The sequence below is a fragment of the Bradyrhizobium sp. SZCCHNR1051 genome (assembly GCF_032489615.1).
Classification (GTDB): domain Bacteria; phylum Pseudomonadota; class Alphaproteobacteria; order Rhizobiales; family Xanthobacteraceae; genus Bradyrhizobium.
Genome location: NZ_JAUEYJ010000007.1, coordinates 1 through 115343, shown reverse-complemented (window position 1 = coordinate 115343; position 115343 = coordinate 1). Strand labels below are relative to the sequence as shown.

At 66.5% G+C, this 115343-nt stretch carries 91 protein-coding genes and 3 pseudogenes (1 of these 94 running past the window's edge); 65 read left to right on the top strand and 29 right to left on the bottom strand.

All coding sequences use genetic code 11. The features are described from left to right. The 6 genes from QW868_RS10470 to QW868_RS10445 form a co-directional block, all read left to right on the top strand. Nucleotides 1-971 carry the 3' portion of a nucleotide sugar dehydrogenase gene (locus QW868_RS10470; RefSeq protein WP_316230501.1) on the top strand. The gene continues 313 nt to the left of window position 1, outside the view, so only the last 971 of its 1284 coding nucleotides appear in the window; the start codon falls outside the window, past its left edge; its stop codon occupies nt 969-971. A gap of 10 nt (nt 972-981) precedes the next feature. Next, a complete protein-coding gene (locus QW868_RS10465) occupies nt 982-1998 on the top strand; it encodes an NAD-dependent epimerase (RefSeq protein ID WP_316230500.1) in 1017 nt (338 codons plus the stop codon). 11 nt (nt 1999-2009) lie between these two features. Then, nucleotides 2010-3422 (top strand): mannose-1-phosphate guanylyltransferase/mannose-6-phosphate isomerase, encoded by a 1413-nt coding sequence (locus tag QW868_RS10460; protein ID WP_315782699.1) that lies wholly within the window; start codon nt 2010-2012, stop codon nt 3420-3422. A 69-nt stretch (nt 3423-3491) separates the two neighbouring features. Next, the gene (locus QW868_RS10455) at nt 3492-5714 is read left to right on the top strand and encodes a tetratricopeptide repeat protein (RefSeq protein WP_316230499.1); all 2223 of its coding nucleotides are present in this window, start codon (nt 3492-3494) and stop codon (nt 5712-5714) included. An 81-nt stretch (nt 5715-5795) separates the two neighbouring features. Further along, a complete protein-coding gene (locus QW868_RS10450; protein WP_316230498.1) occupies nt 5796-8015 on the top strand; it encodes a tetratricopeptide repeat protein in 2220 nt (739 codons plus the stop codon). Between the two features lie 84 nt (nt 8016-8099). Further along, nucleotides 8100-10319 (top strand): tetratricopeptide repeat protein, encoded by a 2220-nt coding sequence (locus QW868_RS10445; protein ID WP_316230497.1) that lies wholly within the window; start codon nt 8100-8102, stop codon nt 10317-10319. 13 nt (nt 10320-10332) lie between these two features. On the opposite strand, the gene QW868_RS10440 is transcribed toward QW868_RS10445, so the two are convergent. Continuing rightward, complete coding sequence (locus QW868_RS10440; protein ID WP_316230496.1) at nt 10333-11043, bottom strand: DUF1223 domain-containing protein; 711 nt, start codon at nt 11041-11043, stop codon at nt 10333-10335. A gap of 360 nt (nt 11044-11403) precedes the next feature. Here QW868_RS10440 and QW868_RS10435 point away from each other — a divergent pair, with 360 nt between their 5' ends. The 6 genes from QW868_RS10435 to QW868_RS10410 all read left to right on the top strand — a co-directional run bounded on the left by QW868_RS10435 (nt 11404) and on the right by QW868_RS10410 (nt 21450). Next, a complete protein-coding gene (locus QW868_RS10435) occupies nt 11404-12414 on the top strand; it encodes a Gfo/Idh/MocA family oxidoreductase (protein WP_315738881.1) in 1011 nt (336 codons plus the stop codon). A gap of 55 nt (nt 12415-12469) precedes the next feature. Then, nucleotides 12470-13621, top strand: coding sequence for a DegT/DnrJ/EryC1/StrS family aminotransferase (locus QW868_RS10430; RefSeq protein WP_316230495.1), 1152 nt, complete (start codon nt 12470-12472; stop codon nt 13619-13621). Between the two features lie 2171 nt (nt 13622-15792). Further along, complete coding sequence (gene murJ / locus QW868_RS10425; protein ID WP_316230494.1) at nt 15793-17322, top strand: murein biosynthesis integral membrane protein MurJ; 1530 nt, start codon at nt 15793-15795, stop codon at nt 17320-17322. 150 nt (nt 17323-17472) lie between these two features. Beyond that, nucleotides 17473-19782, top strand: a complete 2310-nt coding sequence (locus QW868_RS10420; RefSeq protein WP_315782680.1) for a xanthine dehydrogenase family protein molybdopterin-binding subunit — start codon at nt 17473-17475, stop codon at nt 19780-19782. Between the two features lie 130 nt (nt 19783-19912). Then, nucleotides 19913-20362: a cytochrome c gene (locus QW868_RS10415; RefSeq protein ID WP_315738876.1), complete on the top strand. Its 450-nt coding sequence runs from the start codon at nt 19913-19915 to the stop codon at nt 20360-20362. 167 nt (nt 20363-20529) lie between these two features. Continuing rightward, nucleotides 20530-21450: a cytochrome c gene (locus QW868_RS10410; RefSeq protein ID WP_316230493.1), complete on the top strand. Its 921-nt coding sequence runs from the start codon at nt 20530-20532 to the stop codon at nt 21448-21450. Nucleotides 21451-21476: 26 nt separating this feature from the next. Here the strand turns inward: QW868_RS10410 and QW868_RS10405 are convergent, their stop codons facing one another. Then, on the bottom strand, nt 21477-22637 hold the full coding sequence (locus tag QW868_RS10405; protein WP_315738874.1) for an ABC transporter substrate-binding protein: 1161 nt from the start codon (nt 22635-22637) through the stop codon (nt 21477-21479). Nucleotides 22638-22874: 237 nt separating this feature from the next. Between QW868_RS10405 and QW868_RS10400 the strand changes: the two genes are divergently transcribed. Next, nucleotides 22875-25397: an EAL domain-containing protein gene (locus QW868_RS10400; RefSeq protein ID WP_316230492.1), complete on the top strand. Its 2523-nt coding sequence runs from the start codon at nt 22875-22877 to the stop codon at nt 25395-25397. On the opposite strand, the gene QW868_RS10395 is transcribed toward QW868_RS10400, so the two are convergent. After that, nucleotides 25351-26415: a helix-turn-helix domain-containing protein gene (locus tag QW868_RS10395; RefSeq protein WP_316230576.1), complete on the bottom strand. Its 1065-nt coding sequence runs from the start codon at nt 26413-26415 to the stop codon at nt 25351-25353. The two genes, QW868_RS10400 and QW868_RS10395, sit on opposite strands and share 47 nt — an antisense overlap. A 373-nt stretch (nt 26416-26788) precedes the next feature. After that, nucleotides 26789-27034: an Lrp/AsnC ligand binding domain-containing protein gene (locus tag QW868_RS10390; RefSeq protein ID WP_172112765.1), complete on the bottom strand. Its 246-nt coding sequence runs from the start codon at nt 27032-27034 to the stop codon at nt 26789-26791. Between the two features lie 121 nt (nt 27035-27155). Between QW868_RS10390 and thiD the strand changes: the two genes are divergently transcribed. Next, nucleotides 27156-27956: a bifunctional hydroxymethylpyrimidine kinase/phosphomethylpyrimidine kinase gene (thiD, locus tag QW868_RS10385; RefSeq protein ID WP_316230491.1), complete on the top strand. Its 801-nt coding sequence runs from the start codon at nt 27156-27158 to the stop codon at nt 27954-27956. 6 nt (nt 27957-27962) lie between these two features. Here thiD and QW868_RS10380 read toward each other — a convergent pair whose 3' ends face one another. Then, on the bottom strand, nt 27963-29036 hold the full coding sequence (locus QW868_RS10380) for an AraC family transcriptional regulator (protein ID WP_316230490.1): 1074 nt from the start codon (nt 29034-29036) through the stop codon (nt 27963-27965). A gap of 139 nt (nt 29037-29175) precedes the next feature. Here QW868_RS10380 and QW868_RS10375 point away from each other — a divergent pair, with 139 nt between their 5' ends. From QW868_RS10375 to QW868_RS10340, 8 genes are read left to right on the top strand one after another with little or no spacing between them, the layout of a single operon-like run. Continuing rightward, entirely contained in the window at nt 29176-30000 is an 825-nt protein-coding gene (locus QW868_RS10375; RefSeq protein WP_316230489.1) for an alpha/beta hydrolase, read from the top strand. A gap of 47 nt (nt 30001-30047) precedes the next feature. Beyond that, the gene (locus QW868_RS10370) at nt 30048-30692 is read left to right on the top strand and encodes a hydrolase (protein WP_315712755.1); all 645 of its coding nucleotides are present in this window, start codon (nt 30048-30050) and stop codon (nt 30690-30692) included. A 14-nt stretch (nt 30693-30706) separates the two neighbouring features. After that, complete coding sequence (locus QW868_RS10365; protein ID WP_315738868.1) at nt 30707-30994, top strand: XapX domain-containing protein; 288 nt, start codon at nt 30707-30709, stop codon at nt 30992-30994. Next, nucleotides 30991-32868 carry an amidohydrolase gene (locus QW868_RS10360; protein WP_316230488.1) on the top strand — a complete coding sequence of 626 codons (1878 nt, stop codon included), beginning with the start codon at nt 30991-30993 and terminating at the stop codon, nt 32866-32868. Before QW868_RS10365 ends, QW868_RS10360 begins: the two co-directional genes overlap by 4 nt. Before the next feature lies 1 nt (nt 32869). Further along, nucleotides 32870-33295, top strand: coding sequence for a DoxX family protein (locus tag QW868_RS10355; RefSeq protein WP_315738866.1), 426 nt, complete (start codon nt 32870-32872; stop codon nt 33293-33295). A gap of 26 nt (nt 33296-33321) precedes the next feature. Continuing rightward, entirely contained in the window at nt 33322-34212 is an 891-nt protein-coding gene (locus QW868_RS10350) for a glyoxalase (protein WP_316230487.1), read from the top strand. Nucleotides 34213-34242: 30 nt separating this feature from the next. After that, on the top strand, nt 34243-35646 hold the full coding sequence (locus tag QW868_RS10345; protein ID WP_316230486.1) for an alginate export family protein: 1404 nt from the start codon (nt 34243-34245) through the stop codon (nt 35644-35646). Between the two features lie 21 nt (nt 35647-35667). Beyond that, nucleotides 35668-36360 (top strand): YoaK family protein, encoded by a 693-nt coding sequence (locus QW868_RS10340; RefSeq protein WP_315738863.1) that lies wholly within the window; start codon nt 35668-35670, stop codon nt 36358-36360. A gap of 8 nt (nt 36361-36368) precedes the next feature. Here QW868_RS10340 and QW868_RS10335 read toward each other — a convergent pair whose 3' ends face one another. After that, nucleotides 36369-39692, bottom strand: a complete 3324-nt coding sequence (locus QW868_RS10335; RefSeq protein WP_316230485.1) for a CHAT domain-containing protein — start codon at nt 39690-39692, stop codon at nt 36369-36371. Between the two features lie 314 nt (nt 39693-40006). Here QW868_RS10335 and QW868_RS10330 point away from each other — a divergent pair, with 314 nt between their 5' ends. Continuing rightward, nucleotides 40007-41272, top strand: coding sequence for an HlyD family secretion protein (locus tag QW868_RS10330; protein WP_316230484.1), 1266 nt, complete (start codon nt 40007-40009; stop codon nt 41270-41272). A 13-nt stretch (nt 41273-41285) separates the two neighbouring features. Continuing rightward, nucleotides 41286-42866, top strand: a complete 1581-nt coding sequence (locus QW868_RS10325; protein ID WP_315798854.1) for a DHA2 family efflux MFS transporter permease subunit — start codon at nt 41286-41288, stop codon at nt 42864-42866. Nucleotides 42867-42989: 123 nt separating this feature from the next. Here the strand turns inward: QW868_RS10325 and QW868_RS10320 are convergent, their stop codons facing one another. The 4 genes from QW868_RS10320 to QW868_RS10305 are packed head-to-tail and all read right to left on the bottom strand — an operon-like array spanning nt 42990 to nt 47675. Next, nucleotides 42990-43841 carry a fumarylacetoacetate hydrolase family protein gene (locus QW868_RS10320; protein ID WP_316230483.1) on the bottom strand — a complete coding sequence of 284 codons (852 nt, stop codon included), beginning with the start codon at nt 43839-43841 and terminating at the stop codon, nt 42990-42992. Between the two features lie 9 nt (nt 43842-43850). Further along, the gene (locus QW868_RS10315) at nt 43851-45173 is read right to left on the bottom strand and encodes an MFS transporter (RefSeq protein ID WP_316230482.1); all 1323 of its coding nucleotides are present in this window, start codon (nt 45171-45173) and stop codon (nt 43851-43853) included. A gap of 33 nt (nt 45174-45206) precedes the next feature. Next, the gene (locus QW868_RS10310; RefSeq protein ID WP_316230481.1) at nt 45207-46757 is read right to left on the bottom strand and encodes a bifunctional 3-(3-hydroxy-phenyl)propionate/3-hydroxycinnamic acid hydroxylase; all 1551 of its coding nucleotides are present in this window, start codon (nt 46755-46757) and stop codon (nt 45207-45209) included. A 24-nt stretch (nt 46758-46781) separates the two neighbouring features. Further along, entirely contained in the window at nt 46782-47675 is an 894-nt protein-coding gene (locus QW868_RS10305) for a VOC family protein (protein ID WP_316230480.1), read from the bottom strand. 174 nt (nt 47676-47849) lie between these two features. On the opposite strand from QW868_RS10305, the gene QW868_RS10300 reads away from it, so the two are divergent. Continuing rightward, a complete protein-coding gene (locus QW868_RS10300; protein WP_315712735.1) occupies nt 47850-48566 on the top strand; it encodes a GntR family transcriptional regulator in 717 nt (238 codons plus the stop codon). A gap of 2 nt (nt 48567-48568) precedes the next feature. On the opposite strand, the gene QW868_RS10295 is transcribed toward QW868_RS10300, so the two are convergent. Next, the gene (locus QW868_RS10295; protein ID WP_316182644.1) at nt 48569-49225 is read right to left on the bottom strand and encodes a TetR/AcrR family transcriptional regulator; all 657 of its coding nucleotides are present in this window, start codon (nt 49223-49225) and stop codon (nt 48569-48571) included. 188 nt (nt 49226-49413) lie between these two features. On the opposite strand from QW868_RS10295, the gene QW868_RS10290 reads away from it, so the two are divergent. Further along, nucleotides 49414-49842, top strand: coding sequence for a CHRD domain-containing protein (locus QW868_RS10290; protein WP_316230479.1), 429 nt, complete (start codon nt 49414-49416; stop codon nt 49840-49842). 30 nt (nt 49843-49872) lie between these two features. Here the strand turns inward: QW868_RS10290 and QW868_RS10285 are convergent, their stop codons facing one another. The 5 genes and pseudogenes from QW868_RS10285 to QW868_RS10265 all read right to left on the bottom strand — a co-directional run bounded on the left by QW868_RS10285 (nt 49873) and on the right by QW868_RS10265 (nt 54085). Next, nucleotides 49873-51447 carry an EAL domain-containing protein gene (locus tag QW868_RS10285; RefSeq protein WP_316230478.1) on the bottom strand — a complete coding sequence of 525 codons (1575 nt, stop codon included), beginning with the start codon at nt 51445-51447 and terminating at the stop codon, nt 49873-49875. Nucleotides 51448-51608: 161 nt separating this feature from the next. Beyond that, entirely contained in the window at nt 51609-52796 is a 1188-nt protein-coding gene (locus QW868_RS10280; protein WP_316230477.1) for an MFS transporter, read from the bottom strand. A 27-nt stretch (nt 52797-52823) separates the two neighbouring features. Then, nucleotides 52824-53133: pseudogene (locus tag QW868_RS10275) on the bottom strand (hypothetical protein); the annotation flags it as partial. 59 nt (nt 53134-53192) lie between these two features. After that, nucleotides 53193-53502: pseudogene (locus tag QW868_RS10270) on the bottom strand (ArsR/SmtB family transcription factor). A 103-nt stretch (nt 53503-53605) separates the two neighbouring features. Beyond that, nucleotides 53606-54085 carry a hypothetical protein gene (locus QW868_RS10265; RefSeq protein WP_316230476.1) on the bottom strand — a complete coding sequence of 160 codons (480 nt, stop codon included), beginning with the start codon at nt 54083-54085 and terminating at the stop codon, nt 53606-53608. Nucleotides 54086-54161: 76 nt separating this feature from the next. On the opposite strand from QW868_RS10265, the gene QW868_RS10260 reads away from it, so the two are divergent. The 4 genes and pseudogenes from QW868_RS10260 to arsB all read left to right on the top strand — a co-directional run bounded on the left by QW868_RS10260 (nt 54162) and on the right by arsB (nt 56820). Beyond that, nucleotides 54162-54812, top strand: a complete 651-nt coding sequence (locus QW868_RS10260; RefSeq protein ID WP_316230475.1) for a Crp/Fnr family transcriptional regulator — start codon at nt 54162-54164, stop codon at nt 54810-54812. Nucleotides 54813-54903: 91 nt separating this feature from the next. Next, nucleotides 54904-55267: pseudogene (locus QW868_RS10255) on the top strand (ArsR/SmtB family transcription factor). Beyond that, the gene (locus tag QW868_RS10250; protein WP_315738845.1) at nt 55260-55787 is read left to right on the top strand and encodes an arsenate reductase ArsC; all 528 of its coding nucleotides are present in this window, start codon (nt 55260-55262) and stop codon (nt 55785-55787) included. Before QW868_RS10255 ends, QW868_RS10250 begins: the two are co-directional and overlap by 8 nt. Before the next feature lie 4 nt (nt 55788-55791). After that, complete coding sequence (gene arsB, locus QW868_RS10245) at nt 55792-56820, top strand: ACR3 family arsenite efflux transporter (protein ID WP_316230474.1); 1029 nt, start codon at nt 55792-55794, stop codon at nt 56818-56820. 33 nt (nt 56821-56853) lie between these two features. Here arsB and QW868_RS10240 read toward each other — a convergent pair whose 3' ends face one another. Next, a complete protein-coding gene (locus QW868_RS10240; protein ID WP_316230473.1) occupies nt 56854-57123 on the bottom strand; it encodes a hypothetical protein in 270 nt (89 codons plus the stop codon). A gap of 344 nt (nt 57124-57467) precedes the next feature. On the opposite strand from QW868_RS10240, the gene QW868_RS10235 reads away from it, so the two are divergent. From QW868_RS10235 to QW868_RS10210, 6 genes are all read left to right on the top strand, one after another. Beyond that, nucleotides 57468-57773: a PepSY domain-containing protein gene (locus tag QW868_RS10235; RefSeq protein WP_315738841.1), complete on the top strand. Its 306-nt coding sequence runs from the start codon at nt 57468-57470 to the stop codon at nt 57771-57773. Beyond that, nucleotides 57774-58439, top strand: coding sequence for a response regulator transcription factor (locus QW868_RS10230; protein WP_315773329.1), 666 nt, complete (start codon nt 57774-57776; stop codon nt 58437-58439). It abuts the gene before it with no gap. After that, on the top strand, nt 58436-59854 hold the full coding sequence (locus QW868_RS10225) for an ATP-binding protein (RefSeq protein ID WP_316182625.1): 1419 nt from the start codon (nt 58436-58438) through the stop codon (nt 59852-59854). Before QW868_RS10230 ends, QW868_RS10225 begins: the two co-directional genes overlap by 4 nt. Before the next feature lie 107 nt (nt 59855-59961). Beyond that, nucleotides 59962-60510 (top strand): cytochrome b, encoded by a 549-nt coding sequence (locus tag QW868_RS10220; RefSeq protein WP_316230472.1) that lies wholly within the window; start codon nt 59962-59964, stop codon nt 60508-60510. A gap of 60 nt (nt 60511-60570) precedes the next feature. Next, nucleotides 60571-61266 (top strand): VIT1/CCC1 transporter family protein, encoded by a 696-nt coding sequence (locus QW868_RS10215; RefSeq protein WP_315758349.1) that lies wholly within the window; start codon nt 60571-60573, stop codon nt 61264-61266. Nucleotides 61267-61565: 299 nt separating this feature from the next. Continuing rightward, the gene (locus QW868_RS10210) at nt 61566-61817 is read left to right on the top strand and encodes a DUF3551 domain-containing protein (protein ID WP_315774103.1); all 252 of its coding nucleotides are present in this window, start codon (nt 61566-61568) and stop codon (nt 61815-61817) included. A gap of 340 nt (nt 61818-62157) precedes the next feature. On the opposite strand, the gene QW868_RS10205 is transcribed toward QW868_RS10210, so the two are convergent. After that, entirely contained in the window at nt 62158-63114 is a 957-nt protein-coding gene (locus QW868_RS10205) for an IS481 family transposase (RefSeq protein ID WP_315755561.1), read from the bottom strand. Between the two features lie 393 nt (nt 63115-63507). On the opposite strand from QW868_RS10205, the gene QW868_RS10200 reads away from it, so the two are divergent. Then, nucleotides 63508-63780, top strand: a complete 273-nt coding sequence (locus tag QW868_RS10200; protein ID WP_315738834.1) for a DUF3606 domain-containing protein — start codon at nt 63508-63510, stop codon at nt 63778-63780. Nucleotides 63781-63845: 65 nt separating this feature from the next. After that, nucleotides 63846-66083: a glycogen debranching protein GlgX gene (gene glgX, locus QW868_RS10195; protein WP_316230471.1), complete on the top strand. Its 2238-nt coding sequence runs from the start codon at nt 63846-63848 to the stop codon at nt 66081-66083. A gap of 264 nt (nt 66084-66347) precedes the next feature. Here the strand turns inward: glgX and QW868_RS10190 are convergent, their stop codons facing one another. Further along, entirely contained in the window at nt 66348-67265 is a 918-nt protein-coding gene (locus QW868_RS10190; RefSeq protein WP_316230470.1) for a LysR family transcriptional regulator, read from the bottom strand. Nucleotides 67266-67394: 129 nt separating this feature from the next. Here QW868_RS10190 and QW868_RS10185 point away from each other — a divergent pair, with 129 nt between their 5' ends. The 5 genes from QW868_RS10185 to QW868_RS10165 all read left to right on the top strand — a co-directional run bounded on the left by QW868_RS10185 (nt 67395) and on the right by QW868_RS10165 (nt 73401). Continuing rightward, the gene (locus QW868_RS10185; protein ID WP_316230469.1) at nt 67395-68690 is read left to right on the top strand and encodes an MFS transporter; all 1296 of its coding nucleotides are present in this window, start codon (nt 67395-67397) and stop codon (nt 68688-68690) included. 21 nt (nt 68691-68711) lie between these two features. Then, nucleotides 68712-69785, top strand: coding sequence for a tartrate dehydrogenase (locus QW868_RS10180; RefSeq protein WP_315782631.1), 1074 nt, complete (start codon nt 68712-68714; stop codon nt 69783-69785). A 155-nt stretch (nt 69786-69940) separates the two neighbouring features. Beyond that, nucleotides 69941-71359, top strand: a complete 1419-nt coding sequence (gene pyk, locus QW868_RS10175) for a pyruvate kinase (RefSeq protein WP_316230468.1) — start codon at nt 69941-69943, stop codon at nt 71357-71359. A gap of 192 nt (nt 71360-71551) precedes the next feature. Further along, nucleotides 71552-72364 (top strand): UDP-2,3-diacylglucosamine diphosphatase, encoded by an 813-nt coding sequence (locus tag QW868_RS10170; protein ID WP_316230467.1) that lies wholly within the window; start codon nt 71552-71554, stop codon nt 72362-72364. A 47-nt stretch (nt 72365-72411) separates the two neighbouring features. Further along, entirely contained in the window at nt 72412-73401 is a 990-nt protein-coding gene (locus QW868_RS10165) for a threonine/serine dehydratase (RefSeq protein ID WP_316230466.1), read from the top strand. Between the two features lie 10 nt (nt 73402-73411). Here the strand turns inward: QW868_RS10165 and QW868_RS10160 are convergent, their stop codons facing one another. Beyond that, the gene (locus QW868_RS10160) at nt 73412-75145 is read right to left on the bottom strand and encodes a caspase family protein (protein ID WP_410051286.1); all 1734 of its coding nucleotides are present in this window, start codon (nt 75143-75145) and stop codon (nt 73412-73414) included. Nucleotides 75146-75299: 154 nt separating this feature from the next. After that, nucleotides 75300-76910, bottom strand: a complete 1611-nt coding sequence (locus tag QW868_RS10155) for a hypothetical protein (protein ID WP_316230464.1) — start codon at nt 76908-76910, stop codon at nt 75300-75302. A gap of 75 nt (nt 76911-76985) precedes the next feature. Between QW868_RS10155 and QW868_RS10150 the strand changes: the two genes are divergently transcribed. Continuing rightward, complete coding sequence (locus QW868_RS10150; RefSeq protein ID WP_316230463.1) at nt 76986-78173, top strand: MFS transporter; 1188 nt, start codon at nt 76986-76988, stop codon at nt 78171-78173. Here QW868_RS10150 and dgcA read toward each other — a convergent pair. Continuing rightward, nucleotides 78155-79150, bottom strand: coding sequence for an N-acetyl-D-Glu racemase DgcA (gene dgcA / locus QW868_RS10145; RefSeq protein ID WP_315774091.1), 996 nt, complete (start codon nt 79148-79150; stop codon nt 78155-78157). The two genes, QW868_RS10150 and dgcA, sit on opposite strands and share 19 nt — an antisense overlap. A gap of 158 nt (nt 79151-79308) precedes the next feature. Between dgcA and QW868_RS10140 the strand changes: the two genes are divergently transcribed. From QW868_RS10140 to QW868_RS10130, 3 genes are all read left to right on the top strand, one after another. Beyond that, nucleotides 79309-80442, top strand: a complete 1134-nt coding sequence (locus tag QW868_RS10140; protein ID WP_315739128.1) for an ABC transporter permease — start codon at nt 79309-79311, stop codon at nt 80440-80442. A gap of 1 nt (nt 80443) precedes the next feature. Further along, nucleotides 80444-81214: an ABC transporter ATP-binding protein gene (locus tag QW868_RS10135; RefSeq protein WP_315738822.1), complete on the top strand. Its 771-nt coding sequence runs from the start codon at nt 80444-80446 to the stop codon at nt 81212-81214. A 156-nt stretch (nt 81215-81370) separates the two neighbouring features. Beyond that, a complete protein-coding gene (locus QW868_RS10130) occupies nt 81371-82246 on the top strand; it encodes an MlaD family protein (protein ID WP_315738821.1) in 876 nt (291 codons plus the stop codon). 286 nt (nt 82247-82532) lie between these two features. On the opposite strand, the gene QW868_RS10125 is transcribed toward QW868_RS10130, so the two are convergent. Then, entirely contained in the window at nt 82533-88145 is a 5613-nt protein-coding gene (locus QW868_RS10125) for a methyl-accepting chemotaxis protein (protein WP_316230462.1), read from the bottom strand. A 384-nt stretch (nt 88146-88529) separates the two neighbouring features. On the opposite strand from QW868_RS10125, the gene QW868_RS10120 reads away from it, so the two are divergent. Continuing rightward, the gene (locus tag QW868_RS10120) at nt 88530-88904 is read left to right on the top strand and encodes an Hpt domain-containing protein (RefSeq protein WP_316230461.1); all 375 of its coding nucleotides are present in this window, start codon (nt 88530-88532) and stop codon (nt 88902-88904) included. Between the two features lie 83 nt (nt 88905-88987). Beyond that, a complete protein-coding gene (locus QW868_RS10115; RefSeq protein WP_315707114.1) occupies nt 88988-89308 on the top strand; it encodes a 2Fe-2S iron-sulfur cluster-binding protein in 321 nt (106 codons plus the stop codon). 50 nt (nt 89309-89358) lie between these two features. On the opposite strand, the gene QW868_RS10110 is transcribed toward QW868_RS10115, so the two are convergent. Then, nucleotides 89359-89823: a thioesterase family protein gene (locus QW868_RS10110; RefSeq protein ID WP_315738818.1), complete on the bottom strand. Its 465-nt coding sequence runs from the start codon at nt 89821-89823 to the stop codon at nt 89359-89361. A 174-nt stretch (nt 89824-89997) separates the two neighbouring features. Here QW868_RS10110 and QW868_RS10105 point away from each other — a divergent pair, with 174 nt between their 5' ends. Together QW868_RS10105 and QW868_RS10100 are read left to right on the top strand one after the other, a co-directional pair. Continuing rightward, the gene (locus QW868_RS10105; RefSeq protein WP_316230460.1) at nt 89998-91026 is read left to right on the top strand and encodes an NAD(P)/FAD-dependent oxidoreductase; all 1029 of its coding nucleotides are present in this window, start codon (nt 89998-90000) and stop codon (nt 91024-91026) included. 171 nt (nt 91027-91197) lie between these two features. Continuing rightward, a complete protein-coding gene (locus QW868_RS10100; protein WP_315798873.1) occupies nt 91198-91809 on the top strand; it encodes a DUF2147 domain-containing protein in 612 nt (203 codons plus the stop codon). A 668-nt stretch (nt 91810-92477) separates the two neighbouring features. On the opposite strand, the gene QW868_RS10095 is transcribed toward QW868_RS10100, so the two are convergent. Both QW868_RS10095 and QW868_RS10090 read right to left on the bottom strand, forming a co-directional pair. Continuing rightward, nucleotides 92478-94424 carry a hypothetical protein gene (locus QW868_RS10095; protein WP_316230459.1) on the bottom strand — a complete coding sequence of 649 codons (1947 nt, stop codon included), beginning with the start codon at nt 94422-94424 and terminating at the stop codon, nt 92478-92480. A gap of 103 nt (nt 94425-94527) precedes the next feature. After that, nucleotides 94528-95619, bottom strand: a complete 1092-nt coding sequence (locus tag QW868_RS10090; RefSeq protein ID WP_316230458.1) for a YbhN family protein — start codon at nt 95617-95619, stop codon at nt 94528-94530. A gap of 384 nt (nt 95620-96003) precedes the next feature. On the opposite strand from QW868_RS10090, the gene QW868_RS10085 reads away from it, so the two are divergent. After that, on the top strand, nt 96004-96510 hold the full coding sequence (locus QW868_RS10085) for a ferritin-like domain-containing protein (RefSeq protein ID WP_315777178.1): 507 nt from the start codon (nt 96004-96006) through the stop codon (nt 96508-96510). Nucleotides 96511-96584: 74 nt separating this feature from the next. Here the strand turns inward: QW868_RS10085 and QW868_RS10080 are convergent, their stop codons facing one another. Next, nucleotides 96585-97019 (bottom strand): hypothetical protein, encoded by a 435-nt coding sequence (locus QW868_RS10080; RefSeq protein WP_315738812.1) that lies wholly within the window; start codon nt 97017-97019, stop codon nt 96585-96587. A 108-nt stretch (nt 97020-97127) separates the two neighbouring features. On the opposite strand from QW868_RS10080, the gene QW868_RS10075 reads away from it, so the two are divergent. The 3 genes from QW868_RS10075 to QW868_RS10065 all read left to right on the top strand — a co-directional run bounded on the left by QW868_RS10075 (nt 97128) and on the right by QW868_RS10065 (nt 99066). Then, on the top strand, nt 97128-97658 hold the full coding sequence (locus QW868_RS10075) for a hypothetical protein (RefSeq protein WP_316230457.1): 531 nt from the start codon (nt 97128-97130) through the stop codon (nt 97656-97658). A gap of 87 nt (nt 97659-97745) precedes the next feature. Next, entirely contained in the window at nt 97746-98333 is a 588-nt protein-coding gene (locus QW868_RS10070; RefSeq protein WP_316230456.1) for a YdcF family protein, read from the top strand. Between the two features lie 109 nt (nt 98334-98442). Continuing rightward, entirely contained in the window at nt 98443-99066 is a 624-nt protein-coding gene (locus tag QW868_RS10065) for a class I SAM-dependent methyltransferase (protein ID WP_316230455.1), read from the top strand. A gap of 53 nt (nt 99067-99119) precedes the next feature. Here the strand turns inward: QW868_RS10065 and QW868_RS10060 are convergent, their stop codons facing one another. Beyond that, nucleotides 99120-99545, bottom strand: a complete 426-nt coding sequence (locus QW868_RS10060; protein WP_315712676.1) for a universal stress protein — start codon at nt 99543-99545, stop codon at nt 99120-99122. A 53-nt stretch (nt 99546-99598) separates the two neighbouring features. Next, complete coding sequence (locus QW868_RS10055) at nt 99599-100141, bottom strand: histidine phosphatase family protein (RefSeq protein WP_316179103.1); 543 nt, start codon at nt 100139-100141, stop codon at nt 99599-99601. A 105-nt stretch (nt 100142-100246) separates the two neighbouring features. Here QW868_RS10055 and QW868_RS10050 point away from each other — a divergent pair, with 105 nt between their 5' ends. The 10 genes from QW868_RS10050 to QW868_RS10005 all read left to right on the top strand — a co-directional run. Continuing rightward, nucleotides 100247-101677: an FAD-binding oxidoreductase gene (locus tag QW868_RS10050; protein WP_315758325.1), complete on the top strand. Its 1431-nt coding sequence runs from the start codon at nt 100247-100249 to the stop codon at nt 101675-101677. Nucleotides 101678-101774: 97 nt separating this feature from the next. Continuing rightward, nucleotides 101775-102278: a peptide-methionine (R)-S-oxide reductase MsrB gene (gene msrB, locus QW868_RS10045; protein ID WP_315758324.1), complete on the top strand. Its 504-nt coding sequence runs from the start codon at nt 101775-101777 to the stop codon at nt 102276-102278. Between the two features lie 296 nt (nt 102279-102574). Next, complete coding sequence (locus tag QW868_RS10040) at nt 102575-104377, top strand: flagellar hook-basal body complex protein (protein WP_315798879.1); 1803 nt, start codon at nt 102575-102577, stop codon at nt 104375-104377. Nucleotides 104378-104421: 44 nt separating this feature from the next. Further along, nucleotides 104422-106284: a flagellar hook-associated protein FlgK gene (flgK, locus tag QW868_RS10035; protein WP_315738802.1), complete on the top strand. Its 1863-nt coding sequence runs from the start codon at nt 104422-104424 to the stop codon at nt 106282-106284. 15 nt (nt 106285-106299) lie between these two features. Next, nucleotides 106300-108171, top strand: coding sequence for a flagellar protein (locus QW868_RS10030; RefSeq protein ID WP_316230454.1), 1872 nt, complete (start codon nt 106300-106302; stop codon nt 108169-108171). A gap of 92 nt (nt 108172-108263) precedes the next feature. Then, entirely contained in the window at nt 108264-109070 is an 807-nt protein-coding gene (locus QW868_RS10025; protein ID WP_315738799.1) for a hypothetical protein, read from the top strand. Nucleotides 109071-109081: 11 nt separating this feature from the next. Then, on the top strand, nt 109082-110710 hold the full coding sequence (locus QW868_RS10020) for a hypothetical protein (protein ID WP_316230453.1): 1629 nt from the start codon (nt 109082-109084) through the stop codon (nt 110708-110710). Between the two features lie 52 nt (nt 110711-110762). Beyond that, nucleotides 110763-111953, top strand: coding sequence for a hypothetical protein (locus QW868_RS10015; RefSeq protein ID WP_316230575.1), 1191 nt, complete (start codon nt 110763-110765; stop codon nt 111951-111953). Nucleotides 111954-112021: 68 nt separating this feature from the next. Further along, nucleotides 112022-113458 (top strand): aspartate aminotransferase family protein, encoded by a 1437-nt coding sequence (locus QW868_RS10010; RefSeq protein WP_316230574.1) that lies wholly within the window; start codon nt 112022-112024, stop codon nt 113456-113458. 347 nt (nt 113459-113805) lie between these two features. Next, on the top strand, nt 113806-115343 hold a 1538-nt coding region (locus QW868_RS10005; protein WP_316230452.1), incomplete at its 3' end, for a flagellin.

Sequence of the window (115343 nt, the reverse complement as noted above, 5' to 3'; positions counted from 1 at the left end):
GCGCCGTTCTGAAGCACGGCGACATCGTCGTCTATGAGTCGACCGTCTACCCGGGCGCCGTCGAGGAAGACTGCGTCCCGTTGCTGGAGAGCTGCTCGGGCCTGAAGGCGGGGGCCGACTTCACCGTCGGCTATTCGCCGGAGCGCATCAATCCCGGTGACAAGACGCATCGCTTCGAGACCATCACCAAGGTCGTCTCGGCACAGAACCCGCAGACGCTCGAGATCGTGGCGGCCGTCTACGGCTCGGTCGTCACGGCCGGCATTCATCGTGCGCCCTCGATCAAGGTCGCCGAGGCGGCCAAGGTGATCGAGAACACCCAGCGCGATCTCAATATCGCCTTCATGAATGAGCTGTCGCTGATCTTCCAGGCGCTCGAGATCGATACCGGCGACGTGCTCGCAGCCGCCGCCACCAAGTGGAACTTCCTGCCCTTCACGCCCGGCCTCGTCGGCGGCCACTGCATCGGCGTCGATCCCTATTACCTCACCTATCGCGCCGAGAAGGCGGGCTACCATCCCGAGGTCATCCTGGCGGGCCGCCGCATCAACGACGAGATGGGCCGGCGCATTGCGCGCGAATGCATTCGCGGATTGCTGCGGCGGAAGGGCCGGGGGGGCGTCGTCACCATCCTCGGCATGACGTTCAAGGAGAATGTGCCGGACATCCGCAATTCGCGGGTGATCGACATCATCAGCGAATTGCAGTCGTTCGGCGTCGAGGTGCAGATCGCCGATCCCCTCGCCGATGCAGCGGCGGTGCACGAGGAGTATGGCATCGGCCTGACGGCGATCGAGGCGCTGCGCCCAGCCGACGCGGTGGTGTTGGCCGTGTCGCACGATCAGTATCTCGCCGGAGGCTGGGCTCTTGTGCAGGGCCTGCTGCGCGAGGAGAGCGGCCTCGTGCTCGACGTCAAGATGAAGCTCGACCGCGCGAGCAAACCCGCCGCCATCGAACTGTGGCGACCCTGACGGAGCGACCATGGCAGATCATCCCATCCTCGTGACCGGCGCCGCCGGCTTCATCGGATTTCACCTGTCGCAGCGGCTGCTCGCCGAGGGACGGCAGGTGGTCGGCATCGACAACATCAACGCCTATTACGATCCGAAGCTGAAGGAGGCGCGGCTCGACATTCTGAAGGCGGCGCCCGGCTTCACCTTTCACAAGCTCGATCTCATCGACCGTGCCGGCATCAAGGCGCTGTTTGCCCAGCATCGCTTTCCCGCCGTGGTGCATCTCGCGGCCCAGGCCGGCGTGCGCTACTCGCTGGAAAATCCGCACGCCTATGTCGATGCCAATCTCGAGGGCTTCATCAACGTCCTCGAGGGTTGCCGCCATCATGGCTGCGAGCATCTGCTGTTCGCATCGTCCTCATCGGTCTATGGCGCCAACACCAAGCTGCCGTTCTCGGTCAAGGACAATGTCGATCATCCGATCAGCCTCTATGCGGCAAGCAAGAAGGCCAACGAGCTGATGGCGCATTCCTACAGCCATCTCTATCGCCTGCCGGCCACCGGGCTGCGCTTCTTCACCGTCTACGGCCCCTGGGGCCGTCCCGACATGGCGATGTTCATCTTTGCCAAGGCCATCCTCGCAGGGCAGCCGGTCAGGCTGTTCAATCAAGGCCGGATGCGGCGTGATTTTACCTATGTCGACGACATCGTGCAGGCCATCGTCCGCCTGATCGGCCGCCCGCCCCAGGGAAACCCGGATTGGGATGGAAACAGGCCCGATCCGTCGAGCAGCCGGGCGCCATGGCGGATTTACAATATCGGCAACAATCATCCCGAACAGCTGATGGACGTGATAGTACTACTAGAGAAGGAGTTCGGGCGGCCGGCCATCAGGGAGATGCTGCCGATGCAGCCCGGCGACGTCGAAGCGACCTATGCTGATGTCAGCGACCTCGAACGCGACATCGGCTTCCGGCCGGCGACCTCGATCGCCGACGGCATCGGACGTTTTGCGAAATGGTACCGCGACTATCACCGAATTTAACGGGTTGATTCATGACCGGACGCATCATTCCTCTCATCATGTGCGGCGGCGCTGGGACCCGGCTGTGGCCGGCATCGCGGGAGGTCCGCCCGAAGCAGTTCCTGCCGCTGTTCGGCGCCCGTTCCACGTTCCAGGACACGCTGCTGCGCGTATCCGATGCCGATTTGTTCGAACGGCCGATCATCATCACCAACCTTGCCTATCGCTTCATGGTGCTGGAGCAACTGGCCGAGATCGGCATCGAGGCCGACGTCCTGCTGGAGCCTATGCGGCGTGATTCAGGCCCGGCCATCGCCGCCGGAGCCGCCTTCGCCCAGTCGCGCCATCAGGACGCTGTCGTGCTGGCACTCGCGGCCGATCACGTCGTTCGCGACACCGCGGCCTTCCTCGCGGCGTGCCGGCAGGGGCTCGCTGCCGCCGAGGCCGGCCGCATCGTCACCTTCGGCGTCAATCCGGAGCGCGCGGCCACCGAATATGGCTATATCAGCCCGGGTGCATCGGTATCCGGGGAAGTGCGGGCCGTCGCAAAATTCGTCGAGAAGCCGGATCAGCCGACCGCCGAGCGCTACATTCGCGAGGGCTATCTCTGGAACAGCGGCAACTTCATGTTCCGCGCGTCGGTCCTGCTCGATGAATACCGCAAGTTCGATGCGGGCAGCGTGCAGACGGTGATCGACGCTGTCTCCAAGGCCGGCCGCGACCTCGGTTTCATCATCCTGGATTCCGATGCCTTCGCGGCGGCCAAGCCGATCTCGATCGACTATGCCGTGATGGAAAAGACCGAACGTGCCGCCGTGGTGGCGGTGTCGTGCGGCTGGTCTGACGTCGGCTCCTGGCATGCGGTCTGGGAACTGTCCGACAAGGACGGGCAGGGCAATGCCGCGCGCGGCACCGCCGTGTTCGAGGATTCCCGCAACTGCAACGTGGTCACCGACAAGGCGCTGGTCGCGCTCGAAGGCGTCGACGATCTCGTCGTGGTGGCGGCGCAGGATGCCGTGCTGGTGTCGCGCCAGCGCGATGCCAACGGCTTGAAGCGGCTGGTCGCCAAGCTCAAGACCGTGGCGCCCGAAGTGACCGAGGCGCACATCAAGGTGCACCGGCCCTGGGGCAGCTATCAGTCGGTCGACAATGGCGAGCGTCATCAGGTCAAGCGCATCATCGTCAAGCCTGGCCAGCGCCTGTCGCTGCAGAAGCACTATCACCGGTCCGAGCACTGGATCGTGGTGCGCGGCGCGGCGCGGGTCACCGTGAACGAGACCGTCAAGACCGTGCATGAGAACGAATCGATCTACATTCCGATGGGCGCGGTGCACCGGCTGGAGAACCCGGGCAAGATCCTGCTGGAGCTGATCGAGGTCCAGACCGGGTCCTATCTCGGCGAGGACGACATCATCCGCATCGAGGACGATTACCGCCGCGAGTAGGGCGGGTCTCGCCTCGAATCACGCGAGCCGTGCTAGACAGCCCCGGACGTCGTCCGCCGGAGAGCTTCGTTGCAAAGCACGATCGGATCGCGCGCGTTCCAGAATGCGCGCCTGCAGAAGAAGAATCGCAAGCAGGCCGATGGTCTGCTGCCGAAGGCCGTCGAGGCCTACCGGGCGGGCCGGCATGCCGATGCCCAGGCCATCTGCGGACAGGCTCTGGCCCTCGTGCCCGATCATTTCGACGCCTTGCACCTTCTCGGCGCCTCCGCGCTCGATAGCGGCCGGCTCGACCTCGCCGAGCAGGCCCTGACCCGCGCCGTCGCGGTGGAGCCGCGCAATGCCGAGGCCCTGGCCAATCTCGGCCTCGTGCTGTTCAGCATGAAGCGCTACGAAGAGGCGCGCGCGGTCCAGGAGCGCGCCGTTGCGCTCAAGCCCAATTTCGCCACGGCTCTGACGAGCCTCGGCAACACCCTGATGAACATGCAGCTGTTCGCGCAGGCGATCGAGGTGCATGACCGCGCCATCGCCCTCAAGCCGGACTTTGCCGACGCCTATTGCAATCGCGGCATGGCGCAACTGCTCCTGCTGCGCAACGAAGAGGCCAAACAGAGTTTCGACCGCGCCTTGGCGCTGGCGCCGCGGCACATGCAGGCGACGTTCGGCAAGGGATTGGTCAGCGTCAATCTGCGGCATCTCGAGCAGGCGCTCGCTGCCTTCAACGCCGCGCTCGCCATGAAGCCGGGGACGGCGGCGGTCATCGCGCAGCGTGGCCGTCTCTACGTGCAGATGGGACGGTTCGCCGAGGCCGAGGCCGATTTCGATGCTGCGCTGGCGACCGACCCCGGGCTGGAGGCGGCGCTGCTCGGCAAGGCCCATGTCTGCGTGCTCACCGAGCGGATCGCGCCGGCCATGGTGGCCTGCAAGCGGGTGCTTGAGCAGAATCCGGCGTCGGAGGTGGCGCTGATCTGGCTCGGCACGTGCCTCGCAAAGCAGGGCGATACCGCCGGCGCCATCCAGCACTTCGACCGCGCCCTCGAGATCAAGCCGGATTTCGAGGATGCGATCATGAAGAAGATCTTCGCGCTCGATTTCTATCCCGGCGCCGACGTGGCCGTGCATCAGGCCGTCCGCCGCGAATGGTGGGAGCGGATCGGCGCGCATATCCCGCAGCGCCAGCTTGCCGCCATCGACCGCGACCCGGATCGCCGCATCACGGTCGGTTACGTGTCGTCCGACTTCCGCAGCCATTCGGCCGCGCTGACCTTCCTTCCGGTGCTGCGCCATCACGACCACGCGGCATTCAAGGTCATCTGCTACTCGTGCTCGCCGCTGGTCGATTCCGTGACGGAACAGTGCAAGGTCGCGGCCGACGGCTGGGTCGACGGATCTCAATTGTCCGACGATGAGTTGGCCGATCGCATCCAGGCCGACCAGGTCGACATTCTGGTCGATCTCTCCGGCCACTCGGCCGGCAATCGTCTCACCGTGTTTGCCCGCAAGCCGGCGCCGATCCAGGTCACCGCGTGGGGCAACGCGACCGGCACCGGATTGCCTACGATGGACTACTTCTTTGCCGATCCGGTCACGGTGCCATCGGCGGTGCGGCCGCTGTTCGCCGAACAGGTCTACGATCTCCCGGCGCTGATCACGACGGATCCGCTGCCGGGAGCGCAGGCGACGCCGCTGCCGATGCTGCGCAACGGCCACGTCACGTTTGGTGTCTTCAACCGCGTCGACAAGATCTCCGACGAGGTGCTGAGGGTCTGGTCGGCGCTGCTCCAAGCGTTGCCGGACGCCCGCATCGTCATCAAGAACGGCGCGCTGGAGGACGCATTCCTGCGCGACACGCTGATCGCCCGCTTCGCCGCGCACGGCGTCAACGAGAGCCGCCTCACCTGTCTCGGCGCCTCGATGCGCCACGAGCACATCGCAGCGTTCGCCAACATCGACATCTCGCTCGATCCGTTCCCGCAGAATGGTGGCGTCAGCACTTGGGAATCGCTGCAGGCCGGCGTGCCCGTGGTCGCCAAGCTCGGCAGCAGCGCGGCGTCGCGGGCCGGCGGCGCGATCGTCAAGGCGATCGGGCTCGACGACTGGGTGGCCGAGGACGACGAGGGGTACATTGCGATCGCCCTGAAACACGCGGCGCGGCCGGCCGAGCTCGCTCAGCTCCGTGCGGAGCTGCCGACGCGGGTGGCCAACTCGGCCGCCGGCAATGTCGAGACCTACACGCGCAAGGTCGAGGAGGGGTATCGCCAGTTCTGGCGCCGCTATTGCGCCACTGGCGGCTGAGGCCCATCCGTCGCGGCCTGAAGCAAGGTCGCGCGTGAACAAGCCCGATATGTAGTTCCACGCGTTATTCGGAGGCCGTCTTTGGCAAGCGATGTCGGTTCCCGCGCGTTTCAGAATGCGAGGCTGCAGAAGAAGCATCGCAAGCAGGCCGATGCGCTGATGCCCGCGGCCGTCGCCGCCTATCGCGGCGGTCGCCGTTCCGAAGCCCAGGCGATCTGCAGCCAGATCCTGGCGCTGCTGCCCGATCATTTCGATGCCCTGCACCTGCTCGGCGTGACGGCGCTGGACGGTGGCCAAATTGATCTCGCTTCGCAGGCGCTCACCAAGGCCGTCGAGATCGAGCCGCGACATGCCGAGGCGCTCTCCAATCTCGGCCTCGCGCTGTTCAACCGCAAGCGCTTCGAGGAGGCGCGCAAGTGCCAGGAGCGGGCGATTGCGCTGAAGCCAGCCCTCGTGGTCGCGCAGACGGGCCTCGGCAACACGCTGATGCGCCTCGGCCTGCCGGACGAGGCGATCGCGGCGCATGAGCGGGCCATCGCGCTGAAGCCAGACTATGCCGACGCCTATTGCAACCGCGGCATGGCACTGCTTCCGCTCGGTCGCAACGCCGAGGCCAATCAGAGCTTCGATCGCGCACTGTCGCTCAATCCGCGCCACATGGAGGCGATGTTCGGCAAGGGGCTGGCGAGCATCAACCTGCGTCATCACACCGAGGCGCTCGCGGCCTTCGATGCCGCGCTTGCCGTCAAGCCCGGTGCGCCGCAGGTGCTGGCGCAGCGCGGCCGGCTGCATCAGATGGCCGGCCGTTTCGACCAGGCGAAGGCGGACTACGAGGCGGCGCTGGCGCACGATCCGATGCTGGAGATGGCGCTGCTCGGCAAGGCCCAGCTCGGCCACTTCAAGGACGTCGCCCAATCCGTCGATGCCTGCCGCAAGGTGCTGGAGCGGAATCCGCGCTCCGAGGAGGCCTGGCTGTGGCTCGGCATCTGCTACGCCAAGCAGGGCGAGGTCGTTGCGGCCGTCGAGCATTTCGACCGCGCCCTTGAGATCAGGCCCGATTTTGCCGAGGCCATGACCGCGAAGATCTTCACGCTCGAGTTCATGCCGGAGGCCGACTTTGCGCTCCAGCAGGCGGCACGGCGCGAATGGTGGCAGCGGATCGGCGCCCACATCCCGCGCCGGCCGGTGGCCAAGCGCGATCTCGACCCGGAACGGCGCCTGACGATCGGCTACGTCTCCTCCGACTTCCGGAATCATTCGGCCGCACTGACATTCCTGCCGGTGCTCAGGCATCGCGACCCGCAGAATTTCGCAGTCGCCTGCTATGCCTGCTCGCCGGTGCAGGATGCCGTCACGGCGCAATTCCGTGCCTGCGCCGACCTCTGGGTCGACGCCGCGCAGATGTCGGACGACGAGCTGGCCGACCGCATCGACGCCGATGGCGTCGATATCCTGGTCGATCTCTCCGGCCACTCCGCCGGCAATCGCCTGCCGCTGTTTGCCCGCAAGCCCGCCCCGGTCCAGGTCACGGCCTGGGGCAGCGGCACCGGCACGGGGCTGCCGACGATCGACTATTTCTTGGCCGATCCGGTCACGGTGCCCGCAGCGGTACGTCATCTGTTCGCCGAGCAGGTCCATGACCTGCCGGCGGTGATCACCACCGAGGCGTTGCCGGACATCGCGCCGACGCCGCTGCCGATGCTCCGCAATGGCTTTGTGAGCTTCGGCGTGTTCAATCGGTTGGACAAGATCTCCGATCCTGCGCTGATCGTCTGGACACGGATCATGCAGCAGCTGCCGGACTCGCGCATCGTGATCAAGAGCAGCTCGCTCGATGATCCCCTGTTGCGTGACCGTCTCCTGGCGCGCTTCGCCGCGCAAGGCGTCGCGCCGGAGCGCGTGGTCTGTCTCGGCTGGTCGACGCGCGAGCAGCAGATCGCGCAGTTTGCCGAGGTCGACATCTCGCTCGATCCGTTTCCGCAGAATGGCGGCGTCAGCACCTGGGAGTCGCTGCAGGCCGGCGTGCCGGTCATCGCCAGGCTCGGACGCAGCGCGGCGTCGCGCGCCGCGGCGGCGATCGTCACGGCGGTCGGGCTCGGCGAGTTCGTCGCCGAAGACGACGACGGGTATGTCGCGCTCGCCGCGAAGTGGGCCTCGAAGCCGGCTGAGCTGGCGAAGCTGCGGACCGCGCTGCCGGCGATGGTCGCGGGCTCGGCCGCGGGCAATGTCGAGACCTACACGCGCAAGGTCGAGGAGGGCTACCGCCTGTTCTGGCGTCGCCATTGCGCCAGCGCCGGCTAGTCTTTGTGTCGCGGCATCCGGTGGTGCCGCATGTGATGTCACTGCGTTCCCGCGATCTGCACGCCACCCGTGGAGGCAAGTCTCTTGGCAAGCAATGTCGGCTCTCGCGCCTTCCAGAATGCGAGACTGCAGAAGAAGCATCGCAAGCAGGCTGACGAGCTCATGCCGCGCGCCGTGGCGGCGTATCGTGCCGGCCGTCACGCCGAGGCGCAGGCGATCTGCGGACAGATCCTGGCGCTGCTGCCCGATCATTTCGATGCGTTGCACCTGCTCGGCGTTGCGGCGCTCGACGGCGGCCAGCCCGATCTCGCCGAGCAGGCCCTGACCAAGGCGGTCGAGATCGAGCCGCGGCATGCCGAGGCGCTCTCCAATCTCGGCCTCGCGCTGTTCAACCGCAAACGCTTCGAGGACGCCCGCAAATGCCAGGAGCGGGCGATCGCGCTGAAGCCGAACCTGCTCGTGGCGCTCACGGGTCTCGGCAACACGCTGATGCGCCTGGGGCGGCCGGAGGAGGCGATCGCCGCGCATGACCGGGCGATCGCGCTCAAGCCGGACTATGCCGACGCCTATTGCAATCGCGGCATGGCGCTGCTTCCGCTCGGTCGCAACACGGAGGCCAATCAGAGCTTCGATCGCGCGTTGTCGCTCAATCCGCGCCACATGGAGGCGATGTTCGGCAAGGGGCTGGCGAGCATCAACCTGCGCCATTCCGATGAGGCGCTGGCGGCCTTCGACGCTGCCCTCGCCATCAAGCCCAACGCCGCGCAAGTGCTGGCACAGCGCGGCCGGCTGCATCAGCAGGCCGGACGTTTCGACAAGGCGATGCCCGATTTCGAGGCCGCGCTGGCGCTCGATCCGCGACAGGAGGTGGCGCTGCTCGGCTTCGCGCAGCTCAGTGTGATCAGGGACAACATCGCGCCGGCGATGGACGCTTGCCGCAAGGTGCTGGAGATCAATCCCGCGTCCGAGGTCGCCTGGACCTGGCTCGGCGAATGCTTCTGCAAGCAGGGCGATCTCACGACCGCCCTGCAGCACTTCGAGCGCGCGCTCGCGCTCAAGCCCGACTATGGCGATGCGATCACCGCCAAGATCTTCCTGCTCGACTTCATGCCCGACACCGATTTCGCCCAGCATCAGGCGGCGAGACGCGAATGGTGGACCAGGATCGGCAGCCAGGTCGCGCGCCGTCCGCCGCCGGTGCGGGATCGTGATCCGGAGCGGCGCCTGACGATCGGCTATGTCTCGTCCGACTTCCGCAGCCATTCGGCGGCGCTGGTGTTCCTGCCGGTGCTGCGTCATCACGACCACGCCGCGTTCGAGGTGATCTGCTACTCCTGCTCGCCGCTGCGCGATACGATGACGGACCAGTGCCGCGCGGCCGCCGACCTCTGGGTCGACGCCTGGCAGATGTCGGACGAGGAGCTGAGCGATCGCATCGAGGCCGATCAGGTCGATATCCTCGTCGATCTCTCCGGCCATTCCGCCGGCAACCGGCTGCCGGTGTTCGCGCGCAAGCCGGCGCCGGTCCAGGTCACGGCCTGGGGCAGCGGCACCGGCACCGGCCTCCCCACGATCGACTACTTCTTCGCCGATCCGGTGACCGTGCCCGAAGCTGCACGTCATCTGTTCGCCGAGCAGGTCTACGACCTGCCGGCCGTGATCACCACCGATCCCTTGCAGGGATGGCAGCCGACGCCGCTGCCGATGCTGCGCAACGGCCACGTCACGTTCGGCGTCTTCAACCGGATCGACAAGATCTCCGAGCCCGCGCTCGCGCTCTGGTCGCGGCTGATGGGAGCGCTGCCGGAGTCGCGGATCGTCATCAAGAACGGAGCGCTCGATGATCCCTTGCTGCGCAACGGCCTCGTCGCCCGCTTCGTCGCGCATGGCATCGCGCAGGAGCGCATCACGTGCCTCGGCCTGTCGACGCGCGATCAGCACATCGCGCAGTTCGCAGGCATCGACATGTCGCTCGATCCGTTTCCGCAGAATGGCGGCGTCAGCACCTGGGAGTCGCTGCAGGCCGGCGTCCCCGTGATCGCGAAGCTCGGCCACGGCGCGGCAGCGCGCGCGGCAGCCGCCATCAACACGGCGGTCGGGCTCGGCGACTTCGTGGCCGAGGACGACGACGGCTACATCGGTCTCGCCCTGAAGCAGGCCGCGCAGCCTGCGGCTCTCGCGAAGCTGCGCGCGGAGCTGCCGGCGATGGTTGCCCGCTCCGCCGCCGGCAATGTCGAGACCTACACGCGCAAGGTGGAGGAGGGCTACCGCCTGTTCTGGCGTCGCACCTGCGCGTCCGCCTGACAGGCGGTCGAAGCTATAGCCGCGCGGCACCGACGATGCGCCCCTCCGGGCTTTCGAGCAGCACGGCCGCATCCTCGCCCTCCGGCATCGGCTCGGTGAGGCGCAGCGCCGTGCCGCTCCAATCGCCGAGCGTGCGCACCGAGCGCACCACGTTCAGCTCCTCCAGCGTGCGGCCGTCATTCTCGCCGCGGCGGATCGCCGTCTCATGCCGATGATCGAAGCCGACCAGCACGACGCGTCCGCGTCCTTCACCGCCGCCGACCTCGACCGCGAGCTTGTCGCCATTGCGTGCGAGCTTGACCGGCGCCGCCGTCGCGCTCGCGCCCCTGGCGCGATCGATCGCGGCTCCCACCTCGGCCCTGTTGGAGCCGACATGACCCGTCACCCCGTCGACGACGATCTCCGGCGTGTAGGAGCCGTCGCCGAAGCGGCTGCCGTAGCGGGCCTGGCGATCGGTGGCGGCCGGCAATGAGAACGGGTCCTTCCAGCCCAGCCGGTCCCAATAGGTGACGTGAAAGGCGAGCGGCAGCACGTCGCGGCGCTGCCGCACCAGCTCGTTCAGATAGGCATTTGCAGGCGGGCAGGAGGAGCAGCCCTGCGAGGTGAAGAGCTCGATGACGACAGGCCGATCCACGGCGGCCACCGACGGCGACCACGGGGTAAGCGAGGCGAGCAGCACGGCGAAGGATGAGGCGTAGCGGAGCGAGGCGAGGCTGAGGGTCATGGGTGTTCTCCCGCGATGTGACGTGATCTCCTTCGCTGGCGGGATCCACCGCGTTACCTCCGGCTGCGGCCAACACGCAGGCGTGAAGGCGCCGCAACCGTTCTGTCCGCGGCCTGTCGTGACGCGTGAACAGGGCACTTGCCACACGTGAAGGGCATCGCACACGCCGTTCAAAAGACAGCGGTTTTCGTCCGAACCCGATGTAACTTTCTGAATCAAATCGTGTCCTGAAAAAGGTTTCCGCATTCGCCTCGCTTCAACCGGCATGCTAGGAGAGCTTCGACCGGTGATTTGCAGTTCGTTAACCGTCATGGCCAATCCGTGACGTCGCAATCCGGGGACATTGATGGGGTCGATGACATGAGTTCCAAGGGGGCGGGCCACAAGGCCGAGCTGAGGCAGGCGCTGCGAGTCGGCGTCATCGGAGCCGGCGTGATGGGCAGCAACCATGCCCGCGTGCTCGCCGGACTGCCTGATGTGCACTTGGTCGGCGTGGTCGATCCGCTGCCCGCCCATCGCAACCGCGTCACCGAGCTTGCGAACTGCCCGACCTTCGAGACGCTCGATGAACTCGTCGCCGAGGGCGTCGACGCGGTGACGGTCGCGGCTCCGACGCATCTGCATCACGAGCTCGCGCTCGCCTGCATCGCCCGCAAGGTGCACCTGATGGTCGAGAAGCCGATCGCCTCGACGGTGGACGAGGGCAGGGAGATCGTCTCGGCCGCGCATCGCGCCGGCGTCACCCTGATGATCGGCCATGTCGAGCGCTTCAATCCGGCGGTGGCCGCGATCAAGAAGGCGATCGCCGGCGAGGACCTGCTGTCGATCGCGATCACCCGCGTCGGTCCGTTCCCGCCGCGCATGTCCAATGTCGGCGTCGTCATCGATCTCGCCGTGCACGACATCGACCTGATCCGCTGGTTCACCGAATCCGACATCATCGAGGTGCAGCCGCAATTGTCGAGTGCGGTGGCGGAGCGTGAGGACATCGCGCTCCTGCAGTTCCGCACCGCCTCCGGCGTGCTCGCCCACATCAACACCAACTGGCTGACGCCGTTCAAGGCGCGCAACGTCACCGTGGCGACGCGCGGCAAGTACATCATGGGCGATCTGCTGACGCGCCAGGTCACCGAGTGCTTCGGCTTCAAGCCGGATGGCAGCTACTCGATGCGCCATCTCCCGGTCGGCCATGACGAGCCGCTGCGCGCCGAGCTGATCGCGTTCCTGCACGCGGTGCGCTCGGGCACGGCGCCCGCGGTCACCGGCGACGAGGGCGTTGCGAGTCTGGCGATCGCCACGCAGTGCCTGGAGACCTCGAGCCATCGTCCCGCCGAGGCGGCTGCTACCAAGCGTCGCGCCGTGGCCGGCTAGCCGGCCACGCCTCCGCTTCACCCTCTTTTCTCGATCCGAACATGTGTCAGAGCTCATGAACCAGCACCTGTGCCATCAGCCCATTCCGTTCATCGACACTGCCGCGCAGCGCCAGCGGCTCGGCAAGTCGCTCGATGAGGCGGTTGCCCGCGTGCTCGCGCACTGCCAGTTTCTCGGCGGCCCCGAAATCATCCAGCTCGAGAAGGAGCTGGCTGAATTCTGCGGCGCCAAATACGCGGTGAGCTGCTCCAGCGGCACCGACGCGCTGCTGATGGTGCTGATGGCCCAGGGCATCGGCCCGGGCGATGCCGTGCTGTGCCCGTCTTTCACCTTCTGCGCGACCGGCGAAGCCGTGGCGCTGACCGGCGCCACGCCGGTGTTCGTCGACGTGCTGGAGGACACCTTCAACATCGATCCGGCCTCGCTCCACCGCGGCATCGCAACCGCCAAGCGGCTCGGTCTCAAGCCGAAGGCCGTGATCCCGGTCGATCTGTTCGGACAGAGCGCGGACCATGATTCGGTGGCCGCGATCGCTGGGGACGAAGGCCTGTTCGTGCTCGACGACGCCGCGCAGGGCTTTGGCGCCAGCTACAAGGGCCGCCGCATCGGCACCTTCGGCTTGGCGACCGCCACCAGCTTCTATCCGGCCAAGCCGCTCGGCTGCTTCGGCGACGGCGGCGCCATCCTCACCGACGATGCCGGCCTGCTGGAGCGCCTGCGCAGCGTGCGCGCCCATGGCGGCGGCAGCGACAAATACGACAACGTCCGCCTCGGCCTGACCGCACGGCTCGACACCATTCAGGCCGCGGTCCTGATCGAGAAGCTCAGGATCTTCGAGGACGAGATCGTCGCGCGCAACAAGGTGGCCGAGCGCTACACGGCCGCGCTGGCCGATGTTGTGAAGGTGCCGCGCCTCGTCGAGGGCTGCACCTCGGTCTGGGCGCAATACACCATCCGCCTGCCCAAGGGCATCGACCGCGACACCTTCGCCGCGGCGCTGAAGGCGCAGGGCATTCCGACCGCGATCTACTATCCGAAGTCGATGCATCAGCAGACCGCCTACCGCATCTTCCCGAGCGCCGATGGCGGCCTGCCGGTCAGCGAGCAGCTCTCCGCCGACGTCATCAGCCTGCCGATGCACGCCTATCTCGACGAGCCGACCCAGGCCCGCATCATCGACGTCGTCCGCGGCGCCCTGCGGGGCTGAGGCATAAGGCATCGTTGACGTCACGCCGCTTGCAGCGGCGCGGCTCACAGCACCGGCGGGCGATCTGCCCCGCCGACAGTCCCAACCAACACTGTCGTCCCGGCGAACGCCGGGACCCATACCGCGTGATCTCCGAAACGGGCAGGCGGCCCGTTCCGCGCACCCCACCAGCTGCACAGCGTATGGATCCCGGATCTGCGCCCGCCGCCGCTTCGCGTCGGCGGGCTTGTCCGGGATGACAGCGGAGTGGGAAGCGCGCCTCTCGCCTCCCCACCGGCGTCGCACGTGCTGACGCGGGATCGGCATATTCACCGTCATTGCGAGCGAAGCGACTTGTCCGCCATAGCCCGAAGGGCGACGGCGGAAGCAATCCAGAGTCCCCATGCGCGACTCTGGATTGCTTCGTCGCTTGCGCTCCTCGCAATGACGGCGGTGAGACATGACTCCGCTCTCTCGCGGCGCATCTTCGCGTCCGAGCTTTGCCGATGGACCCACCCTCTCCTCGAAGAGGGCACGGGGAATGCCGGGCGCTGGCCGCACCCATGGCCCGCCTGCGAAAAAAATGCAGGCGGCAGGAACCACAGGTTCAGCCGAGACATCCCGGCATTCCCCGCGCGATGGTTGGAACGGCTGCTTCGCGTTCTCCCCGGTGCTCCGGGCTTTTTGGCCACCGTCATCGGCACTGCGCCTTTGCGCATCAGCACCGACTTGGCATCAGCATCGGGATGCCAGGACCACGCGACTTGACCGTGCGCATCGATGTCGTTCGTCGGCATGGAGAACCATGCTGCAACATCGACACACCCACCGCATCCCGCCTCAACGTCCGTGACGACCGCGAAGCGCCCCTCTGATCGAGACGGGACGGGAGGCATACAATCATGATTTCGGAGAAAAAGAAAGAGAATTATTTTTCCGAAATGGACTGGATGGAGGGAGGCGCTTCAAGCGGCTAGCGAAATGAGTCTTGAGGCGGGCTGTTCGGACGCCATAAAGCGGTCGGGAGATCAGTAAGTGGGTAGATAGACGCCATCGCGCCATTCAGCGAGTTGCCCGACGAGTCAGTCCGCTGATATCGGGCTTCTCGTGTTTCGTGCTGGCCCGGAGTCTCGGGTACGACGGGTCCGTCTTAGGTTGTGCGGTCAGCGAGGCGCCTCATCTTCAGTCCACCAACGCATCTGCTGCACCTTGCCGCTCCTCTCCAGTATCATCTGCAGGGCTCCAGCCAGACGGTCGACCGTGTCGGTTGTCGGAATCGTTTTCAGCAGTCGTCGAACGAAGGGACGCGAAGGCTCAATGAAACACAGAAACCCGTTCTCATGCTCCTGGTAGTGGCCGCATCCGAGCCACATTGGAAATTCCGAATTTTCGAGATCGATTCGCCACCCCCAATCCTCTGGGGTCATACGCGAAACCGTGAAGCGGCAACTCCTCGGACAAGAATTCCGCCAGTCGCTTCCCATACAGCCCCGGATTGACCAGTTCATCTTCGCCGGGCTCCGGCGGAAAGGCTGTCGAGACAAATTCGAGATGAGTCTTCATTTAGCGAACGTACTTGGATTGTCGAGAGCATTCCAGCCAGCCCGTAGGGCGGATTAGCGGAGCGTAATCCGCCGTCACGCCACATTTGATATTGCGTGCCAGAACTGGTCGGGTGGCCACGTCCACACACTCGATCGGGATGGACTCTCACCATCATCGATTGTCCGCACTAGGCGCGGCGGATTACGCTCCGCTAATCCGCCCTACGGGCTGACGTTGGCATGAAGTGCAAGTGTCGGAACGCACAGCGCGCAGGGCGGATTGGCGCGGCTAAATCCGCCATCATGCAACCTTTGACATTGTCAGCCACAACTGATCGGGGGCCACGTCTATCCGACCTTTTCCCGCAATCCCGGCAAGCGCCCACGTCGTTCCGGGGACGCTGCACGACGTGGATGGCCGGGACAAGCCCGGCCATGACGACGTGGAAGCAGACGGGCGCGAAATGTAAGAGCGGCATATGCGAAAGCCTGCTGCGAGCGGGGAGGTTTCCACCGGCGCCCGCTGAAATCCTGGCAGCCATTGCTCCAAGCGGGAACGGGCCGCGACAGGGCGCCGCATTTTGGCCGCACGCGGCAAGAACGGACGTTCCGCTTCAAACTCCCCGCCCAATGCTCTAGAAGCCCCCCATGCTCGGACGCATTTTCACGGTCGGCGGCTATACGCTGCTGTCGCGCCTCACCGGCTTTGCCCGCGACATCATGCTGGCGGCGATTCTCGGCGCCGGGCCGGTGGCGGATGCGTTTTTCATTGCGTTCCGGCTGCCCAACCATTTCCGGGCGATCTTCGCCGAGGGCGCGTTCAACGCCGCCTTTGTGCCGGCCTATGCGCATGTCCATGGCGAGAAGGGGCCGACCTCGGCGAGCCTGTTTGCCGACCGCATCTTCACGCTGCTGCTGGCCTCGCAGATCGTGCTCTTGATCCTGGCCTGGGTGTTCATGCCGCAGGCGATGACGATCCTGGCGCCCGGCTTCACCGACGATCCGGCGCAGCGGGACCTGGCGATCACGCTGACGCGCATCACCTTTCCCTATCTGCTGCTGATCACGCTGGTGACGCTGTATGGCGGCATGCTCAACGTGATGCAGCGCTTTGCGAGCGCTGCGGCTGCGTCGATCTTCCTCAATCTCGCAATGATGGCGACGCTGGCGCTGGCGGCGTTCTTTCCCGGTGTCGGCCATGCCGCGGCGTGGGGCGTGCTGATCTCCGGCTTCCTGCAATATGTCCTGCTCGCCGGCGACCTCGCCCGCCATGGCGGCCTGCCGCGCTTTGCGCCGCTCAAGCTCGACGACGACATCCGCGCCTTCTTCAAGGCGCTGGGGCCCGCCACGCTCGGTTCGATGGGCACGCAGGTCGCGATGTTCGCCGACACCATCATCGCGACCTTCCTCCCCGCAGGCGCGATCTCTGCGCTGTATTACGCCGACCGACTCAACCAACTGCCGATCGGCGTGATCGGCATCGCCATCGGCACCGTGCTGCTGCCGGAGATGTCGCGGCGGCTGACGGCAAACGACCACGAGGGCGCCATGGAGCAGCAGCGCCGCGCCTTCGAGTTCACGCTGCTGTTCTCGGTGCCGTTCGTTGCCGCGTTCCTCGCCGTGCCCGACGTCATCACGCGCGCGATGTTCGCCCGCGGCGCCTTCACCAAGGGCGATGCCGCGGCGGCCGGTGCGACGCTCGCCGCCTATGCCGTGGGGCTCATTCCGTTCGTGATGATTCGCAGCGCGGTCTCGACCTTCTACGCGCGCAAGGACACCGCGACGCCGGTGAAGGCCTCGCTCACCGGGCTGACCGCCAACGTCGTGCTCAAGGTGCTGCTGATGGGCTCGCTGGCGCAGGTCGGTCTTGCGCTGGCGACGGCCGTCGGCGCGTGGATCAACCTGCTGCTGGTGCTCGGCTTCGCCGTGCACAAGGGTTATCTGCGTTTCGATCGGCGGCTCACCATGTCGCTGATGAAATTTGCTGGAACTGGCGTGGTGCTCGCGGCAACGTTGTGGGCGACGGCCTTCGTGGCATCGACCCATCTCGCATCGCTCGGCCGCATGCAGGATGAAGCCGTTCTCGGTCTGCTGATCATCGTCGGCGCCGTCATTTATGCGGGCGCCATTCTCGTTCTGTTCGGCCCGCGCTGGCTCAAGGCGCTGGTGCGGCGCTGAGGTTTGCGCTGCAGCATCGCTTGCTGGCATGCCTGCCGAGAGTTGACCGCGCGTGTTGCGGCGCCGGCCATATGGCGTTTGCGCGAGTCCTCGTTCCGCTGCAATATGCCGTCCAATAGTTGCGACAATGCAAGCGGGAAGTGAAACCAGATGGCAGCTCCAATCAAGTTCGGTGTCGGACAAGGCGTTCTCCGCAAAGAGGATGACGCGCTGATTCGCGGCAAGGGCCGCTACACCGACGATCTCGCGCCATCGTCCGCCCTGCATGCCCTGGTGCTGCGCTCGCCGCATGCCCATGCCAAGTTCACCATCGACGTCACCCAGGCGCGGCTCTTGCCGGGCGTGGCGCTGATTCTGACCGCCGCCGACACCGCGGAGCTCGGTGGGCTGCCCTGCCTGTTCAATCTCGAGACCGATCCGTTCACCGCGCCGCCTTATCCGATCCTCGCCAAGGACGAGGTGCGCCACGTCGGCGACGCCATCGCCTTCGTCGTCGCCGATACGCTCGATCACGCGCGCGACGCGCTGGAGGCGATCAAGGTCGAGTGGACGACGCTGCCGGCCGTGACCGGCGTCGTGAACGCGATCAAGCCGGACGCGCCGCAGGTGTGGGCCGAGCACAAGGGCAACGTTCTGTTCGACGTTGCGATCGGCGACAAGGCCGCGACCGAGGCGGCGTTCGCCAAGGCTCATGCGGTTGCCGAGATCCGCATCGTCAATCCGCGCGTGGTGGCGAGCTTCATGGAGACGCGCGCCGCGGTCTGCGAATACGACACCAAGCGCGACCATCTGACGCTGACGGCGGGCAGCCAGGGCAGCCACCGCCTGCGCGACATTCTGTGCCAGAACGTCCTGAAGATCCCGACCGAGAAGATGCGGGTGATCTGCCCCGATGTCGGCGGCGGCTTCGGCACCAAGCTGTTTCCCTACCGGGAATATGCGCTGCTCGCGGTCGCCGCGCAGCGGCTGCGCAAGTCGGTGCGCTGGGCCGCCGATCGCTCGGAGCATTTCATGGGCGACGCGCAGGGCCGCGACAACGTCACCACCGCGAAGATGGCGCTCGCCGAGGACGGCAAGTTCCTCGCGATGGACGTCGACCTGATGGGCGACATGGGCGCCTATCTCTCGACCTTCGCGCCCTATATCCCGCATGGCGGCGCCGGCATGCTGCCGGGGCTCTACGACATCCAGGCCTTCCACTGCCGGGTGCGCACGATCTTCACCCATACCGTGCCGGTCGACGCCTATCGCGGCGCGGGCCGCCCCGAGGCGGCTTATGTCATCGAGCGCCTGGTCGATGCCTGCGCACGCAAGCTCGACATGAGCGTCGACGCGATCAGGCGCAAGAACTTCATTCCGCCGCGCGCGCTGCCCTACAAGACCGCGACCGGCAAGGTCTACGATTCCGGCGACTTCAACGCGCACCTCAAGCGCGCGATGGAGATCGCGCAGTGGAAGGAGTTTCCGAAGCGCGCCAAGGCCGCCAAGAAGCACGGGCTGATCCGCGGCATCGGGCTCGCGAGCTATGTCGAGGTCTGCGGCACCATGGGCGAGGAGACCGCCAATGTGCGGCTCGATCCCAATGGTGACGTCACCATCCTGATCGGCACGCAGTCGAGCGGGCAGGGCCACCAGACCGCCTATGCCCAGATTGTCGCCGAGCAGTTCGGCCTGCCGCCGGAGCGCGTCCACATCCACCAGGGCGACACGGCCGAAATCGCGACCGGCCTCGGCACCGGCGGCTCGGCCTCGATTCCCTCCGGCGGCGTCAGCGTGCAGCGCGCCACCCATGAGCTCGGCGACAAGCTCAAGCAGATCGCCGCCGAAGCGCTCGAGGCCGGCCTCGGCGATCTCGAGATTGCCGACGGCGTGATCCGCGTCGCCGGCACCGACCGTGCGATCTCCTTCGCCGATCTCGCCAAGCGTCCGGGCACAGATCCCGCCAAGCTCAACGGCAGTGCCACCTTCGCCAGCGCCGACGGCACCTATCCGAACGGCACGCATGTGGCCGAGGTCGAGATCGATCCGGCGACCGGGATCATCAAAATCGTCAACTACGTCATCGTCGACGATTTCGGCGTGACGCTGAATCCGCTGCTGCTGGCCGGCCAGGTGCATGGCGGTGCGGTGCAGGGCATCGGTCAGGCGCTGATGGAGCAGGTGGTCTACAGCAACTCCGACGCTCAGCTCGTCACCGGCAGCTTCATGGACTACGCGCTGCCGCGTGCCGCCGACGCGCCGTCCTTTACCTTCGAGACCCACAACGTGCCCTGCAAGACCAATCCGATGGGTGTCAAGGGCGCGGGCGAGGCGGGCGCGATCGGCTCCTGCCCGGCTGTGGTCAATGCGATCGTCGAAGCGCTCTGGCGCGAGTACAAGATCGATCACATCGACATGCCGGCGACCCCGGAGCGCGTCTGGATTGCGATCCGGGAGCAGCATCGCCGTCATAGTCTCTGAGTACTCTCCCTCCGTAGCCTCTCCGATATCCGCCTCAATTCCGGAATAATCCGCGGGCTGAGGGGTTGATCTAACCGAGCGACCCGTTCAGGTGGGCTGGACGGGATTGTGACAACAAAGGAGCGAATTGATGAAGCGGACTGTCGTGGCTGTCGCAGCTTTGCTGCTAGGGGCGGGCGCCGTGATGGCACAGCAGGATCTGGTCAAGCATAGCCAGGACACGATGAAGGCCAACGCCAAGAACCTCGGCGGTGTTCTCATCGCCATGGTGAAGGGCGAGAAGCCGTACGACCAGGCCGCGGTCAATGCCGCTCTGGCGCAGCTCGACGAGACGGCCAAGAAGCTGCCGACGATGTATCCCGCCAGCGTCAAGGGCGCGAAGTTCGAGGGCGACTACAGCCCGTCGCCGAAGATCTGGGAAGACCATGCCGGCTTCAAGACCAAGATCGACAGCTTCGCCAAGGTGGTCACTGAGGCCAAGGCCAAGATCAAGGATCTCGACAGCCTGAAGGCGACCGCGCCGGCGATCGGCAAGGAGTGCGGCGGTTGCCACGAGACCTTCCGGCTCAAGGCCAGCTGACCTGATGTGATCTCATGCGAGGGGCGAACGCGTGCTGCGCGTTCGCCCCGTTTGTTTGTGCGCCTGTTTTGTTTGTGCGCCCGAGCGTCCTGTCGTATCGATCGCCGCCGACGCCTTGGAGCTTGCGGCGAAAACCACGACATCCTCCCCGCCGTGACGGAGCGACCATGTTGCGACGCCTTCTGCTTGCTGTCTGTGTGCTCGGTGCCGCGGGCCTTGCGGTATTCTGGTGGCTGACGAGCCCGTCGACCGTGGTGCTCGCGGCGGCGACACGGGCGCCTGATCTCGCCAATGGCCAGGAGATGTTCAACATTGGCGGCTGCGCGTCATGCCATGCCGTCCCGAACCAGCCGGATCGACTGAAGCTCGGCGGCGGGCTGCCGCTGACCTCGCCGTTCGGCACGTTCTACGCGCCCAACATCTCGCCCGATCCCACTGACGGCATTGGGCGCTGGAGCGAGGCCGAGTTCGTCAATGCGGTGGTGAGGGGTGTGTCGCCGGGCGGCAGCCACTACTACCCGGCGTTTCCCTATGCCTCCTACGCGGCCGCGAAGATCGACGACGTCCGCGATCTCTTCGCCTACATGAAGACGCTGCCGCCGGTCGCCGGGGCCTCGCGCGCGCACGACATGCCATTCCCGTTCAACATCCGCCGCACCGTCGGGGTCTGGAAGCTCTTGTTCTTCGGCGACAAGCCCTTTGCCGCCAACGCCACGCGTCCGGCGGAGTGGAATCGCGGCGCCTATCTGGTCAATACCTTCGGCCATTGCGCCGAATGCCACAGTCCGCGCAATGCGCTCGGCGGCATCGTCTCGGCGCAGCGTCTGGCGGGTGGGCCCGATCCGGAAGGTCAGGGCTTCGTGCCGAACATCACCCAGAACGGCCTGTCGGACTGGAGCGAGAGCGACATCAGCTATTTCCTCGAGACCGGACAACTGCCCGACGGCGACAGCGCCGGCGGCTCGATGGCGCGGGTGATCCGCAACACCTCGCAGCTCACGCCCGAGGATCGCAAGGCGATGGCGGTCTATCTGAAATCGCTGCCGCCGGTCGAAGGCCCGCCGAAGCCGAAGAAGCCCGCGGGCTGATCAGTTCGGCCGGCGCGCAACGCGGATCAGATCGGCTTGAAGCTGCCGTCGCTCTGGATCACCGTCAGCGACACCGGCGGTGGATTCTCCTTGCGCGCGTTGCCGAAGCTGACCACCAGCCCGCCGATGTCGAACTGGCCGACCTCGTTGATGATGCGCAGCAGCTCGGCGCGGGTCGGGTTAGGCCCGGTCATCGCCAGGGCGCGGGCCACCAGGCGGCCAGTGATGTAGCCCTCGAGCCCGATGAAGTCCGGCGTCTGGCTCGGATCGAGCGTCTTCATCGCGGCCTGATAGTCGGCGACGATGCGGAGGTCGGTGTCCCACGGAAACGGTACCACCTCGGAGACGATGACGCCGCGGCCTTCCGGGCCGAGCTCCTTGGCGAGCGCGTTGCCGCCGACGAAGGAGACCGCCGTGAAGGTCGGGTTGAAGCCGCTGCGATGCGCCATCTTGATGAACTCGGCGCACGGGCCGTAGGTGCCGACCAGGATCACCGCTTCCGGCTCCGCGCGCCGGATGACCTTGAGCGCCGCGCCGACCGCGCGCGTGTTGCGCTCGAACGTGCCTTCGGCCGCGAGCTCGAGGCCGCGGCGATCGAGATGTGTCTTCACGCCGGCCAGCACGTCGCGGCCGAACGCGTCATCCTGATAGAAGATCGCGATCCGGGTCAGGTGAAGCTCTTCGGTGAGGTACTTGATCGAGGCTTCCGCCTCGGCCGCGTAGCTCGCGCGGATGTTCACGATGTTCTGGAATTCGGGCGCCCGCAGGAATTCGGCGCCCGAGATCGGCCCGATGAAGGGGACGTCGTTCGACGCCGCGATCGGCGCGGTGGCCATCGCGGTCGGCGTGCCGACGGCGCCGATCAGCGCGAACACCTTATCCTCGTAGATCAGCTTGATGGTCTCGACCACCGAACGATCGGGATCGTAGCCGTCGTTGCGGCTCGCCAGCTTGAGCCTGCGTCCGTAGACGCCGCCCTTGGCGTTGAGCTCGTTGAAGGCCGCCAGCAGTCCCTGGCGCGCCGCCTGGCCCAGCGCGGCCGACGGGCCTTCCAGCGCCGCCACCTGGCCGAACATGATGGAGTCGTTGGTGACGCCGAGCTCGTCGGCGCGCGCAGGCCCGGGCGGGAGCACGCCGGCGATCAGGATGAGAACGATGGAGATCCGAAGGCTTGAAAACCAGTTCATTGCGATCTTCGATGCACGGGTACGCTGGATGACAACTCAGTCTAGGCGTGTTGAATGAAGACCTCGCTAAGGACGTAGCCCGCGCTTGATCGCGTTTTGGGCGGCCCTCAACAGTCAGCCGTTAACCAAGCCCCGGTTTCTGGTACTCCACAACGGATCATCTTTGACCGTCCTTAACTTACCGCGGCCAGCATCGGCCGCATCGTGGTGAGGGGCAGCCGTTTGGCGGGGGCCATATTGCAGGTTGAAGAGTACAGCGCACCGACGCTGCCGGAAAAGGATGATGCTCGCAGCGGTAGCGGGCGGGAGAGGCTGCGCGCGTCGTTATCGCGATACCGCCTTTATCGCCCTGCGATCATCGCGGCATGCGTCGGCGTCGTGCTGTCGGTCGTCGGGACGGTTGCCGTGGGACGCTGGGAAAACCGGCTGGCGCGCACCGATTTCGAAGGCGTGGCCGAAGCCCAGGCGATTCTGGTCCAGAACGGCGTCAACGAATATGTCAGCCGGCTGACCGCGCTGCGCACCCGCTTCGAATCCGCCAACGACGACATTACCCGCAGCGAGTACCAGACCTTCAGCGCGCGCCTGTTCGAGGCGCATCGCGGCATGCTCCGCCTGGCCTGGCTGCCGCGGATCAAGCGCAAGGAGCGCGGCGAATACGAGGCGGCGGCGATCACCGATGGCGTTCCCGCCTTTCGCATCAAGTCCTATCCCGACGGCACGGTGGCGCCGGAGAGCGACGAATACTATCCAGTCTACTTCTCCACCGAGGCGAAGACCTCGCCGGTCTACGGCCTCGATTATTGGAGCATTCCCGACCATCGCGCCGTGCTGGAGCAGTCGCGCGACTACGACGTGATCGGCGCGTTGCGCACGCGTCAGAACCTGATCAATCAGAACGAGCGCAACAACGCCGTGATGATCGGCATCCCCGTCTACGCCAAGGGGACGTCGCGCACGACGGTCGCCGACCGCCGGCGCAATCTCAGCGGCTTCATCATCGGTGTGTTCGACCTGCCGACGCTGCTGCAGTCGGTGCGCGCGAACAATCCCAACAGTCCGGCGCTTGCGATCAACCTTCTGCCGCCCGAACGCGTGATCAACGCCTCCGGCGTGGACCCGCAGCGCTGGCCCGCGGACCCCAGCATCTGGTCGACGACCTTGCGCATCGGCGATGCCGACTGGGTGTTCCAGGCGGCGCCCGCCGGCGGCAGCCTGATGGCGAGCCACAACCGCGCGCTGGCGCTGTATGCGGCCGGCATGGCGACGACGATCTTCCTCGCCGTGTATCTCGCGCTGTCGAGCCGCAACGCCCTGCAGCTCGCGCTCGCCAATCGCCGCGTGCTCGAGCTGGCGCAGACCGACGCGCTGACGGGCCTCGCGAACCGCGCCTTCTTCCTCGAGGAGATGGAGCGCATCAACGACGAGAAGAACGGCCGCTTCACCGTTTTCCTGCTCGACCTCGACCGTTTCAAGAACGTCAACGATTCACTCGGTCATGGCGCCGGCGATGAGCTGCTGGTGCAGGTCGCGCAGCGGCTGAGATCGCAACTGCGCGACGAGGACGTGCTGGCCCGGCTCGGCGGCGACGAGTTCGCCCTGATCCAGGCCGGATCCGCCGACCAGCGCGCCGCCGCGATCGAGCTTGCGCAGCGCATCACCAAGCTGATCGCCGAGCCGTTCCAGCTCGCCGGGCAACGGGTCGAGATCGGCACCAGCATCGGCATCTCGCTCGCGCCCCAGCACGGCCGCGACCAGGAGCACCTGCTCAAGAAGGCCGATCTCGCGCTCTACCGCTCGAAATCCGCCGGCCGCAGCTGCTACACGCTCTACGACGATGCGATGTCGGCCGAGCTCGAGGCGCGCAACACGCTCGAGGGCGATCTGCGCGACGCCATCGCGCAGTGCCAGTTCGAGGTGCACTATCAGCCGTTCTACGACGCCGAGACGCGCGAGCGCCGCGGTGTCGAGGCGCTGGTGCGCTGGCGTCATCCGGTCAAGGGCCTGGTGCCGCCCGACAAGTTCATCCCGCTTGCGGAATCGACCGGCCTGATCGTGCCGCTCGGCGAATGGATCATCGGGCGCGCCTGCGACGACGCCACCGCATGGCCCGACGACGTCAAGATCGCCGTCAATCTGTCGCCCGTCCAGTTCAAGCAGGCGGAGCTGTTCGACGTCATCCAGTCGGCGCTCGCGCGGTCGGGCCTCGATCCGAAACGCCTGGAGATCGAGATCACCGAGTCGGTGCTGCTGGAGCGAGCGGCCGAGAACGAGAGCTTCATCGACAGGCTGAAGGGCCTCGGCATCTCGCTGGCGCTCGACGATTTCGGCACCGGCTATTCGTCGCTGCGCTCGCTGACGGCGTTCCCGTTCAACAAGATCAAGATCGACAAGTCCTTCGTCGCCAATCTGAGCGTGCGCGACGAAAGTGCCGCCGTCATCTCGTCGGTCGTGACGCTGGCGCGGGGGCTTGGCATCCAGATCACCGCCGAAGGCGTCGAGACCGAAGAGCAGCTGGTGCAACTGCGCTCGCTCGGCGTCAACTTCGCGCAGGGCTATCTGCTGGGCCGGCCGATGCCGGTCGAGCAGCTCGAGCAGCATCTGGAGATCGCGCGCGCTGCGTCCGAGGCCGACGAGCCGCAGCTGGCCGAAGACGCATCTGAGGACGGCGCATCCGAGGACGACGATCCGCACTCGGCGGCCGTCGTCGCGCTCATTCCCCGGTCCGGGGCGCTGCTATCCCTCGCATCCAACGGCTGAGCGGCGAGGCGGCTTCGGCGTCCGCGTCGACCGACAGGCGTGGCGAGCCCAGCATGGCGGCCTCGCGGGCGGCGCTCGGCGTGATGCCGTAGGCGGACTTGAACAGCCGCGTGAAATGCGCATCGGTACCGAGCTGCCAGCGCCGCGCGACCTCGCTGATGCGCAACGCCCGCGATCCGGTTCCCGCGAGATCGAAGAACGCACGGTGCAGTCGGCGGCGGCGGATGTAGTCGGCGATGCCGCCGATCGGCGAGAACAGGCGGTAGAGCGAAGCGCGCGACAGACCGAAATGCAGCGCCACCGCGTCTGCGCTGAGCTCTGGGCTCGACAGTTGCGATTCGATGTATTTGCGGATGCGGAGCAGCGACACGTCTGCGGTCACGCTGCGGTCGGCATCGCGGCGTTCGAGCTCGCCGCGCAGGCACGCCGAGATCAGCGCGATCGTGCCCTCGACCGCGGCCTGGCACTCGTCGAAACTCATGCGCGGCGCATAGTCGAGCAGTGCGCCGAAATGCCGCGCCAACAGCGGCGCCAGCGCGCCGCTGCGCGGCAGCACCAGGCCGTGCAGGTCGTCGACCTGCAGCAGGCGCGCATCGAACATCGGACGCGGCACCACCAACGTGACGTTCTCGAACGGGGTCGCGCGCGTTTCGAGTGTCTGGGCGAGATCGAGCACGCAGAGGTCGCCTGCCTCGACCCGGATCGGCGAGGCGCCAGCGACGCCCTCATAGCTGCCGTTCACGTAGAGCTGCAGGATGATGTGATCCACGCCGCTGCGGGCAACGGTCTCGGCCGATCGCCGGAACCGCTGGCCGCTCGCACGGGCCGATCCGAGCAGGACGGAGCCAAGCGCGTAGGACAGGACGTCCGCCCGGAACGGAGCGGCCTCGCCGGCCGCGAGCTCGTCGACCTCGAAGAACGTCGACGTGGCCTCACGCCACGCGGCAATGTTGGTCTCTGTGTCCATCTGCTCGGCGGAAAAGCCATAGCTCGGCAGCAGGGACGAAACGGCTTTGATCTCACTCTTCACACGGCGCCGCAGTCATTCTTGAGTTTTCGTCTCAACTTCTTGATCGACCGTATCGGATCGGTCGCCCGCCTTGACCCGATGCTCCGCGCACCGGTTATAGACGCCTATCGCCAAGTTGCCCGAAAGGAAAGCCGGGCCGTTCGACGGTCCCCCCATGACCCCTCGCGATCGAAAGGTCCGGCTTTTCAGCCTGCTGACACGCACTGGCGGACACGGCCCTCCGGCCGCCCACCGTCTTTCATGACGAAACCATGCTTGACCCATTTTCAGGACCTCGGCGCCCGTCGGTCACGACGGGCGCCTTTGTCGTGAGGCAGGTGGCCGACGGGCAGGCCGTCCCCGGGCTTGGACGAGCTCGTCGCTAGGTGGCGCCGAAGGCCTTGAACGTGATGATGGTGTGGGTGTCCTGAATGCCCGGCAGCACCTGGACCTTCTCGTTCACGAAGTGGCCGATGTCGGTGGCATTGTCGACGTAGAACTTCACCAGCAGGTCATAATTTCCCGCCGTCGAGTAGATCTCGGAGGCGATCTCGGCTTCCGCCAGCGCATTGGCGACCGTGTAGGACTGGCCAAGCTTGCACTTGATCTGGACGAAGAAGGGAACCATTGCGGGCTGTCTCCGGAAGGCATCTTTCGCCTCAATATAGCGTTTTCCGGCGAAGTCGATACGCTTTCTCCGGTGGCCGGGCCTGCTTGCCGGGCGCGGCCGGCCCGCGCTAGGAAGGGGCATGAGCACCCCCGTCGCACTCACCATCGCCGGTTCGGATTCCTCCGGGGGAGCCGGCATCCAGGCCGACCTGAAGACCTTTGCGGCGCTGGCCGTCTATGGCGCGTCGGTGCTGACGGCGCTGACCGCCCAGAACACCAAGGGCGTGACCGGGGTGCACCTGGTGCCCCCCGATTTCGTTACCGCGCAGATCGATGCGGTGTTCGATGACCTCGCCGTCGGCGCGGTCAAGATCGGCATGGTGGCGCAGGCGCCGATTGCCGACGCCATTGCCGCAAGCCTTGCGCGCTGGACGCCGTCACATGTGGTGCTCGATCCGGTGATGGTGGCGACGTCGGGTGCCCGGCTGTTGCCGGAGGATGCGATCGACGCGCTGCGCCGCGGGCTGATCCCGCGGGCGTCGCTGATCACGCCGAACCTGCCCGAGGCGGCCGCGCTGCTGGACGAGCCGGTCGCGACCTCGGACGAGACGATCGCGGCGCAAGGCCGCCGGCTGCTCGCGCTCGGCTGTCCGGCCGTGCTGATCAAGGGCGGCCACGGGCAGGGCACGGACAGCACCGACTATCTGATCACCGCGGATGGCTGCATCGCATTGGCGTCACCGCGCGTTGCGACGAAGAATACCCACGGCACGGGGTGTTCGCTGTCGTCGGCCGTGGCCGCAGGGCTGGCGAAGGGCGAGAGCCTCGAGGCGGCCGTGCGCAATGCCAAGGCCTTCATCTCCGGTGCCATCGCGGCGGCCGATCGCTTCGCCGTCGGGCATGGCCACGGCCCGGTGCATCATCTGTACCGGTTCTACTGATTGAGATCACCCGATGCTGGTTCGAGCCGTGCGCATCAGCCGCGCGGCGGCGATCTCCTGCTGATGTCCCCCCATCACGCGGGCGCGATATTCGCCTGGTGATTCGCCGAACCAGCGATTGGATGCGCGGAAGAAGGTGCTCTGGTCGGCATAGCCGAGCAGATAGCCGATGTCGGTGAGCGTCATGCGAAAATCGGCGAGATGGCGCTGGGCGAGCTCGCGCCTGACATCATCGACGAGATCACTGAAGGAGAGGCCTTCATCGGCGAGCCGGCGCTGGAAGGTGCGATCGCTCAAGCCGAGCTCGGCGGCAATGGCCGAGCGCAACGGGCTGCCGTCGGGCAGCAGCTTGGCAATCGCGGTGCGGGCGCGGTACGCGGTGTCGGCCGTGACCAGCCGCTCCAGCGCCTCGCCGGCGATGCGATCGTGGATCGCGGCGAGCTCGGGGGCCGAGGTGGTCAGCTTGCAGGCGAGATCCTGATCCGATACCAGAAAGCCGTTGAACGGTGCATCGAATTCAAGCGGGGACTGGAACGCCCTGTTGTAGCACGCGATCGACAGCGGCACTGGATGCGAGAAGCGCGTGGCGAGCGGCGTCAAGCGACGGTCCAGCATCCACCGGCATAGATTGAGCAGATTGACGACGCCGTAGTCATAGCGCTGCCGCGGAATCGGGCATTCACCGCCGAACACGTCGGTCCGCACCCAGCGGCCGCCATTGCCGTGCTCGAGCGTGATGGTCACCGCGTCGCTCACCAGGCACATGTAGCGGATCAGTCGCGTCAGCCCGGCGAGAAGCGTGGGGCTCGACATCATGGCGTAGCCGGCGACGCCATAATTGTCAGGTCGCGGCGCATCGAGCTTTGCCAGCCCGATGTCCGGATTGCCCGAACGCTCGGCCGCCAGCACCCACAACCGGCTCAGTGCCTCGGTCGGCCAGCGGCGATCGCAATCGTCGAGATCGTCGATCGACAGGCCGACCTCGGCGAACAGCGCGGCCGCATCCAGACCTTGCTCGTTCAGTGTCGTCGCGACGCCGCGCATCCAGGACGACGATGTGGTTCGAATCTGCTGAGCCATCCCTTGGCCTTCTGGAGCCAGTGCTTTGGCCTCCTCGGGTCATTGTGCAGATGCACATGAGATTGCATAGCACCGGGCATTGGCGATCGCGACACGAAATTCGTTGTGCGACCGCATGGCTGGCGCGCAGGAGAAAATCATGCCCGTTCTGAAAACCAATGACGGCACAGAGATTTACTACAAGGATTGGGGCTCCGGCCAGCCGATCGTGTTCAGCCATGGCTGGCCGCTGTCAGCGGATGATTGGGATGCGCAGATGCTGTTTTTCCTCAATCACGGCTTTCGCGTCGTCGCCCATGACCGCCGCGGCCATGGCCGCTCGGCCCAGGTCGCCGACGGCCACGACATGGACCATTATGCCGACGATCTCGCGGCATTGACCGCGCATCTCGATCTCAAGAGCGCGATCCATGTCGGCCATTCGACCGGTGGTGGCGAGGTCGTGCATTATCTGGCGCGTCACGGCGAAAGCCGCGCGGCCAAGGCGGCGATCATCGCTGCCGTGCCGCCTCTGATGGTCCAGACCGCGGCCAATCCGGGCGGACTGCCGAAGTCCGTGTTCGACGACTTCCAGACCCAGGTCGCCACGCGCCGCGCGGAGTTCTATCGCGACGTCGCCGCTGGGCCGTTCTACGGCTACAACAAGCCCGGCGCCAAGCCGTCCGAGGCCGTGATCCAGAACTGGTGGCGCCAGGGCATGATGGGCAGCGCCAAGGCGCACTACGACGGCGTCGTCGCATTCTCGCAGACCGACTTCACCGAGAATCTCAAGAAGATCACGCTGCCCGTGCTGGTCATGCACAGCGAGGACGACCAGATCGTGCCTTACGCGGATTCCGCGCCGCTGTCGGCCAAGCTCCTGAAGAACGGCACTCTGAAGACCTACAAGGGCTTTCCGCACGGCATGCCGACCACGGAGGCCGCGACCATCAACGCTGACCTCTTGGCCTTCATCAAGGGCTGACGCCCTCGCGCGTCCTTCCGCATCACAAATCTGTCACGGAGATTCTCATGTCGAAGCTCGAAATGCTGACCCCGCAGAACTGCGCGGTCGCGCTGATCGACTATCAGCCCGCGATGTATCAAGGCGTGCAGTCGCACGATCGCCTCGGCGTCTTCAACAACATCCAGATCGTCGCCAAGGCGGCCAAGCTGTTCAAGATCCCGACCGTGCTCACCACGGTCGCCAAGGACTCGTTCTCCGGTCCCTTCATGCCGGAGGTGACCGAGCTGTTTCCGGAGCACGACATCGTTGACCGCACGGCGATGAACTCCTGGCTCGATGCCGGCTTCCGCAAGCAGGTCGCCGCGACCGGCCGCAAGAAGTTCATCATCGCGGGACTCTGGACCGAGGCCTGTGTGCTGTTCCCGACGCTCGACATGCTGCGCGAAGGCTATGAGATCTACATCCCGGCCGATGCCTGCGGCGACCTGTCGCTCGAAGCGCACAACCGGGCGATGGACCGTGCGGTGCAGGCCGGCGCGGTGCCGATCACCTCGTGCCAGTTCGCCTTCGAGCTGCAGCAGGACTGGGCGCGTGCCGAGACCTATGACGGCATGATGGAGATCCTGAAGGCGCATTCGCCCTACGGCATCCAGATCCGCTTCTCCAAATGGGCGCTTGGAGAGCACGCCTCGGAGGGCGGGGCCAAGTAGTCCCGGGACGAACGATGAAGATCTATCTGTTTTCGCTCGGGGCAGGGCTGCTGGTCGGCGTGATCTACAGCCTGCTTCAGGTCCGCTCGCCGGCGCCGCCGCTGGTGGCGCTGGTCGGCCTGCTCGGCATCCTCGTCGGAGAGCAGGTGATCCCCGTGGGCAAGCAGCTCCTGAACGGCACCACGCTTGCTGCCGCGTGGCAGAAGGCGGCCTGCGCCACGCACATCTTCGGCCTGCTGCCCGGCCACCACGGCCGGGCAGAGACGACCAATTCTACCGCGCAGAATGAGAAGGCCTCATGACCGATTACCCCGATCTCATCCTCCATCGCGGCCTGTTCACGACGCTCGATCGGTCCAATCCCACGGCGAGCGCGGTGGCGATCAAGGGCGGCGCCTTCACCGCGGTCGGCCACGAGCAGGACGTGATGAAGCTCGCCGGTCCCCGAACGAAGATCATCGATCTCAAGGGCCGGCGCGCGCTGCCGGGCCTGATCGACAATCACCTGCACATCATCCGCGGCGGTCTCAACTTCAACATGGAGCTGCGCTGGGACGGCGTGCGGTCGCTCGCTGACGCAATGGCGATGCTGAAGGCGCAGGTCGCGATCACGCCGCCGCCGCAATGGGTGCGCGTGGTCGGTGGCTTCACCGAGCACCAGTTCGCCGAGAAGCGGCTGCCGACCATCGATGAGCTCAACGCGGTCGCGCCGGACACGCCGGTGTTCCTGCTGCATCTGTATGATCGCGCCATTCTCAACGGCGCCGCGCTACGCGCCGTCGGCTACGACAAGGACACGCCAGAGCCGCCCGGCGGCGAGATCGCGCGCGATGTCCAGGGCAATCCGACCGGATTGCTGCTCGCGAAGCCGAACGCCGCGATCCTCTATGCGACGCTCGCAAAGGGCCCCAAGCTGCCGTTCGACTATCAGCTCAACTCCACGCGCCATTTCATGCGCGAGCTGAATCGGCTCGGCGTCACCGGCGCCATCGATGCCGGCGGCGGCTTCCAGAACTATCCGGACGACTATGCCGTGATCCAGAAGCTCGCCGATGACGGCCAGCTCACGATCCGGCTCGCCTACAATCTGTTCACGCAGAAGCCGAAGGGCGAGAAGGACGACTTCCTGCGTTGGACGCAGAGCTCGTCCTACAAGCAGGGCAACGACTATTTCCGCCACAACGGCGCCGGCGAGATGCTGGTGTTCTCTGCCGCGGATTTCGAGGATTTTCGCGTACCGCGGCCGGACATGCCGGCCGAGATGGAAGGCGAGCTCGAGGAGGTCGTGCGCATCCTGGTCCAGAACAGGTGGCCGTGGCGGCTGCACGCGACCTATGACGAGACCATCTCGCGCGCGCTCGACGTGTTCGAGAAGGTGAATCAGGATACCCCGCTCGACGGGCTGCACTGGTTCTTCGATCATGCCGAGACCATCTCGGACCAGTCGATCGACCGTATCGCCGCGCTCGGCGGTGGCATCGCCGTGCAGCACCGCATGGCCTATCAGGGCGAGTATTTCGTCGAGCGCTACGGCTTTGGCGCGGCGGAGGCGACGCCACCGGTGAAGACGATGCTCGACAAGGGCGTCAAGGTCTCCGCCGGCACCGATGCGACGCGCGTCGCCTCCTACAATCCGTGGGTCTCGCTGTCCTGGCTGGTGACCGGCCGCACCGTCGGCGGCCTGCGACTGTATCCGCAGCGCAACTGCCTCGATCGCGAGACGGCGCTTCGGATGTGGACCGAGAACGTCACCTGGTTCTCCAACGAAGAAGGCAGGAAGGGCCGCATTGCGGTCGGGCAGTTCGCCGATTTGATCGTGCCGGATCGCGACTTCTTCTCCTGTGCGGAGGCCGAGATCGCCGACATCACCAGCGACCTCACCATGGTCGGTGGCCGCATCGTCTACGCAGCCGCCGCGTTCAAGCCGCTGGACGACGCGGCTCCGCCGCCGGCGATGCCGGATTGGTCGCCGGTGCGCCGCTTCGGCGGCTATGGCGCCTGGCTGGAAAAGGGCGACGATGGCACCGTCCGCGCCCAGGCGATGCAGATGTGCGGCTGCGCCAGCGCGTGCGGCATGCATGGCCACGACCACGCGCGGGCATGGTCCTCCAGCCTGCCGGTCTCCGATCTCAAGAGCTTCTGGGGCGCGCTCGGCTGCGCCTGCTGGGCGGTCTGAGATGGCGGGGATGTCCGACACGCCGCGGCCGATCGCCGCGGTGCTCGACTGGCGCTGGCTGTGGCCCGCGGCGCGGGTCGCGCTGGTTTCAGCCTATCTAATCGGCGGCGTCCAGAAGTTCATGGACTTCCCAAGCGCCATCGCTGAGCAGGCGCATTTCGGCCTGCAGCCGGCGGCGCTGTGGGCGTCGGCCGCGATCGCCGTCGAGCTGATCGGCTCGGTGCTCGTCATCGCGAACAGGTTCGTCTGGCTCGGCTCCGGCGCGCTCGGTGTGCTCACGCTCGTTGCGATGCTCACCGCCAATGATTTCTGGCACATGGCCGGCCATGAGCGCTTCATGGCGCTGAACGCCTTCTTCGAGCATCTCGGCCTGATCGCCGGCCTCGTGCTCGTCTCGATCATCTCCTGGCGCGCGCGCCGCGCTTGATCCACATCTGCTCATTCGAGGTCGTCATGGTCCGTTCCCGTCATCTGCTCGGTGCCGTCATTGCCACCACGCTGCTCGCCGCGCCCGCGCTCGCCAAGGACGCGGCGCCGCTGATCGGCATGGGCGCGCAATACGACACCACGCATGTCTATGTCGCGCCCGACGACGTCGAGAAGCTCGCTACCTCTTTCCTCGCCACCTTCGGCGGCCTGAGCACCAAGCAGGTGGTTGCGACGGTGACGCCTGCTCCGAGCAGCACGACCTCGCAGCTGCTGCAGACGCCGGTCGGGACCGTCTCGCTGTTCGGCTTCAAGACACCAATCCCGTACCCATTCGGCGCCGAGCGCACCGGTTATCTCGTCACCGATCTGGACGCGGCGATCAAGGCGGCCAGGACCGCCGGCGCCGACGTGGTGGTTGCGCCGTTTCCCGATCCGATCGGCCGTGATGCGGTGATCCAGTGGCCGGGCGGCGTCAACATGCAATTGTACTGGCACACGACGAAGCCGTCCTACGCGGCGTTCCAGACCGTTCCCGACAACCGCGTCTATGTTTCGCCCGATCGCGTCGAGGCCTTCACGCGCGCCTTCCTGCGCTTCTCCAAGGGCAAGGTCGTCTCTGACGACCCCAAGGCGCCTGGGGTCGAGATCGGTCGTCCCAACGATCACTATCGGCGCCTCCGCATCGAGTCGGTGTTCGGGCGGATGACCGTGCTCGTGACCGACGGCCATCTGCCATATCCGTTCGGGCGCGAGATGACCGGCTACGAGGTCGCCGATCTCAAGGCGACCCTCGACAAGGCGAAAGCAACAGGCGCGACCGTGCTAGTCGAGCCCTTCACCTCGGATAGGCGCGAACAGGCGGTGGTGCAGTTTCCCGGCGGCTATGTCGCGGAGATTCATGCGCCGTCGAAGTAGGGTATTGCTGCGATTCCCGAGAGGTGACGGATGGCGCGGGTCCTGAGAAAGACGGTGGTCGCGAGCGCGCTGCTCGGCGCGCTATGTGCGGCTACGTCAGCTCTCGCCGAGGACGACGCCTCACGTCCGGCGATCCGCACCAACCGCTGGCAGGAGGACTGGTCGGTGCTCGCCGATCCGGCGCTGCGCACGGCGCCATCAGATTCGATCAAGTACATCCCGCTGCAGCAGGATCATCCGCAGAGCTACGTCTCGTTCGGCATGAACCTGCGCGAGCGGTTCGAGAGCCTGGAAGCCGCGAGCTTCGGCATCGGTGGAACGAAGCCCGATCAGCATGTCCTGCAACGGCTGCAGATCCATGCCGACGCACATCTCAACGAGAACTGGCAGTTGTTCGTCCAGCTGGAGGACGACCGTGCCTTCGGCAAGGCCAAGATCACGTCCGTCGACCAGGACCCGCTCGACCTCCGGCTCGCCTTCCTCGCCTATGTCGATGCGACGGAGAAGGGCACCTTCAAGGCCCGGGTCGGGCGCCAGGATTTCGACTTCGACCTGCAGCGCTTCGTCTCGTCGCGCGACGGGCCGAACGTGCGCCAGTCCTTCGACGCGCTGTGGGCCGACTGGGAAAGCGGCCCATGGCGCTTCATCGGGTTCGTCAGCCGGCCGGTGCAATACAATCTGGTGCGCCCGTTCGACGATACGTCGAACGGATCGTTCCTGTTCCACACCTTCCGAATCGAGCGCCAGGTGCTCGGCACCAACGAGCTGTCGTCGTATTATTCCTACTATCAGCGTGACAATGCGCGCTTCCTCGACGCAGCGGGTGCCGAGCAGCGCCACGTGCTCGACATCCGCTTCGCCGGCAAGCTGGCGGGCTTCGACTGGGATCTCGAGGCGATGGGGCAGGCGGGCTCGGTCGGGACGAAGCAGATCCGCGCCTGGGGCGCCGGCGCGCGCGCCGGCTACACCTTCGCCGATTTGGCCTGGCAGCCGCGCATCGGCCTTCAGCTCGACGGCGCCTCCGGCGACCGCCATCCCGGCGACAACAGGATCGAGACCTTCAATCCGCTGTTCCCGAACGGCTATTACTTCACGCTCGCGGGCTTCACCGGCTACACCAACCTGGTCCACCTCAAGCCGTCGCTGACGGTGAAACCCGCGACCGATCTGTCGTTCATGGCGGCCATCGGCCTGCAATGGCGCGCGACGACGGCGGACGCGATCTACGTCCAGCCCAATGTCGCAGTGGTCGGCACGGCCGGGCGGGGCAGCGCATGGTCCGGCGTCTACGCGCAGCTGCGCGCCGACTATCGCTTCAGCGCCAATCTCACCGGCGCGCTGGAAGCCGTGCACTACAAGATCGGTGATGCGCTGCGCCGCGCCGGCGGCCACGATAGCGATTACATCGGCATCGAGCTGAAATACGCGCTCTAAACAACGAAGGTAGGACCACACATGTCGCAATTCGTGTCCCGCAACGTTGTGCCGCTGCTGCTCAGCGTCAATGCCGGCTATGTCGACACGGCCGGCTTCCTGGCGCTGCAGGGCCTGTTCACGGCGCACGTCACCGGCAACTTCGTGACGCTCGGCGCGGCGCTGGCGCTCGGGACCTCGGGCGCGGTCGCCAAGCTGCTGGCGCTTCCGGTGTTCTGCGTGGTCGTGATCGCGACACGCCTGACCGGCACCTTGCTGTCGCGGCGGGGGGCGCGCGCCTTCGAGATCCTTATCGCGGTCAAGCTCGTGCTGCTGATCCTCGGCGCCGCGCTCGCGGTGCATTTCGGCGCGTTCCATGATGGCGACAGCCGCGAGGCGATCATCACCGGCATGGTGCTGGTCGCGGCGATGGCGATCCAGAACGCCGTGCACCGGATCCATCTGCCGACCGCGCCGCCCTCGACCCTGATGACCGGCACCACGACGCAGGTGATGATCGATCTCGCCGACAGGATCTATGTCGGTGACAAGGGCCAGGCGCCGCCGCCCGCGCGGCTCATGCAGATGGCCATCAACGTGCTCGCCTTTGCGCTCGGCTGCGGCGGCGCCGCGCTGCTGTTCGTGCGCCTGGGCAGCTGGTGCTTCGTCGTGCCACCGGTCGTTGCCGCGCTGGCTCTCGTCGTGCGTCTCGCCGGGCCGGAGCCGGCGCGCTGAGGACGCTGTCAGGTGCCGGTGCCGAGCGCCGGCTGCACGTTCGGCGCGGGGGTCGTCGGCGGCAACCGCGGCAGTGATGGCGCGACCTGGGTGTCGCCGTCGCAATGGACCGCGTAGAGCAGTCCGAGCGGGTTGCCGTGCTCGCGGAGAAATTCCCGGCGCAGGCTGAGGAACGTCTCACCCAGCGGTACGCCGTCGAGAAGGCTTTCGAAGAAGCGCTTCGCCCAGGCCGTGGCGAAGATCGCCGGCGTCTTGCATTCCGTTCCAACCACGCCGCGCGCGCCCTTGGCCATGAAATACGGCACGAAGCCGTCGTAGAACGCCGGCGACAATTCGGCCGACTCGCAGGCGTTGATGAAGACGAGGGGATTGCCGGGAAGCAGCTTGCTGGTCGGGGCGTCCAGGCTGAGCTCGCCCAGCGTGATGCCGGCATCGGTCAGCACCAGGCTGGAGCCGTCGGGACCGCCGGGATCGTCGAGGCCGGTCGCCCGGGCGTGACAATAGAGGTAGAGGATCTGGTCGTTGGTGGTCTCGTCGGCCAGCGCCTTGACCAGCTCCTTGCTGGTCGTGCGCGAGACCACGTGGACGTTGCGGCGTGCCGCCTTCTCCGCGACCCAGAAGCGCTGCTGCTGGGCGACGAGGTCGGCGCCCATCTGCCGGTCGATGTTGTCGTTGACGTTGACGCTGATGCTGAGTTCGGGCTTGTCGCTGGGGATCAGGCAGTCGGAGACGCGCGGCGTGTTCTGCATCGGGATCTGCTCGATCACGTGGCGCATGCCGATGAAATTGTCCCAGTCGAGCTTGGCGCCGGCCGAGGCATCGCCGACATAGAGCAGGCCCCACGGCACCGTGGTCGCCTCCGCCACGATCTGCAGCTTCAGCCGCCTGGAGCGGTCGCTGGTCAGCTTGCGCAGGAATTCGCCGATGTCCTTGGAATCCCGCGCGGCGGCGGGGCCGAAGAACAGCTTCGTGAACAGCGCCGCTCCCGCGCGCGCCATGATCTTGAGCGCGGCGTCGCGGTCGGCATCGGCGATGTCGATCCCGCTCTGGAAGACGAAGCTGCCGGCCGCGTTCTGATAGGTCACGACCTTCATGAGCTCCTGACGCGCGATCTCGATCGACTTGGCGAGGTAGTCCGGCAGCAACGGCAGCCGGGCGCGCACCGTGACGGGCTTCCAGACGAGACAGTCGTAACCGCCCGCGATCGGCATGATCGACAGGCCGACGTCGCGCGGATTGAGCACGCTGGCGGAGGAATAGGGCCGGCCATGCGCGCCCTCAACGCGGGGCGAGGGCGCTGCGCCGACATCGATGACGAGGTCCATCTGCTGGACGAAATTGCCGTCCTTGTGGACCGTCGCCCGCAGCGCCGACGGGCCGAATTTCTTCGGCGACAGGTCGAACCGCGCCTTGTTGCGCGACTTGCCTGTGCGCGGCAGCCGCAGCGGGCGGCTCTTGTCCGACAGCTCGAAATCGTCGCTGTCGAGCTGGATGGTCAAGGTGACATCGGACGTCCCTTCCGGGAACAGTTGCTCGTCGGCGAGCGGCACCGACGAGACGCCGCTCTGCTGGATGTCGACGTCGAAAGCGAAGGTGTACCACTGGCCCGGCTTCAACGGCGCATCGAGATCCTCGAAGCCGGCGTTGATCCAGCGCTGCTCGCCGGGCGGATAGGCTTTGCGGTTCTCGAACGGGGGTGGCTGCGCGACCGGCGGCTCCGGCACCCATTGCGGATATTGCAGCTGAACCTGCTGCTGCTGGTCTTCCTGCTGCCGTTGCTGCTGCTGATGCTGACCCTGCTCCCGCTGCTGCTGCTCGCGTTGCTGCCGCTGGGCCGGCTCGACCTGCTGCTGATCCTGCTTCTGCACCTGCTCCGGGAACGGAGCACTCTCGAACGTCCGCTGCCGCCAGAGCTGCTGATCGAAGTGGCGGATGTCGCTGCCGAGCAGCCCGCCGCCCGGGCCGGGTTGCGGCCGCACGGCCATCGGCGCAGCCAGGATCGCAGCCCAGAAAGCGTGCGCCACTTCGGGGTGGGCGATGTCGCTGTGAGCGCCGGCCGCGCCGCCGCCGTTCCTGATGATGCGGCTCGCCTCGATGTTGTAGACCCGGCCGCTGCCGAAATTGTAGCTGAAGCCGACATCCTGGATCGGCATGTCGACGATCGCCAGGGGCTGGGTGCCGCGGACGCCGAAGCTGCCGATGGCGCCGTACAGCGGATAGTCGGTATCGAGCAGATATTGCTGCTTGAGCCGCGCTCCGAGCGGGTAGAACCATCCGTTGGCCCGGTCGTAGCTCGAGCGGGTGGTCACGAAGGCGCCGCGCACGAGCCCCTTGAGCAGTGTGCGCCGGAAATAGCCCTGCGTCGGCGCGGCCTGCGGAATGCTCTCGGCATAGCACCACAGCGACAGCGCACCTTGAACCAGGAACATCGTCTCGACCGGGCGCGGCAGCGCGCGGCCGTCGGGCGTGCCGGCGACGGCTGCCGACACGACGATGCAGCCGAAGCTGTGGCCCATCAGGTGAATCCGGGCCGTGGGCGCCGCCTGCTGCAGTCTGACGAGGACATCATGGGCGCCGGCCTCGCCGAACTGGCGCGCGCGATCCTTCATCTTCCAGAACGACAGGATGCGGAGCGGCGCCAGCAGCGCGTCGCGCAGATCATCGCCGAGGCCCAGCGTCCCGGCGGTTGCGTCGGCCGGCGCGCTCCGCGCCTCGCTCACGATCACGGATGGATCGAACCGGTCCTGCTCGGCGCCGGGGCGTCCGCTCGCATCGCCCATCGTAAGGCCGGCCGCGGCGAACAGCCTGAGATAGGCATCGCGCATCGAGTCCGGCAACGTGGCCGCCGCCGGCGCAATGCGCGCCTGCTCGAGGATCGAGCGGATGTCGGCGCGTGCCGCCGGGGTGTCGGCAATGCGGGCCGCATAGCGTTCCACCTCCGCCTCGAGCGATGCCGCCGACGTGTCGGCGGACAGCAACCCGCCGCCGCCCGATGGCAGCGTCTCGTCTCCGAACGGCAGGCTCGGCCAGTGCAGTCCGATGATGACGGGGGCAAAGCCGGGACGCTGCCGCGCGGCGGCGAGCCGATCCGCTTCGAGCGCCGCCATGGCGGCAAGCCAGCGATCATACTGTTCGATCGCCGCAGGGACATCGCCCATCCAGCCATGGCTCAGCAGAAGAATATCGGTGACCGCCCCGCCCAGCGTCTGGAGGCGGTTCACCACCATCTCGCTCGCGAGCGAACCGTCGGCCTCTCGCCGCTCCTGCCCCGGCGCGTCGAAGGCGATGAGCACGTATTGCAGGTCTGAGCCTGGTACCTGACGGACGGGCATGCGTGCCTCGCAATATGACCATGTCGGCACCCGCTGTGGTGGTTGGTTGCCGACCCTAACAATTTCTTATTATGCGTGTGTTGTATTTAGCCGAGTTGATCGAGTCAACGCGATGACGTGAGGCTGCAACCCCGGCTGCGTCACGCAGTTGATCCTGCTGACGGCGGATCGCGGTGAACGCGCAGGGGATCGCGCGCCGGCGGCCTCCAATGACGAAAAGTTTAGCTGTCCGCATCGCGGTCCGCCATTGCATCCCATCTGCATGACCTCCAATTCTAGAAACGAAACGGTTCCGTTCTATTCAAGGAGACGTGATGACACAGCAAGCTCTGTCATCGGCTGAGGTCCCATCGGCGGCCAACGACGGTCCGGCGGTCTCGGCCCGCGATCGTGCCGTGCGGCAATGGCGCGGGGATGCCTCCGGCGAGACTCCGCAGCAGATCGAGGCCAAGGCGCCGGCTGCGGAGCCCGGCCCGTCGCCGACGGAGCACGGGCAGCGCCAGGAGGGGTCCCGGAGGAGCCTGATCCGGCGGCATCCGCTTGGGGCAGCGCTGGGTCTCGTGCTGCTGCTCGCCGTCGGCGCCGGCGGCTACGTCTACTACGATGCGGCCGGTCACTATGAGACCACCGACGACGCCTTCATCGCGGCCCGCCAGTTCTCCATTGCGCCGAAGGTCTCCGGCTACATCACTGCCGTCCCGGTCACCGACAACCAGCACGTCAAGGCCGGCGACGTGATCGCGCGCATCGACGATCGCGACTACAAGACCGCGCTGGCGCAGGCCGATGCGCAGGTGAAGTCGGCGCAGGCGGCGATCCGCAACATCGATGCGCAGATCGAGGTGCAGCAGGCGCAGATCACCGCGGGCCAGGCCCAGGTCGAGCAGGCCCAGGCCGGGCTGACCTTCGCCGAGCAGCAGGCCAAGCGCTATCAGGACCTCGCCCGCACCGGCTCCGGCACGGTGCAGAGCGAGCAGCAATACACATCGCAGCTCCAGCAGCAGAAGGCGGCGCTGACCTCGGCGCAGGCCAACCTCTCGGTCGCGCAACGCCAGTTGGAGTCGCTGAAGGCGCAGCGCGAGAGCGCCGAGGCCAACCTCACGCAAGCCCAGGCACAGAGCGACCAGGCGCAGCTCAATCTGTCCTACACCACCGTGACCGCGGCGCAGTCCGGCCGCGTCGTCAATCTCAGCGCCGCCGACGGCCAGTTCGCGGCACAAGGCACGGCGCTTTCGATGTTCGTGCCAGACGACGTGTGGGTCACCGCCAATTTCAAGGAAACCCAGCTCGACCAGATGCGCCCCGGCGAGCCCGTGACTTTGGAAATCGATGCCTATCCTGAGCGCGAGATCCGTGGCCATGTCGCTAGCGTGCAGTCCGGCTCGGGCCCGGCCTTCTCGTTGCTGCCGCCGCAGAATGCGACCGGCAACTATGTCAAGATCGTGCAGCGCGTGCCCGTGAAGATCGAGATGGACGATCCGCCGACCGACGTCGCACTCGGGCCGGGCATGTCGGTGGTGCCGACCGTGCGCGTCGATCCCAAGCCGTCGCTCTATGAGCGGCTTAAGGCTGCGCTGTGAGAAGGCTGATGCCATGAGCGAGGCCGCCGCTCTCTCCGCGCCGCGCGCCGGCAGTCCGTGGATCATCGCCGTGCTGGTTGCGCTCGCGACCTTCATGGAGGTGCTGGACACCACCATCGCCAACGTCGCGCTGCCCTATATCGCCGGCGGCATGGGCGTCAGCCAGGACGAATCCTCCTGGGTGGTGACGACCTATCTCGTCTCCAACGCGATCATCCTGACGGCGTCGAGCTATCTCGCCAAGCGTTTCGGCCGCAAGACCTTCTTCCTGCTCTGCCTCGGCCTGTTCACCGTGAGCTCGGTGCTGTGCGGCTTCGCCTGGAATCTGCAGGTGCTGCTGCTGTTCCGGATCATGCAGGGCCTCGGCGGCGGCGGCATGGTGCCGGTGGCGCAATCGATCCTGGCCGACTCCTTTCCCCCGGAAAAGCGCGGCCAGGCCTTCGCGCTGTTCGGTGTCGCCGTGGTCGTGGCGCCGGTGGTCGGCCCGACGCTCGGCGGCTATCTCTCCGACAACGCGTCGTGGCACTGGTGCTTCCTGATCAACGGCCCTGTCGGTGTTGCGGCAATGATCCTGATCGGACTGATCCTGAAGGAGCCGGCCTCAGTCACGGCGGAGCGTCGCAAGCAGGCGCACGGCTTCGATGTCGTCGGATTCCTTCTCGTCGCGACCTTCCTCGGCGCGCTCGAACTGATGCTCGATCGCGGCCTGGAGGACGACTGGTTCGACTCGCGCTTCATCATGGTCACCGCCGCGGTCTGCGTCGCGGCCTTCATCGCCATGATCCCGTGGGAGATGAACCGGAAGAATCCGACCGTGGACGTCCGCATGCTGGCGTCGCGCCAGTTCGGCGCCAGCTTCCTGGTGATGCTGGCGACCGGCGCGATCCTGCTCGGCACCACGCAGATGCTGCCGCAGATGGTGCAGCAGGATTTCGGCTACACCGCCACCTGGGCCGGCCTCGTGCTGTCGCCGGGCGGCCTCGTGACGATGGCGATGATGTTCGTCGTCGGACGCCTCTCGGGCAAGGTGCAGCCGAAATACATGATCATGACGGGCGCCGCCGTCGTGGCGTTCGCGATGTACGACCTCACCCGGGTCTACGCCAATGTGGATTTCTGGTTCTTCGCCGAATCCCGCATGCTGATCGGAATTGGCCTGCCGCTGATCTTCCTGTCGATCACCACGGCGTCCTACAACGGCATCCCGCCTGAGAAGACCGATCAGGCCTCGGCGCTGATCAACGCCGCGCGCAATACCGGCGGCTCGATCGGCGTGTCCTTGGCGGCCAACATCCTGGCGCACCGCGCGCAGTTCCACCAGAGCCGGCTGGTGGAGAATGCGATTCCGTCCAATCCGGCCTATCAGGACACGCTGCACCAGGTGACCAACTACTTCACCGCGCATGGCAGCTCGCTGGTCCAGGCGCAGCAGCAGGCGCTCGCCTGGATCGGCCAGACCGTGCAGATGCAGTCGTCGCTGCTCGCTTATGTCGACGTCTACTGGGCGCTGATGCTGATCTCGCTGTCGGCGATTCCGCTGGCGCTGACGCTCCGCAAGGTCAAGCTCGGCGGCGGGCCGGCGATGGCGCATTGAGTAAGCACTGTTGTTCGGCTGTCATTCCGGGGCGATGCGCAAGCATCGAACCCGGAATCTCGAGATTCCGGGTTCAGCCCTGGCGGGCTGCCCCGGAATGACGGTCAAGAACATCAGGGGCGCTCACACCGCCTCGTCGGCGATGCCGTTCCGCAACAGTCCGATCTTGTCGATCTCGACCTCGACGATGTCGCCGGGCTTCATCCACAATGGCGGCGTGCGGCGGGAGCCGACGCCGCCGGGCGTTCCCGTGGCGATGACGTCGCCCGGCTCGAGCCGGGTGAACGACGAGCAGTATTCGATCTGGCGCGGGATATCGAAGATCATCTGGCTGATCGTGGCGTCCTGCACCACCTCGCCATTCAACCGTGTCTGCAGCCGCAGCGGACCGAGATCGTCGATCTCGTCCGGCGTGACCAGCCACGGGCCGAACGCGCCGGTCGCGGGAAAATTCTTTCCCGGCGTGAACTGGTGGGTGTGGCGCTGGAAGTCGCGGACGCTGCCCTCATTGTAGCAGGCATAGCCGGCGACGTGCTGCCAAGCCTCGCTGCGCGGGATGTAGCGGCCGGGCTTGCCGATGACGATGGCGAGCTCGCCCTCGAAATCGAGATCGGTCGAGACGCGCGGGCGGATGATGTCGGTGAGATGCCCGGTCTGGCTGTTGGCGAAGCGGCCGAACACCGTGGGGTTCTCGACCTCGGAGCGGCCGGTCTCCTTGCGGTGCGTCTCGTAGTTCAGGCCGATGCAGAGGATCTTGTCCGGGTTCGGGATCACCGGCAGGAAGCTGATGGCGGAGAGCGGATACCGCCTCGCGCCCGAGGCCGCTGCGGCCGCCTCCTTCAGCGCGTCCGCTGCGATCGCCGATTTCAGGTCGGGGAAGCGGTCGCGCAGGATAGCACCGAGATCGGCGATCTCAGTGCCCTCGACCAGTCCCCAGGTTGACGCATTGTCGATGGTGAAGCTTGCAAATCTCATCCGATGTCCTCAGGTCGAAACCGCCGCTACGGCGGAGGGAGAAGCCGGTTCTTGCGCCGATTTCGCGAAGCGCGCGATGGTGCGCTCCGGGAAGATCAGCGCGAAGGCCGAGATGGCGCCAACGATCAGCACGCCGGCGGTGAATGTCATGGCGTGGGCGTAACCGAGCGGCGCGTTGTTTCCGGCCTCGCCGACGATCCAGCCGGTGAGCGCATTCGACACCAGCGCGGATGCCGCGTTGCCGGAGTAGATCACGACGATGAGTCGGCCGCGCTGGATCGCCGGCGCCACGGCGCCGAGCGCGACGGGGCCGAAGATCGTGGTGAGGCTCGGTGCGGCGAAGGCGACCGCGATGCAGGCGAGCTGCAGCGGACCCGTCGTGACGATGCTCAACAGCAGCGCGCAGCCGGCGGCGAGCAGCGCGAGACCGGAGGCGTGGCCGAGGCAGGCACGCAGGCTGAAGCCCTTGCGCTGCAGAACTTGCGTCAGCCAGGAGCCGCCGAGCAGCAGCGGCGACTGGAACAGGTAGATCCCTGAGATGATCCAGCCGACATCGACCTGCTTGTAGCCGAGCCCGAGCTGCAGAAAAGGCGGCAGCCAGGTCGCGGACATGCCGACGATCCAGTACGACGCGGTCGACATGATGATGACGCCGATCACGGTCGGATCGGCCCACAGCACGCGCGCCGGCAACGCCTTGTCCTTCGCCGCCGAAGCCTCCGGCGCAAGGGCGGAGTAGGGGCCTTCGCCGCCGACCAAGAACCAGCCGAGCATCCAGGCGAGGCCGAGCAGGCCGCAGAACAGGAAGCCGGTGCGCCAGCCATAGCTCACGATGACATAGGTCAGGATCGGACCGCCGGCCAAGAGACCGACGCTGATGCCCTGCAGCACCACGGCGCTCGGCACGCTGCGCCGGTCGGCGGGAAACCAGTTGTAGCAGGCGTGCAGCGCGGTCGGCAGTCCTGGCCCTTCGCCGGCGCCGAGGATGATGCGGCAGATCACCAGCACGGCGATCGAGCCGGAGAAGAAGATCGGGATCTGCGTCGCCGACCAGACGCCGGCCATGATCAGGAGCAGCCATTTCACCGGGAAGCGGCCGACGACGAACATGCCGACCGCCATGCCCGACAGCGAGAACAGCAGGAAGAAGCTGCTGCCGATCAGGCCGAACTCCTTCGGGCTCAGACCCAGCTCCTTCATCATCGGCACGGCCGAGAGGCCGAACACCAGCTTGTCGAAGAAGTTCAGCGTCTGGAACAGGAACAGCATGACGAGGACGGCGATCGCGCGTCCTCCCACACTGGGTCTGGCGGTGTCGGATGATGTCGTCATGGCGTTTCCCCGTTTGATAGTCTCTTGTTTTGATTAGTGCAGTCGTTCGTTCAACTCGCTCAGCAGCGCGGCGAGCTCCGGCGCGTCCGTCGCGACGCCGTAGACATAATGGTCGGGTCGCACCAGCGCGGCGCTGCAGCCGTGGCGTTCGAACCAGCGTGCGACGACGGCGCTCTCCTCGTGCAAGCCGTGACCGCCGATGACGATCACACTGATCCCGGCGTCGCGGGTGGCAGCGTCGATCGAGCTCGAGTTCAGCGCACCCCGCCGGTCGAGGACGAGCCGCCATCCGGTGCCGGCGACGGTATCGAGCAGGGCACGCCCGCCATCACCGACGATCCAGGGCTGCGGAAACAGCGTGCCATTGGCCGCGTTTGCCTTGGTCGCGAGCAATCCCTGCGTCAGCGGCGGCACGATCTCCTGCCGGGTGATGGTGCGCGGCACGCCGCCGCCTTCGGCAAGGATACGCGCATCGCGTGCCGCTGCGGCCTCCGGATCCTGCTCGCAGATGACGCGGCCGATCGCCTTGATGCGCGTGGTCAGCTCGCGCACATGCGTGCTGCGCTCGATCTCGTAGCTGTCGAGCAGGGCCGCGGTCGATTGTCCGCGCAACACGCGCGCGAGCTTCCAGCACAGATTGGCGGCATCGCGCAGGCCCTGGCACATGCCCTGGCCGATGAAGGGCGGCTGCTGATGCGCGGCGTCGCCGGCGAGCAGGACACGACCCTGGCGCCAGCGGCGCGCGACCAGCGCATGGAAGCGGTAGCTCGCCGCGCGCCACAGCTCGCCATCGTCCGGAGAGAGCCAGGGGGACAGCAGCTGCCAGACCTGCTCCGGCTGCTCCATCGCCTGGCGGTCTTCCCCCGCTCGCAGCATGATCTCGAAGCGACGATGGTCGCCGGGACCGATGATGTAGGTGGTCGGACGCGCGGGATTGCAGAATTGGGCTGCGGTGGCCGGGAGCTTGCTGACGCCGCTGTCATTCACGAGAAGATCGACCACCAGCCACGGCTCGTCGAAGTCGAGATCGTCGAAGCTGATGCCGAGCTGCTGGCGCACGGTGCTCGAGGCACCGTCGCAGGCGATGACATAGTCCGCGGTGACCTCGCGCATCGTGCCGTCCGCCCGCTGCAGCGTGATGGTCGCCGCCGTTGCATCCTGCCGGATTGCGACGAAGGTCGTGCCAAGCTCGACCGTGACGGAAGGACAGCGGTGAACACGATCGCGCATCACCTGTTCGACCGGCGGCTGCGTGAACACCATGCTCGGCGTGTAGCCGAGGGGATAGGGCTCGCCAACCATGTCGATGCGGCGGATCAACTGCCCTTGCGCGCCGAAATGCTCGGACGCGGGGAACGGCGCGACGTAGCGGCTGACTTGTTCGGCGATGCCGAGATTGTCGAACAGCCGCATGATCTCGTGATCGAGCGCGATCGCGCGCGGCTTGTCGTAGATGTCGATAGCGCGGTCGATCGCGAGCGTTTTGATGCCCTGCGTGCCGAGCAGGCTCGCGGCGATGGCGCCGGTCGGACCGAAGCCGATGATGACGGCCTCGAAATGCTTGTGATCTGACGTGGCGGACATGGAAACTCGGAGTTGGAGAATGAGTCAGGCGGCGTAGCCGACCGCGAGCTGCGCGGCCTTGACGTGCTCGGCCTTGGGCGGCGCGATGCCCCATTGATCGGTGCGGCCAGGCGGCCAGACCCAATGGTCCGGTCCGCGCACGACGTAGTCGTCGTCGACCTGCAGCACCTCGGCGGTGTATTCGATGACCGTGCCGACGGGATCAATGAAGTAGGCGAAGACATTGTCGCCGGGGCCGTGGCGTCCGACACCCCAGGCGATCGGATGACCGGCATCGATCATGCGGCCCGCGCCACGCATCACGCCCTCCCAGGTCGGCATCAGGAAGGCGACGTGGTTGAGCCCGTTGACCTTCGCCGCAGCGATCACGACGGCATGGTGGTCCGAATTGCAGCGAACGAAGGCCATCGCCGCGGAGCGGTCGGTCAGGCGGAAGCCGAGCGCCTTCTGGTAGAATGCCGCCGAACGATCGACATCGGTGCTGTTGAGGTTGACGTGGGCGAGCCGCTCCGGGAGCTCGGGCCGCGGCGGCTTGGCGTCGTGCCTGATGTCGCCATGCACGAAGCGCAGCACGCCGCCTTCGGGGCCGCGCAGGCTCATGATCACGCCGCCGTCGGGGCCGAGGTTCGGCGCTGGCGCTGCGATCAGCGTCGCGCCTTCATGGATGGCGTTGCGGCCGACGGCATCGAATTCACTGGACTCGGCGAGGCGGAATGTCACCGCCTGCAGCTCGGTGCGCTCGCTCCGGTGCAGCGCCACGACGTGATGGTCGCTGCCGGTCGCACGGAGGTAGACGATGCCGTGGGCCTCAGCGACGCGCTCCAGCCCCCAGGTCTGTCGATAGAACGCCTCCGATCGCGCGAGATCGGGCGTGCCCAGATCGACGCTGCGCAGAGCCGCGACCGGAAACCGGGTCATGAGCGTGTCCTCCTGCGCGATGCCCGGGTGAGGACGCGCGACGTTTCTGTCCCTGGCCGGCGAAACCGGCTCGTCCCTTTTATTACAGAAAAAATCGAAATCAATCAGAATTTATAAATTCTATGTTCTATGGCCCGGCTCTATATATGTCGTCTGATTCAGAGGAGATCGGACGTGGATGCGGTTTTGGAGGCCGAGGGGCAGGGCCCGTCGACCCAGGCGAGTCATGTGTATGACCGGCTGCGCGAGGACCTGCTGTCCGGCCGGCTGGCGCCGTCGCGCAAGCTGCAGATGCGGTTTTTGACCGAGACCTATCAGACCGGGCAGACGCCGCTGCGCGAGGCGCTCAACCGCCTGACTGCCGACGGACTGGTCGAGGTGCGCGAGCAGCGCGGCTTCTACGTCAAAGACATCAGCCGCGCCGAGCTCGCCGAGCTGACCAAGACGCGCTGCTGGGTCGAGGCGCTGGCGCTGCGCGAGTCGATGGCGGCGGCGACGCCTGATTGGGAGGAGCAACTGGTGCTGGCGCAGCATCGGCTCAGCCGCGCGCCGCGCTCGCTCAGCGCGACGACGTTCGAGGACAATCCGGAGTGGGAGAGGCTGCACCGGATCTATCATCGGGTCCTGATCTCGAACTGCGGTTCGCAATCGCTGATCGCGTTCTGCGGCCAGCTTGCCGACCAGCTCTATCGCTACCGCCGGCTGTCGATCCGCAAGGCGTTTCCGTCACGCCCCGTCGGCGATGAGCACGCCGACATCGTGAACGCCGTGCTCGACGCCGACACCGAACGCGCGGTTGCGCTGCTCACGGCGCACTATCAGCGCACCGCGGACGTGATCCTGCAGGACGAGACGATCTTTCCGGAGCTGCGCAAGGACAAAAAGATTTAGGATCACGTCGTCGCGGCGAGGAAGAAGTCGACGCGCTTCTCGACATGCGCCTGGGCTTCCTTCTTCAGGGCGCGCATGTCCTCGCCGAGCAGACTGCGGATCAGCACGGCGAACACGACGAGATCGAGGAAGATCCGTGCGCTGTCCTCGATGCGGTCGGCCGAGAAGGCGCCCTTGCCGGCGAGACCTTCGGCGCGCGCCAGCTCGCCGATCGCGTGGCTCACATTGCAGGTGGCGCGCTTGCGCGCCGTGTCCTGGATCTCGAGCGTCAGCTCGGGAAAGCGCGGACTTTCCGCAATCGCAGTGCGCATCAGGCCGATCGTGTCCTCGACGAAGGCGCGCTCGATCAAGGTGAGCCCGAGGCTGATCAGCCGGGCGCGGAAGGTGCGGCCCTGCGGCGCCAGGTTCTCATACTGCGTGTTGCGCGCGGCCTGGCGGCCGATGACGGCCGCGAACAGCGCGGCCTTGCTGGGAAATCGCGCGTAGATGGTCGGCTTGCCGGCGCGCGCGGTCTGCGCGATCTCGTCGACGCTCGCGCCTTCGAAGCCGTTTGCGAGGAACACCGTCTTTGCCGCGTCGAGAATGCGCTCCTCGACCTCGCCGGCACGTTCGAGCGGAGGCCGCCCCACCTTGCCGCGCGCCGTCCTGGAAGCAACCATTCGATCCGCCATGGCTTTCTTTCGAGGCCTTTGTGTTCCCGTCCTGTTTGGCACAGGGGTCGGGATTGTTCAATCAACGCGGCCAGGGCCGCTGCCCATGCCTGGGTGTTAACGCGTTCCACGGAATATCGGCTTGCCCGTGGGGTCTCGAACACTGAGACTCCACAACACGATTTGGGAGGAAAACCATGGGACGGACATTCGTTCATTTGGCGTTGCTCGCCGTCGCCTGCGTCGGGGCCGCGCCGATTGCTCGCGCCGAAACGGTCATCTTAAAGTCCGATCTCAAGGCCGCCAACGAGGTGCCGCCGAACGCGTCCGCCGCGTCGGGCGTGGCCGAAGCGAGCTTCGACACCGCAACCAAGACGCTGAGCTGGAAGGTTACCTTCTCCGGCCTCAGCGGCCCGCCGATCGGCGCGCATTTCCACGGGCCCAGCGAGCCCGGCAAGAACGCCGGCATCGTGCTGCCGTTCAAGAGCCCGGAGCCGCCGATCACGGGCTCCGCCGTAATCACCGATGCGCAGGCGGCCGATCTGCTGGCCGGCAAATGGTACGCCAACGTCCACACCCAGGCGAACCCGGGCGGCGAGATCCGCGGACAGATGACCAGGCAGTGAGGCGTGTGCCCGACGCGCGCGGGCTCGCCGTCACGCGGCCAGTTCCGGCTTGCCGGCCTGGCCGGGAACGGCCGAGGCCCGGTGCACGTCGAGGAACTGCTTGAAACGGCCGAGCGACAGCGGCGGCGCGACCAGATAGCCCTGGCCCTCCTCGACGCCGCAGGCGATCAGCGCGTCGACCTGCTCCTGATGCTCGATGCCCTCGGCGACCACGGACATGTCGAGCTCGCGCGCCAGCGCCACCAGCATCTGCACCACCACGATGGCGGACTGGTCGCGGGTGATCGCGTCGACGAAGAACTTGTCGATCTTCAGGATACGCGCGCCCAGCCGCTGGATATAGGACAGGCCACTATGGCCGATGCCGACGTCGTCGAGCGCGACGCGGAAGCCGAGCTCGCTGAGCTCCTTCACGACATCAGTCGCCTTGGCGAGATCGGCGAGCTCCTCGCGCTCGGTGACCTCGAGCACGACCTGGCGGGGGGAGACCGATGACGACGCGACCGTGTTACGCAGATCGTCGATGAAGCGGTCGCCGAGCAGATGGCGCGGGGTGATGTTGACGGACAGCTTGAACAGTTTGTCCTGCTTCATCTCCGGCTGCAGCTCGCGCAAGGCGGTCTTGAGAAGCTGCCAGGTCAGCTTCTCGATGCGGCCGGTGCTCTCGGCGAGCGGGATGAAGCTCATCGGCGGGATCAGCCGGCCGTCCGGCTTCTCCCAGCGCGCCAGGATCTCGCAGCCGACGATGTCGCCGGTTTTCAGTCGGAAGGTCGGCTGCACATAGGGCTTGAACTCGTTGGCCGCGAGCGCGCGGTCGAGCTCGGCGACTGGGTCCACCGGCCGGCTGAGATAGCTCGCCAGCAGCAGGCCGAACATGCCGCCCAGCGTGCCGGCGGCGAGCATCGTCAGGAGATAAGCGAGGTCGCGGCGCGCGCTCAGGCTCTGCGGTCGCACATGGATCGTGGCCTGCAGCGGATAGCGGTCGGACACGGTGGTGAAGGCGACGGTCTGCGCCGGCGTCTTGGCTAATGTCTCGGGTTGATAGCCGGCCACCTGCTCGCCATCGGGCAGGGTCAGGGTGACGTTGCTCTCGGCGCGCAGGCCGACCGGCATCACGTCCAGCAGGTTGCCGTCGATGCGCAGGATCGCCGCCAGCGACCGTTGCGCGTCGATGTCGCGCATCACGCCGAACGCGGCGCCGGTGAACTGCTCGACGCGGAACAGCCGCAGCTCGCCGTCGGCGGACTTGAACATCTCGTCGCGCCGCGCCCAGCCATTGTCGAATTCGAGCGTTTCGGAATAGGCCGCGCACTCGACCGCGCCGCCGCGATCGACGGTGCGGATGTCCTTGATGATGGTGCCTTGATAGACGTGAAGGCGCAGCGCCTGTAGCGCGACGGCGCTGCAATCCATCGGTCCTTTCGCGATCAGGCGGTTCAGGATCGATCCGGCCGAGTCGATCGCGGCCTCGGAACGGCGCAACGCCACCTTGCTGAGCTCGCTGAGCTGCCGCGCGGTCTGGTTGCCGATCAGCGCGGTCACGGCCAAATCGGCGCCGGCCAGGAAGATCCCGACGCAGGCGGCCACCGCTCCGACACGAAGCATGTGTTTGCGCTGCAATGCCATCGTGTGGTGAACACCCCCGTATGACCACGGGTATCCTTCAATCCAACCTTCAACTTTCCGTATATGCGCCCCAGGATGCCCGTCCGCAGCGGCAGGTTGGGCTGTGGGCGCAGAAAGCTGGTTAAGGAAGTGCTACCGGCTCAAGCCGCCTTGTCGGTCGTGCTGCGCGGCACCGCCGCCTCGGCGCGCCCGGCCGGGAGCAGCATCAAGGCGGCGAGCGCCGACAGGCTGAGGCTCGCCGACACGATCAGCACGCCGCGGCCGAGCCCGTCGATCAGCAGGCCGAACAGCAGCGGCGCGAAGGCCTGGCAGATCCGTGACGGCGCCCCGATCAGGCCGAGCCGGTAGGCGTAGTTGACGGGGCCGAAGATCGCGAGCGGCAGGGTGCCGCGAGCGATTGTCAGGATGCCGTTGCCGGAGCCGTGCAGCAGCGCGAAGGCCGCCGCGGCGCCGCCGCCGAACAGACCGATCGTCACGGCGGCGATCGGATGGGTGATGCAGGCGAGCCGCGCCGAGGCGAGCGGATGGAAGCGGCTGAGGAAGCCGGCCTCGAACACCCGCGCGGCGACCTGCGCCGGCCCGATCATCATGCCTGCGAACAGCGTCTGCGCCGGCGTCGCGCCGAACGCCTGCATCAGCCGCGGCAGATGCACCGCCATCGCCGCGGTCACCGTCCAGGCCGCCGCCATCGCGAACGCGATCAGCACCATCGGGCGGTCGAGCGGGATGTTGGGCTTGCCCGTCGGCATCTCGCCGGGCGCCATCGCGGTCGCCCGCGGCAGCGACAAATTGAGCGGCAGGCCGATGACGAGATGCGCGATCGCCCAGGCGAAACAGGTCTCGCGCCAGCCGATCGTCGCGAGCCCCAGCGTGCTCAGCGGCCAGCCGACGGTGGAGGCGAAGCCCGCGATCAGGGTGATGCCGGTGATCGCGCCGCGTGCATCCTTGCCATAGATGCGCCCGAGCGCGCCGAACGCGGCGTCATAGAGGCCGAGCCCCATGCCGACGCCGAGCCACAGCCACGCCAGCGCCATCACCCACAGCGAATGCGACAGGCCGAGCAGCGCCAGCCCGATCGCCAGCACGATGTTGGAGGCGCACAGCACCTGGCGGCCGCCGACGCGGTCGATCTGGCGGCCGATGCGCGGACCCAACAGGCCGGAGATGATCAGCGAGGCCGAGAACGCGCCGAAGAACCAGTTGTTGGACAGGCCGAGATCCCTGGCGATCGGGTCGGCGAGGATGGCGGGAAGATAGTAGCTCGATCCCCAGGCCAGCGTCTGGGCGGTGCCGAGAGCGATGACCACGCCCAGCCGTCGTGCCTGCATTCCGTTAAACCTCTGCTTGGCTCTACGTCACGAACAGCCGCAGCCGCTGCGGCCAGCCTCCTTGGCCTTGGCATCATCGGCACAGCAACTGTCTACGCCGGACGGCGCCGGTCCGCCACAGCAGCCGGGCAGGGCTGCAATGCTCTCCAGTCCGCCGCGGGTGCAGACGCCGGTCTCCGGCAGCTTCAACGGCGCTGCCGCCGCCGAACGCCTTCGCGGGATCGTCGCTGCGCAACAGCCAGATCGCCTGCGTGCCCGGCGCGTCCGCGGCCAATGCGGCCAGGTCGATCAAGGTGCCGATCGCCGAGTGGCCGGCGCCGATGATCGCGACCGTCTTGGCGTCCGTCATCTACTCCTCCTATACTTCTAGAAGCATCGAATTAATAGGCGAGATCATCAAGCCGCCGGCCTCGCGGTGCCGCAGTCGCGCTCCTCGACGCAGCATTCGGAAACCAGAAAGCCGAGCAGGGAGCGCATCACGTCGTATTCGGCATGGCAGACCAGCGTCGTGCCCTCGCGCATCTGCGAAATCAGCCCGACCGCGACCAGCGTCTTGACGTGGTGCGACAGCGTGGACGCGGGGACCTTCAGCCGCTCCTGCAGCCGGCCGACCGGCATCCCCGGCGCGCACCAGCGCGCGGTAGATCTTCAGGCGCGTGGTGTTGCCAAGGGCTTCCAGGCGGGCAGCGGCGTCATCGAGCTTCATGGTGTGGAGGATGCGGCATGCGGCCCGCCGGAGTCAAACGATATTTCTAGAATATTGGAAATATCCATGAGCGCGCGCCGCGCGTGGTCGGTTGTCCGGCGCGCTATTTCAGCCGGTAGCCGGCATGGCAGCCGACGCAGGTGGCCATCGTCTCGCCGAGCGCCTTCAGCGCCGGCTTGAGGTCTCCGGTCACGCCCGCGTTCTGCGCTTCGATGGCGAACCGGCTCGCCGCCTTGTGCATCGTCGTTCCGGCCTCCTGCATGCCCTGCGGCATGAACCCGGCGACCTCAGCGGCACCGTGCAGCCGCAGCGAGCTCATCCCCAGGCGTTGCTCAGCGATCTGGCCGGCCTTGTCCGGCTCGCCCGCCGCCAGCGCGTCGTTGATCTGCTGCAGCGCCAGCAAATGGTCGCGCATGTTGGCGAGGGTGTGCTCGGCGAGATCGGGCGGAAACGCCACCCGCTCGCGCGGGTCTGGCGGAAGCGCCCCGTGGCTGCCGTGGTCGTGATGGCCGTGGTGCTGCGCCGTGGCGATGCCGGCGGACGCAACGAAGGCCAGCACAATGGCGGCAAGACGCAGGCGCATGAGGACCTCCATTTGAGCGAACGCGGTGACGTCTTCCCTAGACCGCGCAGCCGGCGGCACATATGATCCTGATCATATGCCGAGGATCATCCATCTCCCGCCCGAGGGCACGCGCCCGCCGCTCGACTGGCGCGCCCTTGCACGGCTGTCGCCATTGCTTGCCGCTCTGCCGGCGGCCGCGCGGTTGCAGACCCGGCGCGTCCAGGTGCCGCGCCAGGGCACGGTGTTCTGTCGGGGTGATCGGCCGCGGGCGATGTTCTTCGTGCTGACCGGCGAGGTGCGATTGCTGCGCCGCTCGCGCGCCGGCGACGACATCATCCTGCAGCGTGCGCGGCGGGGCTTTCTCGCCGAGGCCAGCCTCGATCAGGCGTCGTATCATTGCGACGCCGTCGCGGCGCAGGATTCAGCGCTGCTCGCGATCGACCGCAAGGCCTTCGCCGAAGCGTTGCGTCGTCCCGAGATCGGGGACCGATGGTGCGATCATCTCGCCCGCGAGCTCCGCAAGGTCCGGGCGCAGTCGGAGCGGCTCAGCCTGAAGACCGCCCGCGAGCGGATCGTCCACTTCATCGAGACCGAAGGGGAGGGCGGCGAGGTCGAGCTCGGCCGGTCAAAGAAGGATTGGGCCGCCGAGCTCGGCGTCACCCACGAGGCGCTCTATCGCGCCCTGGCACGCATGGAACGGGACGGCGAGCTCATCGTCGACGGCACCCGCCTGCGCTTGCGATGAGCCTTCGGGCGCGTCGTCTCCGTTCGTCGGCAACGACCATTCGAGCTCGTCGGCCTTGACGCCGACTCTTTATATCGAGAATTCTGGATATATGGAAAACGAACAAGCCGTTCTGGCCTTGGCGGCGCTGGCGCAACCGACGCGCCTGGCAGGCCTTTCGCACCCTGGTGCAGCACGAGCCCGACGGTCTGCCGGCCGGCGAGCTCGCACGTCTGCTGGAGGTGCCGCAGAACACGCTGTCGGCGCATCTGTCCGTGCTGGCGCGCGCCGGCCTCGTCAGCTCGATCAGGCACAGCCGATCGATCGTCTACCGCATCGACCTCGCGCAATTTCAGAAGGTCGCGCTGTTTCTGCTGCAGGACTGTTGCGGCGGCCGACCGGAGGTCTGCGCGCCCGTCGTCGCAAGCCTCACCCCCTGCTGTCCGCCCAAGCGCAAGGAGAAGAATCGTGTCTGATCGCGTCTACAATGTGCTGTTCCTCTGCACCGGAAATTCGGCGCGCTCGGTGCTGGCGGAGTCGATCCTGCGCAAGGACGGCGCCGGCCGCTTCCGCGCCTTCTCGGCCGGCAGCACGCCGAAAGGCGCGGTGCATCCGTTGGCGCTCGAGCTGCTCAGGCGCATGGACTATCCGACCGACGATCTGCGCTCGAAGAGCTGGAGCGAGTTCGCCGTCGCCGGCGCGCCGGCGATGGATTTCGTCTTCACCGTCTGCGACAACGCCGCCGGCGAGGCGTGTCCGATCTGGCCGGGGCAACCGATGACCGCGCATTGGGGCATCGAGGATCCGGCGGCGGCCGAAGGCACGGAGCTGGAGAAGCTCGCGGCGTTCACGACCGCCTTCCGCTATCTGAAGAACAGGATCGACGCCTTCATCAATCTGCCGCTCGGTCGCATCGATTCGATGTCGCTCGGCACGCGGCTGCGCGAGATCGGGACGGGCGAGGGGGCAACGTCGTTCCGCTCCGACGTGGCCTGATCTGATGACGATCTTCGAGCGCTATCTGACGGTCTGGGTCCTGCTCTGCATCGTCGCAGGCATCGGTCTCGGCCATCTCATGCCGGGGCTGTTCGCGGCTGTCGCGTCGGCGGAGGTGGCACGGGTCAATCTGCCGGTCGCGGCCCTGATCTGGCTAATGATCATTCCGATGCTGCTGAAGATCGATTTCGCCGCACTCGGCAACGTGAAGGAGCATTGGCGCGGCATCGGTGTCACCCTGGTCGTGAACTGGGCCATCAAGCCGTTTTCGATGGCTCTGCTCGGCAGCGTCTTCATCGGCCATGTGTTCGCGCCGATGCTCCCCGCAAGCCAGTTGTCGTCCTACGTGGCGGGTCTGATCCTGCTGGCCGCGGCGCCGTGCACGGCGATGGTGTTCGTCTGGTCGAATCTGTGCGAGGGCGAGCCGCACTACACGCTGAGCCAGGTCGCGCTCAACGACGTCATCATGGTGTTCCTGTTCGCGCCGCTGGTGGGCCTGCTGCTCGGCGTCGCCTCGATCTCGGTGCCATGGACCACCCTGCTGCTGTCGGTGCTGCTCTACATCGTTGTGCCCGTCATCATCTCGCAACTCTGGCGTCGCTCTTTGTTGCGGGCGAAGGGCGGGGCATTGGAGCGCACCTTGCGCGTGCTGCAACCGGTCTCCCTCGCGGCGCTGCTCGGTACGCTCGTGCTGCTGTTCGGCTTCCAGGGCGAGCAGATCCTGAAGCAGCCGGTCGTCATCGCGATCCTTGCCGTGCCGATCCTGATCCAGGTCTATCTGAACGCGGGGATCGCCTATTGGCTCAGCCGCCGGCTCGGCGTGGCCTGGTGCGTCGCGGCTCCGGCCGCCTTGATCGGCGCCAGCAATTTCTTCGAGCTGGCGGTTGCCGCCGCCATCAGCCTGTTCGGGCTCGACTCGGGGGCCGCGCTCGCGACGGTCGTCGGGGTTCTCGTCGAAGTCCCCGTGATGCTCTCGGTCGTGCGCATCGTCAGGGCGACGCGTCGCTGGTACGAAGCGGGACTGCCGGCCTAGCTCCGCGCGGTGCTTCGCCAGGGGCGGTTCGCCTCACCGCCGCGGCTCGTCCTGATCGTCGTCGTCGCCTTCGCGCTCGCGGCGGGCCGGCTCGTAGCTCAGCGGCGGGCTTTCGGCCCGCGCATGCAGCGCCGCAAGATGCGGGTAGGCCCCAAGACCAGCTCCAAGACCAGCTTCAAGACCGCCGTCCACGGCACGGGCCACCGGCACCAGCGTGGGCGCCGTCTCCCGGCTGGCTTGTGACATGGCCAAGATGCCGCCCAGCCCCGCCAGCACGGCTGCCAATGTCATCGTCTTACGCATGCTCGTCTCCGAACTCACCGCCCCCGGCTCGCTCCGTCCTGAAGCGATCATGTTGCAACGAGACTGACGGCATCCTGTCGGGTCGTGTCAGCGGGGAGTCAGCTTGCCTCGGGCAGGATGCCGATCCTGTGCGAGTTTCCACCCCCGCATCTGTCTGATGCGCAATTCCGACATCGGAAGTTCAAACTATCATCCGCACCACCTCGTTAGCATTTGCGAATGCTCCGCAATTCGTGCCCCGCAATTCGAACCAGTGGCGAGAGCGCAACGAATGACGACGATCTCTGAAGATGACGGCGTCAGGCCCCGGAAGGATCATGCATTTGCCTCAAATTGGACGGTTCATGCGCATCACGGCATCTGCGATGCTGATCTCGACGGCTGCGTCCGCGGCGACGGTGGCGCGCGAGGATGATCGTGAGCGCCGTGATGCCATGCGTCATGCCGTGGAGGCGGGCGACGTCTTGCCGCTGTCGCAGATCCTGCCGAGATTGCGTGGCCGGGTCGCCGGCGACGTGATGGGGATCGATGTCGAGCGCCTGCGTGGCCGCTGGCGCTATGAGTTTCGGGTGATCGGCCGCGATGGCCGCGTGCGTGAGGTCTATGTCGATGCGCGCAGCGGCGAGATCGAACGGATCGAGGAAAAGTAGATGCGTGTGCTGCTGGTCGAGGATGATCCGCGGCTGGCGTCCGACCTGGTGCGGACGCTGCAGGCGGCGGGCTATCTGGTCGAAACGTCCGACAACGGCGAGCAGGCCTGGTTTCTCGGCGACACCGAGGATTATGGCGCCGTGATCCTCGATCTCGGCCTCCCCGGCATGGACGGCCTGTCGGTGCTGAAGCGCTGGCGCGGCGCGGGGCGACACATGCCGGTGCTGATCCTGACGGCGCGCGCGAGCTGGGCGGAGCGGGTCGACGGCATCGATGCCGGCGCCGACGACTATCTGCCGAAGCCGTTTCGCAACGAGGAGCTGCTGGCGCGATTGCGCGCGATCGTGCGGCGGTCCGCCGGCCGTGCGGCGCCGGTGCTCTCGTCCGGCGACCTGACGCTCGACGAGCGCCAGATGAAGGTCAGCCTGTCCGGCGTGCCGGTGACGCTGTCGCAGCTCGAATACCGGCTGATCGCCTATCTGCTGCGGCAGAGCGGCCGCGTCGTGCCGCAGCATGAGCTGGAGGAGAACGTCTACGGCCTCGGCCACGAGCACGACTCCAACGCGCTCGAGGTGCTGATCCGGCGCGTCCGCAAGAAGCTCGGCGCCGACATCATCGAGACCCGCCGCGGCTTTGGCTACATGATCCCGGAGACGGCGGAATGAGGCTCGGCTCGCTGCGGCTGCGGCTGGTGGCGGCGGGCACCATCGCGCTGCTGGTCGCGCTCGGCGTCGCCGGCTTCGGCATGGTCGTGCTGTTCAAGCGCCACGTCGCGCGGACGCTCGCCTCCGATCTCGACATTCACCTGCGCCAATTGCTGAACGGCCTCGAGGTCGATGCGGAAGGGCGCATCGTGGTCGCGCGGCCGCCGGCCGATCCGCGCTTCGTGGTGCCGCTGTCGGGGCTGTACTGGCAGATCTCGGACGATCATGGCCAGTTGCTGCGCTCGCGCTCGCTGTGGGACACCATCCTGCCGCTGCCGATCGACGAGCCTGGACCGAGCGACGTGCATCAGCATGAGCTCGCCGGGCCGGATGGCGAACACGTGCTGGTGGCCGAGCGCGGCATCCTGATGAATCCGGAAAGCCAGATCCGCGTGCGCGCGGCCGTGGCCTACGGCCTCGACGGTGCCACCAGCGCGGTGCTGACCTTCGCCAAGGATCTGTCGATCGCGCTCGCCGTGCTGGCCGTCATCCTCGCCGTCGGCACGTCGGTTCAGGTCACTCTCGGCCTGCGTCCGCTCGGCGTGCTGCGCCGTGGCGTCGCCGAGATCCGCAGCGGTCGGCGCCAGCATCTCCCCGTGGACGTGCCGACCGAGGTGGCGCCGCTGGTCGAGGAGGTCAACGCGTTGCTCGATGCGCAGCAGCGCGAGATCATGCGCTCGCGCAGCCGTGCGGCCGATCTCGCTCACGGCTTCAAGACGCCGCTCGCCGCCCTCACGGCCGACGCCGCGCGCTTGAGGGAGCTCGGCCAGCTCGAGCTGGCGCGCAACGTCGAGGATGTCGCCGAGGCGATGAGCCGGCAGGTTGATCGCGAGCTGGCGCTGGCGCGGCTGCGCGGTAAGGCCCGCGGCGGGCCGGAGGCCGCGACCGAGCTCGCGCCTTTGGTGAATGCGCTGCTCGGGACGCTCGGCCGCACGCCGGCGGCCGCCCATGTCAGCTTCGATGGCGAGGTGCCCCCGGGCCTGAGCGTCGCCATGGATCGGACGGATCTCGCCGAGGTGCTCGGCAATCTGCTGGAGAACGCCGCGCGTCATGCGGCGAGCACGGTTCGCATCGTCGCCAGTGCGACCCCTCTGATCGTCATCGTCGAGGATGACGGTCCGGGCATTCCGGACGCGAAGATCGGCCGCGTGCTCGAGCGCGGCGGCCGCCTCGACGAGCAGGGGCCGGGCAGCGGGCTGGGGCTCGCGATCGTGCAGGACGTGCTCGAAGCCTATGGCTGGCGGCTGCAGATCGGCCGTTCCGAGCTGGGCGGCGCCAGGATCACGATCGCGCCGGCCATCGTCTCGGCGCTCCGCTGGCCGCAGCCCGCGATGTCCCAGGCGACCCCGGCGCCGTCCATTCTGACAGCAGGCTGACATCCCGCGTCAGCGGCGCGACGCCCCCGGTCAGCTATTGCCTCAGGTCATGACGCCCCACGCGGCTTGCCACCGCGGGGGTGCCCAATGGTCGAAGGAAGCTGATCATGCGTATTCGAAATTCCGCCAAGGCGTATGGGTCCGTCGCGATCGGGCTGCACTGGATCGTCGCCGTGCTGGTGCCGGCGGCCTGGATCTCGGGCCATCTCGGCGACATGCTGCCACGCGGCTCTCATGACACGGGCCTGTTCATGCACGTCTCGCTCGGGCTGTCGATGCTGGGCTTTGCGCTCGCGCGCCTGGCCTGGCGCCTGGCCGATCCGCCGCCGGCGCCTGAAGCGACCAAATTCGGCGCGTGGACCGTTCACGTCGGCGAGATCACGCATCTGCTGATCTACGGCATCATGTTCGCCATTCCGGTCCTCGGCATCGTCACCCAGTTTGCCCGCGGCTACGGCTTGCCGGTGTTCGGCCTGTTCGAGATCGCCTCACCCTGGGTCGGCGACCGCGGCTTCGCCCACGACATGAAGGAGATGCACGAGGCGCTGGCCAATGGCCTGATGATCCTGATCGGCCTGCACGCCGGTGCGGCGCTGCTGCATCATTACTGGCTGCACGATCGCACCCTGCGGCGGATGGTGCCGGGACTGCGGTGATCGGTCCTGTCATCCGGGCCTGCTAAGAGGCCTCCGTCGATCACGCCATCGGAGGCCGTCATGCCGGCAACGCCGCACATCGAAAAGCACTTCACCGCGTCGGAAGTCGTCCGCGACGTCGTGATCGGCATGGCCGACGGGCTCACCGTGCCGTTCGCGCTCGCCGCCGGTCTCTCGGCTGCGGTCGCCAAGACCGACGTGATCGTCACCGCCGGCCTTGCCGAGGTCGTCGCCGGCGCGATCGCGATGGGGCTCGGCGGTTATCTCGCCGCCCGCTCCGACGCCGAGCATTATGCCGCCGAGGAGAAGCGGGAGCACGACGAGATCGAGCACCTTCGCGGCCGCGAGGTCGAGGAGGTTGCGGCGATCTTCCGCGGCTATGGTCTCGAAGGCCAGGCCTTGACCACCGTGGTCGACGCCATCGCGTCCGATCGCAAGCGCTGGGTCGACTTCATGATGCGCTTCGAGCTCGGTCTCGAACGCCCGGATCCGAAGCGCGCGCCGGTCAGCGCCGTGACCATCGGCGGCTCCTACGTGATCGGCGGCCTGATCCCGCTGATCCCCTACATGCTGGCGCCTGACATCTCGTCCGCACTCCGGATCTCCGTGGTCGCAACCGGCATCGCGCTCTTGATCTTCGGCGCCATCAAGGGCCACTTCACCGGCGTCAACAAGATCAAGTCGGCGCTGCAGACTGCGCTGGTCGGCGGCCTCGCCGCCGGCGCGGCATTCTGGCTGGCGCATCTGTTCGGGTAGGGCGGGACAGGATTGCGGTCGAGGCCATTCGGAAGAAGGTCACCGGGCCGGTCATGATTGACGAGGGACCGTAGGGTGGGCAAAGGCGCGCCGGGGGGTGAGGCCTTGTCGGGCGAGCTTTCGCGCGCGCCGTGCCCACCGCCCGCACCCAGCGCCGCCGATGGTGGGCACGCGCCGCCTTTGGTGTCGCTTTGCCCAGCCTACGGCAGCGTCGTCTGCGGCAAAGGGCTTTGCCCGAGTTCGAGATCGCCGCGCCGGCAGACCCTTTCGGATTGGTCAGCCTCGTGCCATGATGTGTGATGATGCGCGCGCTTCTCCTCATGACTTCGATCACAGTGCTTGCAACCGCTCCGGCCGCAGCTCAACGGTTCGATGGCATTGATCCGGTGTGCCTCCAGATATGGGAGTGGGGCGGTTCCAGCACAATCTCGTGCCAGTACAGGTCGTGGGAGGCGTGTAGAGCGGGGGCTGCGGGCATGTCGGCCATGTGCTTGCCGAACCCCTATGCACAACGCCCGTCTGAGCCAAGCCGCCGTCGGCCTCCCCGGTAGGCGCCGATTGCGATCTGACAACACCCCAATCGTCAACGGAGCAGGCACGCGCCGTCCGATGCTTGCTCGGGCTGATCGGAATCAGCCCGTATTTCTGATAAAAATAAATATGTTGCCATTTTTCGGAAATCGTGCTTGATTGTCTCCATCCCGTGCTCCTCGAGAGGGGCGCTTCGCGATCGTCACGGAACGTTGGGCGCGGGATGCGGTGGCTGTAGGATGCCGCAGCGTGGGGCGACTCGCGCGGACGAACGGCAGCTTGCGGACGCGAAGTCGCGTGGTCCTGGCGCCCCGATGCTGGCGCCAAGTCTTCGGGCGATGATCCCGAGGGCGACGGTGGCTAGCTGTGGAGCCTCAGGAGGTTGTCCTCGGTTAAACCGAGTCTGCTGATAGGCGGCTGGGAGTTTATGCCGCCGTGAGGCCGGTGCCAATTATACTGGTGCAGCCAGATGGGCAGTTGCGCGGCGCGCTGATCGGAAGTGGGATAGGTGTGTGCATAGGCCCACTCCCGGAGCGCTGTCTGGATAAAGCGCTCAGCCTTGCCATTGGTTCTGGGCGTGTAGGGCTTGGTGCGGATATGCTTGAGACCAATATCGCGGCAGGCCTTATCGAAATCGAAGCCGATATAGCAGCCACCGTTGTCGGTCATGACGCGGGTGACGGTAACGCCCAAGCTCTTGTAGTGAGCGACAGCGGCCTTGAGAAACGCAACAGCACTCTCGGCGGTCTGATCAGGCTTGAGCTGTGAAAAGGCGACACGGGAGTGGTCATCGATGCAGACATGCATGTACTCCCAGCCAAGTCCGCGACAATGACTATAGCCGTTCCGATTGCCGGTGACGCGATGGCCGCTTTGCGCGAAACGGCCGAGCTTTTTGATATCGATATGGATCATCTCGCCCGGCGCAGCGTGCTCATAGCGACGCACGGGTTCGATCGGCTCCAGATCACGGATTCGGTTCAACCCCAGTCGTCGCAGAACGCGGCTGACCGTGGCCGGCGACACCTTAACCTCAGCCGCAATCTGCTTGCCCGTGTGGCGCTGACGGCGCAAAGCCTCGATAGCGGTACATGTGGCAGCAGTGGTTTGGCCTGGCGATGAGTGCGGTCTGGAGGAGCGATCGAGCAATCCCTCGACACCTTCCTCGCGGAACCGCTTCACCCATTTGGCTACGGTCTTCGGCGTCGTATTGTACTGGTAAGCAGCTTCAGCATAGCTCAGCCCACCCTCAACGACACTCCGCACCATCGCCTCTCGACCTTTCGGTGTCATAGGCGCATTCTTGTGGACGTCCATCTGGTCTCTCCTTGGAACACTGAAGCTTCGCAACCTCAGCTTCCTCGGTTCAGACCGGATGGACAACCTCCTGGAAGACCACAACTAACAAGCCGGTACACCGAGGAGATCGCGAAGTAAGCGTGAAAACCATCGCGCGGGGAATGCCGGGATGTCTCGGCTGAACCTGTGGTGACTGCCGCCTGCTTTTTTTCTGCAGGCGGGCCATGGGGGCGGCCAGCTCCCGGCATTCCCTGCGCCCTCTGCCTGATCGGGGGGCAACACCGTTGACATCACTCGGGCGCCTGGCGCCGCGAGAGCAGTGACGCACGTCTTCATGGCGATGCCCAGGGGGAGGGAGCGCGGGAACCAAATTCCGCACTCAAGGTTAGCTGGCATGCAGGAGGACTCCCGATGCGCCGTCCGAAGATTCAGCCGTCCCGCAACAAGCTCGACATGACCGATCAGGCCCAGGTCCGCGTGGTGACCAAGCGGCTGAAGATGTCGCCCGGGGAATTGTCCGAGATGGTCGAACGCATCGGCAACTCCATCGCTGCCATCACCAAGGAAGTCGCGCAGCAGCGAGCCGCGAAGGCAGCGCCGGAAGGAGCTGTGATCGCGTCGGTGACGGTGACCGAGACCAAGGCGGAAGTGATCGTGCCGGACGAGACGCCAGCGGCAACCTAGCAATCGACGCTAATCATCGAGACCCCCGGCAATCGATCTGGGGAATCGGACGAAGGGGGCAAAGGATGGACCAACGCACCGACCTCGGTGACGCTTTGACGCAGGCGGCGTTCAATCTGCGCAAGACCAGGATCAGCGAAGGCCGTCCGTTTCCGCTCGGCGCGACCTGGGACGGGCTCGGCGTCAACTTTGCGATCTTTTCCGCCCATGCGACCAAGATCGAGCTGTGCCTGTTCGACGAGACCGGCGAGACCGAGCTCGAGCGCATCGAGCTTCCTGAATACACTGACGAGGTCTGGCACGGCTACCTGCCGACGGCCCGTCCCGGGACGGTCTACGGCTATCGCGTGCACGGACCCTATGAGCCCGATGCCGGCCATCGCTTCAATCCGAACAAGCTCGTGATCGATCCCTACGCCAGGCAACTGGTCGGAAACCTGCGGTGGGGGCCGGAGCTGTTCGGCTATCAGCTCGATCACGCCGACAAGGATCTGTCGTTCGACGATCGCGACAGTGCGCCGCTGATGCTGAAATGCCGGGTCATCGATCCCGCCTACACCTGGGGCACCTCGCGCAAGCCCGAGATTCCGTGGGAACGGACCATCTTCTACGAGATGCACGTCAAGGGCTTCACCAAGTTGCATCCGCTGGTGCCGGAGGCCGATCGCGGCACCTTTGCCGGGCTCGCGCACCAGGACATCCCGGCCTATCTGCGATCGCTCGGCATCACCTCGGCGGAGCTGCTCCCGATCCACGCCTTCATCGACGACAGCTATCTGGTCGAGAAGGGGCTCCGCAACTACTGGGGCTACAACTCGATCGGCTTCTTTGCGCCGGAGCCACGCTATCTGAAGACGCCGTTCGCGACCGAATTCAAGACCATGGTCAACCAGTTCCACGCCAATGGCATCGAGGTGATCCTCGACGTGGTCTATAACCACACCGCGGAGGGCAACGAGCTCGGACCGACGCTGTCGTTCAAGGGCATCGACAATGCCAGCTACTACCGCCTGCTGCCGGACCAGAGGCGCTACTACATCAACGACACCGGCACCGGCAACACGGTGAACCTGTCGCATCAGCGCGTGCTGCAGCTCGTCGCCGACTCGCTGCGCTACTGGGCGACCGAGATGCGCGTCGACGGCTTCCGGTTCGACCTCGCCACCATTCTGGCGCGCGAGCCCTATGGCTTCGATGAAGGCGGCAGCTTCCTCGACGCCTGCCGCCAGGATCCGGTGCTGAACAGCGTGAAGCTGATCGCGGAGCCCTGGGACATCGGTCCCGGCGGCTATCAGGTCGGCCAGTTTCCACCGGGCTGGGCGGAGTGGAACGACAAGTTCCGCGATACCGCGCGCGCGTTCTGGAAGGGCGATCCCGGGACGCTCGCCGATTTCGCCAAGCGCATCTCGGGCTCAGGCGATCTGTTCAACAAGCGCGGCCGTCGTCCGTGGGCGAGCGTGAACTTCATCACCGCCCATGACGGCTTCAACCTCAACGACCTCGTCTCCTACAACGACAAGCACAATGAGGCGAATGGCGAGGACAATCGCGACGGCCACAGCAACAATCATTCCTGGAATTGCGGCGTCGAAGGGCCGACCGACGACCCCGAGATCACGGCGTTGCGCGAGCGCCAGAAGCGCAACCTGCTGGCGACGATGCTGCTGTCGCACGGCACGCCGATGCTGCTCGCCGGCGACGAGTTCGGCCACTCGCAGGGCGGCAGCAACAACGCCTATGCCCAGGACAACGAGATCACCTGGCTCGACTGGATGGGCATCGCGCCGCAGGGGCGGGCGTTGCGCGAGTTCACGCGCAAGCTGATCGCGATGCGCAAGGCGTTTCCGATCCTGTATCGCAGCCGCTTCCTGATCGGCTCGCACAATGAGGACCTCGGCGTCAAGGATGTGACGTGGCTCGATCCGTCGGGCGAGGAGATGGCGACCGAGCAGTGGACCGACGACAACGCGCGCTGCTTCGGCATGCTGCTCGACGGCCGCGCCCAGGAGACCGGCGTCAAGCGCCGCGGCTCGGACGCGACGCTGCTGCTGATCTACAATGCGCATTTCGACGTCGTGAACTTCACGCTGCCCTCGGTTCCGGAGGGGCACAATTGGCTCGCGCTGCTCGACACCAACCAGCCGGACGCCCAGCTCCAGTCGCTGCCGTTCGGCCATGTCTACGAGGTCACGGGCCGCTCGCTGCTGGCGCTCGGCCTGTCCTCGGAGCAGCAGCCGATGCGCAGCCTGCGCCACGGACTGGGCGCGCTGCTCGACATCGCGGAGGCGCCGCTGCCGGGGTAGGGGGAAATCGCAGTTGAGCAAGAAGTGGGGCAACCACGCGTGCCGCCCGTCCTTCGAGACGCGCGCCAAGCGGCGCGCTCCTCAGGACGAGGGCTGTCGTTGCGGAACGAGGGGTGTGAGCGTGGCCCAAGCTCCATTCCTTTCTGCAACCCTCTCGGCGAAAAGGCTCAACCCTCATGGTGAGGAGCGCGCCGCTTGGCGCGCGTCTCGAACCATGAGGCCGAGATGTCGCGGCATCGTCTGCTCTCCGCGGATCGCCGCAGTTCAAGCGCCGCGCGCATATTTCCCGAGCCGCACATCGAGCACGCCGAGCATGGCCTCGCGCGCCGGATCGCGCGAGCCGCGCAGCCAGGCCGCGGCCAGCGGCAGGCGTCCGGCGCTGCTGCCGCGCTTCAGGCGCAGCGGCACGAAGCGCACGCCGGACACCGCCAGCCGTGCGGTCCAGCGCGGCACGATGGCGATGCCGAGCCGCGCGCCGACGAGATGGACGATGGTCTGCTTCTCGTCGGCGACCTGCGCCACGTCGGGCGACAGCCCGGCCTGGGCGAACAGCTTCATGGTGAGGTCGTGGCTGTGCGGCCGCGATCTCCTGTCCGGCACGATCAGCGGCTGGTCCGCAATGTCGGCCAGCGAGACCGAGGCGCGCGACGCCAGCCGATGCCGCTGCGGCAGCGCCACCACGGCGCTCTCGCTGAGCAGGGCGCGGAATTCGAGCCGCGGGTCGGCGCGCTCGGGCGGCCTGACGAAAGCGAGGTCGAGTGCGCCGGAGAGGATCTTCGGCAGCAGCCGGATCGTCTTCTCCTCCATGATCTGCACCGCGATCCCCGGATGCCTGTCACGAAAATCATGCAGCAGCTGCGGCAGCAGGCCGGCGGCTGCGCTGTCGATGGCCCCGACGCGCAGTCGCTGCGCTCCGGTGCCGCGCGCGCGGCGGCGGAAGCCGGTTTCGACCGCCTCGACGCGGGCCAGGATCGCCCGGGCGTCGCGCAGCAAGGTCGTGCCGTGCTCGGTCAGCGACACCGCGCGCGTGGTGCGAGCGAACAGCGGCGTCGCGAGATCCTCCTCCAGCAGCTTGATCTGGCGTCCGAGCGCCGAGGGCAGCATCTGCAGCCGCTGCGCCGCCTTGCCGAAATGCAGTTCCTCGGCGGCGGCCACGAAGCAGCGGAGCTGGTGCAATTCCATGGCGGAGTCCTGATGAGGCGATGGGTCGAATTATATCATTTTTTTGTATAATGATGCGAGTATTGAAGCCGGCCTGGTTCGCCGCCTACGCTTGTCAGATCAACGACAAGACGGGACAGGGAGGTGACGATGGCCGGAGAGCTGGAGATGCGCGTGCTGCGCAGGATCACGTTGCGCATCGTGCCCTTCATCATGCTGCTCTACTTCGTAGCCTTCATCGACCGTGTCAACGTCGGCTTCGCAGCGCTGACCATGAACAAGGACATCGGGCTGTCAGCCTCGGCCTATGGCTTCGGCGCCGGCATCTTCTTCTGGGGCTATTTCCTGTTCGAGGTCCCCTCCAACCTCGCGCTGGACAAGTTCGGCGCCCGCATCTGGATCGCGCGGGTCATGATCACCTGGGGCATCGTCTCCGGCGCGATGGCGTTCGTGCAGGGACCGACGAGCTTCTATGTGCTGCGCTTCCTGCTCGGCGCGGCGGAGGCCGGCTTCTTTCCCGGCATCATCCTCTATCTGTCTTACTGGTTCCCGGCACGGCAGCGCGCCGCAGTCACCGCGCTGTTCATGGCGGCAGCGCCCCTGTCGACCGTGCTCGGATCGCCGGTTTCCGGCGCGCTGCTGGAGATGGACGGCATTCTCGGCTTCAAGGGCTGGCAGTGGCTGTTCCTGATCGAGGCGCTGCCGGCGGTGCTACTCGGCTTCGTCGTGCTCGCCTACATGACCGATCGTCCGGAGCAGGCGCGCTGGCTCGCCGACGACGAGCGCGACTGGCTGGTGCGCACGATGAATGCCGAGCTGGCGAGCAAGGCCGCCACCGCCAGCCACGGCATCTGGCGCGGGTTGGCCGACATCCGCGTGCTCGCGCTCGCGCTGGTCTATTTCGGCACCTCGGCCGGCCTCTACACGCTCGGCGTCTGGGCGCCGCAGATCATCAAGCAGTTCGGCCTGTCGTCCTTCGCCGTCGGCTTCCTCAACGCGGTGCCACCGACCGTGGCCGTGGTCGTCATGATCCTGTGGGCGCGCCATTCCGACCGCACCGCCGAGCGCACCTGGCACGTCGTGCTGGCCTGCGTCGTCGCCGCCGTCGGCCTCTGGCTGGCCGGGCTGTCGACCAGCGTCGCCGCCGTGCTCGCGGCACTCACGCTGGTCAATGTCGGCATCTCCTCCTCGAAGCCGCCGCTGTGGAGCATGCCCACCATGTTCCTGTCCGGCTCGGCCGCCGCGGCGGGCATCGCGACCATCAACTCGATCGGCAATCTCGGCGGCTTCGTCGGTCCCGCGATGATCGGCTGGATCAAGGACCAGACCGGCAGCTTCAACGGCGGGCTCTATTTCGTCGCCGGGCTGCTGGTGGTATCGGCGGTGCTGACCCTGTTGCTGTCACGTTCACAACGTGCAAAGGCCGCTGCGGCCACGCAATCCTGACCCATCACACGGAGCCCTTTCATGCGCACCCATTCCATCGCCGCGATTCCCGCCGACGGCATCGGCCCCGAGGTCATCTCCGAAGGTGTCCGTGTGCTCGAGGCGCTCGCCAAGCGCTCAGGCGACATCAGCTTCAACGTCAAGACCTTCGACTGGGGCTCGGACTACTACAAGAAGCACGGCGTGATGATGCCGGCCGACGGCCTCGCCGAGCTGAAGAAGTTCGACGCGATCTATTTCGGCGCGGTCGGCGCTCCCGACGTGCCCGACCACATCACGCTGTGGGGGCTGCGGCTGCCGATCTGCCAGGGATTTGATCAGTACGCCAATGTGCGCCCGACCAAGATCCTGCCCGGTGTGGCCTCGCCCTTGCGCAATGTCGGCGTCGGCGATCTCGACTGGGTGATCGTGCGCGAGAATTCCGAGGGCGAATATGCCGGCATGGGCGGCCGCGCGCACCGCGGCCTGCCAGAGGAGGTCGGCACGGAGGTTGCCGTCTTCACCCGCGTCGGCGTCACCCGCATCATGCGCTACGCGTTCAAGCTGGCGCAGTCGCGGCCGCGCAAGTTGCTCACCGTCGTCACCAAGTCGAATGCGCAACGCCACGGCATGGTGATGTGGGACGAGATCGCCGCCGAAGTGGCGCGCGAATTCCCCGACGTGACCTGGGACAAGATGCTGGTCGACGCGATGACCGTGCGCATGACCCTGCAGCCGAAGAGCCTCGACACCATCGTGGCGACCAATCTGCATGCCGACATCCTGTCCGATCTCGCCGGCGCGCTGGCCGGCAGCCTCGGCGTGGCGCCGACCGGCAACATCGATCCGGAGCGGCGCTTCCCCTCGATGTTCGAGCCGATCCACGGCTCGGCCTTCGACATCACCGGCAAGGGCATCGCCAACCCGGTCGCAACATTCTGGACCGGCGCGCAGATGCTCGAGCATCTCGGTGAGCGGGACGCGGCCGCGCGGCTGATGGCGGCGGTGGAGAAGGTGTGTGCAGCCGGCATCCTCACGCCCGACGTGGGCGGCAAGGCGACGACCAGGGAGGTGACCGACGCCGTCATCGACGCGATCCACGGCTCCAACGTCTGAGGCGTGCTGTTCTCTTGCACAATTTTGGCGTGTTTCGTGTCGCGCTTGCAATGGACGCTGCGGGGCGTATATCAGCGCTTCCGCTGCGTCCGCGCATGCCAATCACATGCGTGTCATAGAGACGCGAGACACGGCTTAAGGAGAAAGGACCCATCATGCGTCGTCACCGTCGAGCCAAGATCGTTGCGACTGTCGGTCCCGCGAGCAATTCTCCGGAGATGCTGAAAGCGCTGTTCCTCGCCGGTGTGGACACCTTTCGTCTCAACTTCAGCCACGGCACCCAGGCCGATCACGCCAAGGTCCATGCCGCGATCCGCGCGCTCGAGAAGGAAGTGCAGCGGCCGATCGGCATATTGATGGATCTGCAGGGTCCTAAGATTCGCGTCGGCACTCTGCGCGACAAGAAGATCCAGGTCGAAGTCGGCGAGACGATTCGATTTGTCCTCAACGGCACCGAGGGCGACAAGACATCGATTCCGTTGCCGCATCCGGAAATCTTTGCGGCGGTCTCGCCCGGTCACGATCTTCTGATCGATGACGGCCGCGTCCGCGTCCGCGTCACCGGCCTCGGCGACGACTGGATCGAGGCCAAGGTGATCGTCAGCGGCGCGATATCCAATCACAAGGGCGTCAATCTGCCGGGCACCATTCTGGAGCTGTCGCCGCTGACGGCCAAGGACCGCTCCGATCTCGCCTTCGGGCTCGAGCTCGGCGTCGACTGGGTAGCGCTGTCGTTCGTGCAGAAGCCGTCGGACGTGCTTGAGGCGAGGGGCCTCATCAACGGCCGCGCCGGCATCATGTCCAAGATCGAGAAGCCGGCGGCGCTGGAGCGGATCGACGACATCATCCAGTTGTCGGACGCGATCATGGTCGCGCGCGGCGATCTCGGCGTCGAGATTCCCAACGAGGACGTGCCGGGCAAGCAGAAGGAGCTGGTGCGTGCCTGCCGGCTCGCCGTGAAGCCGGTGATCGTCGCGACGCAGATGCTGGATTCGATGGTGGCGACGCCGACGCCGACGCGCGCCGAGGTCTCGGACGTCGCCACTGCGATCTATGACGGCGCCGACGCGGTGATGCTGTCGGCGGAGTCTGCCAGCGGCCGATACCCGCGCGAGGCGGTGGCGATGATGGACAGCATCATCAAGGCCACCGAAGGCCACAAGATGTATCGCTCGATCGTCGAGGCGACGCAGCCGGGCGAGGAGCAGACGCCGCCGCATGCGGTGGCAACCGCGGCGGCCGATCTCGCCTCGGCGATCCACGCCAGGGCGATCGTGGCCTATACGTCGAGCGGAACCTCGGCCTCGCGCGTTGCGCGCAAGCGGCCGAGCCTGCCGATTCTGGCGATCACGCCGAACGAGGACACCTCGCGGCGCATGTGCCTGCTGTGGGGCGCGCACAGCGTGCTGTCGCAGGACGTGCAGAGCTACGAGGAGATGGTCGAGCGCGCGACCTTCTTCGCCGTGCAGGAGGAGTTCGCTGAAGCCGGCGACCTGCTCGTCGTCGTCGCCGGCATCCCGTTCGCGCGGGCCGGCACCACCAACAATCTGCGCGTCGTCACCGTGCCGAGATAGGAGGCTGATTTTCCCTGTTCGCGCCGCCCGCCTGTCGCCTGATTGTCGCACCCCGCTGGTATCGCGGGGCAGTGACGAAGGACGTCGCGAGTCGTCGAACGAGCGGTGTCCGGTAGCGGTCCGGCAGGATGGGTTCTGCTGGTGCGGCGTTTCGTCATCGCGGTGTCATCAGGGACTGTTAGGTGGGCGCGCATGGGACTTGAGACTGCTGGTGAAGAAAGCCCGGCTCGGCGCTTTCGGACGTTGTTCATCTCGGACGTACATCTCGGAGCCCGCGGCTCGCAGGCCAATCTCCTCGTCGATTTCCTGCGCCACCATGATGCAGATACGATCTATCTGGTCGGCGACATCATCGACGGCTGGGCGCTCAAATCGAGCTGGCATTGGCCGCAGTCGCATAACGACCTGGTGCAGAAGATGCTGCGCAAGGCGCGCAAGGGCGCCAAGATCGTCTATGTCCCCGGCAATCACGACGAGTTCCTGCGCGGTTATTACGGCACGCATTTCGGCGGCATCGATGTCGTCGAGAACATCGTCCACACCGGCGCTGACGGCAAACGCTATCTGGTGATCCACGGCGACATCTTTGATCTGGTCGTGCAGAACGCGCGCTGGCTCGCCCATCTCGGCGACAAGGCCTATGACTTCGCGATCCAGATGAATCGTCTGGTCAACTTCTTCCGTCGCATGTTCGGCGTTCCCTATTGGTCGCTGTCGCAATGGGCCAAGCAGAAGGTCAAGAACGCGGTGAACTACATCGGCGCGTTCGAGACGGCGCTGGCCTCCGAGGCGCGAAGGCATGGCGCTGACGGCGTGATCTGCGGCCACATCCATTGCGCTGTCATCCGCGATCAGGACGACATTCGCTACATGAATTGCGGCGACTGGGTCGAGAGCTGCACGGTGCTGGTCGAGCACGAGGACGGCCGCTTCGAGATCCTCACCTGGACCGATCCGCTGCGGCAGCGCGCGCCGGTTCCCCAACTGGCCGCTCGCGCCGCCTGACACCGGCTCCCTTGCCTCTCGGCAATCGGGCGCGGTAAAATAGGGGCATGACAGCTCATTCCCCGATCCTGCCCGTGACCGCCGCCGACATCGATGAGGCGGCACGCGTCCTCGCGCCCGTGGCCGTGCGGACTCCGCTGCTGCCGGCTCCCGTGCTGAGCGAGCAGTTCAAGGCGAACGTCTTCGTGAAGCCGGAGGTGCTGCAGCGGACCGGCTCGTTCAAGTTCCGCGGCGCCTACAACAAACTGGCGTCGATCCCGCAGGCAGCGCGCGGCAACGGCGTCGTCGCATTCTCCTCCGGCAATCATGCGCAGGGCGTCGCCCATGCCGCCACATTGCTGGGCATGGACGCCACGATCGTGATGCCCTCGGATGCGCCGGCGGCCAAGCGCGAGCGCACCAAGGCGTTCGGTGCCGAGGTCGTGCTCTATGATCGCGATCGCGAGGACCGCGAAGCGATCGCGCGCGACATCGCAGCAAAGCGCGGCTCGACGGTGGTGCCGCCCTATGACGATCCCCACGTCATCGCAGGGCAGGGCACCGTCGGCCGCGAGATCGCCGAGGACCTCGCGACGCTCCGCCTGTCGCCGGATCTGGTGATCGTCCCGGCTTCGGGCGGTGGACTGCTTGCCGGCGTCTCGACCGCGGTCAAGGCGCGCTTTCCCAGCACCCAGATGGTCGTGGCTGAGCCCAAGGGCTTTGATGACCATGCGCGCTCGCTGCGGGCCGGCCACCGCGAGGCCCATGATGCGAAGGGGCGCACCATCTGCGACGCGCTGATGGCGGCGATTCCGGGCGAGATCACCTTCGCGATCAACAGCCAACTGCTATCGGCTGCGGTCGAGGCCTCGGATGAGGAGGTGGGGCGCGCGGTCGGCTTTGCCTTCCGGGAGCTGAAGCTCGTCGTCGAGCCCGGTGGTTCGGTCGGGCTTGCGGCATTGCTGGCCGGCCGGCTGGATGTGGCGGGCAAGACGGTGGTGATCGTTTTGTCCGGCGGCAATGTCGATGCTGAGCTCTACGCCAGGCTGATCGCCTGACGATCAAGCCTCAGTGAAAGCTGAGGCCGCCTTTTGCAGATCCCCCACCGCCGATCCGCAGTCCGGACTGCGCGACGTGCGGCGTGCCCCGCGTCGGGCCGCCCTGCATCCCTCCTTGGCCACGCGCTATCGACGGACGCGACGCGTTGATGTTCGGCTTGAACGGACCGGAATTGCCGGGGAAGGGACGCCGGACCTCGCGGGTGTCGAATGGCCGCCCAGGACTGCGCTTCAGTGGATCGCGCTGGATCTTCGCGGCGACGGGCGGATTTGCCGGCGGCATGATCCTGTCGCGCAACCTGGTCTGAGCGATTGGCCTGGGATCGACGACCTTGTTGGGACCCGCGTTGTTGATGGCATTGCCTTTCGTGACCACCGTTGGCGGCATCGGTCCGCGCGGCGGCACGGTGGTGACCGGCAGCTTCGGTTGCAGGCCTGGATGGCTCTGGATCTGGGCGCCGGGATTGAACGGCCGCGCGATCGGTGCCAGTTGCGGTGGCATGATGAGACGGCTCGGTTGCAGCACGGGGATGGGCCGAGGCTGTCCCTGCAGCCGCAGCGCGACCGGCGCATATGGGCTGTCGGCATAGGATTCACGGAAGCTCTGATAGGCGGCCGGCGAATTCGCCAGCACGGCCTGGTGCCACGCCGCGGCCTGCACGAGGCCGGCGAGCAGTGCGCGGATGCGGTCGGCGAGCGGATCGCGTGGGTACATCTCGATGAACTCGCGATAATACTGCGGACGGTTCTCCGACAGCACGTAGTCATAGGCCTGCCGCACGGAACGGCTCGGCAGGTCGGCGGCCATCTGCACCACCGGCGCGTTCTCCGGCGCGCGCGCTGCGGCAACCAGGGATTCGCCGAAGAAGGTGAAATCACTGGTCAACGACGAGCTTTCCCACGGCGTCTGTCGACCATCGGTGCTCTGGTTCACCTGCAGGCGAATGCGCTTGAACAATTGCTCGATCGGCAGGTTCGGCTGCCGCGCCAGGTTCAGGAACGCCTGCGCGTACGGGCTGTGCTCGCCACGCCCGTCGAGCGCCTCCTCGCCAGGCGAGGTCGAATATCCGAGGATGGAGCCGTTCGGTGCGTCGACGATGGCAAGTCCGCGTCCGGCATCGTTGATGGCAGGGAATGGATTGTTGCGGCAGGCGTCCAGCACGACGATCCGCATGCGGCTCGGGATGGCGTCGAGCGTTGCCATCAGGTCCACCAGACGGATCGTCCCCGTCGTCAGGTCGGAGGGCGCTGAGATACGGGCATCGATCGGGATCAGATAGTTCTCGCCCGCGAGCTGAACCCCGTGGCCGGCGTAGTAGACCATTGCCACGGTGTTCGGGCCGTTTGCTGCCACCCGGGTCGAAAAATCCTGGACGACCTTGAGCATCTCGTTCTGCGTCAGGTCGGTCGCCGTGATCACCTCGAAGCCGGCCGAGTTCAACAGCTTGGCGACAGCATGGGCGTCGTTGTCCGGATTCTCCAGCGGCGGCGCGTTCTGATAGCTCGCATTGCCGATCACGAGCGCGACGCGTGGCTCGGCTCCTTGAGGGATCGCGGCGGGCGTGTTGCTCTCCTTTGCAGGTGAGGGAGCTGCCAGCGCGCGCGGTGGCGTGTGAAGGTTGTCGATCTCACTGCCGGCGGCGAATGCCGAGTCCGGGCCGACCCAGGCCATCAGGCCCAGCAGCGCGGACATGAGCAGGGATTTCCAGGCGGATGTTACAGCGCGAAATTTCGGAACGGACACGGCGTTCTCCTCGAGCATGCGCCAAGCGAATGGCTTGAGGATCAGGCTACGCAGATCACGCAGCAGCGTACGTGATCCGCGTCACCTATCAACGCGTCACCTTTCGGTGCTCAGTGATCGAGGTTCGATAGGAGGTGGCCGAGACGCTCTCGCCCTACGAGAAGAATGCGATCTTCTCAGGCTGGGTCATGCGACGGATCGGCGCCAGCAAGTCATTGGCGGGCGCCTGTGGCCGCTGCAGAAGGCCGTTCGACAGGAGCGTCGATCCCAGCGACGGCTCGTAGGCAGGCCTGGGCATCGCGGATGCGCTGGTGCTGTGAGCCGCGGCGGCGGTCGGGCGGACCTGCTGGCTCGGCGCAACGTCGGCCTGCGGGGCCGCCGCGGGAGATTGAGCTGCGACTGCAGCCGCCACGGCGGCCAGGGTCTCGATGGTGATCGCCTCCGGAAGCGGTGCCGATACAGGCACGCTGGGGACTGGCGCCGGGGCTGGAGGCGAGGCCATGCGCGGGGCCGCCGCGGGCGGGGCCGGCATCGGCGGGGCATACATTGGCGGGGCAGATATCGTGGGCGCAGCGGGAGCCGGCGCCGCCGTGGTAACCGGGGCTTCTGCCGTGGTCAGCGCGAGATCCGGCTCCGACGGCGCCGGCTCGCTGAAGCTCGCGACGATGTCGTCGTCGACCGACGTTGGCTCCTCAATGTCGAAGCCAAGCGTCCTGGCCCGGCTGAACTCCTCATCGTCGATCGGATCGGGAGCACCCATCTCCGCCGCGACCAATTCCAGGATGGCTTCGTCGTGGGCTTCTGCGGCGACGGCGTCATCCAGGGCCGCCGCGGCGTGCTGCTCGATTTCGAGAAGGGTTTCGTCCACCGACGGCTCGGTCGCAGCTGCGGGGGGCTGCACCAGCGCCGCAGCGTCGGTGTCAACCATCCTGGCTTCAACCGCTGCAGCCGCCATGATCACAGTGTCAGCGCCGGAGGATGTCTCGACCGATTCGATCGCGGCCACTGCGGCAACGAGCGGAATGGTCATCTCGGGCCCGGCTTGGGCCGCCTCCATCTGTTCCGGTACGGGCTCCGGCCCCGAAGCCACCTGCGGCTCAGCCGAGACCGTCGCCTCCGCAGCCGGACCCGATGCGACATCAGGTACTGGCGGGGCGGCGGACTCGGTCGCCGGGTTGATCTCGTCAGCCGCGGGCGGAACGCTTGCTTCCGCCGCGTCGAGCTCCTTCAGCCGCGTCTTGATGATCTCGAAGGCCGCAAGCAGCGCGACCTTGGGGTCGGCACTCGCAAGCTGGTCGCACGCGGCCTCGATCGATGTGACCTGTGAATCGATCAGGTCGCAGATCCGGGAATCGGCGCCGATCTCGCGCCAGCGCCAGGAAATTTCCTTGATGATTCGGATGCCCTTGCGCACCGGCGCCAGGTTCTGCTCAAGGGCCATGCTGTCGACCGCAGAGGCTGCGGCGAGTGCGGCGTCTTCGACCGTGGCGCGGATCGCGGCCAGCGCCTCGGGCAGCGCCTTGCTGTCGGCCTGCTCGAACTCCTGCTGCTGCTGACGCTGCGAGGCCAGCGCATGCTCGATGCGGGCCACGGCGTCGAGCACCATGCTGGTGTCGGCATTGCGGTTGCGTTTGGCGTATTCGCCGAGGAACCAGCGGCCTCGGGACGTCTCCATGAAGGCGTCGCGGATCGCCTCGTAATCGGCCTCGTTCGGCTGAGCCGCGCGGGCGGATATCGGCGAGAGGGCGAAGACTTCATCGACCATGGCAAACCTATCGCGCACATTGCTGCGCGTTGGCATAACGATCACCATGATATTGATCGAATCGCAATTGAATTGATGCCACTGTCCCGACAAATCTCCACCACATCGCCGGTATTGTCGCGCCGATTCGCGGACAGGTTGGGGCTGTTCTATGGCGCGGTGTTCATGCTGTCGGGGACGCATCTGCCGTTTTTCCCCGTGTGGCTACGGGCGATCGGGCTGGACGCCTCGTGGATCGGCGTGATCATCGCGGTTCCCGCCGTGACCCGCTTCACCGTCCTGCCGCTGATCACCGCGGTTGCCGAGCGCCGGCAGGCCCTGCGCACCGCGATGCGGCTGACCACCTTCGCAACGGCATCGGGCTTTGTGGTTCTCGCCTTCCAGCGCGAACCCTGGCTGGTATTCCTGGTCTACGTGGCAACCTGCTGTCTATGGACACCCGTTGTCCCGCTGACGGACGCTTATGCGCTCCGTGGCGTGATGAGCTATGGCCTGAACTACGGTCGCCTGCGGCTGTGGGGATCGGCCGCATTCATCGCCGGAACGCTGCTGTGCGGCGGGGTGGCCGACCTCGCGCCGTCGTCCGAGCTGATCTGGATCATCCTCTTGGTCGCGCTATGCGGTGCGGCAAGCAGCCTGCTGCTGCAGGCGCTGCCGCCCCTGCCGCATGGCGCCGGCCTGGCCCGGGACGGGCGCAGTCCGCTGGGCCATCCGAGCTTCCTCTGCATCATCGCGGCTTCGGCGCTGATCCAGGCCAGCCACGCGGCCTACTACACGTTCTCCGCCATCGCGTGGAAGGCGCAGGGCTTCAGCGGGCTGACCATCGCTTGGCTCTGGACCATGGGCGTGCTGGCCGAGATCGTCGTGTTCGCCCTGTCACCACGCTTCACGTTGGCGCCCGCCAACCTGGTCATGATCGGTGCAGCGGCGGCCGTGCTGCGCTGGAGCCTCACGGCTCAGGAGCCGCATGCAGCCGGGCTCGCCGCGGTCCAGATCAGTCACGGCTTCACCTTCGGGCTGACCCTGGTCGGAACCATGGGGCTGCTGGTCCGCCATGTGCCGGCGCAACTGACGGCGCGCGGGCAGGGCTATTATGCGGCTGCGAGCGGCGTGGTCGGCTCGGCGGCATCGGCCCTCTCGGGGCCGGTCTATGCGGCCTATGGACCCGGTGTCTACTACGTGATGGCCGCGATGGCCGGAGCGGGTGGCGTCCTGATGTGGATCGCGCACCGAAGCCTGTCGCTTCAGCCCCACAACGCCTGATCGGGCGGATAGACCAGGCTGTCCTCGTAGTGCAGGCCGTGCTCGCAATCCTCGGCGAGCAGCAGCGGTCCGTCCAGATCGACGAAACGGGCGAGCGGCGTCAGCAGCATGGCCGGTGCCATCGAGAGCGATGTCGCCACCATGCAGCCGACCATGATGTCGAAGCCGAGCGAGCGCGCGGCATCGGCCATGGCAAGCGCCTCGGTGAGCCCTCCGGTCTTGTCGAGCTTGATGTTGACGGCGTCGTAGCGTCCGCGCAGCGCTTCGAGCGAGTTGCGGTCGTGCACGCTCTCGTCGGCGCACACCGCGAGCGGGCGCGCGATGTTGGCGAGCGCTTCGTCGTTTCCTGCGGGAAGCGGCTGCTCGACCAGCGTGACGCCGGCGGCGGCGCAGGCCGCGAGATTGGACTCCAAATTCGCCTCGGTCCAGGCCTCGTTGGCATCGACGATCAGTTGTGACTGCGGAGCTGCCTCGCGCACGGCTGCAATCCGCGCCGGATCGCCGTCGCCGCCGAGCTTGATCTTGAGCAGCGGGCGGTGCGCGGCCTTGGCCGCAGCTTTGGTCATCACGTCGGGGGTCCCGAGCGAAATCGTGTAGGCGGTCACGCATGGCCCCGGCGCGCGGCGTCCGAGCAGGTCCCAGATGCGCCGGCCGCTCCGCTTGGCTTCAAGGTCGAGCAGCGCGCAGTCGAGCGCATTGCGCGCCGCCCCCGGTGGCATCGCCGTCTGTAGGGCGTTGCGGTCGAGACCAGAGGCGATCGCATCGCGCATCGCGAGCAGCGCGCTCAACGATGCCTCGGGGGTCTCGCCATAGCGCGCATAGGGCACGCATTCGCCGCGGCCGACGATCGTGCCGTGTCGCACTTCCGCGATCACCGTGACCGCTTCGGTCTTGGCGCCGCGGCTGATCGTGAAGCTGCCGGCGATCGGCCAGTGGCCGATCCGGGCGTCCAGTATTGGAAAATCGTTGGAAGTCATTTGAAAGTCTGGCGATTTGTGAACCGGAATGAGGCGCTTGGGGCTTGCGCGATCTGACCGACTATGGCTGTTGATAGTGGTCTCCGGCAAGGTGGTAGCGACGCGGTGGGATTTTTCTCGTCAAGGAGCGGACGTCCGAGGCTCCGAGGATGGCCGTCGTGAAGGGCGGCCCTGATTTGCAGCGCAGTGGCGATGGCAACGCGCTGTCGCTGCGCGCGACCGGCGCTTGGACTGCGCCCTTTGCGCCGTCGCTCGAACGGCTTGTCGCCGATGCCGAAAAGCTCGCCGGCAAGAAGATCGATGTCTCGATCGACGTCTCCCAGGTGTCCAAGCTCGACACGTTCGGCGCCTGGCTGATCGAGCGGCTGCGCCGCAGCTTCACGACCGGAACCGTCGAGGTCCGGATCGATGGGCTCTCTGCGAACTACGCCAGCCTGGTCGACGAGGTTCGCCGCGTCAGCACCGCGCCCAATGGCGACGCGACGATGGTGACCATCACCGGCATGCTCGGCCAGATCGGCCTCAGTGTCGCCGGCATCTTCGGCACGGTCGCCGCGCTGATCGACATGCTCGGCGCCGTGATCGTCGCCAGCGGCCGGGTGCTCGTCCATCCCCGCAGCTTCCGGCTGACCTCGACCATCCATCATCTCGAGCAGGTGTGCTGGCGCGCGGTGCCGATCATCGTGCTGATCACCTTCCTGATCGGCTGCATCATCGCCCAGCAGGGCATCTTCCATTTCCGCAGGTTCGGCGCCGACATCTTCGTGGTCGACATGCTCGGCGTGCTGGTGCTGCGCGAGATCGGCGTGCTGCTTGTGGCGATCATGATCGCCGGCCGCTCGGGCAGCGCCTACACGGCCGAGCTCGGCTCGATGAAGATGCGCGAGGAGATCGATGCGCTGCGCACCATGGGCTTCGATCCGATCGAGGTCCTGATCCTGCCGCGCATGCTCGCGCTGGTGATCGCGCTGCCGATCCTGGCCTTCCTCGGCGACATCGCCGCGCTCTATGGCGGCGGGCTGGTGGCGTGGTTCTATGGCGGCGTCGATCCCGAGGCCTTCCTGCTGCGCCTGCGCGATGCGATCTCGATCGATCATTTCACGGTCGGGCTGCTCAAGGCGCCGGTGATGGCGGCGGTGATCGGGATCGTCGCCTGCGTCGAAGGACTGGCCGTGCAGGGCAGCGCCGAGTCGCTGGGGCGCCACACCACCTCATCGGTGGTGAAGGGTATCTTCTTCGTCATCGTGATGGACGGCGTGTTCGCGATCTTCTTCGCCGCGGTCGGGATGTGACATGACGCAGGAGATGTCCGATCCGATCATCCGCGTGCGTGACGTCACCGTGCAGTTCGGCAAGACGCGCGTGCTCGACGGGCTCGACCTCGACGTCAAGCGCGGCGAGATCCTGGGCTTCGTCGGTCCCTCCGGTGCGGGCAAGTCGGTGCTGACGCGCACCATCATCGGCCTGGTGCCCAAGCTGTCGGGCAATATCGAGGTGTTCGGCGTCGATCTCGACGCCGCCGATCGTGCCGGCCGCCGCGCCGTCGAGCGGCGCTGGGGCGTGCTGTTCCAGCAGGGCGCCTTGTTCTCCTCGCTCACGGTGCGGCAGAACATCCAGTTCCCGGTCCGGGAATATCTCAAGGTCTCGCAGCGTCTGCTCGACGAGATCATGGTCGCCAAGCTGGTGATGGTCGGATTGCGGCCCGATGTTGCTGATCGTTTCCCGAGCGAGCTGTCGGGGGGCATGATCAAGCGCGTCGCGCTGGCCCGCGCGCTCGCGCTCGATCCGGAGCTGGTGTTCCTCGATGAGCCGACCTCGGGGCTCGACCCGATCGGCGCCGGCGATTTCGACGAGCTTGTCCGTACCCTGCAGCGCACTTTGGGACTGACCGTTTTCATGGTAACCCATGATCTCGACAGCCTGTATACGGCGTGCGACCGCATCGCCGTGCTGGGCAACGGCAAGATTATCGCTGCGGGATCGATGGCCGACATGCAGGCCTCGGAACATCCGTGGCTCCGGCAGTATTTCCACGGCAAGCGTGCACGGGCCGTGATGGGTTAGTGCGTAGCGCCCCTCGGGGCGATTATTTTTGTGAGCGGGAGTGGGGACTCCTGCGACATAGCTGATGGGGTGGGTGCCGCAGTCCGGCGCCAACCGAGAGCGCATGGGAGCGGCGGCTGGGATCTCCGCTGCGACGTGCCGGTACCGGAGTTGGTAATGGAAACGCGGGCGAATTACGTCCTGATCGGATCGTTCACGCTGGCAGTGATTGCCGCGGCGGTCGGGTTTGTCCTCTGGTTTCAGAGCCTGCACACGACCAAGCAGCGCAGCCCGCTGCGGGTCGTGTTCGAGGGGCCGGCCGCGGGTCTGCGCAACGGCGGCAGCGTCAACTTCAATGGTATCCGGGTCGGTGAGGTCATCTCGGTCAAGCTCGACAATCCGCGCCGCGTCGTGGCGCTGGCGATGGTCGAGAACAACGCGCCGATCCGCAAGGACACCCTGGTCGGGCTCGAGTTCCAGGGACTGACCGGCGTCGCCGCGATCTCGCTCAAGGGCGGCGAGGAGGCTGCGCCGCCGCCGCCGCTCGACGAGGATGGCGTGCCGGTGCTGCGTGCCGATCCGACCCGGCTGCAGGACGTGACCGAAGCGATCCGCGCCACCCTGCAGAACATCAACAAGGTGGTCGCCGACAACCAGGACGCCGTGAAGAACTCGATCAAGAACCTCGAGGTCTTCACCCAGTCGCTGGCCCGCAATTCCGAGCGCATCGATGGCGTCATGAGCCGTGTCGACGGCATCATGGGCAAGGCCGATACCCTGATGCTCGGTCTCAACACGCTGGCCGGCGGCAAGGATGGCGGCGAGCTGTTCCTGACGGTGAAATCGATCCGCGAGCTCGCCGAGGATCTGGACAAGCGCTCCGGCGCGCTGATGGCCGATGGACGGCGCACGCTGTCCGACATCAGCCGCGCCGTGAACAATTTCGATCGCAATCCGACCCGGGTCCTGTTCGGGGCCAGCAACGCCAGCCCGAGCAACGCCCAGGCCTCGCAGCCCGCGCCCGCACCGCCGGCGGCGACGGGACGGCGGTGACGCGAGCGAGTTGCGAATAGGGAGTAGCGAATAGGGGCGCGCGGCAGCGGACTGCGCTCCATCGCTGTCGCTATCCACCGCTGCTGGCTGGCTACGGAGCACGTCGCACACCGTTGTGCCGGCGATGCGGGGCCCGAACGGCCAAAGCCGAAAGCGCCTTCATTGCATCTCCAAACGCGAAGCGGAGGCCTCGTGGCCTCCGCTTGTTCTTCTTGTCGCAGCGCTGGTTCTACTGAACTCTTCGCTACTCGCTACTCGCTACTCGCTACTCGCCCATTCGCTCCCATCACGCCAGCCGGCCGGCGGCGTGGGCGAGCAGGGTGTAGACCAGCCCGGTCTCCGAGGTGAGCTGGGCGCGCAGCGCCTGCGGGTTGCGGTCGTCGCGGGCGACCTCGTCGAGCAGCCGTTCGAACTCGGTGATGTAGCGGTCCACCGTCTGCTTGAAGGTGCGGTCGGCGCGGTACTTGCGGGCGACCTCGTCGAATGCCTTCTGACCGGCCGGGGTGTAGAGACGCTTGGAGAACGCCTTGGTCTCGCCGCGCTGGTAACGGTCCCACATCTCGGCCGCGAGATTGCGGTCCATCAGCCGTGCGATGTCGAGCGACAGCGACTCCAGCGGATTGCCCGGCTGCTGCTGGGCCGGTCCGCGGCCGCGCGGCGCTGTCTGGCCGGCGGTGCTGTTGTCGGCCCGGTTGAGCAGGTCGGACAGCCAGTTGTCGCTGCGCTGATCGGCGACCGGACCCATCGGCGGCGCCTCGACCCGGCGCGGCTGCGGCGGCGGGGCCGGCGGCTGCATGCCGAGATCCGGCGGCGGCAGGTTGGCGACGCTGGTCGCAGCCGGCTCGCGCAGGCGCATGTCCGGCCGGCCGCCGACGGCTGCGGCGACGATCGGCTCTTCCTGACGGGTCACGGCTGCGGGAGCGGCGACCGCGGCGGGACGCGACGCGCTGACCACGTCGAGGCCGCGGCCGTGATGCGCGACGATCCGGTTGAGCTCGGCCAGCGCCTCGATCTGGTCGACGATGACCTTGCGCATCTGCGCCGTGCTCTCGGCGGCCTCCTGCGGCATCTCCAGCACGCCGCGGCGCAGCTCGTTGCGCGTCGCCTCGAGCTCGCGATGCATCTCGGCGGTCATCTGCTTCATGCTCGACACCAGCGTGGCGAACTTCTCCGCCGACTGCTTGAACATCGCATCGGCTTCCTGCGTGCTCTGCTGGTAGATCTCCTGCATCTGCGACGTGGTGAGGCGGCGTTCCTCCTCGGCGTTGGCGCGGATGGCTTCGAACTGCCGGCTGAGCGCGGTCGAGCCGGCCCCCGCCGTTTCCGCCACGACCCGGGCGATGTCGCGGGCGCGCTCCTCGGCGGCCGCCAAGGACTCGTCGAGCAGGGTGGTGAAGCGCGTCAGACGCTGGTCGAGATCGGCGGTGCGCAGATCGATGGTGGTGACCAGCGATTCCAGCGTCGTCTTGCGATCCGAGATCGAGACGGTCGCATCGCGGTTGCTCTGCTCGACAATGGCCGCCGCCTCGATCAGCGCCTTGCCATGCGCGTCGAACTGGCCGGACAGCGAGTTGAGATCCTCCAGCGCCCGCGACGTCTTGGAGTTGAACACGTTGAGCTGGTCCTCGAGCGTCTGCGTCGCGGTGCCGTTGCGTGCGGTGACGTCGTTCATCGCGGTGACGAAGTCGGCCACCCGGGTGACCAGCGCCCGCTCCAGCGAGTTGAGGTTGTCGTGGGCGCCGGTCAGGACCTCCTGCAGCAGGATGTTGCCCTCGCGCAGACGTTCGAACAGCGCGACCGTGTCGGTGCGCAGGATCTTGCTCGTCTCCTGCATCTCGGTGACCGCAGCCACCGAGACCTGGCGCGACTGCTCGATCGCCGCGCGCGAGGCCTGCTCCAGCTCCTTGAGCGACTTGGTGATCGCGGTGGTCGCGAGCTCGCCCGCGGAGGTAATGGTGCGGGCGACCTCGGAGCCGTTGCCATTGACGCTCTGGGCGAAGTTCTGGCCGCGGACCTCGATCGCCTTCAGCGCATCGGTGGTGACGCGATCGATCTCGATCGTGAGCTGGTTGGTCTTCGAGTTCAGCGTCTCGACCAGCGTGCCGCGCTTGCCGTCGAGCATCTGCGACAGTCGCTCGCTCTGCTGCTGCACATAGGTGACGATCTCGTCGGTCTTGCCGGTCATGGCCGAGCCGAACGAGTTGCCGGCGGCAAGCACCGAGCGCTCGATCTCGGTCGAGGTCGATTTGACCCGCGTGGAGACCTCGTTGGAGGCGGCGACGAGTGCGCTCTGCGCATTGAGCGCGCTGCTCTGGATCGCGTCGGTGGTGTTCGCCGCGACGGAATTGATGACGCGCTCGATCTCCGACGACATCGCCTTGAGCTGGCCCGCGGTGTCGGTGGAGGTGGCCGTCAGCAGGTTCTGTGCTTCGCGCGCGCCGCCGACGATCACCGCGACCGTCTCGGTCGTGGTCGTGGTCAGCACCGCCTGGGCTTCGCGTGCGCTGCCGACCAGGGTGGCCGCGGTGTCGGCCGACGTGGCGGTCAGCGACATCTGCGCCTGGCGCGCGCTGTTGAGGATCGAGGCCGCGGTATCGGCGCCGACAGACGACAGCGTCCGCTCGACATCGACGGCCAGCGACTTGACGTGCTCGGTTGCTTCCGTCGAGGCGGTGACGAGCTTCGTCTGGACGTCGCGGGCGCTGTCGACGATCGCTGCGGCCGTGCTGGTTCCGACCGCGGCGAGCGTACGCTCGACGTCGGCTGCCAGCGACTTGACGTGATTGGCCGCTTCGGACGACGCGCTGATCAGCGTGGTCTGCGCTTCCCGGGCGCCGCCGGTGATCGCTTCCGCGGTCGTGGTTCCTGCGATCGACAGCGAGCGCTGGACGTCGACGGTCAGCGCCTTGACCTGTTCGGCCGCTTCGCTCGATGCCGCGAGCAGGGCATGCTGGGCATCGCGAGCACTCGCCGTGATGGCTTCGGCGGTTCCCGTCCCGGCACTGGTCAGCGAGCGCTGCACATCGGCTGCGAGCGACTTCACGTGCTCGGCCGCGTTGGAGGAGGCGGACACCAGCGTGTTCTGAACCTCGCGCGCACCGGCGAGGATCGAGGCTGCCGTGGCCGAGCCTGCGGCCGTCAGCGCCTGCTCGACGTCGACGGCGAGCGACTTGACGTGGGTGGCGGCATCGGAGGAGGCGGACACCAGCGTGTTCTGGGCCTCGCGCGCACCGGCGAGGATCGAGGCTGCGGTGGTCGAGCCTGCCGCCGTGAGCGTGCGCTCGACGTCGGCCGACAGCGACTTGATCTGGTCGGCGGTCTCGCCGGAGGCCGCGACCAGCGTGGCCTGGGCCTCGCGCGCACTGGTCAGGACGGCCTCGGCCGCGCCGCTGCCCGCGTTCGACAGGGCGCGCTCGACCTCGGCGGACGTGTTCTTCAACTGCGAGCCGACGTCGGTCGAGACGTTGAGCAGCGCCTGCTGTGCCGAGCGGGCCCCGGTCTGGATGGTCTCGCTGGTGTTGACCACGAGATTGGTCAGCGCCCGCTCCGCGTCTTCCACGTGCGACTTGATGCTGGCGGACAGCAGCTCGGCGCGGGTCATCAGCTCGTCGCTCGCCTGACGGCCGCTGCTCTCGATGCGGCCGGCCACGGCCTCGACGCGCGAGCCGAGCAGGTCTTCGAACTGCGAGACGCGCTGGTCGATGTCCTTGGCGATCGAGCCGACGCGGGTCTCGATGCCCTGATGGATGTCCTGGAAGCGCGCGGTGACGGCTTCGGTCAGCTCGTAGCTGCGGCCGTCGATGATGTTCGACAGGCTGTGGATGCGCTGATCGATCGCTTCGAGCGCCTTGTCGGTGCCGTCGGTCAGCGAGGAGGTCAGAATGTTGAGGCGGGAATCGATCGACTGGATCGCCTGGGCCGAGCCATCGGTCAGCGAGGAGGTCAGCACGGTCAGCCGCGAGTCGATCGCGTGCAGCACCTGGGCAGCGCCGTCGGTCAGCGAGTTGGACAGAGTGCCGAGGCGGCCTTCGATCGTCGAAGTGACCGAGGTCGCGCGGTTGTCGAAGTTCTCCTCGAGCGACTTGAGGCGGCCCTCGACGCTGTCGTCGAAGGTCTTGATCTTCGCATCGAGCGAGGTGTCGAGGGTGGTGATGCGGGCCTGCAGATTGGTCTCGAACTGGTTCAGCCGCTGATCCAGCGTCGCCGTGATCTCACCGCTGTTGGACGACAGCCGCGTATCGAACGTATCGACATAGGACTTGAGATTGTCGGAGATTTCCTGGGTCCGCTGGCCCATGCGCTCGACGATCTCGCCGCCATAGGTCTTCACCGTGCGGTCGAACTCGGTGATGTGCCGGGTGATCAGCGCGCCCAGCGTCGAGCTGTCGCGTGCGAAGCGCTCGGCGAGCTCGGTGCCCTGGTTCTTCACCAGCTCGTCGAAGGCACTGATCTGGATCGACAGCGTGTCGTGGGTGCTCTCGGTCTGGCTGACGACCTTGGCGACCAGCGAATTGACAGTCGCATCGAGCGACTCGCTCGCCTTCTCGCCTGACGTGACGATGTGGCCGGACATGCGCTGGCTCGCCTCGTCGATCTTGGTCACGAGATCGCCGCTGCGCAGCTCGAGCTCCAGCAGGAGGGACTCGCCGGACGCCTTGAGCTGGTCGTGAACCTGCTCGGTTCGCACCGAGATGCCGTCGACGATGGCCGCCGTGCGCTGCTCGAACTCGCTGGTGATGCGGTCGATGCGCTCGTTCAGCATCTCGTGGACTCGGTCCGACAGGTCGGCGAACTCGTCGTGGACGTGGCCGGTCTTGAAATTGAGGCTGGTGGTGAGCCGCTCCGAGGCGTCGAGCACGGCGCGGGTGGTCTCGGCGCTGGCCTCTTCGAGCCGGTCGAGCAGATCGCCGCCGCGCTCGCCGAGCGCGAGGATCATGTTGTCGCCGGCGTTGCCGAGCGCGGCCGTGATGTGGGCGCCGCGCTCTTCCAGCGCGCCGGTGATGCTCTTGGCGACCTCGTCGACGCGCGAGGCGATCGCGTCCGAGATCAGCGCGATGTCGTGGCGAAGGTCGATCTGCACGCCGGAGATGGCGCTGCGGACCTGCTCGGCCTGGCCGACGAGGTTGTCGCGCTGATGGGCGATGTCCTGGAGCAGGGCGCGGATGCGCACCTCGTTGTCGCTGTAGGCGCGCTCGAGCGCCGCGACCTCGTTGGCGACCAGCATCTCGAGCTCGCCTGCGCGCGCGATCGCGCGCTCGACGCCGTCGCCCATCGCCGCGACCTCGCGGCGGATGGCCTGGCCGACGGTCACGATGGAATCGCTGACGGCGCCTTCCGGCTCGGAGAAGCGGATCGCGACCTGCGCCATCGACTGCGCGATCATGCGCAGCTCCTGGCCGCGCCAGGCGAGACTGGCCAGGAAGTAAAACAGCAGTACGGGTGCGAAGAACACCGCGGCGAGACCGGCGAGCACCAGCACGCCGCCGCTCTGGCCGATCAGGGCCTGCAAAGCGGGCAGGAAACCGATGGTCAGCAGGACGCAGCCGACGATCCAGATGCCTGCAAAGGCGGTTGCCAGCGTGTAGACGCCGCGTGACGGGCGGCCCTTCTGGATCGCCTGCAGCAACTGGCCGATGGTCTCGCGGTCGTCATTGGCCGGGCGGCGCGCGGCGAGCGGCGGCGGCTCGATCTCGTCAAGGCTGCTGCGGTCGATGCCCGGACGCGAGTCGAACGAATCCAGACTGGACACGCCGTTCGGCATGACGGGCGGGGCCCCCTCGGCGTGGACCGAGCTCTCCGAGTCCGTGGGCGCGGACGAATCGCTGATGTTCAAAGCCTCCTGAATGGCGGACAGCGCAACTTCAGTCGGGTCTTTGACCTTTTTCGGAGTGTTCGCCATGTTGAGTCCGAGCCCTCGTCTTAATTTCGATCCGGCGAGCCGCGTACGAGTGCCCTCTCGCAACGCTCGAACCGGACGTCATCCCTCGCAGGCACCAGGGGTGGCAAATTCCGCCAGGTGACCCACTCCATCCGGGCATCATCCTATTGGCAGTGCCTGTTGAAAGAAATGGCCGTGGTTAAGAGATTCTTAATCATCGTTAACAGCACCCGCCGTTAACACTTTAGAAGTTCTGCGAATTCCCGTTTCTGCCGCGATTGGGGCAGAGCCGGGCCCAAATCGCGGCAAACCCGCGGCAATTGGGCCGGTAACAATGCATTAACCATTGTCGTGCTTGACTTACCACAGGCGCGCGCGGCGCGCCCGCCGGACCGGATTGCCGCCATGATTCCCGACCTTTCACGGATCGAATGGATGCCCTCGCCCCCGCTGGTTCCCGACGACGGGCCGATCAGCCTGGACCTGCTGCGACGGATGACCCTCGGCGACAGCGCGCTCGAGCGCGAGGTGCTCGCCATGTTTGCGGACCAGGCTGTCCGCCTGCTGGAGCGGTTGCAGGTGATGCCCAAGGATGCGGCCACCGTCGCCCACACGCTGAAGGGCTCGGCCCGCGCCGTCGGCGCGCTCGATGTCGCCGACGCGGCGGAAGGGCTCGAAGCGGCGCTGCGGGCGGGCGACCCGGCCGATGCGCTGGCCTGGCTGGGCACGGCGATCGCGCAGGCCCGCGCGGCGATTTCGGAGATGCTCGGCGCGGCCTGAGCGGCCGGCGGCAGCACTAGCGCGGAGCGGAGCGGTCCGTTATAGGACAGCCCGACCTCATTCCCTGCGCAGCACGAGCACACATGGCCAAGATCACCTTTGTCGACCATACCGGCGAATCCAGAACCGTTGAGATCGAGAACGGCGCGACCGTGATGGAAGCGGCGATCCGCAACGCCATTCCCGGCATCGAGGCCGAATGTGGCGGCGCCTGTGCCTGCGCGACCTGCCATGTCTATGTCGACGAAGCCTGGCGCGAGAAGGTCGGCCCGCCGACCCCGATGGAAGAGGACATGCTCGATTTCGGCTACGATGTCCGGCCGAATTCCCGTCTCTCCTGCCAGATCAAGGTCTCCGACGAGCTCGACGGCCTCGTCGTCTCCACCCCCGAGCGTCAGGCCTGACCGTTCGCCTCGCGTCCTCATCGCCGCGCCCCCGGTGATCGCCGCCAGGCCTATGCCGGCAGCGCGATCGTCACGCCGCGGCGGACCCAGGGCTGGAGCGCAGCAATGAGCTTCGGTGTCAGCGGCGCCGGCTTGCGCGTCGCTTCGTCGATCAGAACCATGACCGCGGTGGCCGACGCCACGCAGCGCCCGTCCGAGAATACGACCTGCTCGCAGGTCACCGACGTGCGCCCCAGCCTCACGACCCCCAGTCCCAGCTCGATCATGCCCGGCCAGCGCAGCTCGGCCCGGAAATGCATGTCGAGCCGCACCATGATCCAGGCCAGCCCCTCTTGTCCGAGGCCATGGCGCGGGTCCTTCATCAAGGTCACCCGGCCGGTCTCGAAATAGGTCGCATAGACCGCATTGTTGACGTGCTGGTTGGGATCGAGGTCGCCGAAGCGGACATTGTCCGTCAGCCGATAGGGAAAGTCCTCCAGGCGTGGCGCGTGGTCGCGGCGGGCCGTCTCTGTCACCGATTGATCTCCATCATTCATGTCCCCTTCAAACCCGGCTAAGCCCACCGCTGCAAGCCGCGCGCGAGCGAGGGGCGGCTTTTGTGCCTTCCCTGCGACCACCCCGTTGGCTACAAATTCGGAACCGCCATCTGCCGCCATCCGTCGAGCGGCGCCTCCAACGAGAAGAGCGACATGAGCGAAGCGATCAAGACCGATGTGCTGATCATTGGCGCGGGCCCCTGCGGACTGTTTGCCGTGTTTGAATTGGGGCTGCTCGACATCAAGGCGCACCTGATCGACATCCTCGATAAGGTCGGCGGCCAATGCGCCGAGCTGTATCCGGAGAAGCCGATCTACGACATTCCCGGCGTGCCGATGGTGACGGGGCAGGGCCTCACTGAGCAGCTGATGGAGCAGATCAAGCCGTTCAGCCCGACCTTCCATCTCGGCGAGATGGTCGAGAAGGTCGAGAAGATCGGCGATCCCGGTTTTCGCATCACCACCGACGCCGGCAAGGTGTTCGAGTGCAAGGTCGTGGTGATCGCGGCCGGCGGCGGCTCGTTCCAGCCGAAGCGTCCGCCGGTGCCGGGCATCGAGGCATACGAAGGCACCTCGGTGTTTTATGCCGTGCGCAAGATGGAGCAGTTCCGCGACAAGAATGTCGTCATCGTCGGCGGCGGCGATTCCGCGCTCGACTGGACTCTCAATCTGCATCCCCTCGCCAAGCGCATCACGCTGGTGCATCGGCGCGACGATTTCCGCGCGGCGCCGCACAGCGTCGAGCAGATGCGCGCGCTCGTGGCGAGCGGCAAGATGGATCTGCGCATCGGTCAGGTGACGGCGCTCGAAGGTGCGAACGGTCAGCTTTCCGCGGCCACCATCAAGGGCAACGACAATGCGGTCGAGACCGTGCCGTGCGAGATGATGCTGCCGTTCTTCGGCCTGACGATGAAGCTCGGCCCCGTTGCCGAGTGGGGCCTCGCGCTCGAGCACAATCTCATTCCGGTCGAGACCTCGGCGTTCGAGACCTCGGTGCCCGGCATCTTCGCGATCGGCGACATCAATACCTATCCCGGCAAGATCAAGCTGATCCTGTGCGGCTTCCACGAGGGTGCGCTGATGGCGCAGAAGGCGCACCGCTACGTGTATCCGGAGAAGCGGCTGGTGTTCCAGTACACGACGTCGTCGTCGAGCCTGCAGAAGAAGCTCGGCGTCAACTAATTGCTCGGAAGCGTGGAACCCGGCGCCGCCGGACCAACTCAAATGTGAAGAAATGTTTCCTGCGCGTGCCGGTTTCACCGGCGCGCCAGACCTGTTATGGGCTGGAACGATGCACGAAACGGCCGTACTGTGCGGCCATTCATTTTGTGACTTGGTCAAGGTGAGATGATGATGCGCAATGCGTTTCCCCGATTTCGGCTGGCGCCTGGTGTGACGAAGCTCGCGATCGGCGCGCTCGTCGTTGCCGGTGCTCTGCTGACGCGGCCTGCGCTCGCGGCTGAGCCGACCGCGGCCGGTCTGTGGCAGAAGGTCGAGGATGGCAGGCCCGTCGGCTGGTTCCTCTTCATCGACCACGACGGCGTGTTCGAGGGCGTGATCGCCAAGACGTTTCCGCGCCCCGGCGACAATCCGAACGAGGTCTGTTCGAAGTGCAGCGATGACCGCAAGAATGCGCCGGTGCTCGGCATCTCCTTCGTGCGCGACATGAAGCGCGAGGGCCTGAAATACGAAGGCGGCAACGTGCTCAATCCTCGCGACGGCAACATCTGGAAGGCCAATATGCGGGTCAGTCCGGACGGGCAGACGCTGATCCTGCACGGCTATCTCGGCATCTCGCTGTTTGGCAAGGACGAGACCTGGACCCGTCTTCCAGATACCAACATGGCCCAGATCGACCCCGCGATCCTCGCCAAATATCTGCCGGCCCAGGCGACCACGGCAACCGGCCCCGCGACCAAGCAGGCGCCGCCGCCGATGATGAAGAAGCCGGCGCCGACTAAGTAGTTCGCCGCCGAACTGCAGCTTGGTGGTCGTTGTTAAGCGACACACCATCGTGATCTCGCGGCGCATGGCGTCCGAGTTTTCAAGCTGAACGCGACCCTCTCGAGCGAGAGGGCGCAGGGAATGCCGGGTGAGGGCCTCACCCATGGCCCGCCTGCTAAAAAAAAAGCAGGCGGCAGGAACCACAGGTAAAGCCGATCAACCGGCATTCCCTGCGCGATGTTTGACGGCTTATACGTCCTCTCCCCGGGGACCGGCTGTCTTGCCCCCGTCACGAGCGGATCATCACCAACGCTCGCTTGGCATCAGCATCGGGATGCCAGGACCCTACGACTTCACCGTGCGCCGCCGCTCGTTCGTCGGCATGATCGGATCACGCTGCGACCGGTGGCGCCCACCGCGTCCCGCACTCCACGTTCGTGACGACCGCGAACCGCCCCTCTCATGAGCACGGGATGCGCTCATCAGAGCATGATTTCTGGAAAAAAGAAACAGGAAATTTTGTCACGAGGCGGCCGGACGCAGTCATCGACCTGGAATGGCGGGCGAATTTCGTCCTTTTGCGGCAGGCCGTTTCGGCGCAATCGACGGACTCCGCTCGCGACCGAGACGCAACGTCGAGCCGACGGGCGACTCGGTGCATCGGCGGTGAGCCGATCGTTGGCCGCGCGCTACTGCCGCACGACTCCCGCTGGCGGCAGCGGCTGGCTCGTGACGTTGGGCTCGGCCGCATCGAGGTTGAGCACCTCTGCTGCGGCCGGAAACGCGGCATCGGCCATGGCGGCGTGGCCCTCGGCGGTCGGATGCACGGCGCCGCCATAGACGGCCGAGAGCACGCCCCAGCTCGCATCGTGGATGTCGGAAGGCTGCATCGCCGCGGGCAGCCCTTGCGGATAGGTCATCGCCGAGAAGTAGCTGTCATTGGCGTCGCGGATCCAGCGCGCGCGCGGCAAATAGGGGCGATATTCGCTGGCGCCGCGGCCGCACAGCAGCGGCTCGTTGGCGGCGCTGACGATGTTCGGATCGAAGCTGGCGCCGTCGGCCGAAAAGCATTCGCGGTCGAACGGCGGATCCTGCGTCGAGCGGGCGCAGAAGCCGTGATCGGCAAACGCGGCCTGATGAGCATCGACGAAGGTCATGCGGTCGGCCTGCGGATCGCGGCACAGAACTCCCGCGGTGCATTGCGCCAGCCCGCGCAGCGACGGCAGGAACTCGTTCTCGACGAAGCCCGCGACCTTGGCGAGCCGCTGCGGATTGGCATTGAACGACGGATGGACCTCGAAGCCGGCCGGGCCGCCCGGGCAGGGCGTGCCGGCACGGCTCAGCGCCGGATTGCCGTAGGAGGTGTAGATGACGTGCGAGAGGTCGCCGACCAGCGGCTTCAGCGCCTCGCGCAGCTTGGCAAAGCCCTGCGGCAGGTCGCTCGCCAGCTCGCTGCGCGATTCCTCCACCGAGCCGATCACGCCGGAGCGCTTGAACAGGGTGCGCTCGGTCGGCGTGTCGACGATGACGTCGGCGACGAGGCCGGAGAAGTTGATGTCGTTGGCGCCGATCGACAGCAGAATCAGGTCGAGCTTGCGGTCCGGCTGGCGGCGCTTGGCCGCGGTCAGCGCCTCGCGGAGCTCGCCGAGCTGGCCGTTGACGCCGCCGGCGCAGGTCGCGACCGAGCGGCCGGGCGTGCATTCGCGCGCGCGCTGGCTGCCGAACAGGCCGTCGGCGATGGTGGCGCCGGTGCAGGCGAGCGGCAGGTAGGTGACCGCGACGTGCGGATAGCGCACCGCGAGCGCCAGCGCCGTGCGGGTCTGGTAGCTATAGAGCGAGCGGTGGCAGGCAGCGTTGAGCCAGACCGCGCTGTATTTCTGCCAGTTCTGTAGCGTGTCCGGCGCCTCGCAGGCGCGGCCGCCTTTGAAGCCGGCCCGGCTCGGCCGATAATATTGCGCGGTCGGGCCGCCGAGATAGGAGCGGAAGCAGAAGCCGTCGTCGGCGAGCGCGATCGGGCGGTCCGGATTGCCCTCGCCGGAGGCGATGCTGTCGCCGAGGCCGGCGATCAGGACGTCACGGACCTGGATTCCGGTCGAGACCTGCCGCGTGCCTTCGGGACTCGCGACATCGACGGATGCCACGGTCTGGCGGCCGTAGCGGACGCGCAAATTGACCGGCTCGGCGCAGTCGAAGGTCGAGGTCTGCGGCCCGTCGCCGTCGTCGAACGACCAGGCGCAGGTGGCGCCGACCGGCACCGGGCCGGTCAGGCGCACGGTGACCGGATGGTCGATGGGTGTGAGATAGCTTTCCTTGACGTTGTCGCGCGTGCACGGCTCGTTGACGCGGCCGGCGAGGTCGATGCAGAGCCGGTTGACGACGTTGCGCGCCCAGCCGCGGCCGTCGCTCTGCACTCCCAGCGCCTGCTCGGCGGCGAGGATGGAGCGGTCGCGCGTGCTCTCGGTATGCAGCAGGAAGTCGCGCTCCTCGCGGAAGAGACGGAAGCGGTTGCGCACCTCCCAGCTGATCTGCAGCGGCGCTGCGCCGAACTGCGCGGCCGCCTCGGTGGCGGCGAGAGGGGCGAGCAGGCCGGCCAGGACGCAGGCGGCGAGCAGCGGACGAGGGGGCATTCGGGTCATGCGCAAGGATTCACGTCAGCGATGGGGCGGAAATAAGAGGACCGCACGCGAGTTCAACCGGTCGAGGATCGAACCGTCGCATCGTCCGCGAGAGAATTGCTGCTCAGCGCTGGGAGTGGCGCTTGATGCGCTGGGGAACCGCGGCAGGGGCCGTGGCGGCGGCGCGCTTGGCGGCGACCTCGTCCTCGCAGCCGGCGTTCAGCCGGCGCCGCTCCTGCCACGGCTTGACGACGTTCATCCAGAGCTCCCTGATGCCCATGATCGAGATCGCGATGGCGAAGGGGATCACGAAATAGAGCACGCGGAAGACGAGCAGGGTGGCCAAGAGCTGCTCGCGGCCGAACTGCGGCAGCGCCACCAGCATGGCGGCATCGAACACGCCGATGCTGCCAGGCGCATGGCTGGCAAAGCCGAGCAGGGTGGCGAGGATGAACACCACCGACAGCGACAGGAAGTCGATCGGAGGATCGGCGGGGACGAGCAGGTACATCGCCAGCGCGCAGAAGCCGAGGTCGACGACGCCGATCAGGATCTGCACCAGCGTGAGCTGCGCGGAAGGCAGCACCACCTTCCAGCCGTTCTGGCCGAGCTGCCGGCGGTTCTTGCCGGCGGTCAGCCAGCCGAGATAGGCGAAGATCGCGCCGAGGATGCCGATCGCGATCAACTGGTTCATCGCCGGGGGTAACTGGTCCATCGCGGTGGCGGCCGCCGGATGCAGGGTCATGCCGATGCCGAGTACGAACAGGTTGCCGAGCCAGAAGGTCAGGCCCGACAGGAAGCAGATCTTGGCGACGTCGATCGCGGACAGGCCGTAGTCCGAATAGATCCGGAACCGGATCGCGCCCCCGGTGAAGACGGTGGCGCCGATGTTGTGGCCGATCGAATAGCTGGTGAAGGCGCTCATCGCTGCGATGCGATAGGGGACGTGTTTCTTGCCAATCGTTCGCAGTGCAAAATAGTCATAGAAGGTCAGCGTGCAGAACGCGCCGATCACACACAAGGCCGCGAGCGCGATGTGACCGAGCGGGATTTCGGTGAGCGCCGTCAGGATGACGCCGGCATCGACGCCCTTGAGTGTGCGCACGAGCGTCGTGATCGCGAAGGCGATGATCGCAAGGCTCGCTGCAATCCCCAGCCGCTTCCAGCCGATCCATTTCTTGAAGCCACGCGAGAGCGTGGTCAGCAGGCGCTGCATTCATCCTCCCGGCGGGGCGCTACTAGTTCTTGGAAAAGAGGCGAAACCATTGGTCGATGGAGGCGGGCAATTCGTGACAGCCTGTTCCTTATGCTAAAATGCGCGCCTTGTGCAGTCCTTGACACAGCTCAGCTCCGACCCATGCGGCGCGGGTCTGTCACACTTCAGTCACATGGCTGGCGACCGCCTCAGTTCGGTCCAATTGGTTACGCGCGCGGTTCACGAGCAAACTTGGCCCTCTGCGACCGGTTCCGGCCGGCAGGGCCGGTTGCGCCGGAACAACCGCCGTGGCCGCCGGTTAGCGCCCCGCGGGCACAGCGAACATGGCGACGATCGGTCGGGGAGGGACCTGCCATGTTTCCGAACCAAGAGGACATGAGGCAAATGGGACTGTTCACCAAGGACATCAAGACGATGAACGATCTGTTCGTTCATCAGCTGCAGGACATCTATTACGCCGAGAACCAGCTCGTCAAAGCGCTGCCAAAGATGGCGGACAAGGCGACGGATCGGAAGCTCAAGCAGGGCTTTCTGACCCATCTCGATGAGACGAAGACGCATGTGACGCGTCTCGAGCAGGTGTTCAAGATGCACGGCATCGCGGCCAAGGCGGTCGACTGTCCGGCGATCGACGGCATCATCGAGGAGGCCGAGGAGGTCGCCGGCGAGGTCGACGACAAGGCGGTGCTGGACGCAGCGCTGATCAACGCCGCCCAGGCGGCCGAGCACTACGAGATCACGCGCTACGGCAGTCTGATCGCCTGGGCCAAGCAGCTCGGCCGCAGCGATTGCGCCGCCGTGCTGCAGAAGACGCTCGACGAGGAGAAGGCGACCGACATGAAGCTGACCAAGCTCGCCGAGAGCGGCGTCAACCTGCGCGCCGCGAGCTGATCGCGTCACCAGTCGATGAGACAAAACGCCGCGCGGACATCCCGCGCGGCGTCGTCGCATCCGGATGCCGCGCGTCAGCTCTTACGCAACGCGAAATTGGCGCCGCAGAACGCCATCAGGGCACCGAGGCAGAGCGCGGCGAGGCCGGCCAGCACACCTGAGGCCGACGGCACCGGGCTCGGGCCGGAGATCGCCTGGCCGATGCCGGCCAGCATCAGTACGCCGACCACGACCAGGAAGTTGCGCATCCGCTGCGGGATCTCGCCCGACACCGCGCTGTGCATGATGTTGGCGATGAAATAGCCCGAGGAGAAGCCGACCGTGGCGATCAGCCACCAGGCGATCGCCGATCCCGCCGGCATGAAGGCGCCGCTCTCGGTCTGCCACAGGCCGCCGAGATCGAGCCCGTAGCGGGCGCCGAGCATGTGCACGGCCAGCGCCAGCAGCACGCCGGCGGCCATCGCTCCGGCCAGGATCAGGTGGCGCGGAAAATAGATCGTTTCGCTCATGCTCCGTTTGTAGGATAAGGCGCGCGCCACACGCAACAGGACCGATCCATTTCCCAGGACATCACCACAGAAGGCCATGACGCGATCCGCTACGCCTACAAGGCGTCGTTGATCGGCGCCGCGCAGCAGTTCGAGCCCACGGGGCAGGGCCTGTCGTGGCGGTTCGCCGGCCGCACCGGCCTGTGGCCGTACGCCGACATCGCCGCGATCCGGCTGTCCTACCGGCCGGTGTCGATGCAGGCGAAGCGTTTTCGTGCCGACATCACCCATCGCGATGGCCGCAGGCTGAGCATCATCTCGACTTCCTGGCAGACGGCGGCGCTGATGGCGCCGCAGAGCGAGGCCTATCGTGCTTTCATCCTCGGCCTGCATGCGCGGCTCGCCTCGAGCGGCAGCAACGCGCGGCTCACGGCCGGCCTCGGCCGCTTCACATATGGCGCGGCGCTCGCCGCGATTGCGCTGTTCGCGGTGGCGATGACCGGGCTTCTGGTGCGTGCGCTCGTCATCGCCGAATGGTCGGGAGCGTTGTTCCTGATCGGCTTCGCGGCGCTGTTCGCCTGGTATGTCGGCGGCTTCATCACCCGCAACAGGCCGCGCAGCTACACGTTCACGGATATTCCCGGCTCGCTGCTGCCGTGATCACGCGGCGTCATCGCCGGTCATCGAATGTGAGCGCGCGACAGCGCCGCTGTCATGCCAGGATGAGCCGACGTTGGGAGAAGAACGATGCAGGATCGCGCGCTGCGCAGACCGGATGACGCCGAGATCGCCGCGGTCAACGCGCGGCATTTCGCCGATACGCCGCTGCGGCCGGCCGATCTCCTGTTCGTGTTCGGGACTCGCGTCGACGAGGAGCTGCGTGCCGAGACGGCGGTGAAGCTGTGGCAGCAGGGCTACTTCCGCCACGCCATCGTCAGCGGCGGGATCACGCCGGGCGCTGATCTTTCGGAGTGTACGCTGATCAAGGCCGCCATGGTGAGCCGCGGCATTCCGGCCGAGCGCATCCTCGAAGAGCACCACGCCACGAATACCGGCGAGAACGTCGCTCTCGCGCTGCCGGTGATCGACGCCGCGCTCGGCCTCGCCAACGTCGGCAGCGTGATCTGCCTCGGCAACAGCTGGACCGCGCGGCGCTACGCGATGACCCTGCAGCGGCACTGGCCCGAAGTGGAGAAGATGCTGCTGACGGTCGATAGCTTCAGCGTACCGCGGCAGTTGTGGCACACCCATCCGGAGTTCCGCCGCCGCGTGCTGAGCGAATGGGACAAGATCGAACCTTATAAGGCGAAGGGCTTCATCGCGGAGTGGCCGTGATCGACTCGGCGCGTGCTCGCACTTCGATGACAACAGCGTCCATCGGGTCTCATGGCAGACTTTGGTGGTCATTCCAGATGGGGCATCTGGCCCCTGCGACGGAGTTTCCATGAACCAAGGTGCAGGCCGTATTGTCGCCCACTACGAGCACCATGCGCTGTCGTGGGACGCCGACCGCCGCGCGGCTGCCTGGACTGACAAGCCTCCCATCGAACGCTTCCTTGCGCTTCTTCGACCGGGCGCGGCCGTGCTCGATCTGGGCTGCGGGGGCGGTGCGCCCGTCGCAGCGCACATTTCCGGACAGGGGTTTTCCGTCACCGGCGTGGACAGCTCGCCGACGATGATCGCACTTTGCCGAACGAGGATGCCGGATCAGGAATGGATCGTCGCCGACATGCGGTCGTGGACCTCAGGGCGGCGATTTGACGGCGTGCTGGCCTGGGACAGCTTCTTCCATCTTGGGCACGATGACCAGCGACGAATGTTTCCAATCTTCGCGGCCTGCATGGCTTCGGGGGGCATTCTGATGTTCAACGCAGGCCCCGCACATGGTGAAGCCATCGGGTCCTATCGCGGCGATCCGCTTTATCATGCGTCTCTCGATCCATCCGAGTACGCGGCGCTGCTTCGCGACAATGGTTTCGAATTGATCGCACATTCGGTTGGCGAGCCAGCGAACGGCGAGCGTAGCTTCTGGCTTGCTCGCGCGGCTGAGGCTGGTCCGACCGTCTGACTCACGGCTCGGTCAAAGCGGTCCGACATGCGAAGATGCGGTGATCTGCCGCCTCACGGCCTCACCACCAGCACCGAGCACTTGGCGTAGCGCACCACGTGCCCCGCGTTGCTGCCGAGGAAGTAGGTGCGCATCGCCGGGCGGTGCGAGGTCATCACGATCAGGTCGGCGTTGACCTTGGCCGCCTCCTCGAGGATCTCGTGATAGATGCCGCCCTGGCGTACCGTGTAGCTGATGCGCTCGGCCGGGATGCCGGATTCGCGCGCCACGATCGACAGAGCTTCCTCGGCGGTCTCGCGCTGCTGCGCATCGAAATCGGCCGGGACGTATTCGGCGAGCATCACCGGCGTCATCGGCATCACGTTGAGCAGATGCACCGTGCCGCTCCAGGTCTGCGCCAGCGTGGCCGCGGTGGCGATGGCCGGCTTGGCGAGGTCGGTGTCGGCCAGATCGATCGGCACCAGAATCGAGTTGAACATCGAAGGTCCTCCTCTCTCTCCGCCGGCATTACGCGCCGGCCCCGACCTGCCTGTCAATCGACCGAGCCGTGCTTGAGCAGTTTCGGCGTGATGAACATCAGCAGGTTGCCGCGGGCGAAGCTCACATCGCCCCAATCGTCGGTGTCGAAATCGAGCACCGCGAGTCCCGCGGTCGGCATGTTGCGCATCAGCTCGTGGCGGGCCTCGGAATCGCCCTCGCCGGTCAGCGCCAGCGCCAGCTCGTGCATGCCGGGATTGTGCCCGACGAGCAGGAGCTGCTTCGGATCGTGCGCTGCCGCAAGGCGGATGTGATACAGGATCTGCATCGGCTCGGCGCCGTAGAGCTCGGGAACGGACTCGACCTGCGGGGCCGGGACACGGTCCTTCATCGCCGCAAGCGCGAGGTCCCAGGTCTGCTGCGCCCGAACCGCGGTCGAGACCAGCACCAGCTCCGGCACCGGCGGGTGGCTGGCGATGAAATCGCCGATCATGGCGGCATCCTGGTGCCCGCGCTCGTCGAGACGGCGGTCCTGGTCGCGGCCGGTCGGCGCGTCAGTCTCGGTCTTGGCGTGGCGCAGCAGCATCAATCGGCGCATGGAATTCCGTCTCGAATCGTTCAGGCTGGGTCAGCCTCTACCACGTCTCTTTATCGCCATTAAAAGCGTCATGACGTCCGGCGCAGGGTTCGCTAAGAAAACGCCATGAGCGAGACTTCCACAAGCATGAACGATGACGCCGATGCCGCAGGTGCACACGGCCGCACCAGGTTGAATTTCGACCTCGACGTCGACGTCTGCGTGGTCGGGGCGGGATTGGCCGGCTTGACGGTGGCGTTGTGCGCGGCCCGGCAGGGGGCGAGCGTCGCGGTGCTGGAAGGTCGCCAAGTCGGATGGAACGCATCCGGTCACATGATCGGCACGGTCATGCCCGGGTTCGACCTGCCGCTGCCGGATCTGATCGAGCGCGTCGGGCTCGCGCATGCGCGGGCGCTGTGGGCGTTGTCCTGGTCCGGCGCCGAGTTCATCCGCGCCCAGGCCACCGAGGCTGCGATGCCGGGCATCGGGCTCAGCGAAGGCGCGCTCGAAGTCTCCAATGTCGATGCCGGCGACGCCTTGATCCGCCGCCTGCAGATGCTGCACGAGGATTTCGACACCGAGGTCGAGGGCTGGCAGGTCGAGCGCGTCAGGACCAAGCTCAAGACCGACCGCTACTTCCATGGCGTCCATTACCCCCGGGCGTTCCAGCTCGATGGCCGGAAGTATGTTCATGCCCTGGCGCGGCTTGCGCACAGGGCCGGGGCGCGGATCTTCGAGGATACGCCGGTGGTCAGCATCGATGCGTCAGGCGTGCGCAAGCGCATCGTGACGCCGTCGGCGCGGATGCGGGCCTCGCACATCGTGCTGGCCGGCAACATCCATCTCGGCGCGCCGCTGCAGAAGCTGTCCGATACGCTGCTGCCGGTGTGGCGTTATGGCGGTGTCACCGCGCCGCTCGGCGAGCGGCTCGCCGAGGCGGTCGCTTTCCAGGGATCGGTCAGCGATACCGACGGCATCGATCATTTTCGCATCGTCGACGGTGACCGGCTGATGTGGGCGAGCCCGGAGACGACCTGGGACGCCCGGCCCAGCGGATTTGCCGCGGCGTTGCAGCGCCGGATCCGGACGGTGTTCCCGCAGCTCGGCCGCGTCGAGATCGCCGAGACCTTCGGCGGCGTGACCGGCCAGACCGTGCATGGCATGCCGCAGATCGGCCAGCTTCGCAAAGGGCTGTGGGTCGCGAGCGGCTTCGGCCGGCAGGGGCTCAACACCTCGGCGATGGCCGGGCAGCTGATCGCGCAGGCGATCCTCGCCGGCGACGACCGCTGGAAGCTGTTCTCGCCGTTCGAGCTGGTTTGGGCCGGCGGCGTCAGCGGCCGGGTCGCCGGCCACGTGGTCAATCTCTGGATCCGTGGCCGCGCCGCCGCGGCCGGGACGCTGGCGCGGCACCGCGAGCGCGTACGCGCGCAGGAGCGTGTGCGCGAGATCAGGGCGGCCGAAGCGCGGCGCCGGGCAGCCGAGCGTCCCGGCTCGCGGCTGCCGTTGCGGCCGCAGCCATCCGATCTGAACCGCCGTCCCGACGCCGGGGAGGGCTGACCCCTCGCAAGAAAGTGAGCCGTCGCGCCCGCGCCTGACGTAACTTCGCGGGATCCCATCCGTAGATCCGGTAACCCATCGCCGCACGGAGACATCCATGATCGACCGCCGTCTGATGTTCACCACCGCCGCCGGCCTGTTCGGCTTCGCTGCCTTGCGCTGGCTCGGCGGCTCCGCGCCGGCCCGTGCCGCCGAGAAGTTCGAGATCGAGAAGACCGAGGCCGAGTGGCGCGCGCAATTGACGCCGCAGCAGTACGAGATCCTGCGCGAGGAGGGCACCGAGCGGCCCTGGACCAGCCCGCTGCTGAAGGAGCACCGCAAGGGCACCTTCGCCTGCGCCGGCTGCGACCTGCCGCTGTTCTCCTCCGAGACCAAGTTCGACAGCGGCACCGGCTGGCCGAGCTTCTTCAAGCCGCTCGACAATGCCGTGGCGACGCGCCAGGACAAGACCTACGGCATGGTCCGCACCGAGGTGCATTGCCGCCGCTGCGGCGGCCATCTCGGCCACGTGTTCGACGACGGCCCCAAGCCGACCGGCCTGCGCTACTGCATGGACGGGCTGTCGCTCACGTTCCATCCGGCAAATCCGTCATCGACCTGACAGGAATTTGCGCCCGGATTGTCCGGCCCGTCCGTTCAAGGCTCAGATGGGGGTCTTCAGGACGCGCCGGCAGCCGCGACGAGCGGTCGAGCCGGAGCGCGATTTGGCGCGTCCGGCCCGGCAAGAACTGCCGGCTCGGCAATTGTTCACCAGTTTTGACGCCGCTCTTTTTACGTTGCTATTTTCCAACCTGCTGATTTCACAGCATTTTCACATCTGGCACAGCGATTGCGACAGCTCTCCACGAAACGCGGTGCGGGCCGACCCGCCACCGGCATCACAGTGGAGAGATTGGTATGGGTATCTTCGACGCGATGAACACTTCGGTGAGCGGTCTGTCCGCTCAATCATTCGCGCTGCAGAACATTTCCGGTAACATCGCGAACGCGTCGACCGTCGGCTACAAGGGCATCGGCACCAGCTTCGAAGACCTCATCCCGAACGCCACCAACCCCACGCGCCAGAATGCCGGCGGCGTCACCGCCTTCGCCAAGGCCACCATCACCACCCAGGGCACCGTCTCGACGTCCTCCGTCGCCACCAACATGGCGATCAACGGCGATGGCTTCTTCAACGTGCAGAAGGCCTCCTCGGTCGTCGACAACGTGCCGGTCTTCACCGGCGTCACTAACTACACCCGCCGCGGCGACTTCCAGCTCAACGCCAACGGCAACCTGATCAACGGCGCCGGCTATTACCTGATGGGCGTCGCGGTCGATCCGAAGACCGGCAACGCCACCGGCAACGTGCCGACCGTGCTGCAATTCGCCAACAACTTCGTGCCGGCGCAGGCGACCACCGCGATCCAGTACGCCGCCAACCTGCCGACGCAGCCGAAGACCGCCGCGAGCGGCAACGCTGCGACCGGCACGCTGGTCGCGGCCGGCGGCCTCAACTCGGCCGATCTCTCCAACGTGCCGCTGCCGGTCGGCACCAACTTCTATGCCGACTCCACCGTGACCGGCGCCACCGCCATGAACAAGGTCCCGGCGCAGATCACGACCTCGACATTGTTGAGCGGAGCCAGCGGCGACTCGATCTCGAGCAACTTCACCGCCGGCGACACCATCACCCTGACCGGCAGCGCCGGCGACGTCGTCACCTTCACCTTCGTCGCCTCCGGCGCCTCGGGTACCCAGATCAATGTCGGCGACTCCGTCGGCACGCTGTTGGCGAAGATCGCGACCGTCACCGGCGTGCAGCCGACCATCACCGCCGGCAAGATCACGCTGCATTCCGGCAGCGGCGAGGACTGGAACTTGAGCAGTGCCTCCCCAGGTTTCACCGCGCTCGGCCTCACGTCACCCGTGGCGCTGACGCGCACGTCGAGTCCCGGCACCGGCATCGTGATCGGCAACGATCTCACCAACTTCAACAACGAGACGATCTCGGGCGGCGCGGTCACGGCCTACAACTCGTCGGGCACGCCGGTGAACGTGCAGCTGCGCTGGGGCAAGGTCGACAGCTCGACGCTCGGCACGGGCCACAAGGACACCTGGAACCTGTTCTACCAGACCGACTCGAACGCGACCGGCTCGACGGTGGCGTGGCAGAACGTCGGCACCAACTTCCAGTTCGCCTCCGACGGCTCGCTGGTGTCGCCGACGACCTCCAACATCTCCATTCCCAACGTCGTGGTCGACGGCACCACGCTCGGCACCGTCAGCCTCAACATCTCCTCGGGCGCGCTGACACAATATGCGAGCACGATCGGCTCGGCGACCATCAACCAGATCAATCAGAACGGCTTCGCCGCCGGCCAGCTGCAGTCGGTCGCCGTCAACAATAGCGGCGTCGTCACCGGCACCTTCTCCAACGGCCAGACCATCAACCTGGCGCAGGTCACGCTGTCGCACTTCAACGGCACCAACTACCTGAAGGCGCTCGACGGCGGCGCCTATGAGGCGACCGACCAGTCCGGCCAGGCCATCATCGGCGCGACCGGCAAGATCTCGGGCGGCTCGCTGGAAGGCTCCAACACCGACATTGCCGACGAGTTCACCAAGCTGATCGTGACCCAGCAGGCCTATTCGGCCAACACCAAGGTGATCACGACGGCCAATTCGATGGTGCAGGATCTTCTGAACGTGCTGCGCTGATCGCGCTGAGACGTGGCAGTTGAATTGACACAAGGCTACCGAACATGGGTTTGAGTTCTGCCCTCGCCACCGCGATGTCCGGCCTGCGTTCGACGCAGGCCGCGCTCTCGATCATCTCCTCGAACGTCGCCAACGCGAACACGCCCGGCTATGTCGCGCAGAACCCGAACCAGATCGAGGTCGCCAGCGGCGGCTTCGGCTCGACGGTGACGACGACGGGCGTCAACCGTCAGCTCGATTTGTTCGTCCAGAACCAGCTCCGCACCGAGACCTCGGGCGGGACCTATGCCAATCAGATGGCCAACATCCTGGGGCAGCTGCAAACCGTGTACGGTACGCCCGGCGGCAGCGGCACGCTCGAGACGGCGCTGAACAATTTCACGACGGCGCTGCAGTCGCTGTCGAACAATCCGAGCAACCAGTCGGCGCAGTCGGTGGCGCTGTCGGCGGCGCAGGGCGTGGCGCTGCAGCTCAACGCGACCACCAAGGGCATCCAGACCCTGCGCACCAATGTGGAGCAGGACATCGGCAATTCGGTCACGCAGGCGAATGCCGCGATCAAGCAGATCGCGACGCTGAACATGCAGCTGCAGGGGCTCAGCCCATCCGACCCGCTGTCGGCGACGTTGCAGGACCAGCGTGACAACGCCATCGACACGCTGTCCAAATACGTCGACATCCGTGTCGTCTCGGATGCGACCAACGGCACGAGCGTGTTCACCAATTCCGGCATCCAGCTGGTCGGCGCGGGCCTCAGCTCGGAGTTCACCTTCTCGTCGCCGGGGACGCTCGACGCCACCTCGCTCTACAGCAGCGATCCGACCAAGACCGGCGTCGGGCAGCTCAACATCAAGCTGTCGAATGGCGTATCGCTCGACGTCGTGTCGAACAATCTCCTGAACTCGGGGCAGATCGCGGCCGATCTCAAGCTGCGCGACCAGACCCTGGTGCAGGCGCAGACCCAGGTCGACCAGCTCGCGGCGACGATGGCCTCGGCGCTGTCCGACAAGACCACGGCGGGCACCGCGGTGACCGGTCCGCCGGCCGGCTTCGACGTCTCGACCACCGGGCTGCTGGCGGGCAATACCATCAATCTGACCTACACGGATTCGAGCAACGTCCAGCGCCAGGTCAAGATCGTCAACGTCAACGATCCAGCGGCGCTGCCGCTACGGAATGCCACCGGTGCCAACCCGTCCTATGTCGGCGTCGACTTCTCGCTCGGCATGGCCTCGGTGGTGTCGCAGCTCAACAGCGCGCTCGGTGGCGCGCATCTGCAGTTTGCCAATCCATCCGGCACCACGCTGCGCATCACCGATGACGGCACAAGCCAGGCGACGGTCAAGGCGGCCTCGGCCACCACCACGGTGCAGACGCTCGCCAGCGGCAACGCGCAACTGCCGGTCTTCACCGACGGCGGCGCGCTCTACACCGGTGCGATCACCTCGACCGGCTCGCAGATGACGGGTCTCGCCGGGCGGCTCAACGTCAATCCGGCGCTGCTGAACGATCCGACCAAGCTGTCGACCTATTCGACCTCGCCGCAGACCGCGGCCGGCGACCCGACGCGGCCGGACTTCCTGTTCGCGCAGCTCACCTCGGCGACCTTCAGCTACTCGCCAACCACCGGCCTTGGCTCGGCGGCGCAGCCGTTCCAGGGCACGGTGTCCGGCTATCTGCAGCAGTTCGTCAGCCAGCAGGGCAGTGCCTCGACGCTGGCGACCCAGCTCAGCCAGGGCCAGAGCGTCGTGGTCAGCACGCTGAAGGAGAAGTTCCAGAGCACGGCGGGGGTCAACATGGACAGCGAGATGTCCAACCTGATCCAGGTCCAGAACACCTATGCGGCCAACGCCCATATCATGTCGGTCGTGCAAAGCATGATGCAGAGCCTGCTCCAGGCATTTTAGTGAGGCGCGTGTAAGATGTCGATCAGCAGTGTCAATTACGGAAATTCCCTGCTCGGCCTGTCCGTGCGGAACATCTCCAACCAGCTCGCGGACCTTTCCACGCAGCTCTCGAGCGGCGTCAAGGCGAACAACTACGCCGGCATGGGGCCCGACGAGGGGTTCGCGATCGCGGCGCGAGCGCAGCTCTCGAACATCTCGGCCTTCACGCTGACGATGACCCACGTCAATACCGTGATCGGCGCGGTCAATACCTCGCTGCAGTCGCTGTCCAAGATTCATGACCAGGTCCAGAGCGGCGCCTCGGCGACGCCGCAGAACCTGACCAGCACGGGCCAGACCACGGGACAGTTGACGGCGCTGTCCAACCTGTCGGCCATCACTGGCATCCTCAACACCCAGGTCGGCGATCGCTACATTTTCTCCGGCAGCGCCACCGACCGGCCGGCGATCGCGTCGGCCGACGACATCCTGAACGGCACCACGACGCAGGCAGGCCTGAAGCAGGTCATCGCCGAGCGGCAGCAGGCCGATCTCGGGCTCAACGGTCTCGGGCGTCTCAACCTTTCGGCGTCGGCCACGATGCCGATCACGCTGGCGGAGGACGTCGCCGGCTCGCCGTTCGGTTTCAAGCTGAGCGGCGTGACTTCGTCGCTCACCAACGCCACGGTGACCGGACCGTCCGGCTCGCCTGCGGGCATTTCGGTCGACCTCACGGCGGGCAATCCGAATGCGGGCGACCAGATCAGCTTCACCTTCAAGCTGCCCGACGGCACCTCGGAATCGATCAAGCTGACGGCGTCGACCACGACGCCGGCGCCGACCAATACGTTCGCCATCGGTGCGACGCCGGCGGCCACCTCCGCCAATCTCAACGCGGCGCTCAACACGGCGCTGTCGACCCTGGCCAACACCTCGCTGACCGCCGCCTCGGCAATCGTCGCCGGCGACAACTTCTTCAACACGGCGAGCTCCGTGTCGGGAACGGCCGTCAACAACAAGGCTACGACGCCCGCGCCGATCACCGGGGCGACGCTGCTGTCGGGCCCGGCAAATAGCGACTCCCTCGCGACCAATTTCACCGCCGGCGATACCATCACCGTGAACGGGCAGACGCTGACCTTCGTCGCCTCCGGTGCCAACGGCAACAACCAGATCAACGTCGGCGACAGCGTGCAGACGCTGCTGTCGAAGATCGACACGCTCAGTGGTACGTCGAAGCCGTCGACGATCAGCGGCGGCGTGATCACCTTGCGCACCGACGACGCCGCCAGCTTCTCGGTGTCGAGCTCGAACGCGGGTGCGTTCGCGGCGTTGGGCTTCTCCGGCACGGTGACGGCGGCGACGCCGCCCTTGCGCGTCTCCGGCTCGCCGCTGGGGTCGGCGACCAGCCTCGTCAACGGGTCGGCCAACACCGTCGCCTGGTACACCGGCAACAGCGGTCCCGGCTCGGCGCGGTCGAGCGCGACCATCCGCATCGACACCGCGCAGAGCATTCAGTTCGGTGCCCAGGGCAACGAGTTCGCGATCCGCAACCTCGTGCAGCAGACCGCGGTCTACGCCGCCGTCAACACGCCGCCGGCGGGAGCGAATGCGCCGCAGCAGATCGGCGCGCTCAGCCAGCGCATCGCCGCCAACCTGACGCCGCAGCTCGGTCAGCAGTCGATCTCGGACATCCAGACCGATTTCGCCAACGCCCAGACCACGATGAAAGACGCCACGGCGCGTCAGACCCAGGCCAAGGCCGCGATGCAGAGCATGGTCGACCAGACCGAGGGCATCTCGCAGCAGGAGGTGGCGAGCCAGATCCTGCAGCTGCAGACCAACCTCCAGGCGTCCTACCAGACGACGGCGATGCTGGCCCAGCTCACGCTCGTGAAATATCTGTAGCGCCCCGGGGGCGGCGGTTAGGTTTTCGTTAACCACGTCTCTTTAGCTTTTGTTCAGATCTGGGGCGAGAGCCTCTTTGTCTGGAGGCGGACGTGAGTGACGGAACCGACGAGCGCATTCACCTGGTGATCGCGACACCATGCTTCGGCGGCCAGGTGTCGAGCATCTATGCGAGCTCGATCTTCGCCCTGCAGCGCGAGTTGCGCGCCACCTCGAACGTCGACCTGACCGTCCACATGCGCGACGGTGATGCGCTGATCACCCGGGCGAGGGCGAATCTGGTCACCCTGTTCCTCAATGATCCCTCGGCCACGCATCTGTTGTTCGTCGATGCGGATATCGGCTTCACGCCAAGGCAGGTGTTCCGGCTGATCGAGTCCGGCGGCGACATGGTCGCCGGTGTCTATCCGGTCAAGAAGGTCAATTGGAACAAGGCACGCCGCGCCATCAACGACAACCGGATGGACGTGCCGGCGGCGTCGCTCGATTACGTGCTGGAGATCGACAATCCGGATCACGTCGCGGTGGTCAACGGCTTCACCCGCGTGCGCTATGCCGGCACCGGCTTCCTGATGATCCGCCGCCGCGTCGTTGAGGCAATGATCGCGCACCCGGCCTACGCGCCGCTGCAGTTCTTCCGCGAGCATTCGCAGGACGCGCTGGCCGGCTGCCCGAACCGCTTCGCGCTGTTCGAATGCATGATCGATCCTGAGACGGGCACCTATCTCAGCGAGGATTTCGCGTTCTGCAGGCGATGGACCGATCTCGGCGGTGAGATCTGGGCCGATCTCGACAGCCGGCTCGATCATGTTGGTCCGTCCGTGTTCCACGGCAATGTCGCCTCGCAATTCGCGTCGGCGGTGGCGGTTCCTACCGCTGCCGCGGCCGACGCAGCCTGATGATCCGCACGATGACCCCGGCGGCAACCCGGTCGCACATCTCTCAGCCATCCCCGATCGACCGGCGCGAGCAGGGCGCCGCGACCGGACTGCGTGATCTGTTTGCCTTGCTCGGCGATCTCCTGATCGACGGCGGCGACACCCGCCTGGCGCTCGATCGCCCCTGGGGCCGCAACGTCTATGGCTGCGGGCCGTCGCCCGAACCCGATGTGCTGTGCTTCGCATCGAGCACGGCCTCGCCGATTTCGGAACGCGCCTATGCGCGTGTCGAGCTGGCGCGCGAGCAACTGATGCATGCGGCGATCTCGCTCGGCCTCGACGCGGCGCTCGACCGGCGCACCGAGGAGATGCGCTGCGAATTGCGTGGATATCTCGGCCTTGCCGACGAGGTCGACATCGTGTTCTCGCCGTCCGGCACCGACTCGCAACTGCATGCGCTGGCGCTCGTGCGGGCGGTGCTGGGTGAGGCCGTCACGAGCATCGTCGTCGGCGGCGACCAGACCGGCAGCGGCACCGCCACGAGCGCCCGGGGACACCATTTCAGCACGCGGACGGCCAATGGTCTGACGGTGCGAATGAACACTCCGATCGACGGGCTTTCGGGCGACGCCGTGTCGCTGCCGCTGCTCGACGGCGCATCGATGCAGCCGCGCGCTGATATCGACGCCGAGGTGCTCGACAGCGTCGAGGCGCTGGTGCGGAACGGCCGTAGCGTCCTGCTGCAGGTCATGGATTCCTCCAAGCTCGGCTGGCGCGCGCCGGACATGGCCTGCCTGGACGAGGTGGCGCGGCGCTGGCCGGGGCGCGTCCAGGTCGTCGTCGATGCCTGCCAGATGCGGCTCGGCGCGGCGCGGCTGCGCGATCATCTCGAGCGCGGCCACTTGGTGCTCGTCACGGGCTCGAAGTTCTTCGGCGGTCCCGCCTTCAGCGGCGCGCTGCTGGTGCCCGCGGCCGCAGCGGCTGCGCTGCGCAGCGGGCATCCGATCGCGCCCGGCCTGTTCGACTACGTCAATCGCAGCGATTGGCCGCTCGCCTGGACAGATCTGCGCGCGCGCACGGCGCCGCGCGCCAATATCGGCCAATGGCTGCGCTGGGAAGCCGCGCTGGCGGAGATCGCGGCGTATCACGCCGTGCCCGAGACGTTCCGTCGGATGGCGATCCGGCAGCTCGGCGAGTCGATCGAAAGCCTGCTGATGCTGTCGCCGGTGCTGCGTCCGATCATCACCCGCGCCCCCGCGCAGGGTGGGAGCGATGGCGAATTCGGCTTTCCCACCATCTTCCCGTTCGCGCTCCAGCGCGATGGCGGACCGCTCGGCCTCGGTGAGACGCAGGCGGTGTATCGCGCGCTGCAGCGCGACCTCGGCAGCCGCTTCACTGGACGCGCGGCCGAGGTTGCCGCGCGCCAGTGCCTGATCGGCCAGCCGGTGCGGATCGAACGCGCGCGCGAGGCGCCGACGGCCGCGCTGCGGCTGTGCATCGGCGCGCGCCAGGTGACGGACGCGTGGTGCGACGACGTCACCGCCGCCCGGGTCAATCTCGAATCCGACATCGACCGCATCGCCGACATCGTCGCCAAAACAGAGCTGCTCGTATCGGATCTGAGCAGCCAGGATCTCAGGGACATCTGCAATGCCGACTGATTTGCTCGCGCTGGCCGAGGCCAGCGGCGCAGGATATGCCGACCGGATCGGCATGGCCAAGCTCGCCAAGGCCGCCTTCGACGGCCAGGACCTGAAACCGATGTGGGCCGCCTTGCTCGCCAAGCTGCTCGACGGCCGCGCGCAGCCGGGCGAGGGGCTCGATCTCGCGCTGATCGCGCAGCTCATCGGCGAGAAATCGTCCGGGCTCGCGATCCAGTACGACGTTCTGCAGTCGCAGCAGCTCTACCGCGTTGCCAGCAACAGTGCGACGCCGCGGCTGCGCGTGCTCGCGCTCGCCGCGGCCACCGACATGGGCAGCAACACGCCGATCGAGTTCCTGCTCGAGGACAGCGACATCGAGCTGCTGCTGCTCTATGTCGTTCCGGGCGCGGATCTGCTGGCGCCTTTGCCCGCTCATGACGTCGCCATCGTCATCGCCTCCGATTCCGAGGATTGTCAGCACGCGCTGCGCGAGATCGATGCCGTCGCGGCGCGCTGGCCGCGTCCGCTGCTGAATCCGCCGGAGCGGATCTGGCATCTCGATCGCGACAAGCTGCATGCGCTGCTGGCCGGCATCGACGGGCTCACCATTCCGGCGACCATCCCCGTCGACCGCGAGCGTCTGATCGAGATCGCCGACGAGCGCGAATGGATCACGGACGTCGACCACTCGGTCGCCTTCCCGGTCATTGTCCGGCCGCGCGGCTCGCATGCCGGCGTCGGCCTCGAGAAGATCGATGAGCCGCTCGAGCTGTCGCTCTATCTCGACGAGCGCGACGAGCAGGAGTTCTTCGTCTCGCGCTTCGTCGACTATGCCAGCGAGGACGGCCAGTTCCGCAAGTACCGCATCGTGTTCGTCGATGGCACGGCCTACGCCTGCCACATGGCGATCGCGCGGCGCTGGGACATCTGGTACCTCAACGCCAACATGGCCGGCAGCGAGAGCAAGCGCCTCGAAGAGGCGACCTTCATGCAGACCTTCGATATCGGCTTCGGCCGCCGTCACCGCAGCGTGCTCGATGCGATCGCCGCGCGCGTCGGCCTCGATTATTTCATTATCGACTGCGCCGAGACCAGGGACGGCGCGCTGCTGGTGTTCGAGGCCGACAACACGGCCGTCGTCCACAACATGGATTCGCCGGAGGTCTTCCCCTACAAGCCGCCGCAGATGCAGAAGATCTTCGCGGCCTTCGCGGCCATGATCGACAAGCGCGCCGCGTCGCGGGCGGAGCAGGCGGCGTGACCGCCGGGCTGCGCATCGATCCAGCATCGCGGACGGCGGAGACGCTCGATCCGCAACATTGGGACGAGATGCGCGCGCTCGGTCATCGCATGCTCGATGACATGATCGACTATGTCGCTGATATCCGCGACCGGCCGGTATGGCAGCCGATGTCGCCTGCGACGCGGCAGAGCTTTCTCAGCGCGCTGCCGCATGCGCCGACGGATCTCGCCGAGGTCTATCGCGATTTCGGCGAGCTCGTCGTTCCCTACGCGACCGGCAACGTGCATCCCGGCTTCATGGGCTGGGTGCATGGCGGCGGCACCGTGGTCGGCATGCTCGCCGAGATGCTGGCTGCCGGACTGAACGCCAATCTCGGCGGCCGCGACCACGCGCCGATCGAGATCGAGCGGCAGGTCGTCGACTGGATGCGCCAGCTGTTCGACTTTCCGGCAAGCGCGAGCGGCATCTTCGTCACCGGCACGTCGATGGCGAACCTGATGGCGGTGCTGGTGGCGCGCCGCTCCGCGCTCGGCGCGTCGGTTCGCACGCTGGGCCTCGGTGACGACGGCCGGCGCTTGCGCGCCTACACCTCGAGAGCCGCGCATGGCTGCATCGCCAAGGCGATGGACATCTGCGGACTGGGCAGCGACGCGCTCGGCTGCATCGCGGTGGATGCCGCACATCGCATCGAGGTCGGCGAGCTGCGGACCGCGATCGCGCGTGATCGCGCCGCGGGACTGCATCCGTTTCTTGTCGTCGCCTCCGCTGGCACCGTCGATATCGGCGCCATCGACGACCTCGCTGATATTGCCGAGCTCTGTCGTGCCGAGGGGCTCTGGTTTCACGTCGACGGCGCCTTCGGTGCGCTCGCGATGCTGTCCCCGGAGCTCGCACCGAAGCTCGCCGGCATCGAGCAGGCGGATTCGATTGCGCTGGATTTTCACAAATGGGGGCAGGTGCCCTACGATGCGGGCTTCCTGCTGGTGCGCGATGGCGCCAAGCATCGCGACGCCTTCGCCTCGCCGGCCGCCTATCTGCGCCGCGAAACCCGTGGTCTCGCGGCGGGCACCGAGTGGCCCTGCGATCTCGGTCCTGATCTGTCGCGCGGCTTCCGGGCGCTGAAGACCTGGTTCACGCTGAGGACGTTCGGCACGGACGCGCTCGGCGCCGTGATCGCGCGAAGCTGCGAGCTCGCGCGCCATCTGGAGGCGCGGGTGCGCGCCGAGCCCGAGCTCGAGCTGTTGGCGCCGGTCAATCTCAACATCGTCTGCTTCCGCTATCGTGCCGACGATGCCGATGCGCTCAACGGCGAGATCGTCGCCGACATCCACGAATCCGGCCTCGCCGCGCCGTCGACCACGATGCTCGACGGACGGCTGGCGATCCGTGCCGCGATCGTCAATCATCGTACCGGGACGAGCGACATCGACCGGCTGATTGCGGCGGTCCTCATGTTCGGCCGCCAGCGCGCGGCCGGTCTCACGCCGTTGATCGAGGTCGATGCGCCGCCGCTGGCGCTCTGAGCGCAAACCGCATCTCGGCGTCGTCCGCTGGTCGATGACGACCGCCGGCAGAATGTCGCCGCGCGTGTCGAAACCTTTCCAAAGGTGGTTGACGCGTTGTGAACGACGGGCGCGTTTGTTGAATCAACGAGCCTTTTCAAAGGGCGTTCTTGCGCGATGACGCGGCAATGAGCCGCGCCGATGCGCCTGTTCCGCTGATTGAGGCGGCTGCGCACCACAGCCCTTCAGCGTTTGTTAGCCACTGCCATTCACCGTGACGCCCGTCGTCCGGGGTCGTTCAAATCGACCTGGGCTGCACCCTGATCTCGAAGGGATCGGGGTTTATTTCACACCAGAAGGGTATGAAAATGTCAGGTATCGTCCTCTCGGCGTCGGTGCGCCAGAATCTGCTGTCGCTTCAGTCGACGGCTCAGCTCCTCGCCACCACCCAGAACAATCTCTCCACGGGCAAGAAGGTCAACTCGGCGCTCGACAATCCGACCAACTTCTTCACCGCCCAGGGTCTCGACAACCGCGCTTCCGACATCTCCAATCTGCTCGACGGCATCGGCAACGGCGTGCAGGTGCTGCAGGCCGCCAACACCGGCATCACCTCGCTGCAGAAGCTCGTCGACAGCGCCAAGTCGATCGCCAACCAGGTGCTGCAGAGCGCGGTGGGCTACTCCACCAAGTCGAATGTCACCTCCGCGGCTCTGACCGGGGCGAGCGCCACCGACCTGCTCGGCTCCAGCTCGACGGCTGTGACCGGTTCGGTCGTGCAGAACGACAACACCACCCCGGCGGCGATCACCGGCTCGACCAAGCTGTCGGGCACGGCGGGCACCGCGTCGAACAACCTCGCCACCGGCATCACCTCCGGTGAGACGCTGGTCGTCAACGGCACCACCTTCACCTTCGTCACCGGCACCTCCTCGTCCGGCACCAACATCGGCATCGGCGACAGCGTCAGCAACCTGCTGTCGGCGATCCAGACCCAGACCGGCGTGACCTCGTCGATCACCGCGGGTGCGATCACCCTGACGCCGCCGGCGGCGGGATTGACGCTCTCGGGCAGCACCGGCACCTTGGGCAAGCTCGGGCTGACTGCCGTCGGCGACGGCTTGTCGGGTCAGACCTTGACGGTCGGCGCCACAGGAGGTGGCACCGCGACCAGCATCACGTTCGGTCTAGGGACAGGGCAGGTCAAGTCGCTGAACGATCTCAACGCCAAGCTCGCAGCCAACAACCTGCAGGCCTCGATCGATTCGTCGACCGGCAAGATCACCCTCAGCACGACCAACGACGCGGCTTCGGCGACGATCGGCGCGATCGGTGGTACGTCGGCCGCATCCAGCCAGGCCTTCAACGGCCTGACGGCGGCGGCTCCGGTGGCGGATGCGACCGCGCAGACGCAGCGCGCGAGCCTGGTCTCGCAGTACAACAACGTGTTGGCGCAGATCAACACGACCGCGAGCGATGCGTCGTTCAACGGCGTCAACCTGCTGAACGGCGACACGCTGAAGCTGACCTTCAACGAGAACGGCAAGTCGACGCTGTCGATCACTGGTGTCACGTTCAACTCGGCGGGCCTCGGCCTCTCGACGTTGACCTCGGGCACCGACTTCCTCGACAACAGCTCGGCGAACAAGGTCATCGGCGTGCTCACCACCGCGAGCTCCACGCTGCGCAACGAGGCCTCGACGCTGGGTTCGAACCTCTCGGTCGTGCAGGTTCGTCAGGACTTCAACAAGAACCTGATCAACGTGCTGCAGACCGGCTCGTCGAACCTGACGCTGGCCGACACCAACGAGGAAGCGGCCAACAGCCAGGCGCTGTCGACCCGCCAGTCGATCGCGGTGTCCGCGCTGTCGCTCGCCAACCAGTCGCAGGCGAGCGTGCTGCAGCT

Excerpts from the sequence above, each read along its gene's own strand:
- QW868_RS10185 (WP_316230469.1), top strand. The coding sequence starts at position 67,395 with ATGGCCGGAGAGCTGGAGATGCGCGTGCTGCGCAGGATCACGTTGCGC.
- QW868_RS10070 (WP_316230456.1), top strand. The coding sequence starts at position 97,746 with ATGCAGGATCGCGCGCTGCGCAGACCGGATGACGCCGAGATCGCCGCG.
- QW868_RS10370 (WP_315712755.1), top strand. The coding sequence starts at position 30,048 with ATGTCGAAGCTCGAAATGCTGACCCCGCAGAACTGCGCGGTCGCGCTG.
- QW868_RS10315 (WP_316230482.1), bottom strand. The coding sequence starts at position 45,173 with ATGACGACATCATCCGACACCGCCAGACCCAGTGTGGGAGGACGCGCG.
- QW868_RS10290 (WP_316230479.1), top strand. The coding sequence starts at position 49,414 with ATGGGACGGACATTCGTTCATTTGGCGTTGCTCGCCGTCGCCTGCGTC.
- QW868_RS10320 (WP_316230483.1), bottom strand. The coding sequence starts at position 43,841 with ATGAGATTTGCAAGCTTCACCATCGACAATGCGTCAACCTGGGGACTG.
- QW868_RS10120 (WP_316230461.1), top strand. The coding sequence starts at position 88,530 with ATGATTCCCGACCTTTCACGGATCGAATGGATGCCCTCGCCCCCGCTG.
- QW868_RS10460 (WP_315782699.1), top strand. The coding sequence starts at position 2,010 with ATGACCGGACGCATCATTCCTCTCATCATGTGCGGCGGCGCTGGGACC.
- QW868_RS10090 (WP_316230458.1), bottom strand. The coding sequence starts at position 95,619 with ATGCAGCGCCTGCTGACCACGCTCTCGCGTGGCTTCAAGAAATGGATC.
- QW868_RS10415 (WP_315738876.1), top strand. The coding sequence starts at position 19,913 with ATGAAGCGGACTGTCGTGGCTGTCGCAGCTTTGCTGCTAGGGGCGGGC.
- QW868_RS10170 (WP_316230467.1), top strand. The coding sequence starts at position 71,552 with ATGGGACTTGAGACTGCTGGTGAAGAAAGCCCGGCTCGGCGCTTTCGG.
- QW868_RS10265 (WP_316230476.1), bottom strand. The coding sequence starts at position 54,085 with ATGCGCCTGCGTCTTGCCGCCATTGTGCTGGCCTTCGTTGCGTCCGCC.
- glgX (WP_316230471.1), top strand. The coding sequence starts at position 63,846 with ATGGACCAACGCACCGACCTCGGTGACGCTTTGACGCAGGCGGCGTTC.
- QW868_RS10335 (WP_316230485.1), bottom strand. The coding sequence starts at position 39,692 with ATGCCCGTCCGTCAGGTACCAGGCTCAGACCTGCAATACGTGCTCATC.
- thiD (WP_316230491.1), top strand. The coding sequence starts at position 27,156 with ATGAGCACCCCCGTCGCACTCACCATCGCCGGTTCGGATTCCTCCGGG.
- QW868_RS10015 (WP_316230575.1), top strand. The coding sequence starts at position 110,763 with ATGGCCAAGCTCGCCAAGGCCGCCTTCGACGGCCAGGACCTGAAACCG.
- QW868_RS10190 (WP_316230470.1), bottom strand. The coding sequence starts at position 67,265 with ATGGAATTGCACCAGCTCCGCTGCTTCGTGGCCGCCGCCGAGGAACTG.
- QW868_RS10100 (WP_315798873.1), top strand. The coding sequence starts at position 91,198 with ATGCGCAATGCGTTTCCCCGATTTCGGCTGGCGCCTGGTGTGACGAAG.
- QW868_RS10050 (WP_315758325.1), top strand. The coding sequence starts at position 100,247 with ATGAGCGAGACTTCCACAAGCATGAACGATGACGCCGATGCCGCAGGT.
- QW868_RS10095 (WP_316230459.1), bottom strand. The coding sequence starts at position 94,424 with ATGACCCGAATGCCCCCTCGTCCGCTGCTCGCCGCCTGCGTCCTGGCC.
- QW868_RS10465 (WP_316230500.1), top strand. The coding sequence starts at position 982 with ATGGCAGATCATCCCATCCTCGTGACCGGCGCCGCCGGCTTCATCGGA.
- dgcA (WP_315774091.1), bottom strand. The coding sequence starts at position 79,150 with ATGACTTCCAACGATTTTCCAATACTGGACGCCCGGATCGGCCACTGG.
- QW868_RS10305 (WP_316230480.1), bottom strand. The coding sequence starts at position 47,675 with ATGACCCGGTTTCCGGTCGCGGCTCTGCGCAGCGTCGATCTGGGCACG.
- QW868_RS10325 (WP_315798854.1), top strand. The coding sequence starts at position 41,286 with ATGAGCGAGGCCGCCGCTCTCTCCGCGCCGCGCGCCGGCAGTCCGTGG.
- QW868_RS10135 (WP_315738822.1), top strand. The coding sequence starts at position 80,444 with ATGACGCAGGAGATGTCCGATCCGATCATCCGCGTGCGTGACGTCACC.
- QW868_RS10225 (WP_316182625.1), top strand. The coding sequence starts at position 58,436 with ATGAGGCTCGGCTCGCTGCGGCTGCGGCTGGTGGCGGCGGGCACCATC.
- QW868_RS10155 (WP_316230464.1), bottom strand. The coding sequence starts at position 76,910 with ATGGTCGATGAAGTCTTCGCCCTCTCGCCGATATCCGCCCGCGCGGCT.
- QW868_RS10165 (WP_316230466.1), top strand. The coding sequence starts at position 72,412 with ATGACAGCTCATTCCCCGATCCTGCCCGTGACCGCCGCCGACATCGAT.
- QW868_RS10390 (WP_172112765.1), bottom strand. The coding sequence starts at position 27,034 with ATGGTTCCCTTCTTCGTCCAGATCAAGTGCAAGCTTGGCCAGTCCTAC.
- QW868_RS10205 (WP_315755561.1), bottom strand. The coding sequence starts at position 63,114 with ATGGACGTCCACAAGAATGCGCCTATGACACCGAAAGGTCGAGAGGCG.
- QW868_RS10285 (WP_316230478.1), bottom strand. The coding sequence starts at position 51,447 with ATGCTTCGTGTCGGAGCGGTGGCCGCCTGCGTCGGGATCTTCCTGGCC.
- QW868_RS10115 (WP_315707114.1), top strand. The coding sequence starts at position 88,988 with ATGGCCAAGATCACCTTTGTCGACCATACCGGCGAATCCAGAACCGTT.
- flgK (WP_315738802.1), top strand. The coding sequence starts at position 104,422 with ATGGGTTTGAGTTCTGCCCTCGCCACCGCGATGTCCGGCCTGCGTTCG.
- QW868_RS10310 (WP_316230481.1), bottom strand. The coding sequence starts at position 46,757 with ATGTCCGCCACGTCAGATCACAAGCATTTCGAGGCCGTCATCATCGGC.
- QW868_RS10215 (WP_315758349.1), top strand. The coding sequence starts at position 60,571 with ATGCCGGCAACGCCGCACATCGAAAAGCACTTCACCGCGTCGGAAGTC.
- QW868_RS10105 (WP_316230460.1), top strand. The coding sequence starts at position 89,998 with ATGAGCGAAGCGATCAAGACCGATGTGCTGATCATTGGCGCGGGCCCC.
- QW868_RS10435 (WP_315738881.1), top strand. The coding sequence starts at position 11,404 with ATGAGTTCCAAGGGGGCGGGCCACAAGGCCGAGCTGAGGCAGGCGCTG.
- QW868_RS10345 (WP_316230486.1), top strand. The coding sequence starts at position 34,243 with ATGGCGCGGGTCCTGAGAAAGACGGTGGTCGCGAGCGCGCTGCTCGGC.
- QW868_RS10380 (WP_316230490.1), bottom strand. The coding sequence starts at position 29,036 with ATGGCTCAGCAGATTCGAACCACATCGTCGTCCTGGATGCGCGGCGTC.
- QW868_RS10295 (WP_316182644.1), bottom strand. The coding sequence starts at position 49,225 with ATGGTTGCTTCCAGGACGGCGCGCGGCAAGGTGGGGCGGCCTCCGCTC.
- QW868_RS10350 (WP_316230487.1), top strand. The coding sequence starts at position 33,322 with ATGGTCCGTTCCCGTCATCTGCTCGGTGCCGTCATTGCCACCACGCTG.
- QW868_RS10020 (WP_316230453.1), top strand. The coding sequence starts at position 109,082 with ATGACCCCGGCGGCAACCCGGTCGCACATCTCTCAGCCATCCCCGATC.
- QW868_RS10200 (WP_315738834.1), top strand. The coding sequence starts at position 63,508 with ATGCGCCGTCCGAAGATTCAGCCGTCCCGCAACAAGCTCGACATGACC.
- QW868_RS10330 (WP_316230484.1), top strand. The coding sequence starts at position 40,007 with ATGACACAGCAAGCTCTGTCATCGGCTGAGGTCCCATCGGCGGCCAAC.
- arsB (WP_316230474.1), top strand. The coding sequence starts at position 55,792 with ATGACGATCTTCGAGCGCTATCTGACGGTCTGGGTCCTGCTCTGCATC.
- QW868_RS10420 (WP_315782680.1), top strand. The coding sequence starts at position 17,473 with ATGGCAGCTCCAATCAAGTTCGGTGTCGGACAAGGCGTTCTCCGCAAA.
- QW868_RS10430 (WP_316230495.1), top strand. The coding sequence starts at position 12,470 with ATGAACCAGCACCTGTGCCATCAGCCCATTCCGTTCATCGACACTGCC.
- QW868_RS10210 (WP_315774103.1), top strand. The coding sequence starts at position 61,566 with ATGATGCGCGCGCTTCTCCTCATGACTTCGATCACAGTGCTTGCAACC.
- QW868_RS10010 (WP_316230574.1), top strand. The coding sequence starts at position 112,022 with ATGCGCGCGCTCGGTCATCGCATGCTCGATGACATGATCGACTATGTC.
- QW868_RS10080 (WP_315738812.1), bottom strand. The coding sequence starts at position 97,019 with ATGAGCGAAACGATCTATTTTCCGCGCCACCTGATCCTGGCCGGAGCG.
- QW868_RS10180 (WP_315782631.1), top strand. The coding sequence starts at position 68,712 with ATGCGCACCCATTCCATCGCCGCGATTCCCGCCGACGGCATCGGCCCC.
- QW868_RS10130 (WP_315738821.1), top strand. The coding sequence starts at position 81,371 with ATGGAAACGCGGGCGAATTACGTCCTGATCGGATCGTTCACGCTGGCA.
- pyk (WP_316230468.1), top strand. The coding sequence starts at position 69,941 with ATGCGTCGTCACCGTCGAGCCAAGATCGTTGCGACTGTCGGTCCCGCG.
- msrB (WP_315758324.1), top strand. The coding sequence starts at position 101,775 with ATGATCGACCGCCGTCTGATGTTCACCACCGCCGCCGGCCTGTTCGGC.
- QW868_RS10360 (WP_316230488.1), top strand. The coding sequence starts at position 30,991 with ATGACCGATTACCCCGATCTCATCCTCCATCGCGGCCTGTTCACGACG.
- QW868_RS10150 (WP_316230463.1), top strand. The coding sequence starts at position 76,986 with ATGCCACTGTCCCGACAAATCTCCACCACATCGCCGGTATTGTCGCGC.
- QW868_RS10240 (WP_316230473.1), bottom strand. The coding sequence starts at position 57,123 with ATGCGTAAGACGATGACATTGGCAGCCGTGCTGGCGGGGCTGGGCGGC.
- QW868_RS10375 (WP_316230489.1), top strand. The coding sequence starts at position 29,176 with ATGCCCGTTCTGAAAACCAATGACGGCACAGAGATTTACTACAAGGAT.
- QW868_RS10355 (WP_315738866.1), top strand. The coding sequence starts at position 32,870 with ATGGCGGGGATGTCCGACACGCCGCGGCCGATCGCCGCGGTGCTCGAC.
- QW868_RS10230 (WP_315773329.1), top strand. The coding sequence starts at position 57,774 with ATGCGTGTGCTGCTGGTCGAGGATGATCCGCGGCTGGCGTCCGACCTG.
- QW868_RS10220 (WP_316230472.1), top strand. The coding sequence starts at position 59,962 with ATGCGTATTCGAAATTCCGCCAAGGCGTATGGGTCCGTCGCGATCGGG.
- QW868_RS10040 (WP_315798879.1), top strand. The coding sequence starts at position 102,575 with ATGGGTATCTTCGACGCGATGAACACTTCGGTGAGCGGTCTGTCCGCT.
- QW868_RS10065 (WP_316230455.1), top strand. The coding sequence starts at position 98,443 with ATGAACCAAGGTGCAGGCCGTATTGTCGCCCACTACGAGCACCATGCG.
- QW868_RS10125 (WP_316230462.1), bottom strand. The coding sequence starts at position 88,145 with ATGGCGAACACTCCGAAAAAGGTCAAAGACCCGACTGAAGTTGCGCTG.
- QW868_RS10085 (WP_315777178.1), top strand. The coding sequence starts at position 96,004 with ATGGGACTGTTCACCAAGGACATCAAGACGATGAACGATCTGTTCGTT.
- QW868_RS10340 (WP_315738863.1), top strand. The coding sequence starts at position 35,668 with ATGTCGCAATTCGTGTCCCGCAACGTTGTGCCGCTGCTGCTCAGCGTC.
- QW868_RS10235 (WP_315738841.1), top strand. The coding sequence starts at position 57,468 with ATGCGCATCACGGCATCTGCGATGCTGATCTCGACGGCTGCGTCCGCG.
- QW868_RS10260 (WP_316230475.1), top strand. The coding sequence starts at position 54,162 with ATGCCGAGGATCATCCATCTCCCGCCCGAGGGCACGCGCCCGCCGCTC.
- murJ (WP_316230494.1), top strand. The coding sequence starts at position 15,793 with ATGCTCGGACGCATTTTCACGGTCGGCGGCTATACGCTGCTGTCGCGC.
- QW868_RS10055 (WP_316179103.1), bottom strand. The coding sequence starts at position 100,141 with ATGCGCCGATTGATGCTGCTGCGCCACGCCAAGACCGAGACTGACGCG.
- QW868_RS10365 (WP_315738868.1), top strand. The coding sequence starts at position 30,707 with ATGAAGATCTATCTGTTTTCGCTCGGGGCAGGGCTGCTGGTCGGCGTG.
- QW868_RS10280 (WP_316230477.1), bottom strand. The coding sequence starts at position 52,796 with ATGCAGGCACGACGGCTGGGCGTGGTCATCGCTCTCGGCACCGCCCAG.
- QW868_RS10440 (WP_316230496.1), bottom strand. The coding sequence starts at position 11,043 with ATGACCCTCAGCCTCGCCTCGCTCCGCTACGCCTCATCCTTCGCCGTG.
- QW868_RS10060 (WP_315712676.1), bottom strand. The coding sequence starts at position 99,545 with ATGTTCAACTCGATTCTGGTGCCGATCGATCTGGCCGACACCGACCTC.
- QW868_RS10405 (WP_315738874.1), bottom strand. The coding sequence starts at position 22,637 with ATGAACTGGTTTTCAAGCCTTCGGATCTCCATCGTTCTCATCCTGATC.
- QW868_RS10410 (WP_316230493.1), top strand. The coding sequence starts at position 20,530 with ATGTTGCGACGCCTTCTGCTTGCTGTCTGTGTGCTCGGTGCCGCGGGC.
- QW868_RS10030 (WP_316230454.1), top strand. The coding sequence starts at position 106,300 with ATGTCGATCAGCAGTGTCAATTACGGAAATTCCCTGCTCGGCCTGTCC.